Annotated in this window: 105 protein-coding genes, 3 tRNA genes, 1 other RNA gene and 1 pseudogene (1 of these 110 only partly in view); 34 read left to right on the top strand and 76 right to left on the bottom strand. The window is 59.4% G+C overall.

Annotation, left to right across the window (positions count from 1 at the left end):
* The 7 genes from thrC to rplS all read right to left on the bottom strand — a co-directional run.
* A protein-coding gene (gene thrC, locus OCV66_RS11435) for a threonine synthase (protein ID WP_147574302.1) crosses the window boundary here: on the bottom strand, positions 1–1053 show its 5' portion. 441 nt of this gene lie to the left of the window's left edge; 1053 of the gene's 1494 nt are visible here — the first part of the coding sequence; the start codon lies at positions 1051–1053; the stop codon falls past the left edge of the window.
* A gap of 21 nt (positions 1054–1074) precedes the next feature.
* On the bottom strand, positions 1075–2043 hold the full coding sequence (locus OCV66_RS11430) for a dipeptidase (RefSeq protein ID WP_054327556.1): 969 nt from the start codon (positions 2041–2043) through the stop codon (positions 1075–1077).
* 2 nt (positions 2044–2045) lie between these two features.
* Positions 2046–2396, bottom strand: a complete 351-nt coding sequence (locus OCV66_RS11425) for a YraN family protein (protein ID WP_242977951.1) — start codon at positions 2394–2396, stop codon at positions 2046–2048.
* The gene (locus OCV66_RS11420) at positions 2393–3010 is read right to left on the bottom strand and encodes a ribonuclease HII (protein WP_054327558.1); all 618 of its coding nucleotides are present in this window, start codon (positions 3008–3010) and stop codon (positions 2393–2395) included. Before OCV66_RS11420 ends, OCV66_RS11425 begins: the two co-directional genes overlap by 4 nt.
* A gap of 197 nt (positions 3011–3207) precedes the next feature.
* Positions 3208–4062, bottom strand: a complete 855-nt coding sequence (gene ylqF, locus OCV66_RS11415) for a ribosome biogenesis GTPase YlqF (protein WP_054327559.1) — start codon at positions 4060–4062, stop codon at positions 3208–3210.
* A gap of 4 nt (positions 4063–4066) precedes the next feature.
* Positions 4067–4642, bottom strand: a complete 576-nt coding sequence (gene lepB / locus OCV66_RS11410; protein ID WP_054327560.1) for a signal peptidase I — start codon at positions 4640–4642, stop codon at positions 4067–4069.
* Between the two features lie 186 nt (positions 4643–4828).
* Positions 4829–5170, bottom strand: coding sequence for a 50S ribosomal protein L19 (rplS, locus tag OCV66_RS11405; protein ID WP_054327561.1), 342 nt, complete (start codon positions 5168–5170; stop codon positions 4829–4831).
* A 237-nt stretch (positions 5171–5407) separates the two neighbouring features.
* Here rplS and OCV66_RS11400 point away from each other — a divergent pair, with 237 nt between their 5' ends.
* Entirely contained in the window at positions 5408–6718 is a 1311-nt protein-coding gene (locus OCV66_RS11400; RefSeq protein ID WP_054327562.1) for an alpha-amylase family glycosyl hydrolase, read from the top strand.
* A 54-nt stretch (positions 6719–6772) separates the two neighbouring features.
* On the opposite strand, the gene OCV66_RS11395 is transcribed toward OCV66_RS11400, so the two are convergent.
* Together OCV66_RS11395 and OCV66_RS11390 are read right to left on the bottom strand one after the other, a co-directional pair.
* Positions 6773–8857, bottom strand: a complete 2085-nt coding sequence (locus OCV66_RS11395) for an S-layer homology domain-containing protein (RefSeq protein WP_186949857.1) — start codon at positions 8855–8857, stop codon at positions 6773–6775.
* Positions 8858–8928: 71 nt separating this feature from the next.
* On the bottom strand, positions 8929–9726 hold the full coding sequence (locus OCV66_RS11390; protein ID WP_107631948.1) for a YlmH family RNA-binding protein: 798 nt from the start codon (positions 9724–9726) through the stop codon (positions 8929–8931).
* Positions 9727–9863: 137 nt separating this feature from the next.
* Between OCV66_RS11390 and OCV66_RS11385 the strand changes: the two genes are divergently transcribed.
* Positions 9864–10847: a biotin--[acetyl-CoA-carboxylase] ligase gene (locus OCV66_RS11385; RefSeq protein ID WP_054327565.1), complete on the top strand. Its 984-nt coding sequence runs from the start codon at positions 9864–9866 to the stop codon at positions 10845–10847.
* A 37-nt stretch (positions 10848–10884) separates the two neighbouring features.
* Positions 10885–11421 (top strand): hypothetical protein, encoded by a 537-nt coding sequence (locus tag OCV66_RS11380; protein ID WP_054327566.1) that lies wholly within the window; start codon positions 10885–10887, stop codon positions 11419–11421.
* Between the two features lie 29 nt (positions 11422–11450).
* On the opposite strand, the gene OCV66_RS11375 is transcribed toward OCV66_RS11380, so the two are convergent.
* The 3 genes from OCV66_RS11375 to OCV66_RS11365 all read right to left on the bottom strand — a co-directional run bounded on the left by OCV66_RS11375 (position 11451) and on the right by OCV66_RS11365 (position 14617).
* Entirely contained in the window at positions 11451–12272 is an 822-nt protein-coding gene (locus OCV66_RS11375) for a 4Fe-4S dicluster domain-containing protein (protein ID WP_054327567.1), read from the bottom strand.
* Positions 12273–12317: 45 nt separating this feature from the next.
* Complete coding sequence (locus tag OCV66_RS11370) at positions 12318–12665, bottom strand: TIGR04076 family protein (RefSeq protein WP_054327568.1); 348 nt, start codon at positions 12663–12665, stop codon at positions 12318–12320.
* A gap of 293 nt (positions 12666–12958) precedes the next feature.
* The gene (locus OCV66_RS11365; protein ID WP_054327569.1) at positions 12959–14617 is read right to left on the bottom strand and encodes a ribonuclease J; all 1659 of its coding nucleotides are present in this window, start codon (positions 14615–14617) and stop codon (positions 12959–12961) included.
* A 721-nt stretch (positions 14618–15338) separates the two neighbouring features.
* Between OCV66_RS11365 and OCV66_RS11360 the strand changes: the two genes are divergently transcribed.
* Positions 15339–15992 (top strand): 3D domain-containing protein, encoded by a 654-nt coding sequence (locus OCV66_RS11360; protein ID WP_054327571.1) that lies wholly within the window; start codon positions 15339–15341, stop codon positions 15990–15992.
* A gap of 76 nt (positions 15993–16068) precedes the next feature.
* Positions 16069–16593 carry a transcription repressor NadR gene (locus OCV66_RS11355; RefSeq protein ID WP_147574300.1) on the top strand — a complete coding sequence of 175 codons (525 nt, stop codon included), beginning with the start codon at positions 16069–16071 and terminating at the stop codon, positions 16591–16593.
* 48 nt (positions 16594–16641) lie between these two features.
* Here the strand turns inward: OCV66_RS11355 and OCV66_RS11350 are convergent, their stop codons facing one another.
* Complete coding sequence (locus OCV66_RS11350; RefSeq protein ID WP_054327572.1) at positions 16642–17040, bottom strand: metallopeptidase family protein; 399 nt, start codon at positions 17038–17040, stop codon at positions 16642–16644.
* 144 nt (positions 17041–17184) lie between these two features.
* Between OCV66_RS11350 and OCV66_RS11345 the strand changes: the two genes are divergently transcribed.
* Positions 17185–17751, top strand: coding sequence for a hypothetical protein (locus OCV66_RS11345; protein WP_054327573.1), 567 nt, complete (start codon positions 17185–17187; stop codon positions 17749–17751).
* Between the two features lie 41 nt (positions 17752–17792).
* On the opposite strand, the gene OCV66_RS11340 is transcribed toward OCV66_RS11345, so the two are convergent.
* Positions 17793–18407 (bottom strand): hypothetical protein, encoded by a 615-nt coding sequence (locus OCV66_RS11340; RefSeq protein WP_262564512.1) that lies wholly within the window; start codon positions 18405–18407, stop codon positions 17793–17795.
* 131 nt (positions 18408–18538) lie between these two features.
* Positions 18539–19150 carry a cytidylate kinase-like family protein gene (locus tag OCV66_RS11335; protein ID WP_107631943.1) on the bottom strand — a complete coding sequence of 204 codons (612 nt, stop codon included), beginning with the start codon at positions 19148–19150 and terminating at the stop codon, positions 18539–18541.
* A gap of 209 nt (positions 19151–19359) precedes the next feature.
* Between OCV66_RS11335 and OCV66_RS11330 the strand changes: the two genes are divergently transcribed.
* A complete protein-coding gene (locus tag OCV66_RS11330; protein WP_107631942.1) occupies positions 19360–20211 on the top strand; it encodes a sugar phosphate isomerase/epimerase family protein in 852 nt (283 codons plus the stop codon).
* 42 nt (positions 20212–20253) lie between these two features.
* Here the strand turns inward: OCV66_RS11330 and murC are convergent, their stop codons facing one another.
* Entirely contained in the window at positions 20254–21624 is a 1371-nt protein-coding gene (gene murC / locus OCV66_RS11325) for a UDP-N-acetylmuramate--L-alanine ligase (RefSeq protein WP_054327577.1), read from the bottom strand.
* Positions 21625–21804: 180 nt separating this feature from the next.
* Here murC and spoVG point away from each other — a divergent pair, with 180 nt between their 5' ends.
* Together spoVG and OCV66_RS11315 are read left to right on the top strand one after the other, a co-directional pair.
* A complete protein-coding gene (spoVG, locus tag OCV66_RS11320) occupies positions 21805–22065 on the top strand; it encodes a septation regulator SpoVG (protein WP_054327578.1) in 261 nt (86 codons plus the stop codon).
* 57 nt (positions 22066–22122) lie between these two features.
* Positions 22123–23271, top strand: coding sequence for an MGDG synthase family glycosyltransferase (locus tag OCV66_RS11315; protein WP_054327579.1), 1149 nt, complete (start codon positions 22123–22125; stop codon positions 23269–23271).
* Between the two features lie 14 nt (positions 23272–23285).
* Here OCV66_RS11315 and OCV66_RS11310 read toward each other — a convergent pair whose 3' ends face one another.
* Positions 23286–23843, bottom strand: coding sequence for a TetR/AcrR family transcriptional regulator (locus OCV66_RS11310; RefSeq protein ID WP_054327580.1), 558 nt, complete (start codon positions 23841–23843; stop codon positions 23286–23288).
* 176 nt (positions 23844–24019) lie between these two features.
* On the opposite strand from OCV66_RS11310, the gene OCV66_RS11305 reads away from it, so the two are divergent.
* Together OCV66_RS11305 and OCV66_RS11300 are read left to right on the top strand one after the other, a co-directional pair.
* The gene (locus OCV66_RS11305) at positions 24020–26317 is read left to right on the top strand and encodes an efflux RND transporter permease subunit (RefSeq protein ID WP_262564508.1); all 2298 of its coding nucleotides are present in this window, start codon (positions 24020–24022) and stop codon (positions 26315–26317) included.
* Positions 26304–28442: a hypothetical protein gene (locus OCV66_RS11300; protein ID WP_107631940.1), complete on the top strand. Its 2139-nt coding sequence runs from the start codon at positions 26304–26306 to the stop codon at positions 28440–28442. Before OCV66_RS11305 ends, OCV66_RS11300 begins: the two co-directional genes overlap by 14 nt.
* Positions 28443–28487: 45 nt before the next feature.
* Here the strand turns inward: OCV66_RS11300 and OCV66_RS11295 are convergent, their stop codons facing one another.
* Complete coding sequence (locus tag OCV66_RS11295; RefSeq protein WP_054327586.1) at positions 28488–30275, bottom strand: Na/Pi cotransporter family protein; 1788 nt, start codon at positions 30273–30275, stop codon at positions 28488–28490.
* A gap of 113 nt (positions 30276–30388) precedes the next feature.
* Between OCV66_RS11295 and OCV66_RS11290 the strand changes: the two genes are divergently transcribed.
* The gene (locus tag OCV66_RS11290) at positions 30389–31051 is read left to right on the top strand and encodes a gamma-glutamyl-gamma-aminobutyrate hydrolase family protein (protein ID WP_107631939.1); all 663 of its coding nucleotides are present in this window, start codon (positions 30389–30391) and stop codon (positions 31049–31051) included.
* 146 nt (positions 31052–31197) lie between these two features.
* Here the strand turns inward: OCV66_RS11290 and rpoD are convergent, their stop codons facing one another.
* The 14 genes from rpoD to OCV66_RS11220 all read right to left on the bottom strand — a co-directional run bounded on the left by rpoD (position 31198) and on the right by OCV66_RS11220 (position 51106).
* Entirely contained in the window at positions 31198–32430 is a 1233-nt protein-coding gene (gene rpoD, locus OCV66_RS11285) for an RNA polymerase sigma factor RpoD (protein ID WP_054327588.1), read from the bottom strand.
* On the bottom strand, positions 32427–34193 hold the full coding sequence (dnaG, locus tag OCV66_RS11280; protein ID WP_107631938.1) for a DNA primase: 1767 nt from the start codon (positions 34191–34193) through the stop codon (positions 32427–32429). The genes rpoD and dnaG overlap by 4 nt, the downstream gene beginning before the upstream one ends.
* A 36-nt stretch (positions 34194–34229) precedes the next feature.
* Positions 34230–35231 (bottom strand): deoxyguanosinetriphosphate triphosphohydrolase, encoded by a 1002-nt coding sequence (locus tag OCV66_RS11275; protein WP_107631937.1) that lies wholly within the window; start codon positions 35229–35231, stop codon positions 34230–34232.
* A gap of 111 nt (positions 35232–35342) precedes the next feature.
* Complete coding sequence (locus tag OCV66_RS11270; protein ID WP_147574298.1) at positions 35343–35978, bottom strand: YigZ family protein; 636 nt, start codon at positions 35976–35978, stop codon at positions 35343–35345.
* Positions 35979–36020: 42 nt separating this feature from the next.
* Positions 36021–37307: a GTPase HflX gene (hflX, locus tag OCV66_RS11265; RefSeq protein ID WP_147574297.1), complete on the bottom strand. Its 1287-nt coding sequence runs from the start codon at positions 37305–37307 to the stop codon at positions 36021–36023.
* A 69-nt stretch (positions 37308–37376) separates the two neighbouring features.
* Positions 37377–37580: a 50S ribosomal protein L31 gene (rpmE, locus tag OCV66_RS11260; protein WP_031475830.1), complete on the bottom strand. Its 204-nt coding sequence runs from the start codon at positions 37578–37580 to the stop codon at positions 37377–37379.
* Positions 37581–37668: 88 nt separating this feature from the next.
* Complete coding sequence (locus tag OCV66_RS11255) at positions 37669–38127, bottom strand: S-ribosylhomocysteine lyase (RefSeq protein ID WP_082397200.1); 459 nt, start codon at positions 38125–38127, stop codon at positions 37669–37671.
* The gene (locus OCV66_RS11250; protein ID WP_054327592.1) at positions 38124–39518 is read right to left on the bottom strand and encodes an MATE family efflux transporter; all 1395 of its coding nucleotides are present in this window, start codon (positions 39516–39518) and stop codon (positions 38124–38126) included. The genes OCV66_RS11255 and OCV66_RS11250 overlap by 4 nt, the downstream gene beginning before the upstream one ends.
* 102 nt (positions 39519–39620) lie before the next feature.
* Positions 39621–40277 carry an HAD family hydrolase gene (locus OCV66_RS11245; RefSeq protein WP_147574296.1) on the bottom strand — a complete coding sequence of 219 codons (657 nt, stop codon included), beginning with the start codon at positions 40275–40277 and terminating at the stop codon, positions 39621–39623.
* Positions 40278–40318: 41 nt separating this feature from the next.
* Positions 40319–41572 carry a chloride channel protein gene (locus tag OCV66_RS11240; protein WP_243182407.1) on the bottom strand — a complete coding sequence of 418 codons (1254 nt, stop codon included), beginning with the start codon at positions 41570–41572 and terminating at the stop codon, positions 40319–40321.
* A gap of 30 nt (positions 41573–41602) precedes the next feature.
* Entirely contained in the window at positions 41603–42256 is a 654-nt protein-coding gene (locus OCV66_RS11235) for a nucleotidyltransferase domain-containing protein (protein WP_054327595.1), read from the bottom strand.
* 69 nt (positions 42257–42325) lie between these two features.
* Positions 42326–43831 (bottom strand): IMP dehydrogenase, encoded by a 1506-nt coding sequence (locus OCV66_RS11230; RefSeq protein ID WP_054327596.1) that lies wholly within the window; start codon positions 43829–43831, stop codon positions 42326–42328.
* 341 nt (positions 43832–44172) lie between these two features.
* Positions 44173–47739, bottom strand: coding sequence for a helicase-exonuclease AddAB subunit AddA (gene addA, locus OCV66_RS11225; protein WP_147574294.1), 3567 nt, complete (start codon positions 47737–47739; stop codon positions 44173–44175).
* Position 47740: 1 nt separating this feature from the next.
* Positions 47741–51106, bottom strand: coding sequence for a PD-(D/E)XK nuclease family protein (locus OCV66_RS11220; protein WP_147574293.1), 3366 nt, complete (start codon positions 51104–51106; stop codon positions 47741–47743).
* Positions 51107–51239: 133 nt separating this feature from the next.
* Here OCV66_RS11220 and OCV66_RS11215 point away from each other — a divergent pair.
* The 4 genes from OCV66_RS11215 to OCV66_RS11200 all read left to right on the top strand — a co-directional run bounded on the left by OCV66_RS11215 (position 51240) and on the right by OCV66_RS11200 (position 52956).
* Positions 51240–51315 (top strand) — tRNA-Phe (locus OCV66_RS11215).
* Positions 51316–51323: 8 nt separating this feature from the next.
* Positions 51324–51399: transfer RNA gene (locus OCV66_RS11210), tRNA-Gly, on the top strand.
* Between the two features lie 96 nt (positions 51400–51495).
* Positions 51496–52146: a sortase gene (locus OCV66_RS11205; protein WP_054327606.1), complete on the top strand. Its 651-nt coding sequence runs from the start codon at positions 51496–51498 to the stop codon at positions 52144–52146.
* A 99-nt stretch (positions 52147–52245) separates the two neighbouring features.
* The gene (locus OCV66_RS11200) at positions 52246–52956 is read left to right on the top strand and encodes a tRNA threonylcarbamoyladenosine dehydratase (RefSeq protein WP_054327607.1); all 711 of its coding nucleotides are present in this window, start codon (positions 52246–52248) and stop codon (positions 52954–52956) included.
* 47 nt (positions 52957–53003) lie between these two features.
* Here the strand turns inward: OCV66_RS11200 and OCV66_RS11195 are convergent, their stop codons facing one another.
* The 3 genes from OCV66_RS11195 to nifJ all read right to left on the bottom strand — a co-directional run bounded on the left by OCV66_RS11195 (position 53004) and on the right by nifJ (position 58637).
* Complete coding sequence (locus OCV66_RS11195; protein ID WP_054327608.1) at positions 53004–54641, bottom strand: S-layer homology domain-containing protein; 1638 nt, start codon at positions 54639–54641, stop codon at positions 53004–53006.
* Between the two features lie 154 nt (positions 54642–54795).
* On the bottom strand, positions 54796–54996 hold the full coding sequence (locus OCV66_RS11190; protein WP_054327609.1) for a hypothetical protein: 201 nt from the start codon (positions 54994–54996) through the stop codon (positions 54796–54798).
* A gap of 80 nt (positions 54997–55076) precedes the next feature.
* Positions 55077–58637, bottom strand: coding sequence for a pyruvate:ferredoxin (flavodoxin) oxidoreductase (gene nifJ, locus OCV66_RS11185; RefSeq protein WP_147574292.1), 3561 nt, complete (start codon positions 58635–58637; stop codon positions 55077–55079).
* A gap of 314 nt (positions 58638–58951) precedes the next feature.
* Between nifJ and OCV66_RS11180 the strand changes: the two genes are divergently transcribed.
* Positions 58952–60475: a YifB family Mg chelatase-like AAA ATPase gene (locus OCV66_RS11180; protein ID WP_054327610.1), complete on the top strand. Its 1524-nt coding sequence runs from the start codon at positions 58952–58954 to the stop codon at positions 60473–60475.
* A gap of 145 nt (positions 60476–60620) precedes the next feature.
* Positions 60621–61838: a M15 family metallopeptidase gene (locus tag OCV66_RS11175; RefSeq protein WP_107631925.1), complete on the top strand. Its 1218-nt coding sequence runs from the start codon at positions 60621–60623 to the stop codon at positions 61836–61838.
* 49 nt (positions 61839–61887) lie between these two features.
* Here OCV66_RS11175 and OCV66_RS11170 read toward each other — a convergent pair whose 3' ends face one another.
* Complete coding sequence (locus OCV66_RS11170; protein WP_054327613.1) at positions 61888–63228, bottom strand: MATE family efflux transporter; 1341 nt, start codon at positions 63226–63228, stop codon at positions 61888–61890.
* Between the two features lie 152 nt (positions 63229–63380).
* On the opposite strand from OCV66_RS11170, the gene OCV66_RS11165 reads away from it, so the two are divergent.
* Together OCV66_RS11165 and OCV66_RS11160 are read left to right on the top strand one after the other, a co-directional pair.
* Positions 63381–63839 carry an Lrp/AsnC family transcriptional regulator gene (locus OCV66_RS11165; RefSeq protein ID WP_054327614.1) on the top strand — a complete coding sequence of 153 codons (459 nt, stop codon included), beginning with the start codon at positions 63381–63383 and terminating at the stop codon, positions 63837–63839.
* Between the two features lie 173 nt (positions 63840–64012).
* A complete protein-coding gene (locus tag OCV66_RS11160) occupies positions 64013–65107 on the top strand; it encodes a helix-turn-helix domain-containing protein (protein WP_054327615.1) in 1095 nt (364 codons plus the stop codon).
* A gap of 495 nt (positions 65108–65602) precedes the next feature.
* Here OCV66_RS11160 and rplT read toward each other — a convergent pair whose 3' ends face one another.
* Genes rplT through infC form a run of 3 tightly spaced genes read right to left on the bottom strand, consistent with a single transcriptional unit; the run spans position 65603 to position 66752 of the window.
* Complete coding sequence (rplT, locus tag OCV66_RS11155) at positions 65603–65956, bottom strand: 50S ribosomal protein L20 (RefSeq protein WP_054327616.1); 354 nt, start codon at positions 65954–65956, stop codon at positions 65603–65605.
* A gap of 35 nt (positions 65957–65991) precedes the next feature.
* Positions 65992–66195 carry a 50S ribosomal protein L35 gene (gene rpmI, locus OCV66_RS11150; RefSeq protein ID WP_054327617.1) on the bottom strand — a complete coding sequence of 68 codons (204 nt, stop codon included), beginning with the start codon at positions 66193–66195 and terminating at the stop codon, positions 65992–65994.
* A gap of 47 nt (positions 66196–66242) precedes the next feature.
* Positions 66243–66752 carry a translation initiation factor IF-3 gene (infC, locus tag OCV66_RS11145; RefSeq protein ID WP_054327618.1) on the bottom strand — a complete coding sequence of 170 codons (510 nt, stop codon included), beginning with the start codon at positions 66750–66752 and terminating at the stop codon, positions 66243–66245.
* A 386-nt stretch (positions 66753–67138) separates the two neighbouring features.
* Between infC and OCV66_RS11140 the strand changes: the two genes are divergently transcribed.
* The 3 genes from OCV66_RS11140 (at position 67139) to OCV66_RS11130 (ending at position 68476) form a co-directional block, all read left to right on the top strand.
* Positions 67139–67420 carry a DUF1292 domain-containing protein gene (locus OCV66_RS11140; RefSeq protein WP_054327619.1) on the top strand — a complete coding sequence of 94 codons (282 nt, stop codon included), beginning with the start codon at positions 67139–67141 and terminating at the stop codon, positions 67418–67420.
* A 40-nt stretch (positions 67421–67460) separates the two neighbouring features.
* Positions 67461–67654: non-coding RNA, 6S RNA (gene ssrS / locus OCV66_RS11135), on the top strand.
* A 183-nt stretch (positions 67655–67837) separates the two neighbouring features.
* Entirely contained in the window at positions 67838–68476 is a 639-nt protein-coding gene (locus OCV66_RS11130; protein ID WP_054327620.1) for a type I phosphoribosyltransferase, read from the top strand.
* 62 nt (positions 68477–68538) lie between these two features.
* On the opposite strand, the gene OCV66_RS11125 is transcribed toward OCV66_RS11130, so the two are convergent.
* The 3 genes and pseudogenes from OCV66_RS11125 to trmB all read right to left on the bottom strand — a co-directional run bounded on the left by OCV66_RS11125 (position 68539) and on the right by trmB (position 70104).
* Entirely contained in the window at positions 68539–68901 is a 363-nt protein-coding gene (locus OCV66_RS11125) for a DUF134 domain-containing protein (RefSeq protein WP_147574291.1), read from the bottom strand.
* A gap of 6 nt (positions 68902–68907) precedes the next feature.
* Positions 68908–69345: pseudogene (locus tag OCV66_RS11120) on the bottom strand (NifB/NifX family molybdenum-iron cluster-binding protein); the annotation flags it as partial.
* A gap of 99 nt (positions 69346–69444) precedes the next feature.
* Positions 69445–70104, bottom strand: coding sequence for a tRNA (guanosine(46)-N7)-methyltransferase TrmB (trmB, locus tag OCV66_RS11115; protein WP_054327623.1), 660 nt, complete (start codon positions 70102–70104; stop codon positions 69445–69447).
* A 188-nt stretch (positions 70105–70292) separates the two neighbouring features.
* On the opposite strand from trmB, the gene malQ reads away from it, so the two are divergent.
* The 4 genes from malQ (at position 70293) to OCV66_RS11095 (ending at position 74045) form a co-directional block, all read left to right on the top strand.
* Positions 70293–71786 carry a 4-alpha-glucanotransferase gene (gene malQ, locus OCV66_RS11110; RefSeq protein ID WP_054327624.1) on the top strand — a complete coding sequence of 498 codons (1494 nt, stop codon included), beginning with the start codon at positions 70293–70295 and terminating at the stop codon, positions 71784–71786.
* Between the two features lie 40 nt (positions 71787–71826).
* A complete protein-coding gene (locus OCV66_RS11105; protein ID WP_082397213.1) occupies positions 71827–73038 on the top strand; it encodes an HAD-IA family hydrolase in 1212 nt (403 codons plus the stop codon).
* A 139-nt stretch (positions 73039–73177) separates the two neighbouring features.
* On the top strand, positions 73178–73879 hold the full coding sequence (locus OCV66_RS11100; protein ID WP_054327625.1) for a helix-turn-helix domain-containing protein: 702 nt from the start codon (positions 73178–73180) through the stop codon (positions 73877–73879).
* A gap of 90 nt (positions 73880–73969) precedes the next feature.
* Positions 73970–74045, top strand: a tRNA-Gly gene (locus OCV66_RS11095).
* Between the two features lie 103 nt (positions 74046–74148).
* Here OCV66_RS11095 and OCV66_RS11090 read toward each other — a convergent pair.
* Positions 74149–74610 (bottom strand): NAD(P)H-dependent oxidoreductase subunit E, encoded by a 462-nt coding sequence (locus OCV66_RS11090; RefSeq protein ID WP_054327626.1) that lies wholly within the window; start codon positions 74608–74610, stop codon positions 74149–74151.
* Positions 74576–75436, bottom strand: a complete 861-nt coding sequence (locus tag OCV66_RS11085; RefSeq protein ID WP_107631916.1) for a pyridoxamine kinase — start codon at positions 75434–75436, stop codon at positions 74576–74578. Before OCV66_RS11085 ends, OCV66_RS11090 begins: the two co-directional genes overlap by 35 nt.
* 157 nt (positions 75437–75593) lie before the next feature.
* Here OCV66_RS11085 and OCV66_RS11080 point away from each other — a divergent pair, with 157 nt between their 5' ends.
* The 4 genes from OCV66_RS11080 to OCV66_RS11065 are packed head-to-tail and all read left to right on the top strand — an operon-like array spanning position 75594 to position 78365.
* Positions 75594–76874, top strand: coding sequence for a glycoside hydrolase family 10 protein (locus tag OCV66_RS11080; RefSeq protein ID WP_186949845.1), 1281 nt, complete (start codon positions 75594–75596; stop codon positions 76872–76874).
* A 20-nt stretch (positions 76875–76894) separates the two neighbouring features.
* Positions 76895–77626 carry an acyl-[acyl-carrier-protein] thioesterase gene (locus OCV66_RS11075; RefSeq protein ID WP_054327629.1) on the top strand — a complete coding sequence of 244 codons (732 nt, stop codon included), beginning with the start codon at positions 76895–76897 and terminating at the stop codon, positions 77624–77626.
* Positions 77627–77629: 3 nt separating this feature from the next.
* Entirely contained in the window at positions 77630–77941 is a 312-nt protein-coding gene (locus tag OCV66_RS11070; protein WP_054327630.1) for a hypothetical protein, read from the top strand.
* Positions 77925–78365: a HEPN domain-containing protein gene (locus OCV66_RS11065; RefSeq protein WP_054327631.1), complete on the top strand. Its 441-nt coding sequence runs from the start codon at positions 77925–77927 to the stop codon at positions 78363–78365. The genes OCV66_RS11070 and OCV66_RS11065 overlap by 17 nt, the downstream gene beginning before the upstream one ends.
* A 41-nt stretch (positions 78366–78406) precedes the next feature.
* Here the strand turns inward: OCV66_RS11065 and OCV66_RS11060 are convergent, their stop codons facing one another.
* The 28 genes from OCV66_RS11060 to OCV66_RS10925 all read right to left on the bottom strand — a co-directional run bounded on the left by OCV66_RS11060 (position 78407) and on the right by OCV66_RS10925 (position 107185).
* Positions 78407–79690, bottom strand: a complete 1284-nt coding sequence (locus OCV66_RS11060; RefSeq protein WP_054327632.1) for a glycosyltransferase family 2 protein — start codon at positions 79688–79690, stop codon at positions 78407–78409.
* A gap of 356 nt (positions 79691–80046) precedes the next feature.
* A complete protein-coding gene (locus OCV66_RS11055; protein ID WP_054327633.1) occupies positions 80047–80466 on the bottom strand; it encodes a YjdF family protein in 420 nt (139 codons plus the stop codon).
* A 192-nt stretch (positions 80467–80658) separates the two neighbouring features.
* Entirely contained in the window at positions 80659–81600 is a 942-nt protein-coding gene (locus tag OCV66_RS11050) for a magnesium transporter CorA family protein (protein WP_054327634.1), read from the bottom strand.
* Positions 81601–81785: 185 nt separating this feature from the next.
* Entirely contained in the window at positions 81786–82934 is a 1149-nt protein-coding gene (gene ftsZ, locus OCV66_RS11045) for a cell division protein FtsZ (RefSeq protein ID WP_107631913.1), read from the bottom strand.
* 297 nt (positions 82935–83231) lie between these two features.
* Entirely contained in the window at positions 83232–84161 is a 930-nt protein-coding gene (locus tag OCV66_RS11040) for a cell division protein FtsQ/DivIB (RefSeq protein WP_147574289.1), read from the bottom strand.
* A 17-nt stretch (positions 84162–84178) separates the two neighbouring features.
* Positions 84179–85315 (bottom strand): undecaprenyldiphospho-muramoylpentapeptide beta-N-acetylglucosaminyltransferase, encoded by a 1137-nt coding sequence (gene murG, locus OCV66_RS11035; RefSeq protein ID WP_054327166.1) that lies wholly within the window; start codon positions 85313–85315, stop codon positions 84179–84181.
* A 21-nt stretch (positions 85316–85336) separates the two neighbouring features.
* A complete protein-coding gene (gene ftsW, locus OCV66_RS11030) occupies positions 85337–86584 on the bottom strand; it encodes a putative lipid II flippase FtsW (protein ID WP_107631912.1) in 1248 nt (415 codons plus the stop codon).
* Positions 86585–86621: 37 nt separating this feature from the next.
* Positions 86622–87620, bottom strand: a complete 999-nt coding sequence (gene mraY, locus OCV66_RS11025; RefSeq protein ID WP_054327163.1) for a phospho-N-acetylmuramoyl-pentapeptide-transferase — start codon at positions 87618–87620, stop codon at positions 86622–86624.
* Positions 87617–88999: a UDP-N-acetylmuramoyl-tripeptide--D-alanyl-D-alanine ligase gene (locus tag OCV66_RS11020; protein ID WP_147574288.1), complete on the bottom strand. Its 1383-nt coding sequence runs from the start codon at positions 88997–88999 to the stop codon at positions 87617–87619. The genes mraY and OCV66_RS11020 overlap by 4 nt, the downstream gene beginning before the upstream one ends.
* Positions 89000–89025: 26 nt before the next feature.
* Complete coding sequence (locus OCV66_RS11015) at positions 89026–90468, bottom strand: UDP-N-acetylmuramoyl-L-alanyl-D-glutamate--2,6-diaminopimelate ligase (RefSeq protein WP_054327160.1); 1443 nt, start codon at positions 90466–90468, stop codon at positions 89026–89028.
* Positions 90469–90478: 10 nt separating this feature from the next.
* Positions 90479–92869 (bottom strand): penicillin-binding transpeptidase domain-containing protein, encoded by a 2391-nt coding sequence (locus OCV66_RS11010; protein ID WP_054327159.1) that lies wholly within the window; start codon positions 92867–92869, stop codon positions 90479–90481.
* 98 nt (positions 92870–92967) lie between these two features.
* Positions 92968–93456, bottom strand: a complete 489-nt coding sequence (locus OCV66_RS11005) for a cell division protein FtsL (protein ID WP_107631909.1) — start codon at positions 93454–93456, stop codon at positions 92968–92970.
* Between the two features lie 17 nt (positions 93457–93473).
* Positions 93474–94421 carry a 16S rRNA (cytosine(1402)-N(4))-methyltransferase RsmH gene (gene rsmH / locus OCV66_RS11000; RefSeq protein WP_054327157.1) on the bottom strand — a complete coding sequence of 316 codons (948 nt, stop codon included), beginning with the start codon at positions 94419–94421 and terminating at the stop codon, positions 93474–93476.
* Between the two features lie 27 nt (positions 94422–94448).
* Positions 94449–94865: a division/cell wall cluster transcriptional repressor MraZ gene (gene mraZ, locus OCV66_RS10995; protein ID WP_262564482.1), complete on the bottom strand. Its 417-nt coding sequence runs from the start codon at positions 94863–94865 to the stop codon at positions 94449–94451.
* A gap of 390 nt (positions 94866–95255) precedes the next feature.
* Positions 95256–95711: a hypothetical protein gene (locus OCV66_RS10990; RefSeq protein ID WP_054327156.1), complete on the bottom strand. Its 456-nt coding sequence runs from the start codon at positions 95709–95711 to the stop codon at positions 95256–95258.
* 2 nt (positions 95712–95713) lie between these two features.
* Entirely contained in the window at positions 95714–96199 is a 486-nt protein-coding gene (coaD, locus tag OCV66_RS10985) for a pantetheine-phosphate adenylyltransferase (protein WP_054327155.1), read from the bottom strand.
* Positions 96168–96749, bottom strand: a complete 582-nt coding sequence (gene rsmD / locus OCV66_RS10980) for a 16S rRNA (guanine(966)-N(2))-methyltransferase RsmD (RefSeq protein WP_054327154.1) — start codon at positions 96747–96749, stop codon at positions 96168–96170. The genes coaD and rsmD overlap by 32 nt, the downstream gene beginning before the upstream one ends.
* 3 nt (positions 96750–96752) lie before the next feature.
* Positions 96753–98576 (bottom strand): excinuclease ABC subunit UvrC, encoded by a 1824-nt coding sequence (gene uvrC / locus OCV66_RS10975; RefSeq protein WP_107632190.1) that lies wholly within the window; start codon positions 98574–98576, stop codon positions 96753–96755.
* Positions 98577–98709: 133 nt separating this feature from the next.
* Entirely contained in the window at positions 98710–98973 is a 264-nt protein-coding gene (locus OCV66_RS10970) for an HPr family phosphocarrier protein (protein ID WP_107632189.1), read from the bottom strand.
* A gap of 181 nt (positions 98974–99154) precedes the next feature.
* Entirely contained in the window at positions 99155–101545 is a 2391-nt protein-coding gene (locus tag OCV66_RS10965; RefSeq protein ID WP_147574287.1) for an endonuclease MutS2, read from the bottom strand.
* A gap of 19 nt (positions 101546–101564) precedes the next feature.
* Positions 101565–101978, bottom strand: coding sequence for a hypothetical protein (locus OCV66_RS10960; protein WP_107631907.1), 414 nt, complete (start codon positions 101976–101978; stop codon positions 101565–101567).
* A 36-nt stretch (positions 101979–102014) separates the two neighbouring features.
* Positions 102015–102767: a DNA repair protein RecO gene (recO, locus tag OCV66_RS10955; RefSeq protein WP_147574286.1), complete on the bottom strand. Its 753-nt coding sequence runs from the start codon at positions 102765–102767 to the stop codon at positions 102015–102017.
* The gene (gene era / locus OCV66_RS10950) at positions 102768–103664 is read right to left on the bottom strand and encodes a GTPase Era (RefSeq protein WP_147574285.1); all 897 of its coding nucleotides are present in this window, start codon (positions 103662–103664) and stop codon (positions 102768–102770) included.
* Positions 103661–104128 carry a diacylglycerol kinase gene (locus OCV66_RS10945; protein ID WP_107631904.1) on the bottom strand — a complete coding sequence of 156 codons (468 nt, stop codon included), beginning with the start codon at positions 104126–104128 and terminating at the stop codon, positions 103661–103663. The genes era and OCV66_RS10945 overlap by 4 nt, the downstream gene beginning before the upstream one ends.
* Positions 104128–104622, bottom strand: a complete 495-nt coding sequence (gene ybeY, locus OCV66_RS10940) for an rRNA maturation RNase YbeY (protein WP_054327150.1) — start codon at positions 104620–104622, stop codon at positions 104128–104130. Before ybeY ends, OCV66_RS10945 begins: the two co-directional genes overlap by 1 nt.
* Positions 104619–105632 (bottom strand): PhoH family protein, encoded by a 1014-nt coding sequence (locus OCV66_RS10935; RefSeq protein WP_147574305.1) that lies wholly within the window; start codon positions 105630–105632, stop codon positions 104619–104621. The genes ybeY and OCV66_RS10935 overlap by 4 nt, the downstream gene beginning before the upstream one ends.
* Positions 105633–105658: 26 nt before the next feature.
* Entirely contained in the window at positions 105659–106903 is a 1245-nt protein-coding gene (locus OCV66_RS10930; RefSeq protein ID WP_147574284.1) for a sporulation protein YqfD, read from the bottom strand.
* A gap of 21 nt (positions 106904–106924) precedes the next feature.
* A complete protein-coding gene (locus OCV66_RS10925) occupies positions 106925–107185 on the bottom strand; it encodes a YabP/YqfC family sporulation protein (protein ID WP_054327147.1) in 261 nt (86 codons plus the stop codon).
* A 98-nt stretch (positions 107186–107283) separates the two neighbouring features.
* Here OCV66_RS10925 and OCV66_RS10920 point away from each other — a divergent pair, with 98 nt between their 5' ends.
* From OCV66_RS10920 to OCV66_RS10910, 3 genes are read left to right on the top strand one after another with little or no spacing between them, the layout of a single operon-like run.
* Positions 107284–108318: a nucleoside recognition domain-containing protein gene (locus tag OCV66_RS10920; protein WP_147574283.1), complete on the top strand. Its 1035-nt coding sequence runs from the start codon at positions 107284–107286 to the stop codon at positions 108316–108318.
* 36 nt (positions 108319–108354) lie between these two features.
* Positions 108355–108594, top strand: coding sequence for a hypothetical protein (locus OCV66_RS10915; protein WP_054327144.1), 240 nt, complete (start codon positions 108355–108357; stop codon positions 108592–108594).
* Complete coding sequence (locus tag OCV66_RS10910) at positions 108584–110041, top strand: D-alanyl-D-alanine carboxypeptidase family protein (protein WP_107631901.1); 1458 nt, start codon at positions 108584–108586, stop codon at positions 110039–110041. Before OCV66_RS10915 ends, OCV66_RS10910 begins: the two co-directional genes overlap by 11 nt.
* 62 nt (positions 110042–110103) lie before the next feature.
* Here OCV66_RS10910 and OCV66_RS10905 read toward each other — a convergent pair whose 3' ends face one another.
* From OCV66_RS10905 to OCV66_RS15645, 4 genes are read right to left on the bottom strand one after another with little or no spacing between them, the layout of a single operon-like run.
* Positions 110104–111147, bottom strand: a complete 1044-nt coding sequence (locus tag OCV66_RS10905) for a transaldolase family protein (protein ID WP_147574282.1) — start codon at positions 111145–111147, stop codon at positions 110104–110106.
* 3 nt (positions 111148–111150) lie between these two features.
* Positions 111151–112122: a hydroxyacid dehydrogenase gene (locus tag OCV66_RS10900; RefSeq protein ID WP_054327140.1), complete on the bottom strand. Its 972-nt coding sequence runs from the start codon at positions 112120–112122 to the stop codon at positions 111151–111153.
* Between the two features lie 12 nt (positions 112123–112134).
* The gene (locus OCV66_RS10895; RefSeq protein WP_054327139.1) at positions 112135–113649 is read right to left on the bottom strand and encodes a tripartite tricarboxylate transporter permease; all 1515 of its coding nucleotides are present in this window, start codon (positions 113647–113649) and stop codon (positions 112135–112137) included.
* 12 nt (positions 113650–113661) lie between these two features.
* On the bottom strand, positions 113662–113880 hold the full coding sequence (locus OCV66_RS15645; protein WP_407933175.1) for a tripartite tricarboxylate transporter TctB family protein: 219 nt from the start codon (positions 113878–113880) through the stop codon (positions 113662–113664).
* Positions 113881–113994 lie beyond the last annotated feature (114 nt).

Genomic DNA, 113994 nt, shown 5'->3' with positions numbered 1-113994 from the left:
GTCCATCAGCTCCGCGACCAGCTTGTCGTCGTAATCCGAAGCAAAGAACAGCAGGCGTTCCAGATTGGAGGAGATCAGGATATCCATTGACGGGGAGGTTGTGGTGTAAAAATCCCGATTCCGGTCATACGCGCCGCCTTTTTTGAAAAAGTCGGTCAACACATTGTTGCGGTTGGAGGCGCAGATCAGCTTGTTCACCGGCAGCCCCATCCGCTTTGCAATATACGCTGCCAGGATGTTGCCGAAATTTCCGGTCGGGACGCAGATATTGATCTTTTCGCCCATTTCCACCGCGCCGCCTTTGACCATATCGCAGTAAGCCGACACATAGTAAGCGATCTGCGGTGCCAGACGGCCCCAATTGATCGAATTGGCCGATGACAGCATCATCCCGTCCCGATCAAGCTCCTCGCGCGTTTTTTCATCCGTGAAGATGCGCTTGACCGCGCTCTGCGCGTCATCGAAATTGCCGCGGATGGCAACCACCTCGACGTTTCCGCCCTCCTGCGTGACCATCTGCAGCTTCTGCATGGGGGACACGCCATCCACCGGATAATAAACCATGATTTTGGTTCCCTGCACATCGTGGAACCCATCGAGCGCAGCCTTTCCCGTGTCGCCCGATGTCGCCACTAGGATGCAGGCTGTACGCGTTTCGCCCGTTTTGCGCAGCGAGGCGGTCAACAGATGCGGCAACATCTGCAGCGCCATGTCCTTGAACGCGCAGGTCGGCCCATGCCACAGCTCGAGCATATTCCTGCCCCCGCCGAGCGCCACGACCGGCGCGGTATCCGCGCCGCCGAATTTCTCATCCGCATAGGCCTTGGCCGCGTAGTCCGCAAGCTCCTCTGCCGAAAAATCCGTCAGGAATTTGCCGAGGATGCATGCCGCGCGCCCCTTATAGTCCATGCCCGCCAGCGCTTCCCAGTCCTCCGCGGCAAGTGCCGGAAAGCCGGTTGGGCAGTACAGGCCGCCATCCGACGCGATGCCGTTGGCGATTGCATAGGCTGCGGTCACCCTAGCCGCTTTGTTTCTTGTGCTTACATAATCCATATTGTTAAACCTCCGCAGTTTTTACAACATTTTTTGTACAAACGCAAATGCGTTATCATAAAACAGGCCGTCCACCGTGCTCTGCCGGTACCCCAACGCGAGCATCCGGTCCGCGAGACGGTACAGGTCGCCCAGCCCGTCTATACCGGCCGGCAATTCGTCGCATCCGTCGAAATCACAGCCCAGCGCAACTGTCCGTTCCCCATACAGCCCCAGAAAATGCTCGATATGGTCGATCGCATCCTCGATGGTCGAATCGCTCTGCCGCACCAAAAACGGCGTGTACAGGTTGATGCCGACCAGCCCGCCGCGCCGCGTGATCTCGGCAAACTGCCGGTCGGTCAGATTGCGCGGATGCCGGCACAGCGCGCGCGAATCGCTGTGCGACGCCACAAACGGACCGTCAATCGTCTCGCACACGTCCCAGAAGCCCTGCTCGGACAAATGCGACACGTCAACGATGATCCCCCTGTCCGCACAGCCGCGCACCAGCTCCCGCCCCGCGTTCGTCAACCCCTCCTCCTGATCGAGCGTCGCGGGGCAGCCGAAACGGCTGCGGTAGTTCCACGTCACGGTAAGCAGCCGGACGCCCGCCTCGTAGGCGTTATCCAGCGCGTCCGGACGGTCCGGCAGCAGTTCCGCGCCCTCGATGGACAAAAAGGCTGCGGCCTTGCCGTCCCGCGCCGCCTCCGCCAAATCGTCCGCCGAGCGGCAGAACGACAGCCAATCCGCATTATCCGCGAACTCGCGCCGCGCGGTTTCCAGCATACGTTCCAGGCGGCGGTCCGCCGGCGTGTCAAGCAGGCAGTCCCGCTCCCGCGCCAGCGTCTCCGAAGGCGCCCGCGCCCCGCAAAACAGGGCGAAAAACTGCGCGTAGTGGCGGTATTTCCGTGCGGCGGCGCGGTTCACATGCAGGTCGTTTTCCCGCAGGCGCCTGCCGGTTTCGCAGCACTCGTACAGCGTGTCGCAGTGCAGGTCGAACAGCTTCATACTCACCCTCCAAAGGCGTTTTCCAGATGGTTGATGCGCGGTGGGACTGGCGCGCCCTCCTCGCCATAAACTTCTATCACGTCAAACCGCGGCTGAAGGCCGGACGGATGCGCCTGCAGCCAGGCCTCCGCCGCCGCGATGACGCGCGCCTGCTTGGCTGCGGTCACATGCTCGCGCGCTGCGGCGAAGCGGTCGTTTTTCCGCGTCTTGACCTCGATAAATACAATATATTTCCCATCCCGCGCAATCATGTCGATTTCCCCGAAGCGGGTGCGGAAATTGGTCGCCTCCGTGCGGTAGCCGCGCTGCTCCAAAAAGGCGCGCGCCGCGCGCTCCCCCCACGCGCCTTTCATCGCGGCGCCTCCGGATGCTTTTGGTAAAACTTTCTCAGGAAGGTCCTCCGGTGGATCGGGCATGGCCCGTTGGCAAGCAGCGCCTGGTCGTGCGCCCGTGTCTCATACCCCTTATGCTTTTCAAAACCATATGCCGGATACTGCTCCGCAAACCGGCGCATCAGCCGATCCCTTGTCACCTTGGCGAGAATGGAGGCCGCCGCGACCGATGGGATCTTCGCATCGCCCGCGACCACGCATTCATGCGGCAAGCCGAGCCCCTCGGAGCGGTTGCCATCCACATAGGCGAAGTCGGCTGGACGGGTCAGGCCCTCGACCGCCTGCCGCATCGCGCGATAGGTGGCCTGCAGTATGTTAATCTCGTCGATCGTCTTTTCATCCACCAACGAAACCGACCAAGCGAGCGCGTTCTCCGTAATCACGTCGAACAGCGCTTCCCGCTTTTTCTCGCTGAGCTTTTTCGAGTCGTTCAGCCCTTCGATCTGGACGCCGCCCGGCAGGATAACCGCCGCCGCGCACACCGGCCCCGCGATCGGGCCGCGGCCCGCCTCATCCACGCCGCAGACTGCGGAATAGCCCGCCGCCCATGCCTTTTGCTCAAATTCCCACGTCATCACAACGACCTCTTTTGAATGGATAATGAAAGCTCCCCACGCCGCAGCGCGCATAGAGCAGATAATTCAGATGCCGCGAAGCAACGTCCGAATTATCATAAAAAAGCGGAGAAAAGTGTGTCCTCTGGACGCGCTTTTCGCGGCCCTGGACGCATCCGCGCCGCGCGGTGCGTCCTCCCGAGAATGAAACCGTGGTTTCATTCGGCGCACTCAAGCGTGATCCTCCCCAGCACCCCGCCCCGAAACTCGTCGAGCAGGATACGGGCCATGCGCTCGGTATCGATCTCACCGCCGCGCAGCAGAAAACCGCGCCGCCGGCCCGCCTGCTGAAGCAGGTCATAGCCCAGGGAATCGCTTTCCTCCGGCATCACGACGCCATACCGGCCAGCAATTGCCTGCGGCGCCTGCACCGCGAGCAGCTCCATCAGCCTGCAGCCGAGCGTTTCCACATCCAGGATGTCGTCCTTGATCGCTCCGGTACACGCCAGCAGGATGCCAACCCGCTCATCGTCAAACTTCGGCCACAGGATGCCCGGCGTGTCGAGCAGGTCGATGCCGTTTTCCACACGGAACCACTGGCTGCCGCGCGTCACGCCCGGCTTGTCCGCCGCCTTGGCGGACTTTCGCCCGAGGATGCGGTTTATAAACGTGGACTTGCCCACGTTCGGAATACCAACCACCATCACGCGGACCGCCTTCCCGACCAGCCCCTTCTCATTCCACGCCGCGATCTTGTCCGCGAGCAACAAGCGCACCGCGCCTGCAAACGCCTGCGTCCCCGTCCCCGCGCGGCTGTCGGTTTCAATGACCGCCATGCCCTGCGCGCGGAAATGTTTCGCCCACGCGGCAGTCATCGCCGGATCGGCCAGATCGATCCGGTTCAGCACCATCAGCCTCGGCTTTCCCGCCGCGATTTGATCCATATCGGGATTGCGCGAGACTTGGGGGATGCGCGCGTCGACAACCTCGCACACCGCATCTACCTGCTTGATATATTCCGCCATCTGCCGGCGGGTTTTTGTCATGTGTCCGGGATACCATTGTATATTCATCGCGTTACGCCACCGATCCAAATGCGCTGAACGGGTATACCACGCTCAGCACATGCCCCAGGATATACCGCTCATCCACCATGCCCAGGCTGGACCAACGGCTGTCGGTCGAGTAATTGCGGTTGTCGCCCAGCACATAGATGCAGCCTTCCGGCACGGTCTGCGGATAGGTCATGTCGCCCATTTTCTCCAGCGTGTTAATCTTTTCTGCAATATACGGCTCGTCGAGCGCCTCACCGTTTACCAGCACATCCCCCGTGACCGGATCGATGTCCACCGTATCGCCGCCGGTCGCGATGATGCGCTTGACGATCGGCTGGTCCCCATAAAAGCCCTCCTTGCGCAGCACGACAATGTCACCCTTTTCCGGCGTGTAATTCAGGTTGCTGACCAGCATGATGCTGTGATCCTCCAGCGTCGGGTACATCGATGTCCCGTCCACACCGATCAGGCGCACAAAAAAGGTGAATACGACGACAAAAAATATCAGCACAGTCATCAGGGATTCTCCCCAGCTGAACAGCTCGCTGGAGAAACGACCCTCCGCCTTCTTTTTCTCTTCGGTCTGCGTTTCCTGCATGAATAATTCCTCCAAAAAGATAAACATACGATTTTATTATAGCTATATATCGCCTGCTATGCAAGCCCAAATCCTCCGCGCCTGCGCTTTCAAGGGCTTCTCAGCCGGCTCCGCAGACAGAATACCATCCGCCGCTGATACAAAAACGGGGAGCATGACGCTCCCCGTTTTTGTATTTGGTTGTTCTCAAACCTTCTCGGCAACCTTGGCAGCCTTGCCCACGCGGCCGCGCAGGTAGTACAGCTTGGCGCGGCGGACCTTACCGCTGCGCACAACCTCGAACTTCGCTACGTTCGGGGAGTGTACCGGGAACGTCTTTTCAACGCCTACACCGTAAGAGATGCGGCGCACGGTAACCGTCTGGTTCACACCAGCGTGCTTCTTGGCAATAATGATGCCCTCAAACACCTGAATACGCTCACGGTTGCCTTCCTTGATCTTCGCGTGTACCTTAACGGTATCGCCGATCTTGAGCTCCGGCAGGTCGCTCTTGAGCTGCTGCTCGGACAGTACTTTGACCAGATCCATTTTTCTGTCATCCTTTCGTCTTAGACATTCTTGCCCTATTTTCTGAAAATAAGCAGAGGAATGCCCGTGTTACCGATTAATAATACCACATCGCACCTCCCTTTGCAAGCATTTTTTATTTTTATTTGCACGGTTCCGCCGTGCAGATGTAAAGTTTCCGCTTTCGCTTGGTTTTGCCGCGTCCATCGTGTATACTATTACTATATCCCCAGAGGGAGCAGAAAGGAGCTTACACCTATGTGGGCTTATGAAAGCGTATTCTATCAGATCTATCCGATCGGCTTCTGCGGCGCGCCGCGCGTCAACGATGGCCAAACCGTACCCCGCATCCGGAAAGCCGGCCGCTGGGCGGAGCACATCGCCAAGCTTAGCTGCAACGCCGTATATTTTTCCCCGCTTTTTGAATCCGACAGCCACGGCTACGACACCCGCGATTTCCGCAAGGTGGACTGCCGCCTGGGCACGAACGAGGACTTTGCCTCGGTCTGCACCGCGCTGCACCAGAACGGCATCCGTGTCGTGCTCGACGGCGTGTTCAACCATGTCGGCCGCGGCTTCTGGGCTTTCCGCGACGTGCAGGAGAAAAAATGGGATTCCCCCTATAAGGACTGGTTCCATATTTCATTCGATGGCAATTCGGGCTATAACGACGGTTTCTGGTACGAGGGCTGGGAGGGGCACTATGAGCTGGTCAAGCTCAACCTGAAAAACCCCGCGGTCGTACAGCATATCTTCGGCTGCATCCGGCTTTGGGTAGACGAGTTCGATATCGACGGGCTGCGCCTTGACGTGGCCTACTGCCTGGATAAGGATTTCCTCCGCCAGCTTCGCGCGTTCTGCGACACGCTCAAGCCCGACTTTTTCCTCGTCGGCGAGCTGCTGCACGGCGACTATAACCAGTTCGTGGGAGAGGGCATGTTGCATTCCTGCACCAATTATGAATGCTACAAGGGCCTGTATTCCTCCCTGAACAGCATGAACCTGTTCGAGATCACCCATTCCCTGCTGCGCCAGTTCGGTCCGGAAAACTGGACGCTCTACCGCGGCAAGCATCTGCTGGGGTTTGCGGACAATCACGATGTCACGCGCGCCGCGTCCATCCTGCAGAACCCCAGGCACCTGCCGCTGATTTACGCGCTGCTGTTCGGCATGCCGGGCATCCCTTGCCTCTACTATGGGAGCGAATGGGGTGCCAAGGGCGAAAAGCGCGAGGGCGACGACGCACTGCGTCCCGCGTTCGATGCGCCGGAGTGGAACGAGCTGACCGGCTGGATCACCGCGCTGGCAAAGGCGCACCGCGGCAGCAAGGCGCTGTGTTACGGCGATTTCAGACAGGTCGTCCTGACCAACAGACAGTGCATCTGGGAGCGCGCCTGCGAGGGTGAACGCGTTCTTGTGGCGGTCAACATTGACGACCACCCCTACACCGCGCATTTTGACGCGAAATGCGGGCGGGCGGTCGATCTGATCACCGGCGCGCCGCACGATTTCGGCGGCGGCAGCGAGCTGCCCCCTTATTCGGCGTTTTTCTGGCAGTGCGAGCGATAGCTCCAAACAGGCAAAGGCCGCCGGCGGAACCGGCGGCCTTTTTTTGTCCGCTGCTTAAATGTAATCGATGACCAGCGTATATACCGAATTGTCCGACATCGTCACGGAAAATTCCACATATCCGCTCGAACGGCGGAAGTTCTCGAGCGCGGTTTTGGTAAGGGTCAGGGCTTTATCCGATACTTGGTAGTCCGTCCCCTCCTTCAGCGTCTGCACCGAACTGTTTTTGACTGCGGTGACGTTGCGGACAGTGAGCCGGCTGAGCGGCAGCGCGAAGTCAGGCTCGCTCGGCACATAGGTGTCATATTCCGCCACAAAGATGTTGACGCCCTCGGGTGTGGAATCCTCCACCGTCAGGTTGATCGTCCGCTGTTCCCCGTTCGCCAGGTCCACCGCCACGGTATATGTACCCGCACGCAGTTGGGCCAGCAGGCCGCGCCGCAGCACCAGCGCCCGCGTGGAATTGTTAAACCCATAATCGATGCCTGACAGCCCCAGCACAACGCGCACGATATCGCTTTCCGCGCCGACCCCGTCCAGCTTAACGTTCAGGTCCTTGAAGCCGGACGACTTATAGTACCGGTCGAATACCAGCTCTTCCGCGTCCGCGGTGGCCGAGGAATTGGTTACCGTGACCGCGATGCTCGACCGCTTGCCGTCCGAAAGCGTAAGCACCAGAGTATGGCTGCCCCGCGTCAGCGTGCCGAGATAGGAGGTCAGCAGCCGGATCCCCGAGCCGCTCGTGTTGTAAGCGACCGACGGGGACAGGGTCGCGCCGTCGCATGTCACGGAGGATACCGATTTTCCGGAAGGCAGCGAAATATTTACCCCGCTGCCCAGCGCGGACAGGTCGTTCAGATCGACGCTGATGCTTGCCGGCTCCACGCCCGCCGTGCTTGAAACGCTGACCGACTGCCCGCCGATCGTGGCTGTCACCCCGCGGCCGAGCGTATAGCCGGAAACCGTGACGCTGCTTGCGAAGCTGACCCCGTCCGCATTGATATCCGCCTGATAGACCGAACCATAGCCCGTGATGGACGCGGCCTTATCCGCAGTCAGGTGATAAACCGCTGCGCCCGCAGTTGTGCTGACCGTGGCTTCGTCCTCGAGCGTCAGGTTTGTCACGTTCGCGTCCAACGTCAGCGAGACGCGCTCCCCGCCGTTCACAACAACATCCGCATATCCCTCATACCCCGTGGTTGTCAGCCCTTTTTCATACAGAGTAGCTGCGGTCTGCACCTCGGTCTGCTTGATGTGCGTAGCGCCTGTTGCAGTTACCTGCATCAGGCGCCCCATCGGAGACGAAACAATCATATGGTCGCTCGTCGTATTTACCATTGTAACCGTGCCGCCGGACACGATGATCGAACCGTTGACCGTAACATTGGTCAGCGTCACGGCATCCGAGCCGAGACCCTCGGTGATGTACAGGTCTCCCTGAATCGCCGCATCGGACAGCGTGCAATTTTCCGATATTGTCACATTGGTGGTATCGGTTTTCAGATCCGCGCCGGTGTAAGCCTTGCCGGCCGTGGAAAGCGACGTCCCCAGATAATAATACAGGATCTTCGCGACCTCACCGCGCGACACAACCTTGCCCGGCTTAAACGTGCCGTCGCTGTAGCCCGCGATAAAGCCCTTGTCCGCCGCGGCCTTGATGTATCCCGCGGCCCAGTCGGACACCTGGCTCTTGTCCGTAAACGTCAGGTCGGACGGGGAAACGTTTCCCGGGTCGGCCTTGAACAGACGGCCGATGATGACCGCGGCCTGCTCGCGGGTCACTTTACCCTCCGGCTCCATTTTATTGTTTCCCGTGCCGTTGATGTAACCATACCGCTCCGCTATCTGGATGGTTTCATAATACCAGGCGTTCGACGGGACATCCGTATAGGAAATGGAGGTCGTCTCCGTGAAATGGAACGCTCGGTTGATATACCGCATAAACTCCGCGCGTGTCATATCGCGGTCGGGCTCATAATTGCCTGTTGTCGCGCTGGGATTGATCACGCCCTCGCGGTCAAGATATTCGATGTAGCTTTTTGCCCAATGCGACTCGATATCGGACGCTGCGAGAGCCGTTGGGAGCATCGCGACCAGCATGGCCGCGCTCAGCAGAAAAGACAACCATCGTTTTTTCATATCTAAACACCCCTTATTGCTGTTGTCATCAGTGTACCATACCGAGGCGGTTTTGACAACAGGCATTCTCTTCATACCGTTTTAACAAAATTGATAAACAGCCTTCCCTTGCGGCTGGTGCCGCCGAACGCCTCGATCCGCGCGCGTCCTAGGCCGCGCACGGTCAGCCGGTCGCCCTCGTCCACCTGACGCTCCGGCTTGAGGCAGGGCATGTGGTTCAGGAACACCAGCCCTTTCTCAATCCGCGCCTGCGCCTCTGCCCGCGGCAAGCCAAACACCAGCGCCACCACGCTGTCCAGCCGCGGCGACGCGACCGATCCGCTTCCGCTTTTTTCGACGACGGAAGCCGCCTTGAGGTTCCCGATTACCTCCCTGGTAAGCGAAATTTGTTTTCTGCCAGCCTTGGAAAAATGCAGCAGAATGAAATCCGCCATTTCCTCCAGCACCAGGATGTCCGCCCCTTCGTCATGTACCAGAATATCGCCGACGACCGCCCGCTCGATCTGCAGCCCCATGAGCGCGCCCAGATAGTCGCGGTGGGTCAGCGCATCCTCTTTGCGCTTGTGCGCGCGCAGCAGCGCGAGCGGCGCGGCCTGTCTGGCGCCGTCCCCATCCAGATAGTCCGGATAAAACAGGTATACGCCCCGCTCGGCGTCCTCATAACCGCCCCAAAACAGCGCATGCCCCGCCGCACCACTCAGCCGCACCGCCTCCGCGCAGATCGCGCGCTCGTTCGGGTCAAGGAATTTGGTATGCGTCAGATAGCCGCGCGACACGCAGGTCTGCTCCTTGTCCAGCAGCCCCGCGAGCAACAGCCGTTCTTCGTTCGACCGCGCGAGCGCGGCCAGTATCTCCTGTTTGCTCTTCACATTATGCCCTCTCTTACTTTTCCTAAGCTATTTTCTATTGTACTCTTTCCCCTTTTCGTTTACAATAGAAAGGAACGCGTGTCCCGCATAAAAAGCGGACGGCACAATATAGAACATGACTCATCAGGTACAGGGGGATGATTCGGTTGGCAGTCAAGGACGCGGTGCTGCGGGCGCTGGAACAGGCGCGGGGAGAACGTCTGTCGGGCGGTATGCTCGCGGAGCGGCTGGGCGTGTCGCGCGCGGCGGTACACAAGGCGATCGGCGTGCTGCGCAGCGAAGGGCTTGCAATCGACGGGGTCCCCGGCGAAGGCTACCGCCTTGCGCCGGATGACGACAGCCTGACCGCAGCCGGCGTCCAAGCTCTGCTGGACACGGATTTTGTCGGACGCGACATGCTGGTCGTCCCCTCGCTCACCTCTACCAACACCGTGCTCAAGGAACGGTACCTCCACCGTCCGCACGGCTTCACCCTGCTTGCCGAGGCGCAGACCGGCGGACGCGGGCGGCTGGGACGCTCATTCTCCGCCCCCGCGGGTACCGGCGTATACCAGACCATCCTGCTGCATCCCTCGCTCCCGCTGTCGCATATCCAGTTCGTCACCATAGCGGCCGCGGTCGCGGTGGCCGAAGCGATCGAGCGCACCGCCGACTTCTGTCCGCAGATCAAATGGGTTAACGACGTCCTGATGCATGGGCGTAAGCTGTGCGGCATCCTGACCGAAGCCACTATCGAAGGCGAGACGGGTACGGTCAGCTCGCTGGTCGTGGGCATCGGGGTAAACCTGCGCCCCAATCCGGCCTGGCCGGAGGAGGTGCGACAGGTGGCGGGCGCCCTGAGCGAATTCGGCGCAGTTCCGCGCCGCGCCGCCTTTGCGGCGGCGGTGTTGTCCCGCTTCGAACGCGCCTACGCCCTGCTGGAGAGCGGCCGCGAGGCTGAGCTGCTTGACCGGTACCGGAGCCGACTGTGCTGCATCGGCAGACCGGTCACCGTCATCACCCCCGCCGGAAAGTACCAGGCCGACTGCACCGGTCTTGACGGAAACGGACATCTGCTCGTCCGTGACGCGCAGGGCGCCGTGCGCACGCTGTCCTCGGGTGAGATCAGCATCCGCCTGTAACCCCTGCCTATTTGATCGATAAAAAGGAGTATCCGCCATGTTTCAAACCGCCGCGGGCGTTACCGTCCCCTTCCCCGAAAAGCTGTCCGAGCAATACCAGCGGAACGGCGACACCCTGACCTGCAACCTCAGCTTTGAAAAGCTGCCTGATTTTGTCCGCTCGTTTTATGCGGAGCTGGAGGAGCCGCTGTTCCTCGCCATCCATCCGGACGCGGAATCCGACGAGGTGTGGTATCTGGACGGCATGACCAAAAAGCAGCTCACCCTGATCCTGGACGGATACGGAGAGCTGCTCTATCAGGATGGGCTTTCCGCGTTCGCTATTGGCTCGCTCGCAACCGAGGAGGAGCTTTTCGTGCAGAAATACAAGGTTCTGTCTCTTTACAGCCCGCGAAACGGCCGCTTTGAAGCGCTGCTCGAGCAGTTCGGCGCCGTTCCGACCGCGCACCTTGTCACCGCGTGGGATACGTTCTCGGCCGAGTACCCGGGGTCTGCCTCGCGCCTGGAAATCGCGGGCCAGACGGTTCCGGACATGATAAAGGAGCTGCAAAAAATCGGCATGTATAAAGGCTGACGCTATGCGTCAGCCTTTTATTATTGGCTTTAGAAAAACAGCCTGACCTCCGCGCGGCGTTTGTAGCCCTCCTCCAACTCGGTCTTATGGTATAAGTAACCGGCGTCGTCATAATATTTCGCGCCCTGCGGGCATTTTTTGACGCAGGCGCCGCATTTAATGCAGATGCCCGTGTATTCCCGCACGTTTTCCGGATTGATCGACCCCATCGGGCATACCGCGGCGCAAATTCCGCACTGGTCGCAGGCTTCGCCGGTCAGCGGCTTTACCTTTCGGATGTCCACCGGATTGCCCGCGCGGTCGCGCGGCTGGTAATAGGTACGCGCCTCCCGCGCGCGGCCCGGCACTTCGACCGGAGGCGTCTGCCCATCCACCCCGGCCAGCCGCGCGGCCGCCTGTCCGGCAAATTGCGCCGCAAGCAGCAGGTCGTCCACATCCGGACGTCCCGCCGCCAGCGTTTTCGAAAAGGAATGCTCCCCAACGAACGCCGCCCCCGCAAACGGGCGGAAACCGTTATCCGTCAAAATATCGCGCAACTCGATCAGCGCGTCGTCAAACGCGCGGTTGCCGAATGTCACGACCGGAATTGCCGCCGCGCCGCCGCCCTTTACCGTTTCCAGGTATTTGAGCAGTACGTTCGGCACGCGCCCCGCATAGGTGGGCGTACCGAAAACGACCACGTCCCCCGCCGCGAACTCCGGCGCGGTCCGCCGCGCCGCCGGCAGCGTAAAATCATATGTCTCCACAGCAAGCCCCAGCTCTGCCGCGAGCCGGTCCGCTATCGCGGATACGACGATTTTTGTCGTCCCCGTCGCGCTCCAATACATCTTCCATACCCGTTCCGTTTTCATACTTTGTCCCTCCTTGTCTCTTTTGCGGTCGCTGTAACGCCCGGATCAGTCAAAAAACTTCCCCTTAAAGAAATTCTCATTCCCGAGCTTTTCCGCTGTCAGCCGAAACAGCACGCAGCCGTCCGGACACACAATATCCTTGGTATATCTGCCGCTACCGCCGATATTCTCCAAATCGCCTCCGCTCCTGACCGCCTCCATGATTGGGAACAGCATCATCATGGTTTTGGAACAGATTCCCTGCCCCTGCCCGTTTACAGGGCAGCCATAGGTGCAGGTGTACTTGTCCCCGACCTCCTCGCCGTTCCTGCAGTACCGCTCCGTATGGTCGCCGCGCAGGAATCCGGTTACCTCGATCTCAAACGCATACTCCTCGTCATACCATTTCTTCATATCCGATTCTCCTCCGTACGCGGCCTTTCGGTTTGCCCGCTTTGTTTCTATTATACCACAGCGGCCCGCACTTTTTTTGCCTGAGTCGGCCGCTAAGTGCCGCTGATGGTATACTGATGTATTTAATGTGTGTTTCACGGCTATTATATCACAGCGGCCCATCGGCGGACAATCGCCATTTCCGCGCCTTTCCTCCGCGCGGGCTATAGAAAGCAAACGAAAAAACGACCGCTTTAAGCGGTCGTTTTTTTGTTTCGTGGAAACGGGCTGCCAGCGCCCCCCGCTTTCCCGCGTCAGATTTCCATAATAATCGGCAGCACCATCGGGCTGCGCTTTGTCTTTTTAAACAGGTAATCGCTCACATCGCCCTTGATCGCGGACTTGAGACTGTTCCAATCGCGCAGATTCTCCGCCGCGCAGCGGTCGAGCGCCATCTGGGATATATTGCGCAGCTCCTCCATCAGATCCTCGGCTTCCTTTACATACACAAAGCCGCGGGATACGATATCCGGCCCTGCAATGACCACGCCCGTTGTTGCGTCTACCGTCACAACGACGACCAGCAGGCCGTCCTCAGAGAGATGCTTGCGGTCGCGCAGCACCGCCGTGCCAACGTCGCCGATACCAAGGCCGTCCACCAGCAGGCGTCCTGCAGGCACGGGATTGCCCAAACGCGCGGAATTCTCGCTGATTTCGACCGGCCGGCCGATCTCGGTAATGAGGATGTTCTTCGGGTTGACGCCCATTTCGCGCGCCAGCCCTGCATGCTGCATCAGCATGCGGTATTCGCCGTGTACGGGGATGAAGTACTTCGGCTTGCACAGGCCCAGCATCAGCTTGAGGTCCTCCTGGCACGCATGGCCGGAAACATGGATCGCGGCTGAACGGTCATAAATGACCTCCGCACCCTGCTTATACAGCTCATTGACCATATTGTTGATCGACTTCTCATTGCCCGGGATGGCGGAAGCAGCGATCAGGATACGGTCGCCTGTGTTGACCTCGACCTGCTTATGGCTGCCGTATGCCATGCGGTACAGGGCGGACATGGTCTCGCCCTGCGAGCCGGTCGAAACGATAATCAACCGGCTGCGCGGATAGCGCTTGATCTCGGCAATATCAATCATCACCTTGCCGGAGTCCTTCAGGTACCCCAGTTCGGTCGCAACCTTGGATATCTTCTCCATGCTGCGCCCGCAGACCGCGACCTTGCGCCCTGCTTTGGCTGCAATGTCGAGTATCTGCTGCAAACGGGACACATTGGAGGCGAACGTCGCGATGATGATACGCTGGTCACTTTCCGTGATAAACTTCTCCAGCGACTTGCCGACGATCTTTTCACTCGGCGTATAGCCCGGCCGCTCGACGTTGGTCGAATCGCTCATCAGTGCCAGGATACCCTTTTTCCCCAGTTCGCCGATGCGCACCAGGTCGATCATCTCACCAGAAACCGGCGTCAGGTCGATCTTGAAGTCGCCTGTGTGCAGGATCGTCCCCAGCGGCGTGGTGATAGCCAGCGCGACCGAATCCGCGATCGAGTGATTGGTATGAATGAATTCCACCCTGAAGCACCCGAGTTTGATCGAATCGCCCGCCCGCACATGGTTGAGCTTCACCTTCTGCGGCATCTTATGCTCGGAGAGCTTGGTCTCGATGATGCCGCAGGTCAGCCGAGTCGCATAGATCGGCGCGTTGCATTCGCGCAGCACATATGGGATCGCGCCGATGTGATCCTCATGACCGTGCGTGATGACATAGCCGCGCAGCTTGTTCAGGTTGCGCTTGAGGTAGGTCGTATCCGGTATGACCAGATCCACGCCCAGCATGTCGTCGTCCGGAAACGCGACACCGCAGTCCACCACAACGATATCGTTCCCGTATTCGATCACGGTCATGTTCTTGCCGATCTCGTTGAGGCCGCCCAGCGGTATGATTTTCAGTTTTTCTTTCATAATATCGATATCACTTTCCTTTTTTCATCAGATTTTTTTCTTTTGTGTTGACACGGGTTCCTGCCCGTTCTTTTCAAAAGGCATCCCTGTTATCCCGTTTTTGGATGCCTTTACCTCAAAAAAACAGTGACGACGCGGTCCGGTTTCGCCGCGGAAAAAGCGGCGCATCCCCACGCGGAGCGCAAACACTTATTATTAGAATACCATAGTGCGGCACGCCTGTAAAGCAATTTTTATCCGCATCGTCTTACCATATCCTATAGTATCCACAGCCCCGCACCGCTTATACCGCAGATCTTCGTAAATTTGACCAATCCCCGCGTGTCCCCGCCGCCGTTTCCGCGGCCTGCCGCCCGTTCCGGTTTGCGCAGACGCTTCCCGCCGCAAAGAACGCTTTCCTGCATATTGGATTTTGGGGAAGACGCCGTACCGTATATCTTGTTTGTAACCCTTTGGACATACACAATCCCTATGGTCTTCTTGTCAAATATGCTGATTTTTTTAGAACACTATACAGACTTATATGCTCTATACGCAATGTATTGGTCATTTTGCACAGAATTCAAAAAAAGGCTTTGACAAATCCGCGAAAATGCAGTATCATGAGGTTACAGATCGGAAACAGATCGAAAACAAAACAGTAACAACCTGAAAACAAATCGGTAACACCGAGCCGCAGTCCTGCGGGTTTTCACGACGATTTTTTAGGAGTGTAACACAAATGTCTATTTCCCTGCGAAAGCATATGGCCAAACTCCTCGCGGCGACACTCGCTGTCAGCGCGATGGCAACGGCCAGCGCTGCTGCTCTGGATCAGCCAGTTGCGGTACTCTCTTCCAATCTCAATTCCTCGGTCGGCACGGTCCTGACCGCAGACGAAATCAAGACCGCCGAGCAGTCCCTTGCCGAAGCAACGGCCAAGGCAAAAGCGGAAGCGGAGGCAAAGGCCAAGGCGGAAGCCGCGGCAGCCAAGGCTGCTGCGGAGAAATCCGAGTACAACAGCCTGCTGACCGCGCCGGTTTCGACCAAGACGGTAGCCTACTCGTCCTCCCTGCTCGCCAGCGACGCGATCAAGAGCAACGCCACCTCGCTGGGCAATTACAAGCTGACGTTCTACTGCCCGTGCGCGGTTTGCAACGGCACCTCGAGCGGCAAGACCGCTTCCGGTACGATCGCGGCCGAGGGCCGCACGATCGCGGTGGATTCCTCGGTCATTCCGCTGGGCAGCCGCGTTTATATTGAGGGCTATGGCGTGTTTATCGCAGAGGATACCGGCGGCGCAATCAAAAATAACAAGATCGACGTATTTGTTTCTTCCCATGACCGTGCTTACGATCTTGGCGTACAATATGCAAACGTTTATCTTCTCGGCTAAGTGTTTTTTCAAAAGGGCTATGCTTGCATAGTCCTTTTTCTTTTGCTATGATAGGGTTGTTAAGGAAGTGACGACTATGAATGCTGCCGAACGGCGTATCAAAATCACCCATCTGCTCGCGCAGTCCGACGGACCGGTTTCCGCAACCGCGCTGGCCGCTCAGTGCGGCGTCAGCCGCCAGATCATCGTGGGCGACGTGGCCCTGCTGCGCGCGGGCGGCCTGGCGGTGCTCGCCACGCCGCGCGGCTACATCCTGGAAAACCCCGCCGCGCCGGTCTACGCGGAACGCCGTGTCGTCTGCCATCATGGGGACGAGCGCCTGCGTGAAGAGCTGTATACGGTCGTCGATCTGGGTGGCGCGCTGATCGACGTGACCGTCGAGCATCCGGTTTATGGCCAGATCTGCGCGCCGCTGCACATTTTCTCCCGCTTTGACGCGGACGCGTTCTGCAAAAAAATACAAAACCCCGGCACCCGTCCGCTCTGCGACCTGACGGGAGGCATCCATCTGCATACGCTACGCGCCGCGGACGAGGCAACCCTCAGCCGCGTCGTGCGGGGGCTGAAGGACGGGGGCTTTCTGCTCACCGAGGAGCGGTAGTATCGGCCTGCTTCCGCCGTCGCTTTGAACGCACAAAGGGCAGGGCGCTCACGCGCCCTGCCCTTTTTCGTCCTCCTCCCTGCTCTGCGCGCGATAGGCCGCGATCTGCGCTTCGTCCAAGACCTCCAAGTCGCGCACTCCCGCGCGCCCCTCCACATGGTGACGGAACTCATGCCGCAGCACCTTGCGCATCTCCTCGGTCAGCGCGGCTTCATCCAGGCCGCGGAACACCCGCCTGAATGAGCCGTAAAACATCACGATATATTTCCCCATGGCTGGATCGACACGGTATTCCCCCATGATATACAGGTCGCCATGCTCGTCCGCTGGGTGCAGCGGGTGTCCGGTATCTACCAAGATGCCGCCGTTCAGCTCCTCATAAAACTGCTCCGGCAGCTCCTCCGCCAGCGCCTCCAGTATTTCTTCAAATCGGTCAATGGAAATCATGCTATCTTCCTTTCGCCTTTACTATACCATATCCGGCGCCGTTTCGGCAAGCACGCATTTTATTTTACATATGTCTTGACATATGTTCCACATTGCAGTATACTTTTGACCGTTGATAAAAGATCGGAAAGGAATAGAACAACCATGACAAAAAGCAAAAGTCTGTACCATCTGGTGCTTGCCGGCGTCCTCTGCGCGATCGGCATTATTATCCCCATGTTTTCTCCCATTAAAATCCGCATCGACCCCATGAGCTTTACCTTGGCGAGCCATGTCGCGGTCTTTCTGGCCATGTTCATCTCCCCCGCAGTCGGTGCAGCCGTCGCGCTGGGTACGACGCTCGGCTTTTTCCTCGGCGGTTTTTCGCTTCCCATTGTCCTGCGCGCGCTGTCCCATATCATATTCGTCGCCCTTGGCGCCATTTACCTCCAGCGGCATCCAGAGCTTCTGGATTTCCGGCAGGCGACCTCCAACCGTGGTCTCCGGCTGCTCAGCCTCGGCTGCTGGACAAGCGTTGTCCATGCCGTCTGTGAAGCGCTGATCGTCATTCCGTTTTATGCGGCCATGGCGATGCCGATGCAGGAGATGCTGCGGCTGATCGTCCTGCTGGTCGGCGTGGGCTCGTTTGTGCATTCCATGATCGATTACGCGATCTCGCTGCTGATCTGGAAGCCGGTCAGCGGCACGATGCGTAAAGCCAAAACGGTATGACGCAAAAGCGCCGGTGCGTATTGCACCGGCGCTTTTGCCATTCACGGCAGCTCGCAGCCGCCCCATTCGACCACAGTGAAGCCATCCCGCTCAAATTGCGCAAAGGTCTGCGGCGTAATCTCCTGCGGCGCCTCCAGCGGCTTCCAGGCCATGAATACGCGCAGCACGCTGTCCGGCTCCGGTTCGATGGTCAGCCTTGCCGTCTCGGTATACCGGTCGGACTGGAACGAGATCAGGTTATAGGCATTCCCCTGCATCCTCGGCAGCCAGTACACGATAAATTCATTGTACTCCCGCGGCGTCAGACCGATCTCCGCCAGCGTCCCCTGCAGGAATGCCGCCGTGTCCTTCCCGGCTACGCAGAACCCTTCGGAAAAGTCGTATTCCGTATCCGAGGAACCCTCCCAGAACAGGTACGAGTACTCCTTTCCTTCCGCATCGACCAGCGTGCCGTCCGGATGGGCGGTCACAGCCCAGCCATCCTCATACGCCGGATAGGTGACGGTCAATTCACCGTTGTAAACCAACTGAGCCAGTACCTCCGTGACTTCCTCCGGATAGAGGTAAATCACCGGCTTGGCAGCTGTCTGATCTCCGCAGCCCGGCAGCAGCATCACCAGCATGGCAGCCAGCCCGCCTGTGAGCAATCGCTTCATTGTCATTCCCTCCTTTTACCTGTTCTGACGTTCGCGCAGCGGTTTTGTTCCGCGCTATAGGAAAGGCCGTATCCGAATGGATACGGCCTTTCCTCCCTCTCTTTTCCTCTATTCCCCATGAAGAAACGAGCTTATTTTTTCAACCGGTTGACATACTCCAGAATAATATCCACAGAATGCTCCACACCCAGCCGGCCGGCGTTGATGCACATATCGTAATGGTCACACTTGCCCCATACCTTTCCGGTATAGTAGTTGTAATAGGTAGAGCGCTGCTTATCCATTTTTTCCAACGCCGCCTGCGGCGTCTTGCCCTCGATCTCATAGTCCCCGCAGCTCTGGATCCGCTTAATGCGATCCTCGATCGAGCCGTGGATAAAGAAATCGAACTTGTTCGGGAAGTCCCGCAGCACATGGTCGGCGCAGCGGCCGACGACCACGCAGGGCGCGTCCTCCGCAATCTCACGGATCACATTCGCCTGTGCCAGATAAAGCTGGTCGGTCAGGCTCATGCCGTTCAGCCCGACCGAGCCGAACATGGTCAGCGAGTACAGGAAGCTGTTTGTCGCCCGTTTATCCAACTGTTCAAACAGCTTTTCATCAAAGCCGGTCTTTTTGGCCGCCCGCGTGATCAGCTCGCGGTCATAAAAGGAAATGCCAAGGCGGAGCGCGAGTTTCTGGCCGATTTCACGGCCGCCTGTGCCGTATTCACGGCCGATGGTGATGATTAAGTTGTTATTCATAACGCACCCTCCTCACTGTTACGAAATTATACAAATTGCATAATTCTTTGTATGTTCAGTATGCACCATTTCGTGATTTTTGTCAAGTAAAAATCTGATGTTTTTTTGAATTGCGAGAAATCGTTGACAATTACTTTCTCCCCGTGCAAAATAAAGGCAAGAAGATAGCCGCGGCTTTTATTGTTTTTTCATAAAAAAGGAGGCTTGTTATGGCGCAGACCTGGCTTGGCATCAGTTCCTTTACCTATCCGTTTTTATCCGGCGTCAATCCCGCGCAGCGGCCGGCGCAGCCGCTCACGCCGCTCGGCCTGATCGACAAGGCGGTCGCGCTCGACGTGGGCTGCGTGCAGTATTCGCACAACCTGCCGTTTGACGATTTCAGCGACGCCACCCTGGACGAGATCCGCGTCTATGCGCAGGAGCGCGGCATCCTGCTCGAGGCCGGCATGAAGGGCATGACGCCCGCGCGGCTCGAACGGTATATCGATATATCCGCCCGTCTGGGCGTCAGCATGCTGCGCGGCATCACGGACGCCGCAGGCTACGAGCCGCCGATGGAGGAAACCATCCGCGTCGTGCGCGGCGTCCTGCCCCGTCTCGAGCGGCACGGCCTGACGCTCGGCATTGAGAACCATGACCGTTTCCTCGCGCACGAATACGCCGAAATGATCGCGCAGATCGGCCATCCGCTCGTCGGCCTGGTCGTGGACAGCACGAATTCGCTCTCCACTGAGGAGCCGATCGACGAGGTATTGCAGTATATGGCGCCGTACTGCGTCTGTTTCCATGTCAAGGATTACACGATCCAGCGCAGCAATTCCGGCGTCGGGCTGGCCATCACGGGCATGCCCGCCGGGCAGGGGCGTCAGCCCATCCCCAAAATACTCGACTACCTGAAGCGGGAGGCGCCCCGCGATTTCAGCACGGTGCTGGAAAGCTGGATGGCGTGCTGCCCCACGCTGGAACAGACCCTTTCGCAGGAGGAGGATTGGGCGGAACAGAGCGTGGCATATCTCAGGCAGCTTATCCCCGCGCGTCCTCCCTACAGCGGACAGCCGTAACAGAAAAAAGCCGCAGGAGCGCGTCCTGCGGCTTTTCTGTTTTTATCGGATCAACATGGGGCCTACCTCGTTGATATTCCCCGCGCCCATGGTAATCACCAGGTCGTTCGGCCCTGCCTCGCGGCGCAGATAGGCCGCGATCTCCGCAAAGCTGTCAAAGGCTACCGCCCCCGGCACTTCTTCCGCCAAGTCGCTCGCGTACACCCCGACCGTATTCTGCTCCCGCGCCGCGTAGATCGGCGCAAGCACGGCCTGGTCGCACAGCTTCAACGCCTCCACGAATTCAGGGAACAGCGCCTTGGTGCGGGTATAGGTATGCGGCTGGAACGCGCACAGGATACGGTCGAACCGCATCTCTCTGGCGGTCGTCAGGGTCGCTTTCATCTCATTGGGGTGATGGGCGTAGTCGTCCACCACAGTCGCGCCGCACGGCATTTTGCCAATCAACTGGAACCGGCGGGACGAGCCGGTGAACTGGTTCAGTCCGCGTTCCGCCGCCGCGCCCGATACGCCCAAAAACTCCGCCGCCGCGCAGCACGCCAAGGCGTTGAGCATATTGTGCCGCCCGGGAACGGACAGCCTGACCCGTGCATACGGCTTGCCGCCGATCAGGACGGTAAACTGGTAATATCCGTTCACATCCCGCACGTCTTCGGCGCGCACGTCCGCGTCCGGCGCCATGCCGAACGTACGGATACGCCGGTCCAGTCCCGCGACACTCCGCATGGCGTTGGGATCGTCCCCGTTGGCGACCACCAGCCCATTCATCGGCGTCAGCTCGACAAACGCGCGGAACGAGTGGATGATATCATTGATATCCTTGAAAAAGTCAAGGTGGTCCTCCTCCACATTGAGTACCACCGCGACGGTCGGCGCGAATTTGAGGAAGGAATTGCAGTATTCGCAGCTTTCCGCCACAAAGCAGCCCTTGCCGCCGATGCGCAGCGTGCCGCCGATCGCGGGCAGGTTGCTACCGACCATGACCGTCGGGTCCAGGCCGGCCTCCATGGTGATCAGCGCCATCATGGAGGTCGAGGTCGTCTTGCCGTGCGTGCCGGCCAGGCAGACCACATTATCGTAATCCCGCATCAGGTGGCCCCAGGCCTCCGCGCGTTCCATCACCGGTATGCCCAGCTCATGCGCGCGGACGACCTCCGGATTATCGTCATGTACCGCGGCAGTGCGGACGACGAGCGAAGCGCCCTGCACATTTTCCGCCTTATGCTCATAGCTGATTTTTGCGCCCCGCGCCTTCAGGCGCGCGGTAACGTCAGTCCCCAGCCGGTCCGAGCCGGTGACCGGCACCCCTTTTGACAGCAGCAGCTCGGCCAGCGAATTCATGGATACGCCGCCAATGCCAATCAGATGGATGGTTTCCTTATTTTCAATATAGGGCTTGATTGAAAGGGCCATATTCCCCTAAGCCTCCTGCTATAATCTTCAGTCTTCGGGCGAAACCGCGGTTCCAGCCGAGAGGGCTTTGCCTGTACTGCTATTCTTGCCAGACAAGGTATATTATAGTACAAACCTGTCAAAATATAAATAGGCAAACAGACAAAATTAAAACGACCAATCAGAAAAAAGGAGTACACTATGGAAATCACAGACATCAAATTCCGCCATGTGGAAGAATACGGCCGCCTGAAGGCGCTGGTATCCGTCACTTTCGACGATATGTTCGCCGTGCATGACATCAAGATCATCGACGGACATGACCGGCTGTTCCTCGCCATGCCGTCCCGCCGGATGCCGGACGGGCGCTTCCGCGATATCGCGCATCCGGTCGGCAACGCGCTGCGCGACGAGCTGGAGCACAGGGTGCTGGACGCCTATAAGGCGGCGTTTATACAGTAATTTGCTTTTTTTCCTGTTTTGATGTACAATAACTCTTATACAAGGAGAGGTACCGGTATGAGAGTATTGATTTTATCTGTCACAGCAGGCTTTGGACACCATGCGACCGCAAAGGCCGTGGGCGACATGCTGACCAGCAAGGGCGCCGATGTGCATACGCTGGACGTTTACGCCTACATCAGCAACCTGATCAGGGCAACCATTGACAAGGGCTACCTGTTTTCCTCCAAGCACATGCAGACGCTGTACCGTCTGGTCTATCAGCTTGCGGAAAACGGCGGCGCGGGCTATTTCACCGCTGGCCCCAGCATTATCAACATCATCAATGCCCTCGGGGCGTCCAAGTTCGCCAGGGTGATTGCGGGCTACGCGCCCGATGTAATCCTCTGCACGCACGTTTTCGCCGCGCAGATGGTGGATGAGCTGAAAAAGCGAAAAAAGCTTGACGATATCAAAACCATCGGCATCGTGACCGACTACACCCTGCATCCCTACTGGGAAGACGTGCCGCATGTACAGTATATTGTAACGGCAAGCGAACTGCTCACCTTCCGCTGCGTCAAGCGCGGCATACCCGAGCGCCGTATCCTGCCGTTCGGCATACCGGTGCATCCGAAATTCAACCAAAAGCTGTCGCGGGCGGACGCTGCGGCGCAGCTCGGCATTGACCCGCAGCAGCGCACGCTCCTGCTCATGGGCGGTAGCATGGGCTATGCCGACCATGTAAAAACGCTGGAAAAGCTGACCGCGCTCGGCTTCCCGCTGCAGCTTCTTGTGGTCTGCGGCAACAACAAAAAGCAGTTTCTACAGGTTGAACAGTTCGCCTCCCGCTATCAGGGCGACTGTGTGATCAAGCCATACGGCTTTGTCCACAACGTAGAGGTAATGATGAGCGCTGCGGACTGCATCGTTTCCAAGCCCGGCGGCCTGACGGTATCCGAGGCGCTTGCCAAAAACCTGCCCATGCTGCTTGTCGACCCGATCCCCGGCCATGAGGAGCGCAACGTGGAGTTCCTGGTCAACAACGGGATGGCGGCGCAGATCACCAAGCATTTCCCGATCGACGAGGCCGTGTACGAGCTGTTCCGCAACCCCGCCCGTCTGGCGACCGTGCGCCAGACCATGCAGGCGGTCGCCCATCCGGATGCAACCGAACGGCTCGCGGATTTTGTATTGCAATGGAATGAACCATCAAACGCATGCTGAAAAGCATGCGTTTTTTATCCCCTGGCCGACTGCAGCATGGGGGAAAGGATATGTTCCATCAGCGCGATCAACTCATTTTTCGGCAGCGGCTGCGATTCCGCGACCCACCGTTCGAGCATCCCTACCACGCCGGTCGCAATAAAGCGCGCGACGTAAACATCCTCCACGCCCCTGCACGGCACGGACTCCATGCGGCATTCCTCAATCACATGGATCAGCTTTTTGCTGAACCCCTCCGCTCCGCTCACACGGACCAGCGTGGTCACAATCTCCCGATTCTCCTCCAGATAATCCACCGCGCGCATGAGCACCGGATGCAGGGAGCCGCCGCCGTTCAAATGGATATCGTCGATCATTCCGCGAAAGTCCGCGATCATTTCGCTTTCTATTTTTTCACGCAGATCGTAAACATCCCGATAATGCGCATAAAATGTTCCGCGGTTGATATCCGCTTCCCGCACCACATCGGTCACGGTGATGCTCTGAAAATCCTTTTGCTGCATCAGCCTTGTCAATGCCTGCCGCAGCAGCTTTTTCGTGCGCCTGATGCGTTTGTCCTCCCGCTCCTCCATCAGGACTCCCTCCTGTCCATTACTCCAAAGATAACATACATTAAAATATATTTTGTTTATTATCATTCATTATGAATAGATTTGATTATTGTGTATGTTATCCTTATGTACTATACTATAACATGAAAAGAAATCGTACGCAATGTCTATTTTCAAGAAAGATGGTGTTTTTCTTTGTGAAACGAAAGGGACATAGTCCTGTTGACCTGATCATTCACAGCCGCAGGCTGATCGAAAAAGTGTTTACCGTACTTATCATTTTCAGTTTGATCTGTATCCCAATGGTCGGCGTTAACTACGACCTGACAAAATACCTGCCGGATTCCAGTCCATCCGCGCAGGCGCTCGATATCATGGAGGACGAATTCACCTATCCCGGCATGGGGCGCGTCATGCTGGAGGATGTCACGCTGTACGAGGCGAAAAACGTCAAGGACCGCATCGCCGATGTAGAGGGCGTCGATATGGTCATGTGGTGCGATCTGGAGACCAACATCTACGGTTCCAGCGCATTTATCGACTACACGGACATCGAGGATTACTACAAGGACGGAAAGGCCTATATGGACGTCATCTTTTTGGAGAAGGATTCGTCCAGCCGGACGCACAAGGCGGTTCGGGAGATCGAGCAGATCGTCGGGGACCGCGGCCTGGTGGCCGGTTCAGCGGTGTCAGACACCAACCTCGGCCCCACGATCAACGCGGAGGTCGCGCGCGTGATGGTGCTTGCGGTCATCATCATCTATCTGATCCTGACGCTCACCACAACCTCCTGGTTTGAGCCTGTGCTGTTCCTTTCGGTGCTTGGCATCGCCATTATCATCAACATGGGCTCCAACATCATATTCGGCGAGATCTCATTCCTATCCAACGCGGTGGGCGCGGTCCTACAGCTCGCCTGTTCGATGGACTACTCCATTTTCCTACTGCATGCGTTCACCGAGGAACGGGCCAACGGCGCCGAACCCGAGCAGGCCATGGCCAACGCGCTGCGCTCGGCCGTTTCCTCGATCGGCGCCTCCGGCGCGACAACCATCGTCGGCTTTGCCGCCATGGTGCTGATGAACTTCGGCATCGGTCCGGATATGGGGCTGGTGCTGGCAAAAGGCATCGCGCTGAGCCTTGTCACCGTGCTGCTGCTGATGCCCGCGCTGATCCTGCGCAGCCAGAATATCGTAGCGAAGACCCAACACCGGCCGTTCGTCCCCAAGCAGTGGCGCGGCTTCGGGGAGTTTGTGTACAAAGTCCGCAAGCCGATCCTGATCGTGGTGATGGTACTGATCGTCCCCTGCTATGTCGCGCAGGGCATGGCCGATTTCACCTATGGCAATGAGGCGGTCGCCAACTCCCCCGGCACGCCGGTCTATGAGGCTGAGCAACGGATGAACGCGGAATTCGGACAGAGCAATATGATGCTCGCCCTGATCCCGCTGGACAGCAACGTCACGGAAAAGGCCATGAGCGAGGAACTGGACAGCCTGCCCTATGTCAAATATTCTCTCGGCCTGGCTTCGGTCCTGCCCTCCGGCATACCGGAGGATTTTTTGCCGGAGAGCATCACCGGCATCCTGCACTCCGAGCACTGGGCGCGCGTAATCATCAACGTCCGTTCCGCCGGCGAAAGCGACGCGGCGTTCCGATATGCGGATGAGATCCGCGCCGTCATCGACCGGTATTATCCGGATGAGCAGACCTATCTGGTCGGCGTAACTCCCTCTACACAGGATATCAAGGAAATCATCGTGCCGGATAACAACCGAGTCAACATCGTCTCGCTGCTGGGCGTCGCGCTGGTGGTGGCAATCACCTATAAGGCGCTGCTGCTGCCGCTGGTCGTGCTGATCCCGATCGAATGCGCCATTTACATCAACACCGCGCTGCCCTACATCTACGGACAGCGCACCATGTACCTCGGCTTTATTATCGTCGGCTGTATCCAGCTCGGCGCGACAATCGATTATTCCATCCTGCTGACCGGCAACTATCTGGACGCCCGTTCGCAGGGCGATAAACGGGAGGCTGCCATCCGCGCGGTCACGGTTAGCGCGGAATCCATCCTGACCTCCGGCCTGATTATCATGACGGTCGCCTACGGCCTGTTCTTCCTCACCTCGGTCGAGGCGGTGTCAGGCCTGGGGCAACTGATCGGCCGCGGCGCGCTGATCTCCATGATCCTTGTGCTGTTCCTGCTGCCGATGTGCCTGATGCTGTTCGACCGCTGGATCATAAAGCCGGATTACGCGCAGAAAAAGCACGCCAGGATGAACCGCATTCGCGACAAAAAGCTAACGCTGCCCACGCTCAGCGCGCTGCATGAGCAGCGTCTGCGCCTGCAGGAACAAATCCGCGAAAACCGCCGCGCCCGACATAAGGCCATCCGGAACCGGCTCATGCGCCTGCTCCATCCGCAAAAGCCGGCGGATACACCGGATAAGGCCGACCGAGAGGAGGAAAACAACCATGTTCGCAAATAAGCTATGCCGCCTGACCGCCTGCGCGCTTCTGCCAGCGCTCCTGCTGCCCCAGGCGGCGGTTGCCGCCGCGCCTGTCGTGGAAACCGACGAGGCGGTTTATATCAACCTGGATTACTATGGCATGCCCGAGGATACCCGCATCGTCAAGGGCGTGAACCTGAACGGCCATACCTCGTTTACCGACTATGGCGATTACAGCGCTGTATATAACATGTCCACCTATGACGAGCCTGCGCTCAGCGACGGTTCGGTCACCTGGGAGATCGCGGACGACGGACAGCAGCGCTTCTATTATGAATGCATCCCCAACGGGGAGGAGCCTATACAGCTTCCGTGGAATTTCGATGTATCCTATCAGCTTAACGGCGTACCCGTCGAAGCGGAAACGTGCGCGGGCGCGTCCGGTTTGATCGAAATGACCATTCACGCCGTACCGAACGAAGCCGCAAGCGAGTATTACAAAAACAATATGACACTCATTTGCGGCACCGGCATCGACATGAGCAAAGCACTCTCGATCGAAGCGCCCGGCGCGCAGGTGCAGTCGATGGGAACCTACAAGATCGTCTTTTTCATGGGCCTGCCAGGCGAGGAAAGCACCTTTACCGTGCGGATCGGCTCAAACAGCTTTGAAAGCATGGGGCTTCTGCTTTTCCTGGCGCCCGCCACGCTTTCCTCGCTCGATATCCTCGCGGATATGAAGGATATCAAGGACCGCCTCGGGGACTCGGGCGACAACCTGTATGAGGGGCTCAGCAGCATGCTGGAAACGCTGCAGAGCATGCAGAGCGGCTTTAATACGCTGTCACACGGCGTATCCGGCATCAACGAGGTGCGCAAGCAGCTTGTCGCGGACCGCGGCACCCTTGACCCCAAAACCGACGCGGCCCTTGACGCGCTGGAAGCGCTTGCCGGCAAATCCGACTCCCTGATTCCCGAGCTGAACGCCATGAAAACCATACTGGTCACGCTCAACGCTACCGTCAACAGCATGCTCGGCACGCTTGAGGAATCCGGCGCCGATATCCTCGAATATCAGGAATTGCTCCGCAAAGTCAAGATATCCCTGGATAACCTGGAGGATATGTTCAACGACCTGGACGACGCCGCCGATATTGACGGATTTTATATCGACCAGCTGCGGAGCGCTGTGGACGACCTAAAAAACGATATGGGCCGCCTGTCCTCCAACCTGAGTTCCCTCAGGAATTCCCTTTCCGCATTGGAGGATATCCAGGACGCGCTCATCACACTGATCCAGCTCGATTTGGCGCATCTGGTTTCCGCTGGCATCATCACCCCCGAAGAAGCGGCCGCGTTAGGCGATATGCTGTCCGCCCTCCCCTCTGGCCTGTCCGGAACGATCGCAGCGTCCAAAAAAACGCTGAGCACGCTGTCGGACGCCGCGGACAGCTTGGAGAGCATGCTGTCCTCCTCGGACGGCATCCTGGAAAACCTTGCGGATATCGCGGATGTGCTGGATGATTACGAGGGGTTGCCGCAGGATTTCACCGCGGAGGGGAAAAAGCTCGCCGATCTGATGAACACCTCGCTCGAGCGTGTCAATCAGCTTGTGGCCGATATCCCCGCCCTGTCCACCTGCCTGCAGCAGATCACGACCGAGGCGGTTTCCGCTGCGGACAAGGGCGAGGAGCTGATGGTTGCGCTTACCAAAGCGCTGTCCGCCTCCTACGACATGCTCGACTCCGCCAACGGCATCCTGCGCTCGGTCCGCGGCCAGGCGGACGCCAGCCTGCAAACATCGATCGACGGACTGCTGGACGTTCTGGATAAGGCCGCGCGCTCCAACAGCTCCAGCAGCCTACAGAAAGCAACCGATTCGATCCACAGCGCGGTGGACGACGCGGAAAAGGATCTGGAAGAGGATACCAATGTCCTCAACATCGATGCGCAAGCCGAGCTTCAGTCCGTGACCAGCAGCCAGAACCCGACGCCGGCCAGCCTTCAGTTTATCCTGCGCACCCATGAGATATCGCTCGACGATGATGAAGGAACCGCCGCCGCGAACCAAGAGCAGGCCGACGAGGGTGTACTCGCCCGCATCGGGAACATTTTCAGAAAGCTCTTTTCCGCCATATATGGGGTATTCGTCTCTGAGGAATGACAAAAGCGCCGCGTTCTAACGAACGCGGCGCTTTCATATACTGCTTTAGGCCTTTTCCTGTGCCGCCTGGATCTGCGTCAGGTATTTCTGCTGATAATAGCGCAGCTTTTCCGCGAATTGCGGCGTGGACCGGTAGCCCTCCTTGGCGTATTCATGCGTATCGAACTCCTCGGCGCCCTCGCCAAGCTGGATCGTATAAATCGCAATATTCGAACAATGGTCGCTGATTTTTTCCAGATCATGCACGATATCAAGGAAATGGATGCCGATCTGCATCGTGCATTCATTATTCCCCAAGCGCTGAATGTGGTTGCTTTTCAGCCGCTCCTTGAGCGTATCCACGACCTCTTCCACCGGCTCGACCGTGCGCGCGATAGAAACCGACCGCGTCACATACCCCTCAACGGTCAGGTCAAGCGCCTCACCGACCGCTTGGCACATGGTATGCAGCTCCTGCGCCGCGGTTTCCGAGAACGACAGATCGCTTTGCCGGAATTCCTCCGCGCGGTCAAAGATATTCTGCGCGTAGTCCCCAATCTTTTCGAAATCGGACAGCGAGTGCATCATCTCCGCTAACTGGCGCCGCTGGTCGACCGAACGGATATTGTGGATATTGGTCAGATACCGCGCGACCTCTACCTCGGCACGGTCCAAAAAGCTCTCATGCTCCCTGAACAGGCTTTCGTTCGGCGCGCTTTTGTCAAACAGCGGCTCGGTGGCCAGCTGCAGGTTCTGCTTGGCCGCATCGCCCATATCCGCAATGCAGCGCTGCGCCTGCTCCAGGGCCAGCGACGGTGTCGTCAGGAAGCGGGGCTCCAAACGCGCCAGTGGGTCCTCCTGCTGCTCGCCCGACGGAACGCTCCATTCCGCCAGATGCACCAGCAGTTTGGTAAACGGCAGGAACAGAATCGTGCAGGTGACATTGAACAGCGTGTGGAAATTGGCGATGCCGCCCTTATCGATCGCCGAATTCCAGAACGAGAAGCCGACCGTGTACTGGATAGAATAAATGACGACCAAAAACACGATCGAGCCGATCAGGTTGAAGTAAAAATGCACCATCGCGGTTCGGCGGGCGTTTTTGGAACCGCCGATCGACGACAGGAACGCCGTGATGCAGGTGCCGATGTTCTGACCTAGGATAATCGGTATCGCGGCGGCATAGGTGATCGCGCCCGTTGTGGACAGCGCCTGCAAAATGCCGACCGATGCGGACGAGGACTGGATGATCGCCGTTACGCCCGCGCCAACCAGGACGCCGAGCACGGGGTTTGCAATCGTCGCGAACAACTGTGCGAACTGGGGCAGATCAGCCAGAGGCGCGACCGCGCTTTCCATCGTGGACATACCGATAAACAGAATGCCGAATCCGGAAAAGATATCCGCGATATCACGGGTCCTGCGCTTTTTGGCGAGCATCATAATGATAACACCGGCCAGGACAATCAGAAAGGCGAGGTTTTTCGGCTTGAGCATCTGCATGAACAGATTGCCGCCTATCTCGCCGCCGCTGTCCAGCCGCAGAATCTGCGCGGTGATCGTGGTACCGATATTCGCGCCCAAAATAACACCGACAGACTGCCGCAAAGACATTATGCCAGCGTTTACAAAGCCGACCACCATGACCGTCGTCGCTGAAGAGGACTGGATGACCATGGTGACTACCATCCCCATCAGCAGCGCCTTAAACACATTGCCGGTCATTTTTTCCAGCGTTTTTTCAAGCTTAGAGCCGGCCGCGCGCTCCAAACCCTTTCCCATGGTGGTCATACCGTAAATAAACAGCGCCAAGCCGCCTACCAACTGTACGACCGACAGCACATTGAACTCCATGCGCTTCCTCCGTTTCACATACCCTTAACTTCATTTTTATTTTTCCCATACAATTTAAGTATAATGATTCTATATTGCCCTGTCAACGAAAAAAGGCATAGGAGGAGAAAGCTGTGCAACATCCACTGATTTTAATTTCCAGCAGCCGCGTAATGGGCAATTTATCCATGTCACGACAGCAATCCGCGCTGTACGGCGCCTGTCTGGGCGGCGCTGGCGCGGCGGGCGTATTGTATACAGGTGGCCCATCCGCCTGCCTTGCCGCCCGCTGCGACGGGCTGTTGCTCGCCGGCGGCGGTGACATCCATCCCTCCTGTTTCGGGCAAAGCGTCCAAAACGCCGCGCTTTCGGTTGATCCGGTGCGTGACAAGGAGGAGCGGGCACTCTTCGAGGACTTTTACCGCCGCCGCAAGCCCATCCTCGGCATCTGCCGCGGCGTCCAGGTGATCAACGTCTTTCTCGGCGGCACGCTGCATCAGGATATCCCCGCGCACAGCGGCGGCTGCCACGGCATCCGCTGTACCGGCGCGCTTTCTGCACTCGTGGGGCCGGCCCCCACGGTCAACAGTTACCATCACCAGGCGGTCGATCAGCCCGCGCCCTGCCTCCAAACCGCCGCGCGTGCCAGCGACGGCATCATCGAGGCGCTTATGCACGCCACCGCCCCTATCCTTGGCGTGCAGTGGCATCCCGAACGCATGGTGCCGCCCTTCTGCGAAGATGTGGCGGGCGCGAACCACCTTCCCCTGTTCCATTGGCTGATTGAGCGCTGCTGACAGCTTAAGGCCTCTCGTCGTTCCGCGCGCCTATCCCTTTCTCCCTCTGCACCGACAGGCAAAAAGCACCGGAAACAAGCTTTTCCGGTGCTTTTTTGATGTAACCGCAGTGCGCGTTATCCCTGAACGCCGGGCAGCAGCCCGCGTCAGTTCAGGAAGTCTTTCAGCTTTTTGGAACGCGACGGATGGCGCAGCTTGCGCAGCGCCTTGGCCTCGATCTGGCGGATACGCTCACGGGTGACGTTGAACTCCTTGCCGACCTCCTCGAGCGTGCGGGTATGACCGTCCTCGATGCCGAACCGCAGCCGCAGCACCTTTTCCTCGCGCGGCGTCAGGGTTTTGAGTACCTCGACCAGCTGCTCCTTGAGCAGCATGAATGAAGCCGCCTCAGCCGGTTCGGGCGCGTCATCATCCGGAATGAAATCGCCCAGATGAGAGTCCTCCTCCTCGCCGATCGGCGTTTCCAGCGAAACCGGCTCCTGCGCAATCTTGAGGATATCGCGCACACGATCGACCGGCATATTCATTTCCTTGGCAATTTCCTCCGGACTCGGGTCGTGTCCCAGCTCCTGTAGGAGCTGGCGGGAAACACGGATGACCTTGTTAATCGTCTCTACCATGTGTACCGGAATGCGGATCGTCCGCGCCTGATCCGCGATCGCGCGGGTGATGGCCTGCCGGATCCACCAGGTTGCATAGGTGGAAAATTTGAAGCCCTTGGTCGAATCAAACTTTTCCACTGCCTTGATCAGGCCCAAGTTGCCCTCCTGGATCAAATCCAAAAACAGCATCCCGCGGCCGACATAGCGCTTTGCGATCGAAACGACCAGACGGAGATTTGCTTCGGCCAAACGCTTTTTCGCCCGTTCGCCGGCCTTGATGTCCTTATCCAGTCCGGCGCGCTCCTCCGGTGGGATCGCGTCCCCCTCATTGCGGACGCGCTCGATCGCCTCATTGCCCCTCTGCATCTGTTCGGCGAGCGTGATCTCCTCCTCAGGGCTGAGCAGGTCGACCTTACCGATCTCCTTCAGGTACATGCGCACCGGATCGTCAATCGCAAAGGCTTCCGCCATTGCCGAGGTATCAACCAGCTCTTCCTCCGGCACCTCCTCGACGTCCTCAGGCTCGAACACCTCGTCATCATCGTCGCCCAGCGCCTTTTCAAGCACGCCCTCGGTCTCGATCTCGATCCCCATCGACTCCAGCGTTTCATACAGCTTATCGATGTCGTCGCTTTCCATATCCAACTGGCCGAGCGCGTCCGCGATCTCCTTGAGCGTCAGCCTCCCGTTCTTTTTGCCGAGCGCCAGCAGGTCCTTCACCACCTGCTGCTGGTCCACCGCCTGCTCCGGCGCATTGCCATTGCCCATTGTCGTCATATCGTTTGTCCTCCCGCGTTTTGTTTTTTAATGCGTCCAAAGGTAAGCAGCGGGTCCTCGCCCGCTTCCTGAATCGTACCATCCCTGACACGCTGCATTCTTATGGTATCTATGTACTCGTGCAGCGCCTGCCTCTGCTCGCCGGCAGGCAGGCTCTGCTCCAGAATCGAAGATAAAAGGCTCATTTCATTCGGCTCAAGCCAACCCTCGAACGGCAGTACGTCGACAATCTGCCCCTCCCGATCGAGCGCCAGCACCCGCTCATATATCTTACGCAGTACCGGCGCGGAAAACCATGCCGGCGGCACTTCCTTTTCCATCCCCGCGATCAGCTTTTGATCGGAGAACAGGAGCCGCAGCACATTTTCCTCCGCTTTCGCGGATTTTACATCCGTATAGGCCAGCGTCCGGTCCTTTGGCTGCGCCATGCCGACCGGCGAGCGGATCTCGCGGCGCTCCGCGGCCTGCCGCCGCTTACGCCGGATACCAAGCTCCCGCCGCACCTCGATATTCATAGCCTCCGCCGTTACGCCCGCCATTTTGGCGGCGCGTCCCGCGTATACCTCGCGCTCGATCGAGCTTTCGATGCCCGCGAGCATACGCGCCGCATCCCGCAGGAACAGTACGCGCGCCTCGTCGTCCTCCAGATCGTATTTGGCCGCGATCTGCTCCAGCCGGTAGGCGTTGTGGTTTTCGCTCCGATCAATGATCGCGCGGAACGCGTCCGCCCCCTTGGCCTTGATAAATTCATCCGGATCCTTGGCGCCCGGTATTTTCAGCACCTTAACCTGCAGGTCGCATTTTTTCAGAATATCGATCGCGCGCTGTGCGGCGGCCTGTCCCGCGCCGTCCGCGTCATAGGAAATCACGATCTGATCCGTGTGGCGCGCAATGATACGCGCCTGCTCCTCGGTCAGCGATGTGCCGAGCGAGGCCACGGCGGAGTCGAAGCCCGCCTGATGCAGCGCGATCACATCCATATACCCTTCCGCGAGGATAAAATACCCGTTCTTCGTCGTCTTGGCCAGATTCAGCGCAAACAGGTTGCGGCTTTTATGAAAAATCAGCGTTTCAGGGGAATTGAGGTATTTGGGCTTGGAATCATCCATCACCCGCCCGCCGAACGCGATCACATTGCCGCGCACATCAATGATCGGGAACATGACGCGGTTCCGGAAGCGGTCGTAAATCCTCCCCTTTTCGCTACGGCTGACCAGTCCGGCATCCATCAGTTCTTCCCGCGTATAGCCCTTGGCGGTCATTGCGTCGATCAGCGCGTGGAAGGAGTCGGGCGCATAGCCCAGCCCGAACTGATTCATAACGCGCCGGTGCAGGCCGCGGCCAATGAAATACTGCTGCGCCGCCCGATGCTCCGGCTGCCATAACGTCTGGTAATAGAACCGCGCCGCATCCTTGCAGAGCGCATACAGCCGCTCGCGGTGGCGCGCCGCTTTCCGTTCCGCCTCCCCCTGCTCGGGTACCTGCATGCCCGCGCGGTCGGCCAGGAAGCGCACCGCATCAGGGAATTCCAGCCCCTCGGCTTTCATCACGAACGTGATCACGCCCCCGCCCGCGCCACAGCCGAAGCAGTGGAAAATCTGCTTGTCCGGAGAAACAGAAAACGAAGCGGTCTTTTCATTGTGGAAAGGGCAGAGACCGAAATAATTTGCGCCACTTTTTTTCAGCTGCACGTACTGCGAAACAATATCCACGATGTCATTCCGCGCGGAAAGCTCGTCCAAAAACACGCGGTCAAACGGCATTGCGCCCCCTCCTTCCCTTTATCTTAACCGTTTTCGTCAATCTTCAATCTTATTCCAGCTTTTCGGAATAAATAATTTTTTATAGGTGGAAATCGAGTACCGGTCGGTCATGCAGGCGATATAATCGCATACAACGCGCTCGAGCGGATCGCCCTGCGTCATCAGGACAAAATAATCGCTCGGCAGCTCGTCCGGATGTTCGACAAAATATTCATACAGGCTGCGCAACATATTTTTCGCGCGCTGCTCCTCGCTCTGCGCCTCTGTCCCCTGGTATACATAGTCAAACATAAACTGGCGCAGCTCGAGCATTTCGTGGTGCGTCTTTTCGTCCATGCCAATCTCCCGATGCTGCTGCCCATAGGAGATCATGGCGGTCACCATCGTGTCAATGCGCCGCCCATGGGTATCGCCCAAGCTGTCGAGCAGGCGGCGCGGAATATCCGCCGCGCGGATCAGTCCCCCGCGGATCGCGTCGTCGATGTCGTGGTTAATGTAGGCGATCCGGTCCGCGAAATGGATGATACGGCCCTCCGGCGTATCCGCCTTCCTGCCGCCCGTATGGCACACGATACCGTCGCGCACCTCCCAGGTGAGGTTCAGGTCCTCAATCCGGTCGATCATACGCAGGCTCTGCTCATTATGCCGGAACCCGAACGGGCAGACCTCGTCCAGCGCTCGCTCGCCGGCATGCCCGAACGGCGTATGCCCCAGGTCATGCCCCAGCGCGATCGCTTCCGTCAAATCCTCGTTCAGCCGCAGCGCCCGCGCGACCGTCCGCGCGATCTGCGCCACCTCCAGCGTATGCGTCAGCCGCGCCCGATAGTGGTCGCCCTCCGGCGAAATGAATACCTGTGTCTTGTTGGACAGTCGCCGGAACGCCTTGGAGTGAATGATGCGATCCCTGTCGCGCTGGAAGCAGGTGCGGTACGGGCATTCCTCCATCGGCCGCTGCCGGCCCCTGGAAGCGTAGGACTTTGTTGCCCAATTGGCCAAGGTCAGCCGTTCCCTTTCCTGCTGCTGTTCACGAACAGTCATACGCTCCACTCTCCCTGCCAGAATTGCCTATATAATAAAAATACCAGATGGAACTGCGTTTTCCTCTTTCTTTTCAAAAATTTTTTTAGAAAAATCCAAGCCGCCGGCGCCCTATCGGACTCGCCGGCCCATGAATTTGGTTTCCACCACCTCGGCGTAGACCGAACCTGCAGTAGCCTCGGCCAGCGCCTCGTTCAGCGCCTGCTCCCCGCCCGCCGGCACCGTGCAGGTCAGCGTGACGTCCACGCCATAATCCGTCTCCTCAATCGAGCAGTCATAGTCCGGCAGCAGGTGCGTCACCACCTCATACAAGTGGTACGGGCAGGCAATCAGCAGCACGCTGTACAGGCTCATCCGCTGGACGCCCGCCGCCGCGACTGCAAGCTGCGCCCCTTTGGTGTAGGCGCGCACCAGCCCGCCGGTGCCAAGCAGTATCCCGCCGAAATACCGCGTGACCACGCAGCAGACGTTTTCCAGCTTTTCGTGCCGCAACACGTCCAAAATAGGCATCCCCGCTGTACCCTGCGGCTCCCCGTCGTCCGAGTAGCGCATCAGGTTGCCTTCCCGTATGATATAGGCCCAGCAGTTGTGCGTAGCATCCCAGTGCGCATCACGCATCTGTTTGACCCGTGCCACCGCCTGCTCCGCGCTTTCCACGCGCCACAGGCGGCCGGTGAATTTGGAATGCTTTTCTTCAAACTTGTCCTCGCCGTATTCGGAAAACGGCACAAAGTAGTCTTTTCCCATACTTCTATCCCCGTGCGCGGTTGGGTATCCCCATCACCCGCATCATTCCTCTGCCAGGTATTCCGCTACCCTGCCGTAGGTCTTGTCATCCACGACCGCGCGGACCACCGTGCCGTCTGCTGCGTATTCGACCGCTTCGACCTGTGCCTCGCGGTGCAACATATCCAGCACCGCCCCATCGCTGTACGGGATGCGTAGGCACACCCTGTGCTTGCCGCGGCCGAGCGCGCGCTCGATCGCCGCGAGCAGCGCATCCAGCCCCTCTCCGGTTTTCGCGGAGATCGCGACGCCCTCGTCCGGCCGGTAAAACGGAAGCGTATCCGGCGCGCATTTGTCGGCCTTGTTATATACCATTACGCGCGGAATATCCTGCGCGCCGAGTTGGGCGACCACCTTTTCCACGGTTTCTGCCTGCTGCTCCCAGTCCTCGTCCGAAACATCGACCACATGCAGCAGCAGGTCGGCATAGGCCAGCTCCTCAAGCGTCGCCTTGAATGCGGAAACCAGATGGTGCGGCAGCTTGCGGATAAAGCCGACCGTATCAGACAGCAGGATCTCCTGTGTGTCCGATATCCTTTTTTTGCGCGTTGTCGGGTCAAGTGTGTCAAACAGCCTGTCGTTTGCCGGAATGCCCGCTCCGGTCAGGGCGTTGAGCAACGTGGATTTCCCCGCGTTGGTATAACCCACAATCGCGACCAGCGGCATCTCGGTCTTTTTGCGCTGGCGCCGCTGCACAGCACGCACCTGGCGCACCTGCTCCAAATCCTCTTTCAGCTTGTCGATGCGGCGGCGGATATGGCGGCGGTCGGTTTCCAGTTGGGTTTCGCCGGGGCCGCGCGTGCCGATCGGGCTTTTGCCGCCGCCGGCTGTCTGCCGCACCAGATGCGTCCACATACCGGCCAGCCGCGGCAGTATATACTGGTACTGCGCCAGCTCGACCTGCAGCTTACCCTCGCCCGTGCGGGCGCGTTGCGCGAAGATGTCCAAGATCAGCGCCGAACGGTCGAGCACCGTGCATTTGGTCAGCTCCTCCAGGTTCCGCATCTGGGAAGGCGACAGCTCGTTATCGAACAAAATAAGCGCGGCCTCGTTCGCTTCTGCAAGCTGTCGCACCTCCTCGGCCTTGCCCTCCCCGATGAACGTACGCGCGTCCGGCGCCGGCCTGCGCTGCAGCGTCATGGCTGCCGCCTCGGCTCCGGCGGTTTCGGCCAGCGCTTTCAGCTCTGCCATCGTGCGTTCGTCCGCGTCCTGCTCGGCGGTAAAGCCCGGACAGGACAGGCCGACCAGCACCGCGCGCTCCACCCTGCTTTCGATTTGGTTTTCGGTCATACGGTTTCCTCCTCTCCGCATAACGAAACAAAAAACCATCGAACACAAAGGTTTCGATGGTTTCCCGTTTTACTTATCCAGATTGAAACGCTTCTTGAAGCGATCAACACGTCCGCCGGTGTCTACCAGCTTCTGCTTGCCCGTGAAGAAGGGGTGGCACTTGGAGCAAACGTCAACGACGATGTTCTCCTTGGTGGAGCCGGTCTCAATGACATTGCCGCAGGCACAGCGGATCGTGGTCTGCTTGTACTCGGGATGGATGCCCTGTTTCATGTTGTTTCACCTCTTTCCACGGTAAGTCGCATTAAACCTCTTACAGTCGTAAAATTATGATACCACAGCAACCGCCAAAATGCAAGCATTATTTTTCATATACCAGTTTTTCTTCGGTCCAGCCCGCAAGCACGGGAATCATGGACGCAGCGAGCCTTTTTGCGCCCGCCAGATCGTGCAGCCGGTAATTGCCGCACTCGACGCGGCTCGCGCCCGGGATCCCGCCTTCATAGCCGGCGATGAACGCCATCGTCCGCTGCGCCAGCGCGATCGCGTCGGCCGCTTCCATATCCCGCACCAAAAAATAAAATCCGGTTTGGCAGCCCATGGGACCGCAGTAAATAATTTTTTCTGAAAAATCTGAATTGCGGGCGAACGTTGCAAAGAGATGCTCGAACGTGTGACCGGCCGCGGGCTCGATATAGGTTCCCGCATTGGGATGCACCATGCGGATGTCGTAGGTCGTCACGTCGCCATCGATGCGCGAGGTATACATCCCCGGCTTGAGCTTATCATGGTTTACCTCGAAGCTTGCGATCCGTTTCAAGCCTTGCCCTCCTTTTCAATCCCCAAAAAACGCAGCTCGGTGCGGTATTCCTTCCACAGCAGCGCGTAGGAGATAAAGAACGCCGCGATCTCCGCAATCGGGAACGAATACCAGATCGCGCCCAGTCCGAACCATCTGCCCAGCAGCCAGGCTGCGGGAAGGATAATAACGAGTTGGCGGCACACCGACACGATCAGACTGTTGAGGCCGCGTGCGGTCGCCTGAAACAGCGTCGAGTTGATGATGCCGAACGCCGCGCCAATAAACGACAGGCTAATGATCCTGAGCGCCGGAACGCCAACCTCGAGCATCTCCCGCGCCGCGGCCGCGTCCGTGCGGTCGACGAACATCATCAACATGGTTTCCGGAATCGCCTGGAACACCACCAGCCCCAGTCCCATAATGACCACCGCCGCGGTCAGCGCAATCTTGTAGGCGCCGAACAGGCGTCCCTTATTCCGCGCGCCGTAGTTGTAGCCCATAACAGGCAGCGCGCCTTGGTTCAGGCCGAAAACCGGCATAAACACGAATGTCTGCAGCTTGAAGTAAACCGCCAGAACGTTGACCGCGGTCTGCGAAAAGCTGATCAGGATGGCGTTCATGCCGGCTGTCATCACCGAAACCACGCTCTGCATAACGATGCCCGGCAGGCCGACACGGTAAATGTCTTTCACAGTCTGCAGGCGCCACTTGAACTCCCGCATCTTTATCCTGAGCACCTTTTGGTGGATAAAGACGCCCCACAGCCCGATCAGCATGCCAAACACCTGTCCAATCACAGTTGCGGCGGCCGCACCGTATACGCCCATTTCCGGAAACGGGCCGATGCCGAAGATCATCAGCGGGTCAAGAATGATGTTGATGATCGCGCCGGTCAATCCCTGGCACATCGGGATAATCATGTTGCCGGTGGATTGCTGTATTTTCTCGCACATCATGGAAATCATGACGAAAAAGCTCATCCCGACCGCGACCTGCGAATACTGCACCGCCTGCTCATATACATCGGGCGCGGAACCGAACGCGCCAAGGAACGGCGGCGCCAGCACAAAGCCGACGACAACGAACGCCAGGCCGCCGATAACCGCCAGCGCAATGCCATGCTCCGCGGCGGAATCCGCGTGCAGCTGCCGCTTTTCACCCAAACGGCGCGAGATCAGTGAGTTGACGCCCACGCCCGTTCCCACGCCGATCGCAATAACCAATTGCTGCAAGGGAAAAACCAGCGAAACCGCGGCCAGCGCGCTCTGCGAATACTGCGCGACAAAGATGCTGTCAACAATATTGTACAGCGCGTTAATCAGCATGGAGATCATCGCGGGCAGCGCCATGGAGAAAATCAGCGGCCCCATGCGTGCCGAACCCATTTTGTTTTCCTGTTCCAATTTCATTCCCCCTAACGACAACGAAGCCGCCCCGGAGCTTGTCCGGCGCAGCTCAAATTTATCCTCACTTATAGTTTACGGGATAATCGTTGATATTGCAAGTTTTTTTTACAACTTTCCTGCCAGTTCGTCAAAGGATGCCTCCACAAAGAAGTCGCTGGCTGCCCGCAGCTCGGCCTCCCCCGCCGCATAGGCCGGCTCGGCCATGCCGCATACCCGAAAGCCCGCCCGCTTTGCGGTTACGCCTGCGTAGGGCGCGTCCTCGAACACGATGCAGTCCGCAGGGCGCAGCCCCAGCCGCTCCGCCGCGCGCAGGTAGATATCCGGCTCGTGCTTGGAGATGCCGACATCCTCGATCGTCAGCATGAATGCGAAATAATTCAGCATCCCGCGGTCGCGCAGCGCCTTTTCCGCATGCCGCCGCGCGGTCAGCGTGGCGATCGCCATTTTTACGCCGCGGCGGCGCAGTCCCTCCAGAAACCGGAACACCCCGTCCTTCGGCCTGGCTATCGTTTCATATCGCGCGGTGATCAGGCGGTCCATCCCGTCCATCATGCTCTGCACGTCAATCGGCAGCTCTGGATAGCGCTCGATGAAATACTGCGCCACCTGCGGCTGGGAAAAGCCCTCGGTCACCGCATAGTCCTGATCCGTGATGTGCAGGCCGAACTGGCTCAGGTACCCCTGTGTCAGCCGTTTCCATACCGGCATGGAGTCGAGCAGCGTGCCATCCATATCGAAAATTGCGCCTTTGAAATCGTGCATTGGTTCTCTTCCTCCCGGGGAATACCGGCGGACGCGCCGCCTTACTTGGTTTTTCTGTCGATAAATTGCGGCCGCATCTTGGAGTACAGGATCTTCTGTTCGCTGTACAGGCCGTAATAGCCGCTGAGCATATAGGCAATGGAAATCACAAGCGCAAACAGGCCGAGCGACTGCCCGCCGAACAGCTCATAGGCCAGCAGGATCGAGGTCAACGGGGAGTTAGTCACGCCGCAGAACACCGCCGTCATGCCAAGTCCGGCGGCGAAGGAAGAGGCGAGACCAAAAAACCCGCCGTAAGCGGCGCCGAACGTCGCCCCGATGAACAGCACCGGCACGATCTCGCCGCCCTTATACCCCACGCCGATCGTGATGGCGGTCAGCACAAGCTTAATAAAAAACGCCGTGTAGTGCGCCTCCCCCGCAATGGCCCGTTCGATCACCGCCATGCCCGCGCCGTTGTAGTCCCGTGTGCCGAGCAGCAGCGACACCGCTGCGACAGCCGCGCCGCCGGCGGCAATGCAGATATACTGGTTGGGGATCTTCCTTTTCAAAAAGCGCCCGATCTGGTGGAACAGGATGCAGACCACCGCGCTCAGCACCGCGCATACCACGCCAAACAGCACTAGGCGCGCGATCAGAGGCGCGTCGAGCCGATCCGGCACGGCATGGAGGGCGAAGCGCGTGGTTTCTCCCCCCAGCGCGACGGCGACGCCATGCGCAATCAGCGACGCCAGTACACACGGGAACAGAGCCGCATAATACATCACACCCACGCTGATGACCTCCATCGCGAATACGGTCGCCGCCAGCGGCGTGCCGAACAGCGCCGCAAAGCCCGCCGCCATGCCGCACATGGTAATCGTGCGTGAATCACGGTCGTCCAGCCGCATCCAGTGTCCGATGTTGCCCGAGATCGAACCGCCGAGCTGAAGCGCCGCGCCCTCACGTCCCGCGGAGCCGCCGCAAAGGTGGGTCAGCACCGAGGTGACGAAAATGCTCGGCGCCAGCCGCAGGCGGACCGGATGGTTCTCCCGCACCGATGTTAAAATGAAATTCGTACCGCGTTCCAGCGGCATTTCGCTCTTCTTATACCAGAACGCGATGAACACACCCGCGAGCGGCAGGAGGTACAGCAGCCAGTCATGCTGCTCCCGCATCCTCCCCGCCCAGTCGAGCGCGTGGTGGAACGCCGTGCCGGTCACCCCGACCACAACGCCGATCACAACCGCGAACACGCACCATCTCGCAAAGATAAGCGCGTTTTTCGCCTGCTTCTTCCAGTACTCCCATTCCATTCCCACACTCTCCCTCATTCCTCAAAACCCTCAAGTGTAAGACCGGATCAGGCTACCCGCCCACTGCAAAAGCCGCTCGGATTGGATTGCAAACGGTTCCGTCCCCTCCTGATGCGGCATGCCCGCCGTCAGGATCAGCCGTTCCTCCCCCTGCAATAGCGGCAGAAGCTCCGACCGGCGGACAACAAACGCGCCCGTCCGACAGAAATGCACCGCGCGCAGAACGAAAAAGGCGGATTTATACAGCTCCCGCAGGAGCTGCCCGCTTTTTTCGTGCAGGCGGTTATGTACGCACATATGGTAGATCCCGCAGGCGCCGATCCTCACGGCGCGGCGGGCGTCGGACGGACCGAAGCGCTCCCGCAGCGCCGCAAGGCTGCCGTACCACACCCTAGTATCATAGTAGAACCCGAACAGCTCGGACGGCTCCCAGTGCAGCAGTTCTTCCCAGCCGGATACAAAGCCGCACACCTTGTCCCGTGCGGGCAGGCTTTCCAGCACCGCCTCATAGCGCGGCCAGTCCTCCATGTGCCATGCATCCAGGATCACGACCACATCAATGTCGCCGTCCGGCCCCGCTTCCCCGCGGGCTCGGCTGCCCTGCAGGCCAACGCAGCACACCCTTTCACCGAACGCTTCCAGCACCGCCTGTGTGAACGCGTCCATCCACTTTTCCGTATCCATGTCTGCCTCCTTTCCGATAAGAATTGCCCCGCAGTCTTCTACGGGGCAATCTTAGGGTCAAAAACCGTATTACTTGGACGTTGTCGAGGTTTCCTTCAGCACAACGTCATGCGCGCCGCCCTCGACAATCGAGGTGGCGGATACGAGCGTAATCTTCGCCTTCTTCTGGAATTCCGGAATGGAGAGCGCGCCGCAGTTGCACATAGTCGAACGCACCTTGCTCAGCGTCAGCCCCAAGTTATCCTTGAGCGAGCCGGCGTACGGCACATAGGAATCCACGCCCTCCTCAAAGGACAGCTTCTTGTCGCCGCCCATGTCGTAGCGCTGCCAGTTGCGCGCGCGAGCCGAGCCTTCGCCCCAGTATTCCTTCATGTAGCTGCCGTTGATGTTGACCTTGTTGGTCGGGGATTCGTCAAAGCGGGAGAAGTAGCGCCCCAGCATCAGGAAGTCCGCACCCATGGCCAGCGCCAGCGTGCAATGGTAATCGTGTACGATGCCGCCGTCCGAGCAGATCGGCACATATACGCCGGTTTCCAGGTAATATTCATCGCGCGCCGCGGCAACCTCGATCAGCGCGGTCGCCTGACCGCGGCCGATGCCCTTCTGCTCGCGGGTAATGCAGATCGAGCCGCCGCCGATGCCGACCTTGACAAAGTCCGCGCCCGCGTCCGCGAGGAAGCGGAAGCCTTCCCGATCGACGACGTTGCCCGCGCCGACCTTGACCGAGTCGCCGTAATTCTCGCGCACCCACGCGAGCGTACGGCTCTGCCACTCGGAAAAGCCCTCGGAGGAATCGATGCACAGCACATCCGCGCCGGCCTCGACCAGAGCGGGTACGCGCTCGGCATAATCGCGGGTATTAATGCCCGCGCCCACAACATAGCGCTTATGCTCGTCAAGCAGTTCGAGCGAATTTGCCTTGTGGCTGTCATAGTCCTTGCGGAACACCAGATAAACAAGATGCTGCTCCTCATCCACCAGCGGGAGCGAATTAAGCTTATGATCCCATATGATATCGTTGGCGATCTTGAGCGTGGTGTCCGCCGGCGCGGTAATCAGCTTTTCAAACGGGGTCATGAACTCGGACACCTTCACGTTGGTTTCCATACGGGAAACGCGGTAATCGCGGCTGGTGACGATGCCGAGCAGTCTGCCGGTAGCCGTGCCGTCGTCCGTGACCGCAACGGTGGAGTGGCCGGTCCGCGCTTTCAGGTCGAGGATATCCGCCAGCGTCTGATCCGGCTTGACGTTGGAATCGGATACGATAAAGCCGGCCTTGTAGCTTTTGACGCGGGACACCATCGCGGCCTCGCTCTCGATGGTCTGCGAGCCGTAAATAAAGGAAATGCCGCCCTCCTGCGCAAGCGCGATCGCCATGCGGTCGTCCGAAACCGCCTGCATGATGGCCGAAACCATCGGGATGTTCGCATACAGGGAGGACTCCTGTCCTTTTCTGAACTTGACGATCGGGGTGCGGAGGCTGACGTTCGCTGGAATACATTCCGCGGACGAATAACCGGGTACGAGCAGGTATTCGTTGAACGTGTGCGAAGGCTCGCTAAAATAATACGCCATACGTTTTCCTCTCCTTTTTCATTCCTGTTTTTCCAGATTGTATATTGCTTTTTATTATATCCTTTTTACCAGGTAAAGTAAAGCAGGCATATAGCAGATTTTGCAGGTTTTTGGCGCGGCCCGCTTATACAAAGCGCGCAATAGCGATGCGGACAATAGAAAGAACCGCAGCAGATCTGCTGCGGTTCTTTCTATTAGAAATGAGGAATGAATGTTGTGGTCTACTTAAAAACTTGCGGCGTTTTCCGCCGATGGGGTTGCTCTCTTTTGCTGATAACAGGCTACCATCTATCCGCGGCCTTGTCAACCCGATCGGCGTTTTCTTAACGCATCCTTAACCGCTATTCCCCCATTTCCCAGGTATTTCCCGTATCAAAAAAGTACAAAACGCGCTGTTTCACCGGCCTACCGAAAACCGCCTCCACCGCATCCGCATACGCGTCAAGCTGCGGGCGGTACCGCGCCGCGCGGGCGGCAAGCCCGTCCTTTGATACGCGGTCGGTTTTGAAATCCACGATCACAAAGCCCTCCGGTGTGTCGATCAGGCAGTCGATCACGCCCTGTAGCAGCACCTTTTCCTCCGGTGCGTCGGCCGCGACTGGAAAATACCGTGCGGCTGGCACCAGCACTGAGAACTTAAACTCCCGCCGCACTGAATGCTCCGCCATCAACCCGCGGTACAGTGCCGAGGTGAAAAACGCCCGAATCTTTTCCGGCTCAATCGCCGCCGCCTGCTGCGGCGACAGGATGCGCTTTTCCTCCAGCCGGTCGCGCTCGCGCTCCACGCCGCCTGGCGCGGCGGCCGCCGCGAAATCGCAGAACTGCATAAACAGATGGTGCGCCGTGCCGATCTCAGCAGGCGTGAGGCGCCGCGCCTCCTGCTCGAACAGCGGCGCACGCAGCTTCGGCTCGCGGCGCGGGGGTGCCGTCTCCTCCGCAGCCTCGTCCGCACGGTAGCCGCGGCCCACGCCGGTCGCGGTCAGCTTGCTGGGCAGCTCGGAAAGATAAGCGCGCGGATAGCTCAGGTAAGGCTTGACCTCGTATCCCGCCGTGTCCGTCTCCACATAGCGCAGCACCTCCCGCTCCGGCAGCGCCAGCTCGTCCGGCTGGTACACGCGCAGGAGGAACGCATCGTTATCCGTACCGCGCTCCGGCACCGACAAGCCATACTGTTCTTTCAGCGCGCGCGCGCAGGGGTGCCGCAGCAGCGGCGCGAGTATCCAGGCCAGCGGCGCGCGCACCGCGCCCATCGCATACTGCGGCAGCTCGTCCAACGCGGCCAGCCGCGCCCATTTTTCCAGCGACCGCTGCAGCGTCCCGCTTGCGCAGGTAAGGATGAGCTTCTCTTTCGCGCGCGTAAGCGCAACATACAATACGCGCAGCTCCTCGCTTACCATCTCGCGACGCTGCAGCACCGCGACCGCTGTTCGCTCGGCTGTGTCGTACTGTACGCCGCGGCTCCGGTCGCGGCACTTGCCGCCAATCCCCAGTGACTGATGCACCAGCACCGGCTCGCGCAGGTCCGCTTCGTTAAATTGCTTCGCGCAGTCCGCCAGCAGCACGACCGGAAATTCCAGCCCCTTGGATTTGTGGATGCTCATGATGCGCACCGCGCCGCCCGACGCCTCTGCGCCAACCGTCTGGAAGTCCTCGCCCGTTTCCTGCATGCCGCGCAGCAGGCGCACGAACGCGAACAAACCGCGGAAGCCCTGCCCCTCGAACGCCCGCGCCCGCTCGAAGAAAGCGAGCAGGTTGGCCTGCCGCTGCGCGCCGTTGGGCAGCGCGCCGTACAGGCCGAGCGCTCCCGTCTGGTCATAGATCTCCCACAGCAGACGGTACACCGGCTGGTCGCACGCGAAGCCGCGCAGGAAGTCCAGCCGCTGCAGGAACACCTCGACCTTCGGGAAAGCGCCGCGCGACTGTATAAGCGCGTCGTAATAGCTTGCCTTGCGGTCTGTCAGCCGGATATCCGCCAGCTCCTGCTCGGTGAAGCCGAACAGCGGCGAACGCAGCACGCCGATCAGGTCCACGTCCTGCCTCGGGTTGTCGATCACGTTCAGGAGCGAAACCACCGCGCCCACCTCGGCGGTTTCCAACAGGCCGCCGCGCTCCTCCGCGCTCGCGGAAACGCCCGTCTGCTCAAGCGCGGCGATGAACGTGCGCGCCTTGGTTTTGGTGGCGCGCAGCAGGATCACGATATCCCCCGGCGTAACCGGACGTAGGGCGCCCGTTTCCTTATCCAGCACGGGAAAGCCCTCGTCCAGCAGCGCGCGGATGCGCTGCGCGGCAAGCCGGGCCTCGAGCGCAGTCTTGTCGGGCGCGTCGTCGTCCTCGCCAAGCCCCGCCGCGTCCACCAGCAACACCTCGGTCCGGTAGCGCGGGTCGTCCGCGTCCGGATAATAGTCCGCGCCCAGATGCAACGCTTCCCGATCGGTATACGCCAAGCCGCCCACCGTTTCGCCCATCACGGCGGCAAACAGATAGTTGCACGCATCCAGCACCGCCGCGCGCGAGCGGAAGTTCCGCCCCAGCACCACGCGGCGCGGCTGTCCCGCATCCGCTTCCCCCGCCTCGGCAAAGGTCCGGTATTTGGACAGGAAGATGGAGGGGTCGGCCAGCCGGAATCCGTAGATGCTCTGCTTGACGTCGCCCACCATAAACAGGTTGGTCCCATCGCGGGACAGCGCGCGGAAGATCGCGTCCTGCACGGCGTTGGTGTCCTGGTATTCATCCACCGCGATCTCCGCGTAACCTTCGGACAGCGCTGCGGCCAGTGCGGAGGGCCGTCCCCCCTCGTACAGCAGGCGCACCGCAAAATGCTCCAAATCGTTGAAATCCGCCGCGTTCCGCGCGCGCTTGGCCGCGGAAAAGGCGTCGTCAAACGCATTTACCATGTCGATCAGCGAAAACAGCGCGCGCGCGGTCAGGGCGCGGTCGTATTCGGCCTCGGCCGCCGTAACGGTCAGCCATTTGCCGCGGATGGCTTTAGCGGCGTCCTTCCACTCCTCGCGCATCGCCTTGACTTCCTCAAGGAACGCCTTGTCCTCAAATTTACGCGCGGCTCCCAGCCGGTCGAACGTGATCGACCGCGCGGCCTCCACACAGGCATCCCACTCCCCGCCGCGCAGGGCTTCCAGCAGGCGCTCGGCGCGATTCAGATCGCTCGTCAGCGCGGGCAGGTAAGCATCGGCCAGGCCGTCGACGCCGGTCACCGCAGCCGCCGCCATGCGCAGAAACGCCGCGCCGTGCTCCGCCGCCGCGCGCGCCTGCGCAAGCAGGACGCGCCCGTGCGGCGTATCCATCCCGCGCGCGTACAGCCCCTGCCGCACCTCCTCCATGAAAGCGCGCGGGTCGGGATGCGCCTGTATTTTTTCGTAAGTGCCAAGGATGACCTCGCCCAGCTTCTTGTCGTCCCGCCCTGCGGCGAGCAGGTCGCAGAGCGCGAAAAAGCCCTCATCCCCGTGCTCATATGCTGCGTCGAGCACCTCCTCAAGCACCTCGGCGCGCAAGATCTTGCCCTCGTTCTCATCCATCAGCCGGAAATCCGGCGCGATGCCGAGCGCCGCCGCCTGCTCGCGCGCGAGCGACAGGCACAGCGCGTGTACGGTCGTGATCTTCGCGCGGTGTACCAGAAACATCTGACGGCGCAGGCGCGTATCGTGCGGCGCTTTCGCTGCCGCCTCGCCCAGCGCAGCGGAGATGCGCTCGCGCATCTCCGCTGCCGCCGCGTTGGTAAAGGTCACGAGCAGCAGACGGTCGATATCCACCGGATCGGTCGGGTCGGTCAGACGTGCGAGCACGCGCTCGACCAGCACCGCGGTCTTGCCCGAGCCTGCCGCCGCCGACACCAGCAGCGCGCCGCCCCTGTCATGGATGGCGGTTTCCTGCTCTTTGGTCCATTGCGGCATGTCATTCACCCCCTACCTGCTGCCAGAACTCCTCGTCCGACAGGTGCCGGAGCCACCGCGCCTTGTCGCCCGCCGTTTCATCGAAGCGGCAGGCGGCGCGGAAGTCACACCAGTCGCAAAAGCTCGATGCTTTATCCTTTTTGCACGGGTTTGCGGCCACACTGCCCGCGCGCAGCTCGCGCCCCATTTCGAGCAGCTTATCATGCGCATACCTGGCCAGCTTTCCAAACCGCACCAGGTCGGCCACCGCGGATTTCGCCGCGAGCGAGGGCGCGTCCTCCCCCTTTTTCACCTTGATCGTGACCGGAATAAACCGTCCGTCTCCTTCCAGCCCGTGCTCCATCGCCTCGAGCAGCTCCATGTCGTCGCTCAACAGGCCGCTGCGGCGCAGCGCCTTGTCGCGCAGAGCACGGAGCGCGTCCTCGTCGATATCGCGCGCCGCGTCGGGCAGCTCGTCCCGCACGGGGACGTACAAAACGCCCGCGGGTACGATTTCGTTGAACGTTTGGGTCAGGCGCTTACGGTAGCGCTCCAAGCCCTCCTGCTGAAGTGCATACAGGTAGATAACGAGCTGCATGTTCAGCCCATACCAGATATCCGACAGGGAAAACGACTTTTTACCGCTTTTGTAGTCCATCACGCGCAAGTACAGCCGCCCGTTTTTGATATACCCGTCCACGCGATCCACCTTGCCCGAGAGGGACACTGAAACCTCCCCCTCCGCGCACAGGACGGGCGGCAGGTCGCCGCCGCGCGAAAAATCCACCTCATAATCGATCGGCGCGAAGTCGGAAACGCGCAGCTCGTCAATCACATTGTCCAAGATCTGCTCAACCGTGCGCGTCAGCCGCCCGAACAGATAGCGAAAGCGCGCGGTCTTGTTCTCCATGCCGCCCAGTTCCTCCTGCACATACTGCCGGACCGCCGTGCGGCAGGCACGCCGGACCGCCGCTTCCTCCGCAGCCGCCGCGCCGCCCGCGCCTTTCCCCAATGCAGTCAGCGCATGCTCCAGCACATAGTGGATAAACGTGCCGGTTTCGAGCGCGTCAAACCGCGCCACACGGCGCGGCCTGGCTTTCAGGCCGTACTGCATGAAAAACGCGAACCGGCAGGAGTAAAATGTGTCCACGCGCGAGGCGGTCAGGTTGAGGCTTTTCCCATATAGCCCCTCTATCGTATGCGGGCTGGTCAGCGGCCCCCGTCCGCGCCGCTGCTGCGCGGCATGGTGTACCCGCTCGTCGTCGCGGTAAAAACCGTAGGCCGCGCGCACCGCCGCCGTGCGGTCGCCGGACAGGTATGCGCAGGCCATTTCGACCGCCGGACGCTCCGCCTGCAGGCGGTCCTGCGCTGTTTCCGTCTGGTGCGTGGAAAACAGCACGTCGGGCAGCAGCCCCCGCACCACGCCCACAAAATACGACGGGCGCGTCTCCCCACCCGCGGCATCGCTCATATGCCAGGTGAGCAGCAGCTCCTCAGTGGGGCAGGCAAGCGCGCGGTACAGGGTCTCCTGCTCCATGAGCAGACGCTCCACGCCGTAGGCTTTCAGTTCCACCCCCAGCGCGTCCAGCTTGTCCCGCTCCATATCGCTGAGCAGCGAGGCGGAGGAGGGCGCCTTGGGGATCAGCCCGTCGTTTACCCCGAGCAGGATCACGTATTTCGCGTTTTCCCCGCATGCGCGTTCGATATTGCCGCAGGTCACACGGTCGAGTGAAACGGGTATCGTACCCACGTCGTATTCGCCCAGCACCAGACGGAACAGCTTCGCAAACCGCTCCGCCGTCAGCGGCGTATCCCCGCATACCCATGCGAACTGCTCCATGGCGGACACCAGAATCTCCCACAGCTGGCGGTACTCATCCGCCAGCTGTAGGCGTCCGGCCACCTCGTGCGCGGCCGCGCGGTCGGCCATGCACCGCGGCGCGTCCACCGCGAGCAGGAAGTCGTACAGCGCGCGCACACAGCCGGATGCCGGCTGCTCCCCTTTCAGCCTTTCGCGCAGCGTGGAAAACGGGCCGATCAAACGCGCGCGCAGCGCGTTCAACTCCGCAAGCTGCGCCCGCGCGCGATCGTCGAACGGCTGACCATACCCGTCCGGATGTTCGGCCCACTCCCGTTCCCATGCGCCGCCGCGGATATTCCAGGTCAGCGCGTAATTCTCCAGCTTGTCCAACTCCTCACGCGTTAGATGCATCAAGCCGGTTTTGAGACAGCCGAACAGGTCCTCGTATTTGAAATAGGACTGCGCCGCGTTCAGCGCGCCCGTGACCAGCGCCATCGGCGGGCGTGAGAGCAGGTCGGGCTTTTCCGCAAGGAACACCGGCACGTCATATCGCGCCATCGCCATGGCGAGAAACGCACTGTACGGCTCGATGTCACGCGCGGCCACCACGAAATCGCGGTAGCGCGCGCCCTCATCGCGCACCTTGCGCCGGATATAGGCCGCCGCGTGCTCGCACTCGTCAAACGGCGACGCGGCAGCGTACAGGCGCACCCCTTCGCACGACTCCTGCGGAACACGCACGGGCAACAGACCTTGTGCCTCCACCGCCGCCAGGCCCGCCGGCCGCGCAACCCTGCTTGCGCCAAGCTCGATGCGCTCCGCTTTCCGGTTATGCCGCTTTGCCATGCGCTCCAGAGTCTTGACCGTTTTGCAGCCCGTGACGAATATTTCCGGATACGCCATATCGCAGGCGACCGCCGCCGCCAGCGGCACGCCCGCCGCCAGCACGGCGTCGACCACGGCCAGCTCCTGCGGCGTAAAGCCCAGAAAGCCGTCCAGATACACCGCCGCGCCGTCCAGCACATGACTTTCTGCGAGCCGGTCGCGCAGATGGGTCAGCCGGTCGCGTGGGTCGGGCAGGGATTCGTCGCACAGACGCTCATACGCGGTCAATAACTGCGCCAGATCGGACAGCTTCGCTGCGAGCGCCGTGTCCCTGCACGTCTCCGCAGCGGCGAACAGCGCCTCCGGCGCGACCGCACAGGTCTTGCACTCGTCCACCACCCCCAGCGCCTCGCCGAGCAGCTCGGGCTTGTCCGCCAGACCGCCCCATACGGACAGCCCGCCCTGAACACGGCGCGCGGCCTCCTGTAGGGTGAGGAGCTGTCCGGCCGGTGTCAGCATCTGCTGCGCCAGCCCGCCGACCTCGGAAAACACCCGATCAGCCAGGCGGGAGAACGTCAGAACCTCGGCGGTGCGCGCGCCCCGATTGTCCGTCGCCGCGGCGAGCGACCGCTCCATACGGTGTGAATTCAGCTCCGGCACAAGTAAGATCTGCCGCCCCCCGCCGCTTTCACAGCGGGCGGCGATCTCCCGCAGGATTGCCGTTGTTTTGCCGCTGCCCGCGCGGCCGGTCCAAATGCGCATGGCACTCTCCCCTTCCATTGCTTTTTATCATACCATGAACCCGAACATGTGCGCAAGCTTCCCGCAGAAAAGGAAAATTTATGGTTGACTTTTCCGCAAAAATCGACTATACTTAACAAGCACATTGCGAAACGCCTCTGTAGCTCAGTCGGTAGAGCAGGGGACTGAAAATCCCCGTGTCGGTGGTTCGATTCCGCCCGGAGGCACCATTTTATATGCGGCTGTAGCTCATCTGGTAGAGCGCCACCTTGCCAAGGTGGAGGTAGCGAGTTCGAGCCTCGTCAGCCGCTCCACCCAAAAACCTGTCCCGCGGACAGGTTTTTTCAGTTTTCTGCATGGCGGTTGACAACACGCCGCCGTTCAGTATACTCTCATATTAGGTGATTTGCATGGAACGTAAAACAAAGACAACCATCGAACGCGGCCTGTTAATCTCGGGTATCGCGATCGCGGCTTTCGGCCTGTTGACCGAGGGCATCAACTATCCCTGGGGTACGCTGGTCGGCAAGGAGACAATCGCGGCGGATCCTGCGCCGGTCTCCGAGCAATGGATTGAGCAAAGCCTCCCCGCCGAGGAGGATCTGGTTTACCTGACCGACTGCGACGCCTACGGCACGGCGACCGCTCCGGAAGAGGCGCTACAGGTTGGCGTGATCAAGCTGCCCAAGCTCGGCACCGCCGACAACGTGGTCGAAGGCACCGAGCTGAAAGACCTCGCGCTTGGCGCAGGGCATCTCGCGGGAAGCGCGCTGCCCGGTGCGTCCGGCAACTGCGTGATCGCGGGCGACCGCTCCGACGATTTGATGCGTCATTTGGAATTACTCGGCGAAGGGGATACCATCCTGCTCGCCGACCAAGACACGCAATATACCTATACGGTATTCCAGGCGGTAACGGTCGAGCCTACTGAGGTCTGGGTGACCGAGCCTGTCGAGGGACGCGAGGCCGTGCTCACCCTGTTTACCGGTACGCCGTCCGGCTCTCTCAAACAGCGGCTGGTCGTCCAGGCGGAGCTGACCGCCTCGGAACCTCGCAGCTGATCTGTCCGTCCCGCACCGAGGCCGCCCAGAGGGCCTCGGTGCGTTTCATTTTCACCGGCGCGTCCTGTGCCGCTGCGTGACTGTTTACGAGGTTTCTTTATGCTGCATGAATTTTCCCGCGCCGAGCTGCTGCTCGGCGCACAGGCCATCCAGACGCTCGCCGCGTCCCATGTCGCCGTGTTCGGCGTGGGCGGTGTCGGCTCGTTCGCGTGCGAAGCGCTCGCGCGCGCCGGCGTAGGCGAGCTGACGTTGATCGATAACGATACGGTTGCGCTCACCAACCGCAACCGCCAGCTTATCGCGCTTGCGTCCACGTCCGGTCAGCCGAAGGTGGACGCGATGCGCGCGCGCATCGCGGATATCAACCCGCGCTGTACCGTCCATGCGCTCCGCATGTTCTATACGCCGGACAGCGCGCTCGACCTCAGCCGCTTCGACTATGTGATCGACGCGATCGACACCGTAACCGCCAAGCTGCATCTGATCGCCGAATGCGACCGGCTGGGCGTGCCGTTGATTTGCTCCATGGGAACAGGCAACAAGCTCGATCCCACGCGGTTTGAAGTTACGGATATTTACAAAACCTCGGTCTGCCCGCTCGCGCGGGTCATCCGGCTGGAATGCAAAAAACGCCGCATCAAGCGCCTGAAGGTCGTCTACTCCAGGGAGGAACCACGCACGCCCTTGCCCTCGGACGAGCAGAAGGGCACTGCGGGGCGCGCCGTACCCGGCAGCGTTTCCTTTGTGCCGCCGGTAGCGGGCATGATCCTCGCGGGCGAATGTATCAAGGACCTGACGGGCGTACGGTAAAACGCAAAACAGGAGCAGCTCTTGCTGCTCCTGTTTTGCGTTTTGGTTTATTCGGCCGGCTCTCCGGTCGGAAAGAAGAGTATGGTCTGCTGAGCGGTTCCAAGCGCCTCCCCCCTGATACGGACGCATCCGTCTGCAAAATCCACTTCCCCGACTGCGAACGGCACTTCGATCGCGCCGAGCGTATCCCCAAAACGGTCGAAGCAGGCAACGGTCTGCGCGCCGGTCCGCAAGGCATACACCCCCGCGCCATCGGTCGCCAGAGGCCCCGGCCGCTGGCTGACGGAAACCGTAAACAGAGTTTGGGGATTTCCGTACTCCGTGCAGCGGATATAGGCATACTCAGTGTCCGACAGCCAGCAGGCATAAATGTCCTGCCCCGTCTCGATCATCGCGTTGGCATAGGTTTCGCTTAAACGGCGGCCGGAAAAGTCATACAGCGTATAGTACCCGCTGTCCTGTGCGATATAAGTATCGCTCCATCGGTTCAGGAGCATCGGCGTTTCGCTCACCGTTCCCATCTTGCCATCGGTAATCAGGCAGTATGCCCCGTCGCGTTCTATCACAAGGCGGTCGCCGATCCCGCCGTACACCTGCACCTGATCGAGCGAAATATTCATGCGCCAGAGGGTATTCCCGCCGCGGTCGATCGCGCGGACGGCATCCCCCTCGCGGACGATCGCCCTGCCGTTTGCCCAGCCCGTGACCGACTGGTAGGTTTGCGTGCTGTATGTGCCGTCCGCATACAGGATACGGCTGTCCGCCGCGCCTTTTTCCATCGAGTACGCCCATGCCGAACCCGACTGCTCGTCCACGCCGTCAGCATAATAATCCGCCAATGTGTCGCCGGTTCTCAGGTTGCATAACGCGCACGCAAATCCGCTTTCCACATCCGGCTGCCAGTGCAGGCTTGCCCATTCACCCAACAGTCTGGCATCATAAAAATAGCCGTCCGTACCCGCAAAATCGGTCAGCAGACGGTTACCGGCTGCATCCTCGATATGTACGCGGCCCACCCCCGCGCCGGAATAGTCCACTACGACACGGTATGCTTCCCCTTGCTCTTTTGGGATCTCGGCCGCATACTGTGCGGCATATAGGCGCAGCATGGTTGCGATCGACTGCTCGCGGGTATACTCTCCCGCCGGCTCAAACGCATTGCCTCCCGTCCCCGTCATGATGCCGTGGCGGTAGACCCAGTTGATATCATTGCGCGCCCACGAGGCGATATCCGCGCCATCCGCGAACACATGCGGCAGACGGCCCTGCACGCTGCCGTCGTAATCTGCCCGCAGCGCGCCCAGCCGGTGTAGCATACTGGCCGCCTCCTGTCTCTGGAGTGATCGGCCCGGCTCGAACCTTCCGCCTCCCACTCCATTGACGATGCCGACCGACGCACATAGCAGCACATCCCCCTCCTTACAGTCCGTGAACAATACGGTATCCTTTTCCACTTTACCCAGCAACCCTTCAGTTTCCCACGAACGGTAAACCGCCGCCGCCAGCGCGCAAAACTCTGCCCTTGTCGCCGCCCTGTCATAGGCGCTGTCCAGCTTTTCCGGCACCAGCCCCGCCTCGCGCGCGGTCTGCACCGCTTCCAGCGCCCAGTCGCTCGGCTGGTCCGCGGCCCCCGCCGGAACCGCCAGCATGCAGGCCGTCAGCACGGCCGCTATCCATCTTTTCATCGTTCCATCCTCCTTTTTATTCGGTACGCTGTCTGGTAATCTCGTGATAAACGATCTCGGCACGATAGGTTTCCGCCCCATCCTCCGCATAAACGCTTTCGGTGATCGTGCGCCCCTGCGCGTCATAGCACCGGATAGCAAGGGACGCCTCCGTTTACATGCCCTGCCGGTACCGAACGCTCGTTTCCTCCTCATACCGCGCGGCGGGTACGATATACGGCAGCATCCGCCAGCTTTCCGTGTCCGGCGCCACATAGCGCAGGCCTCGTAACGCCAGCGCGCCAAATGTCAGTCCATACACCGCCACAGCCGCCAGCAGTAGGCCGCACAAGCGCCTGAAGATCCCCTGCTTCATACCGGCCTCCCTTTTTCCCATTGTAACACAAAAGCCCCTGCGGATAAATATCCGCAGGGGCTTTGTCATTCTTTTGTAGCTTACGCTTCCGGAGCGTACAGGTCCTGCAGGCGCTTGAGGTGTGCATAGCGCTTGGTGGACTCGACCTCGGATTCGGAGAACAGCTTCTCGGCGCGATCCGGGAACGAACGGGTCAGCGCAGAGTAGCGAGCTTCGTTCATCATGAACTTGCGGTAGTCCTCGGTCTTGGGCTCCTTGGACTCCAGGATGAACGGGTTCTTGCCTTCTTCCGCGAGCTGCGGGTTGAAGCGGAACAGGTTCCAGTAGCCGCAGTCGACAGCCTTCTTCATCTCGGCCTGGCAGTTGGTCATACCGCCCTTGATGGAGTGCATCTCGCACGGGGCATAGCCGATGATGAGGGACGGTCCCGGATAGGCTTCCGCTTCCGCAATCGCCTTGAGAGTCTGGTTCATGTTCGCGCCCATAGCGATCTGGGCAACGTATACATAGCCGTAGCTCATCGCGATCTCGGCGAGGCTCTTCTTCTTGGTGGTCTTGCCGGACGCCGCGAACTGCGCAACCGCGCCGATGTTGGTCGCCTTGGAGGCCTGACCGCCGGTGTTGGAGTAAACCTCGGTATCGAATACCATGACGTTTACATCCTGGCCGGAAGCGAGGACATGATCCAAGCCGCCGAAGCCGATATCATAAGCCCAGCCGTCGCCGCCGAAGATCCAGACGGACTTCTTGGCCAAGTATTCCTTATGCGCAACGATTTCCTTGCAGGCGTCGCAGCCGGCAGCCGCGCCCTGCTCAAGCACAGCGGCCAGAGCCTTGGCCGGCTCCGCGTTAGCAGCGCCGTTGTCCTTGGTTTCCAAGAACTTGGCGATCGCGTCCTTGGTTTCGGCCGGAGTCGCATCCGCCGCAGCCATCTCTTCGAGCTTGGAGATCAGGCGCTCACGGATGGCGAGCTGGCCATAGTACATGCCGAGGCCGTGCTCCGCGTTGTCCTCGAACAGGCTGTTCGCCCAAGCCGGACCGTGGCCATTCGCGTCAACGGTGTACGGGCTGGTAGCAGCAGGACCACCCCAGATGGACGAGCATCCAGTAGCGTTGGAGATATACATACGGTCGCCGCAGACCTGGGTGATCAGGCGGGCGTAAGAGGTTTCGGCGCAGCCTGCGCACGAGCCGGAGAACTCAAGCAGCGGCTTCTTGAACTGACTGTCCTTGACGGAAGCAGTCGAGATCATGTCGGCCTTCTCGGCAACCTTGGCTACGCAGTAATCGAACGCATCCTGCTGGGCAGCTTCCTGCTCCTGCGGAACCATGGTGAGCGACTTGGTCGGGCATACGCCTACGCACACGCCGCAGCCCATGCAGTCGAGCGGGGAAACAGCCATCGTGTACTTGTACACGCCCTTGCCCTTGCCAGCCTTGATGTCCACGATCTTGGCAGAAGCCGGAGCGGCGGCAGCCTCTTCCTCGGTCAGCGCGAACGGACGGATGGTGGCGTGCGGGCAGACATAAGCGCACTGGTTGCACTGTACGCAGGTCTCGGCGTTCCAGGTCGGAACGGTAACGGCTACGCCGCGCTTCTCGTAAGCGGCAGCGCCGTGCTCGAACGAACCGTCAACATGCTCGCCGGCGAAAGCGGATACCGGCAGAGAGTCGCCGTCCATGCGGCCGATGGGCTCCATAACGTCCTTGACCATCTTGACGACTTCCGGACGGCCCTGCAGGTCGCGGTTGTCCGCTTCGTCCGCGGCATTCGCCCAGGACGCCGGAATCTCGACCTTGTGGAACGCGGTCGCGCCAACGTCGATCGCCTTGTGGTTCATATCGACGATATCCTGGCCTTTCTTCAGGTAGGACTTGGTAGCGGCATCCTTCATGTAGCCAATCGCTTCTTCCTGCGGCATAACCTTGGCCAGCGTGAAGAACGCGGACTGCAGGATGGTGTTGGTGCGCTTGCCCATGCCGATCTCGATCGCCTTGTCGATCGCGTTGATCGTGTAAAGCTGGATGTTGTTGGAAGCAATATAGCGCTTGGCAACAGCCGGCATGTGGTGGTCAAGCTCTTCGTCGGTCCACTGGCAGTTGATCATGAAGATACCGCCCGGCTTGACGTCGCGGACCATCGGGAAGCCCTTAACGATATAGGAAGGATTATGGCAGGCAACGAAGTCCGCCTTGTTGATATAGTAAGGAGACTTGATCGGCTTGTCGCCAAAGCGCAGGTGCGAAATGGTCACGCCGCCGGTCTTCTTGGAGTCGTACTGGAAGTACGCCTGAACATACTTGTCGGTATGGTCGCCGATGATCTTGATAGAGTTCTTGTTTGCGCCGACCGTACCGTCGCCGCCGAGACCCCAGAACTTGCACTCGATGGTGCCTTCCGCCGCGGTGTTCGGCGCCGGCTTCTCCTCGAGGGACAGGTAGGTAACGTCGTCGGTGATGCCGATGGTGAACTGGGGCTTGGGCTCGGCCTTGGTCAGTTCCTCGTATACGGCAAAGACGGACGCCGGAGGCGTGTCCTTGGAGCCGAGACCGTATCGGCCGCCGATAACGACCTTATCGGTGATGCCGGCGTTCGCCAGCGCGGTGACGACATCGAGGTAGAGCGGCTCGCCCTGCGCGCCGGGCTCCTTGGTGCGGTCGAGGACCGCGAGCTTCTTAGCGGTAGACGGAATCGCGGCCAGCAGCTTGTCCGCGCGCCACGGGCGGTACAGACGGACCTTGACAAGACCGACCTTTTCGCCGTGCGCGTTCAGGTAATCGATCACTTCCTCCGCCACGTCGCAGATCGAACCCATCGCGATAATCACGCGGTCAGCGTCGGCAGCGCCGTAGTAGTTGAACAGCTGATAGTCAGTACCGAGTTTGGCGTTGACCTTGCCCATGTACTCCTCTACGATCTCCGGAACAGCGTCGTAGAACTTGTTGCAGGCCTCGCGGTGCTGGAAGAATACGTCGCCGTTCTCGTGCGAGCCGCGCATCATCGCATGCTCCGGATTGAGGGCGCGCTTGCGGAACGCCTCGACAGCGTCCATGTCGCACATTTCCTTCAGGTCCTCGTAGTCCCAAACCTCGATCTTCTGGATCTCGTGGGAGGTGCGGAAGCCGTCAAAGAAGTTGATGAACGGAACGCGGGACTTGATGGTCGCCAGGTGCGCGACCGCGCCCAGATCCATCACTTCCTGCGGGTTGGTTTCAGCCAGCATGGCGAAACCGGTCTGGCGGCAGGCCATAACGTCGGAATGGTCGCCAAAGATGTTCAGCGCATGGGACGCAACCGTACGCGCCGAAACATGGAAGACACAGGGAAGCAGTTCGCCCGCGATCTTGTACATATTCGGGATCATCAGCAACAGGCCCTGAGACGCGGTGTAGGTGGTGGTCAGCGCACCGGCCGCAAGGGAGCCGTGTACCGTACCCGCAGCACCCGCCTCGGACTGCATTTCGATCACCTTGACGGTTGTACCGAAAATGTTCTTCTGACCTGCGGCTGCCCACTGGTCAACGCTGTCTGCCATGGGGCTGGACGGGGTAATCGGATAGATACCCGCGACCTCGGTAAACGCATACGACACGTGCGCGGCCGCAGTGTTACCGTCCATGGACTTCATCTTTCTTGCCATGTTTATATCCTCCTATTCAGTTATAACATGCTGAAGGGGTGAAAAAGGACCTTTCCGCACCAGTTTTGCGCCGAAAAAGCGATCTTCACCAACCGTATTTATTTTAGCACTCCTCCCTCCAATTGTAAACACCCAATATGACAAATTCATAACGATTTCCGCTTTTTCGGAACCGATTTCATATCGTGAAACAAATTGCTCTTTTTGTACCATAAATATTACATTTAGTTTGCATTTGACGTTTTGCATTGCGGAATTTGACATTTTGTAGTATAGTATTAGCGGTAAGAATTGGCGTTTCGGAGGGGCTTAACATGGTATCGCGTGTCTTCTCAGCCGGCCTGCGTGGCATCGATGGATATATCGTCACGGCCGAATGCTTTCTGTCCAGCGGCCTGCCCCGTTTGGATATCGTTGGCCTGCCGACCGGCGCGGTCAGCGAAGCTGGGGAGCGTGTGCGCGCCGCAGTCAAATCCCGCGGCTTCGACTGGCCGGTTTCCCGCCTGACGGTCAACCTCGCTCCCGCGGATACCAAAAAGGCCGGCGCCGCCTATGACCTTCCGATTCTGCTTTCCATCCTTGCGGCCGCGGGCGAGATCGATCCCCTGCCGCAGGACGCCGTCTTTCTCGGCGAGTTGTCCCTGACCGGCGAGCTGCGTCCGGTGTGCGGCGCACTTTCTATGGCGCTCGCCGTGCGGGACGCCGGCTTCCGAACGGTATTTGTCCCACAGCAGAACGCGGCCGAGGCCGCCTATGCCGCCGGCGTCACCGTGCTGCCGGCGGCCGGCCTGGACGACCTGCTCGCCCACCTGAACGGGCGCCGCCCGCTTTCTCCCTGTCTCCCGCCTGCCGCGCCGCCGCCGTGCAGCGCGCCCCTCGATTTCTCGCACGTCATGGGGCAGCACGCGGTCAAGCGCGCGCTCGAGATCGCCGCTGCGGGCGGACACAATATTATTCTCTCCGGCCCGCCCGGGTCGGGCAAGAGCATGATGGCAAAATGCTTCCCCACCATCCTGCCGCCTCTGTCCGATGCGGAGCGGCTGGAGGTCATCCGCGTCTGGTCGGCGGTCGGCCGCGGCCAGGAAGCGGTTGGCCGCGCGGAGCGGCCGTTCCGCGCGCCGCACCATAACTCCTCCGCAAACGCGGTCGCGGGCGGCGCGGGTGCCGGCGGGCGGCTCCCTGTCCCCGGCGAAGTCACGCTGGCCCACCATGGGGTATTATTTCTGGACGAGCTGCCCGAGTTTCACCGCGATGTACTCGAAACCCTGCGCCAGCCGCTCGAAGACGGAAAAATCACGATCTCCCGCGTTGCCGGGCAGGTCACTTATCCGGCGCATTTTCAATTAATCGCAGCTATGAATCCCTGCAAATGCGGCTGGTATGGAAGCGGCCGCTGCACTTGCTCGCCCGCTTCCGTGCAGCAGTACCTGCGGCGGCTGTCCGGCCCTCTGCTCGACCGCATCGACCTGCAGATCGCGGTACAGCCTGTCGAATATGCGGCGCTGGCTGCCCGCGGACGGGCTGCCGAGGAGCCTTCGGCGGCGATCCGCGACCGCGTGTGCGCCGCCCGCGTGGTCCAGTACCAGCGGCAGGGCGACGGTATCTGCAACGCCAGAATACCGCCCGCGCAATTGGCGCTGTACTGTGTCCTGTCCGACGACGCTTCCCGCATATTCGCGGCGGCGTTTGAGCGGCTCGGCCTCACCGCCCGCGCGCACGACCGTGTGCTGCGCGTGGCGAGAACGGTCGCTGATCTGGCCGGCAGCGCGTCCATCCAGTCCGAGCATCTTGCCGAGGCCCTACAGTACCGCACGCTCGACCGTGCGGCCGCCGATTGACCCACTTCCGCGCGGCGGGTTGTGGAAAAGCCTGTGTGTATTGTGAATAAATTCCTTTTTCAACGGTTTTTCCCAGGTTTTTGCGGTTAACTATTCCATAAAATATCCTAATTCTCTTTATTGAGACGCAAGGAGGTCTTTCCCTATGTCCCATCCCTTTGCCCGCCGGGCGGGTGCGTTGGCGTTGACAGCGGCGTTGTTCGTCCAGCAGGCCGGCGCGCTTTCCAATATTTCCTCCTGGGCGGAGGAGGGCGTCGCAGCCGCGCAGGCTGCCGGCCTGATGCCCAGCGCGCTCGAAGCGCTCAACGCAAAGGCCGAGATCACCCGCGCGGAATTCTGCGGCATTGCCGTAAACGCTTATAAGGCGGTGAGCGGCAAGGCGGTGTTCGCTTCAGCCAAAAAGCCGTTCCGCGACTGTGACGACCCCAATGTGGTCGCGGCATATGAGCTCGGCCTGGTAAGCGGCCGCGGCGACGGCATTTTCGATCCGGACGCCAGCATCAAGCGGCAGGACCTCTGTGTGATGCTGTATAATATCCTGGACGCCGCCGGCATCGACGCCCCCGCCATCGCGGGCGATGCCTGCGTGGAGGATTATCCCGACGTTCCGCAAATCAGCGATTATGCGGTCAACGCCATGATTACCATGGTCGATTATACAATCGTAAACGGCATTTCCGCCGCGGACGAGGCTACGCTGTTAGCGCCTAACGGCACGGCGACACGCGAGCAGGCCCTTATCATGGCGGAGCGCTTTTGCCAGGCCTTTGAGGACCAGGAGCCTGAAGCGGAGCCCTCCGACGAGGAGGGCGCTGTTTCGGTCCCTGACTACTGGCTCGATCCTGACCTTATGTTCCCCTCCACGGAAACGGACAAAATGATGCTCGTCTACGGTGTGGGCGGTGAAAAGTATCAGACCGCCGAGGAGGCCGAGGCGCACATGGTGGAGATCTCGGTTCCGGTCTGGCGGCTCCAGGCCGACGGGAGCAAGACCTCCAGCACCGCGTATATCGAGGTCAATCAGTCGCTCGCCCCGATTTACGAGGCAATCTTTGAGGAAATTTATAACGGCGACGAGCAGTTCCCGATCAAAAATGTCGGCTGCTATTCCTGGCGCACGGGCGAGCATTCGCAGGGTACCGCGATCGATATCAACTGGGAGGAAAACATGGAGGCTACCATCAACGCGGACGGCTCGCTCACCCCGACCACCGGCACGCACTGGTCGCCCTACGAGGACCCCTACTCCATCCCAGAGGGCGGGGATGTATACAACGCTTTTACGAAATACGGCTTTTCATGGGGTGGGAACGCCTGGTCGAGCAAGCGCGACTACATGCATTTCAGCTATTTCGGACGATAAATAACACGGGAGGGCGGCATAATGCCGCCCTCCCGTGTTTCATCCCGCCCTATCCCCCGGCAAGGATGCTCGTCCGGTTTCTGTAGTAATACAGCACGCCCACCGCATCGGCCAGCGCCCAGCCGATTGGCACCGACATCCAGATGCCGGTCACGCCCAGCGCAGGGACAGCCGACAACGCGTAAGCCAATGCCACACGCGTACCCAGCGAGAATACCGTCAGCACCACTGACATCCCGGGCATCTTGACCGCCCTATAAAAGCCATACAGCAGGAACAACAGGCCGATACCAAAATAGAACGCCCCCTCAATCCGCAGGTAGCCCACGCCGGCCTCGATGATCGCTGTGTCCCCAGCGTCGACAAACAGCCCCATGAGCGGACGGGCCAGCGCGCATACCGCAAGGCTGATGGCCGCGCAGAACGCGAACGCGGACAGCGCCGCGCTTTTTATCCCGCGCCGGATCCGCTCCGCCTTTCCCGCGCCGTAATTCTGGGCGATAAAGGTGGAAAACGCATTGCCGAAATCCTGTACCGGCATATAGGCGAACGAATCGATCTTGACCGCGGCGGCAAACGCCGCCATCACCACCTTGCCGAAGCTGTTGACCAAGCCCTGCACCATCAGGATGCCGAGGTTCATAATGGATTGCTGCACGCAGGTCAGCACCGACAGGCCCGCGATCTCACGGACGATACCGCCGTCCCAGCGGATATGCCGCCGCGCGACCCGCAGCTCCGGAAAGCGGAGCAGGTAATACAGCAATATCCCCAGGCCGGACGCATACTGCGACAGGACGGTCGCAGCCGCCGCGCCCGCCACGCCCCAGCGAAAAACAATCACGAACACCAGATCGAGCGCAATGTTCATCACCGCTGCAACACCCAAAAACAGCAGCGGCGTGACCGAATCCCCGACCGCGCGCAGCAGATTGGCAAAGTAATTATAAAGAAAGGTCGCCGGAATGCCGAAAAAGATGCAGAACAGGTATTCCCGCATCAGTCTGACAACTTCCCGCGGCACCTGCAGGGCGCGGATGATCCAGTCCAGCCCGGCAAACGAGAGGAGGTTGAGCAGCAGCGCCGCCGCACCGATCAGCAGGAACGACAGAGCGAAGCTGGTCCGGAGCCGCTCCATATCCTTCCGCCCAAACTGGATGGAGAAAAACGCGCTGCTCCCCATACACAGCCCGAGCAGGATAGAGGTCAGGAACACCATCAGCGTATACGACGAACCGACCGCCGCCAGCGCGTCCGCACCCAGAAAGCGGCCCACGATCAGCGTATCCGCCACGTTATACATCTGCTGTAGCAGGTTGCCCGCCATCAGCGGCAGGGCGAACAGCAACAGCTTTTTGGTGATATCGCCCTCTGTCAAATCGCCTCGCATACGTCCACCTTTTTCTAAACGTAATTATTATCTTTCTTTATGCAATACTATAGTAGCAATATTTTATTAATTCGTCAATCATATATTTCTATTTGTTCCTTCCCTGTGTTATACTATCTTATATCATCCAACCCTGAAAAGGAGGCTTCCCCATGTATCTGGACTGTCTGGACGCCCTCGACCAAAAGATCCTCACCCTGCTCACACAGAACGCTCGCTATTCCTATTCCGAGATCGGCGAGCTGGTCGGCCTTTCGCGCGTCGCGGTGAAAGGCCGGATCGACGCGCTGGAGAAAAAGGGGATCATCGAGGAATACACGACCATCATCAACCCGCAGAAAATCAGCGGCGCTGTATCCTGCTACTTTGAGATCGAAACGGCTCCCGACGCACTGAACGCCGTGATCGACCGGCTTTATCAGTGCGGCACCGTCACCCAGATCTACCGCATGAGCGGCAATTGCTGCCTGCATGTGCATGCTGTCGCCGCCTCGCAGGACGAGCTTGATACGTTCATCCGGAACGAAATCGACCGTCTGGACGGTACGGTCAGCGTGAAAACACACGTTATCTTGTCCCGCATCAAGGATGTCAAGGGGCTTCGCCTGTAACACAGCTGTCCCCCTTCCCGCTTCGGCGCCCATGCCTGCGCCACAGCTTAACCAGCGGTTGAATAATCCAACCGTTGGTTAAACTTCGCCTCCATTGTGCGGCGGCGCGTCATATGATACGATAGGCATGACAAAGAGCCCTTTGATCCTATTTTAGAGAGCTGGTTTTCTTGATGGAACTGCAAATTGGAAAAATCATTATGCAAACACGCCGCGAAAAAGGGATGACGCAGGAAACGCTCGCTGACATGGTAGGCGTGTCCGCCGCCGCAGTCAGCAAGTGGGAAACCTGCGCAAGCTATCCGGATATCACGCTGCTGCCGCCGCTGGCCCGCGCGCTCGGCCTGTCCGTGGACGCACTTCTCGATTTCCGCCGCGACCCTGCGCGCGAGGAGCAGCTTGCCATTTCCAGCCGGCTGCATCAGGTATTTGACGACCAGGGCTTTGACGCGGGCGTGCGGGCGGTCGAGGCGGTACTGCGCGAATACCCGCACAGCGGCTCGATCAAACTGCTCGCAGGCGCGCTGTATTATCGTTACATCGCCGCAGCCCTCAACCGTGCGGAGGATACGGAACAGACGGCGTCCGATATTACGGAGCGATGCCTCGCCCTGTTTGAGCAGGGGGAACAGCAATCCGAGGAAACCGGCGAAAAGCAGGTTTCCCGCTCCCTGCGCATCAGCATGCTCACCATGCTGGGCCGTTATGAAGAGGCCGAGGCGCTGATCGACAGCCTGCCGCCAAAGCAGGGCATCGATTCGGATGAGCTGCGCCTGTCCCTTTACCTGGCACAGGAAAAGCTGACCGAGGCAGAGCAGCTTGCGCGCCGCGCGCTGCTGACCCATGTGGGCGAGGTATCAACCGCGCTGATGAGCCTGACCACCATCGCCCGCCGGCAAAAGGCGTTTGCCGCCGCCCACCGTCTGGTTGACGCCTACCGCGCGGTCGATGCTCTGTTCGGACTTGACCGGTCGAACGGCCTGCTGCTCGGCATCATGCTCGCGCAGGATGAGGGCGACCAGGCGCAGGCGCTTGACCTGTTCGAGCAGTATATCGACACGCGCCTTGCCTATACGCTCGATTACCGTGATAACCCGTTTTTTGCCGCGGTGCAGACGCATGTCCCTACAAGGAACGATATTATTGAAACACACCGCCTGACGCTCCGTGCTATCGAGGAGGACGAGCGGTACGCGCCCCTGCGGGACGAGCCGCGCTTCCAGGCTGCGCTCGACCACCTGCGCGCGGCCATTCCGGCGGAAAATTGAACAAACAAAATGCCCGAAACGGAAAACCGCTTCGGGCATCACTTCTTTTGAGACGCGTTTTTCATATTCAGAATGGAACTCCCCTGTTTTTATTGCCGGGAAATAAATATAAAAAAACCACGCGGCCGCATTTCAATCCCGATGCGCGCCCTGCGTGGACCAATCCATAAAGCGTTTTACTTTTCGCTTTGCGTCTCATGCTCATCACCGAAAATCAAATCATCGATGTCCGGCCGGTCGGGCTTTTGCGGGATTCGGATATGTCTCATCAGCCTTTGCACCTCCTCTTATTGATTTATCTGTTATCCAGTATAACATATTATGCAAAAAAATCAAATAAAATTCCTGTAAAGTTACACAAATGTAACAATTTTTTCGACACGCCGCACCGTTCCCCGCCGCAGCCGCGCGGCCGCCAAAAAAGAAAAAGGCCGTAAAACGGCCTTTTTCACAAACAGCAAGCGGTTTCCGCAGAGCCTTCCGACCCTTTGGGGATCAAAGCGCCGCCTTCGCCTTTTCCGCCAGCGCGGCGAACGCAGCCTTGTCGTTGACCGCAAGGTCCGCGAGCATCTTACGGTTGAGGTCGATGCCGGCTTTCTTGAGGCCGTTCATAAAGCGGCTGTAATTCATGCCGCAGGACTTGGCGGCAGCCGAAATACGGGTGATCCACAGGCGGCGGAAGTCGCGCTTCTTGTGCTTGCGGCCGATATACGCGTACTTCAGGCTCTTCATAACCGCCTGGTTGGCTACGCGGTAATGGGTGGATTTCGCACCCCAGTAGCCCTTGGCACGCTTGAGGATCTTCTTTCTTCTTTTGCGCGTCATCATCGCGCCCTTAACTCTTGCCATTGTGATTGCCTCCTATATGAAAGATATGATTTTACTTACTTATACGGCAGCAGACGCTTGAGCTGCGCCACATTGGTGGAATCCGCAAAGCCTTCCTTGCGGAGGTGGCGCTTGAGCTTGGTGGTCTTTCCGTGGCCGTTGAGCAGATGGCGCTTACCAACATGGCCGCGCTTGAATTTACCGTTCTTGGTGACGGAAAATCTTTTCTTTGCACCGCTGTGCGTTTTGATCTTAGGCATAAGGGTTTGCTCCTCTCTGAATTTGCGCTGAAAACGCGCTTTTTGGTTTACTTGTCTTTTGCGGGCGCCAGGAACATAAGCATCTGACGGCCTTCGAGCTTGGGCTGCTTTTCCACCGTGCTGCATTCCGCGCACAGCTCCGCGAAGCGATGGAGCAGGTCCTGACCGAGCGACGCATGGGTGACCTCACGGCCGCGGAAGCGGACCGAAACCTTGACCTTGTCGCCGTCCTTCAGGAAGCGGCAGGCATTTTTCACCTTGGTATTCAGGTCGCCGACATCGATATTGGGGGTCAGGCGAATCTCTTTGATCTCCACGACACGCTGATTTTTTCTTGCTTCCTTTTCCCGCTTGGCCTGTTCAAAGCGGAATTTGCCGTAGTCCATGATCTTGCACACCGGCGGCTTTGCCTGCGGGGCGATCTTGACCAGGTCCATGCCTTTTTCCACTGCGATGTCCTGCGCCTGCTGGATAGGCACGATGCCGAGCTGTTCGCCGTCGTCGCTGATCAGGCGGACTTCCTTGTCGCGGATCTCTTCATTGATCTGATGTTCCATGCTGCTGATTGGTAAGCACCTCCAAACAAAAACGGATTAAAATACAAAAAGAAAAAAGGACCGGCCCTTTACGGTCGTCCTCCATCACAAAAGCGCAAAGCTGCCCTGCGGCTTTGCAGAATGATTGACCCGTTTGCTCAAGCGCTGCGGGTGAGGACGCGGCCTTCTTCTTTGTTACCTGTATTACTATAGCAGAAATAAAAGGCAAAGTCAAGGCTTTATTTCTTGCGTTCCTGCTGGTATGATAATTCGCATGGGCGGCATACTATGACAGTGGCGCCGCCCCGATAATTTGGCTTTACAAATCCGGCGCGATTTGTTATGCTTAAAGCGGGGAGAGCAATCCTCCCCCAATCTGAAACCAAACACAAGGAGGTGCCGGAACCATGAGCGAGGAGTACGGCAACGATTTTGTCACGCTGATCGATGAGGATGGCAACGAAGTGGAGTTTGAGCACATCGACACCGTGGAATATGAGGGTACGACCTATCTGGCGTTTATTCCGGCTGAGCTTGCCGTTGAGGAAGACGCGGAGGTCGTCATCATGCAGATCGTAGAGGAAAACGGCGAGGAAATGCTGGAAGCGGTCGAGGACGACGAGATCGCGGATGCAGTGTTCAATATCCTGATGGAACGCGCGGAAGCGGAGGAGGACGAAGAGGGCTGATCCCCTTTTCTTTCCGGCATCCGGCAAGGCTTTGCCGGATGTCACCCTGCCCTGTGCGACAGCGGCCTTTTTTTAACCCACATTTTTAGTACGGGATTTCGGAAAGTTTTGGCATCGAGCAGCAGGCCTCCCGGGTATACACGGATGTTGGAAGCGCAGACATGCCAAACAGAAAACCCACCTGCCAAGTCGTGCAGGTTACTAATTGGGCCGCATCGGCAGGGCGGGGCTTATTACCTTTCGGGCGCATGCGCCCCGCGCATTTCAATGGAACGGCAGCCGCTGTGCGGCTGCTTTTTTATTTCCCCCGCCTGGAAACGCCGTCCGAAGCGCTCGGCTTTTTCTTGCCCTGCACAGTAAAATGCGGTATAATAAAGGTGTGATTTCTTATATTGTCGCAAGAAAGGTGGTTTCCTTATGCAGCAGCCGATCCGAATCATCTCCCATGCCAACAAACGCCTTTACGCGGATGCGATCCCCGGGCATTTCGCCACAAACCATTCGCACATCAATTATTATGTCGATATGTCCGAAATCAAGCACAATATGTCCATGGCGCTTGAAGCGGCGCGCAGCATCGCTTTCCACTTTAGCGCGGTCAGTGTGGACACGCTCCTGTGCCTGGAGGGTACGGAATACATCGGCGCCTATCTGGCCCGCGAGCTTTCCTCCTCGGGTATCGGCAGCCTGAATTCCGGCAAATCCGTCTATCTTGTCGAGCCGGACAACAACGTCAACGGGCAGTTCATGTTCGCGGACAACCTCCGCCCCATGATCGAAAACCGCAATGTACTGGTGCTGGTCAACACGGCCTCGACCGGTCAAACCCTGTCCCAGACGCGCGAGTGCATCGAATATTACGGAGGTCGGGTCGCCGGCTATTCCGCGCTGTTCTCCAACCTTTCCGAGTTGGACGGCAAGCCGGTCGTCCGCCTGTTTTCGGGCGAGGATTTCCCGCATTACCATAATTTTGTCCGCGGCAAGGACTGCCCCGCGTGCGCGGCCGGCGTCCCGCTGGACGCTATCGTCACCCCGCGCGGATACACCAAGCTGTAAGCCCGTGTGGAGGCATCCGTCTGTCAAACGCAGGCGCATCCAGAGAAAAAGGCCGGAGGGAATCAATCCTCCGGCCTTTCCTTATCGCAGCTTCGCTGTAGGCAGCAACCGGCTCTCGGGCAATACGCGCGCCGCTCGCAGACCTCCACCTCCCCGCCCTGGAGCCGCAGCAGCCTGCCGTTGACCAGGCAGTCCGTCAGCTTGCGGCGGGCAGTGTTGTAGATCGCCTGCACCGTGGTGCGCGCGACCCCCATCTGCACGGCGGCCTGCTCCTGCTGCAGGCCCTCCAGGTCGATCAGGCGGAGCGCCTCGTACTCATCCAGCCCCATGACAACCGGCTCCCCCGCGCAGCCCATGCCGCGCGGGCCGAATTCCCGGCAGGCCGGCAGACCGCATACCCTGCGGCACTTTTTCGGCCTTGGCATCCACGTTTACCCGTGGCAGTGGCCGCCACAGGTGTGGCCGCCGTGCGAGGCGCAGTCATGCCCCTCGCCGTGATGCTCGTGGTGGCTGCACCGGACATCCGGATCATACTGGAGCGAGCCGGCCAGGAACGCCCCGACCGCTTCGTCCGCCCCGCCCTGCACGCCGCCCAGCAGGCGGATGCCGGCCTCGGCCAGCGCGGCCTGCGCGCCGCCGCCGATGCCGCCGCAAATCAGCGTATCCACGCCCTGCGCCGCCAAGAAGCCCGCAAGCGCCCCATGCCCGCTGCCATTGGTATCAACAATCCGCGAGGAAAGGATTTTTCCGTCCGCCGTTTCATATACTTTGAACTGGGCGGTATGCCCAAAGTGCTGGAATATCTGTCCATCCTCATAAGTGACTGCGATTTTCATATTGCTGCGCCTCCGTTTTTTATTTTCGGCATATGCCGGTTATAAGTATAGCATAACACTTTTCCGGCATATGTCAATAACATTTATTTTCCATAGGAAAAAGCGGCCCTGCGGCCGCTTTTCATCCTCCCTCTATTTTCTTAAAAATTCCGGCAGCCGCCGACGCGCCTCCAGCCGGTAGATGCGCGCGCCCTCGGATGAGAACTTCTCCTCATATTCGGTCATCACGTTGCCCTCGAAATCCGAGCGGTGCAGGTCGAGCGAAATATTCTGGAGCAGCCAGCCGTACTGACAGACCTCCGCAAGCGTCCACTCAAAAAAGCGCTGGTTATCGGTCTTGAAGCACAGATCGCCCTGCTGCTTCAGCAGCTCGTCATAGACCTCCAGATACGCGCGCCACGTCAGGCGGCGCTTGCGCTGGCGGTTAGGCGGCCACGGGTCGGAAAAGTTCAGGTAGATGCGGTCCACTTCGCCCGGGGCGAACACCTCGCGCAGCTCGGCCGCGTCAAAGGATACGAACCGCAGGTTGGGCAGCGGGTGCTGCTGGCAGCGCTCCGCCGCCATGATGAGCGCGCCCTCCTCCCGTTCGACCGCGATAAAGTTGATCTCCGGATACTGCTCCGCCATGCCGATCGCAAAGCGCCCCTTGCCGCAGCCGATCTCCACATGCAGCGGGTGGTCGTTGCCGAACAGCGCGCGCCAGCGGCCGCGCTTTTCCCTCGGCTCGAACGCCATCACATCCGCGCACGCGGCAAAACGAACGTCCAGGTTTTTCTTTTTGCGCATTCTCATGCGTTGATATTCCCCTTTTTTGTGTTTTCAGCCCTCTTATTATAGCCTGCCGGCCAGCCGTTTGCAAGCGGATTCCGCGCGGTCCCCTATTGTCCTCGCCCGCTTCCAGTCTTTGCCGGCAAGAATAACTCTTGGGAAATCGGCCGAACTGTGTTATAATGAGTCATATTGAATTGGGGGAACGCAGTATGTTCAAACGCTCCAGCGGCGTGCTCGCGCACGTCACTTCTCTGCCCTCGCCGCACGGCGTGGGTACCATGGGCAAGGCCGCGTATGATTTTGTGGATTTTCTCTCCGCCGCCCGTCAGACCTATTGGCAGGTCCTGCCGCTCGGCCACACCGGTTTCGGTGATTCGCCGTATCAGTGCTTTTCCGCAGCGGCGGGCAATCCGTACCTGATCGACCTTGACCTGCTGGTGGAGGACGGCCTGTTGACCGTGGCCGAGGTCAGGGCCGGCGACTTCGAGGCGTCGCCGGACGAGACGGATTTCGAACAGCTCGCGGATACCCGCTGGCCGCTGTTCCGCAAGGCGTACCGCCGCGTTGACGACACGCTGCGCACCAGGATCGCCGCGTTCCGTGAGAAAAATGCCGCCTGGCTGCCGGATTATGCGCTGTTTATGGCGCTTAAAGAGGAAAAATACCACAATATGCCGGTCTATCTTTGGCCGGACAAGGCGGTGCGCGACCGCAAGCCTGCCGCGCTTGAAAAGGCGGCCGCCGAGCTGCGGGACGAGATCGACTTCCGCATCTTCCTGCAATATGTCTTTTTCCAGCAGTGGGACGCGCTGCATGCCTACGCCAATGAAAAAGGCATCCAGATCATCGGGGATATCCCGATCTACGTTTCCGCAGACTCCTCGGATGTGTGGACGCACCCGACGCTGTTCAAGCTCAAGGCCGACCGCAGCCCCAAGCTGGTCGCGGGCGTGCCGCCCGACTACTATTCGGCCACCGGTCAGCTCTGGGGCAATCCGGTGTATGACTGGGACGTACACCGCGCGGAGAACTACGCCTGGTGGGTCTGGCGCATGAAGAGCAACATGGCGCTGTTCGATGTGGTGCGGCTCGACCACTTCCGCGGCTTCGCGGCCTACTGGGAGGTCAAGGCCGGATCGGAAAACGCGATCAAGGGCCATTGGCGCAAAGGCCCGGGCATGGAGCTGCTCCGCGCCATCGAACAGGCGCTCGGTCCGGTCCGGCTCATCGCGGAGGATCTGGGCGTGCAAACCGACGAGGTGCGCGAACTGCTCACGGAAAGCGGCCTGCCGGGCATGAAGGTGCTGATCTTCGGCTTCACGCCGGACGAAGACAATGAGCACCTGCCGCATAACTTCGTGCCGAACAGCATCGTTTACACCTCCACGCACGACTCCCAGACCGTATGCGAGCAGATCATGGATATCTGCACCGAGCCGGAAAAGCAGTTTGCCTACCGGTACCTGCGCACCTCGCACAGCGAGGCCATGGGCTGGAGCGCGATCAAAAGCGTCTGGGCCTCGCCCGCGCGCATCGCCATGACCCCCCTGCAGGACCTGCTCTCACTCGGCGCGGACGCGCATATGAACACGCCCGGGACGATCGGCGGCAAGAACTGGCGCTGGCGCGTGCGGCGGGAGGCGCTCAACCCGACGGTTTCTTCCCTGCTGGCCGAGATCACGCAAACCTATATGCGCGGCTGAAGCCGCGCCCACTCAAACAGATAAAAAGGATAGCGATAGCATGAAAATCAACACGGCAATCTTTGATTTGGACGGTACCCTGCTCAACACCCTCGGCGACCTGTGCGACAGCGTCAACTGCGCGGTCATGCGGCGCGGCTTCCCCGCTGTGACCGAGGAGCAGACGCGCCAGCGCGCGGGCAACGGCGTGCGTAAGCTGGTCGAGCGCTGCATTCCGGAAAACAAACGCACGGAGGCCATGGTTGACGCCTGTCTCGACGACTTCCGCACCGCCTATAACGAGCGCATGATGAACCGCACCCAACCGTATGACGGCATCCTCCCACTTCTCAAGGCGCTGAAAAAGGCCGGTGTTTCGGTCGGCGTGCTTTCCAACAAATACGATCTGGCCGCCAAGGGGCTGATCCGGCATTATTTCGGTGATCTTGTGCAGGTCACCTGCGGCGAGCGGCCGGACACCCCCCGCAAGCCCGATCCGACCAGCGCGCTCCAACTGCTGCGCGAGCTGGGCGGCGACGCGGCGACCGCCCTCTATATCGGAGACAGCGCGGTCGATATGCAGACCGCGCAAAATGCCGGCCTGGCCGCTGTCGGCGTGACCTGGGGCTTCCGTCCGGCCGAGGAACTAAAGGCGGCCGGTGCGCAGGCATTGGTAAGCGACCCGTCCGAATTGCTGCCGATGTTCGAACGCGGCTTGCCGGGGGTAGACGCGATCTGCAGGGCTTTCACCGCGCGCGGCTTCGGCTTTACTTACTTCCCCACCGCGCAGGAGGCACAGCGCTACCTGACCGACGCCTGCGCGGGCAAATCGGTTTCTCTCGGCGGCTCAATGACGCTCAAAGAGCTGGGTTTTCCGGAAGCCTTTGCCGGAAACACCGCTGTCCACTGGCACTGGCTCAAGCCGGGTGAATTCTTCCAGACGCCGGACATTTATCTCTGCTCCGCCAACGGCCTGTCGGAAAACGGCGAGATCGTTAATATCGACGGCACCTGCAACCGCGTCGCGGGTACGCTGTTCGGCCCGAAGCGCTGCATCTTTGTCTGCGGCATCAACAAGCTGTGCCCCGATCTGGAAAGCGCGATCGACCGCGCGAAAAACGTCGCCGCCCCCCTCAACGCCAAACGGCTTTCCGGAAAGGATGATCCGGAGATTGTGGAAAAGCTCTGCCGCGCCATGGTGATCCACATGGGACCGCCCACCAAAATGGAAAAGTGCGAGGTCGTGCTGATCGGCGAGCCGCTCGGCTATTGATCTTTCCGGCGCGTTTTGCGAAAAACGCGCCTTTTTTCCTGTCCGCAACCGCCGGTTGCGTAATTTCCAGCCCCGCTTGGTGGCATGCAACCGCTTTTTCCGGTAAAATCAGGACCATCAAGCAAGGAGGTAAGCAAACATGACGCTTGGAGAAAAAATCATCAGCCTGCGCAAACAGCGCGGCTTATCGCAGGAGGAGCTAGCCATTACACTCGGCATATCGCGGCAGGCGGTTTCCAAATGGGAGACCGAGGATGCCACGCCGGACACGGATAAGGTAATCGCGCTCGCAGACTATTTTAACGTCACGACCGACTGGCTGCTGCGGGATGTCGAGCCGCCCGAGACACATGCCGTTACGGACGCGCACATGTCGCCCGTCCAAGCGCGGGCGGGCGCTCCCCTGCTGCTCTGCCTGACGCTGGGCGCGAGCGCGTGCGGGGTGCTGCTTCTGTTTTACGGCCGTTTTGCTTCCGCAAGCTCGATCCCCTCGGTTATCGGCATGATTTTACAGATCTGCGCCATCACCATAGCGACAGGCTTCGGGCTGTATTTGAAAAACAGTGCGGACACCATACAGGGGGCGGGCTTTATCCGGTCTTTCTGGCGCGTGAATATCTGGATGGTCGCGCTGCTGCCGGTGCGCATGGCCTGTTCCGCGTTTATGCAGCTGTTGCGGCTCATCCCTGAAGAGACGTTGTCGCGCCTGTGGACCGGCCTGCCGCAGCCGCTCTGGCAACTCGGACGGGTGCTACTGTTCGCAGGCGTGCCAATCGCCCTGTATGTGGCGGTATGCCTGTGCGTCACGCTGGTGCTGTGCCGCCCCAGAAAAACAGGATGAAAAAACATCTTTTTTCATTATTTGTTCTTGACAGCTTGTACAGTCTTTGCTATAATAAATATCGCGCTGGTAAGTCCAGCGCGATAGCCTGCGGCTGTAGCTCATCTGGTAGAGCGCCACCTTGCCAAGGTGGAGGTAGCGAGTTCGAGCCTCGTCAGCCGCTCCAATAAACAAAAACGCCTGTCCAAAGGACAGGCGTTTTTGTTTTCGGCATCGCGCGGTTTCGCTCCACGCAAAAAGCGGGCGGCCTGTGAAAAGGCCGCCCGCTTTTAACGTTCTCCCTCGATCAGTTTGCGCAGCTTTTCTTCTGTCATCCCTGTATGGATATCGCCGTCCCATTTGACGCAGGGGCCTTTGCCGCATTTTTTCATGCAGCCCGTCACCTTGTAGCGGAAGCCGGCTTCCGCCGTGCCGCCCACCTGTACGCCATAGGTCCGTTCCACAAAATCCGACAGCGCCGCCCGCTTGGCGCAGTTTTTCCCGCCGCAGACAGACAGTGTATGCGGTGCGTCCTCCGTTCGTATCGACGGATACCGCTTGAGCAGCGCGTCGATGAATGTCATTTTCAGCTCCAGCTTTTCCGCGGTCTTTTCCAGCGCTTTCTGCGGTATGACGCCGCCGAACAGCGTCTGGACCTCCCGCAAAAGCTGGATCAGCTCGTTCTGGTCACAGGTAATGCCCCGATCGCGGTAAGCCTTAATGATCTCCTTCAGTTCTTCCTTGTGCTTCATCGCATCCTCCCACCAAATGATACAGCAGCTTTTCAAATTGTACGCCGTGCATCGGATTGGTCTGCTGCGCCGCCGTATAGGCGATGCAGTCCTTGACATATTCGCCCGCGCGGTCGCACGCCGCAGCCAGCTTTTCCCCGTTCAGCAGGCTGCCCAGCATCACAGAGGCGAACAGATCCCCTGTTCCCGGGTAATACCGGTCGACGCGGCGGTGCAGGCTCAGCGCGCCCCCCTCCGCCGTCAGACAGCCCGAGCCTATGCGCCTTTCCGCAAAATCCAGTCCGGTCAGCACAACCTGCGCGCCATACCGCGCGCGCAGCGCGCGCATCCATTCCCAAGCCTCCTCCGCACCGCGCGGCTTGCCGGACGGATCGCGGTCGAGCAGGATCGCGGCTTCGGTCGTATTGGGAGTGATGATATCCGCGATTGCGCAAAGCTCCCGCATGCGGGTACACATCTCAGGCGTGTAGGTGTCGTATATCCTGCCATTGTCGCCCATCACAGGGTCAATCAGGGTGATCCCATCCACGGCCTTCAGCCGCCGCGCCGCCTCCCGCACCCGATCGATCTGATCCGCTGATCCAAGAAAGCCCGCATAGACCGCTTCAAACCGCAGCCCCAGCGCGTCGTACTGCTCTATTGTTCCCTGTATCGCGCCGGTTAAGTCGGTCGTCACCCAGTTTGGGATCGCTGTGTGGGTGGAAAACACCGCTGTTGGCAGCGGCACGCACTGATGTCCCGCCGCGGAAAGCACCGCAATGATTGGCACGAGCGACGAGCGCCCGAATCCGGACAGGTCGTGCAGCGCCAAAACTTTTTTTTGCATGAAAGCCTTTCACATCCTTTTCCCTGTCCATCATACGATGGATCGCCGGCAAAGTCAATGCTCCTTTACGCAACTGGGCGACGTGTTCCTTGCTTTCCGCTGGCCAAAATGGTAAAATAAGAATAAAGCTATGCGCATTTACCAAAGGAGTATTTTCATGCTGAAACGACGTATTTTATCTCTTTTTTTCCTGCTTGCCCTGCTGCTGCCCACCGCTTCGGCCGCAAACGGCAGCGCGGCCAGGGACGGTATCCGCGGCGTCTGGGTTTCCAGCGTTTATAATATCGACTATCCCACCCGACAGGGCATGACCGCGGACGAACTCAAAAGCGAAGCGGACGCGATTTTGGACAACATTGCGTCCATGGGCCTGAACACCGTGTTCTTTCAGGTCCGCCCCTCCGCGGACGCGCTGTACCAGTCCGAACTTTTCCCCTGGAGCCGTTATGTGAGCGGCACGGCGGGCCAGGCGCCCGACGGCGGCCTCGACCTGCTCGCCTATTGGGTAAACGGCGCGCACAGCCGCGGCCTACAGCTCCACGCCTGGATCAATCCCTACCGCATCACCAAGGACGGCGAGGCGGAATGGGCCGCGCTGCCGGAAAGCAGTCCGGCCAAGCAGCATCCGGAATGGGTTGTGCAGTACGATGGGAATTACTATTTTGACCCCGGCCTGTCCGCTGTGCAGCAGCTCGTCATTGACGGCGCGGAGGAAATCGTCCGCAATTACGAGGTGGATGGCATCCATCTTGACGATTATTTTTATCCAGGGCCTGATTTTAACGACGCCACCTCGTTCGCGCGCTACGGCGGCGATTTTGAGGATATCGGGGACTGGCGGCGCGACAATGTCAACACGCTGATCGCCGAACTTGATACGGCGCTGCATGAGCTTAACCCCGACCTCTCTTTCGGCGTCAGCCCCGCCGGTATCTGGGATAACCAATCCTCCAACCCCGAAGGCAGCGAAACCAACGGCCGCTCCTCCTACCGTGAGATATACTGCGATTCGGTCGAATGGATCGAGGCCGGCACGGTCGATTATATCTGTCCCCAGCTCTACTGGTCCATCGGCTACGAGATCGCGGACTTCGAGATCCTGCTCGACTGGTGGCAGAACGTTGTGGCAACCAGCGATGTCGCCCTCTATATCGGCATCGGCGCGTACCGCGCGGCCGAGGCGCAGCCCGGCGATGTCTGGTATGGCACGGCCGAACTGCAACGGCAGTTGGACATGATCGAAAGCAGCATCGATGTGCAGGGCGAGGTGTTTTTCAGCTATTCCTCCCTGATCGATACCGCCAACTGCTCGTCCATGCTGGCCAAACACTATACCGAGATTGACGGCGTCCCGCCCGGAGACGCCACCGGCGAGTCTGCGCAGCACAGCAGCCTGCTGGAAATCCTTTCCCGCTTTATCACCAGCCTGTTTTATTAACTGATTGGAGGCGTATCCCCTTGGCCGACCTGCTTTCCCGTGAATACGAGATCAATTACAGCCATGTTGATAACCGCGGCATCGCAAAGCCGTCTTTCCTGTGGAACATCATGCAGGACGCGGCTACCGTACACGCGGAGGCCCTGCATCTCGGCCCCGCAGACCTTCATATCCTGTGGGTACTGTCTCGGATGCGCGCCACTCTCCTGCGACCGTTGCTGCCCTACGAGCGCATCCGCTGCGAAACCTGGTGTCCCGGCATCCGCGGCGCGAGCTGGTACCGTTGCTTTGCGTTTTTTGCCAACGAAAAGCTGGTCGGCGAGGCCCAGTCCATGTGGGTGACGCTTGACCCGCAGACCCACCGCATCCTGCGGCCCAGCGGCTTCCCCGCGGCCGCGGATTACCTACATACGGCGCGCGGTGCGTTATTCGACCCGCTTCCCAAGCTCTCTTGCGCGTCTGTCAAACCGCATCATGTCCACCCCGTCCTATATTCCGACCTGGATGTCAACAACCATGTCAACAATGTCCGCGTCGTCGAGCTGATCTCGGACGCGCTCGACCTGCAGCGGCAGCCGGGCTTTATCTCCGAGCTACAGGTCAACTACACGGCGGAAACCACGTTCGGCGAGCAGCTCGCACTTCTCTGCGGCACGGTGGGCTCGGCCCGCTACGTCCGCGGCGAGGCAGATGGAAAACCGCATTTTGAAGCGCTCGCCACAATGTCCCCTCTGGAAAGGCAGGTACCCTGAAGCATGACCGATCTGATAAAGCAAACGGCCGACGATATCCTGCGGATCTGTAGGCCGGAAAAAATCATCCTTTTTGCCGAAAAACGCACGATGGCGACCGGCAAGCTCAAAGCGCTCAGCCTGTGCGTCATTGTGCCGGACGACGTGGACTGCCGTAAGCTGCGGCCACGCCTGCACCTTGCAATCTCGGCCGATGTGCCGGTCAATCTGAGCGTGTATACCGCCGAGGAATGGGAGGATCTGTGCGCCGACGGAACATCGTACGCCGCCTGGATCGCCCGGAAAGGCCAGGTAATCTATGAGTCGACGACGTAAAGGGGCCTCCGACAGTCATTTCTATTACAAATGGCTGGACAAAGCGCTGTGCGACCTGCAGTGCGCCCGCCTGCTTCTGACCTATGGCGGCGACCCTTACAACACCGCGTTCCACTGCCAGCAGGCGATTGAAAAAGCGCTCAAGGGCTATCTGCTCTATCGCACCGGCAGACACTTTGACGGGCACAACCTCACCTATCTGTGCCGGCAGGCCATCCGCATCGATCCGGATACGTTTACCGAATACCTCGATGAAAGCGCGGCGCTCAACGACCTTTATATTGAAACGCGCTATCCCACCGACCTCCCTTTCGAGATCGACGAGCGCGAGATCCGGCGGTATCTGGATATGGCCGAGCGCATGTTCGCCGCGATCCGCAGGGAGCTTTACGCCGGCGGCCGGCCGCACCGCATCGAAGAATAATAAAAGCCTGCTGCGTTCCCCGCAGCAGGCTTTTTGGGCCTTTATGCCCGTTCTTTTCCTTTTTCCGCCTTGGCCGCCAAGCCATGCCGGATCGGCTTCCATTCCACCTTGTTCACCAAGGCGGCAAGCGAGATCGGTATGTACGTCAGCATAAACAGCGGGAACGTGAACATAAACACAATCTTTTTCCATGCCGGACCATCAATTTTCTTCCATTCGGATAGCATCGTGACCGCCCCGAACAGGAACAGGCTGAACGAAATCCCCTTAATTGTCATCCAAATAATCCGCCCCAGCATACGCAGCACGCGGTATGTGATAAACGCCGGCTGCGCAAGGCTGCTCAGACAGGCGAACAGCGCCAGCGCCAGCACGCCGAGCGTGACCAGGTTGCCGGGCGCGACCGTCATCAGCATATCATAACAGGACATGCTGTGGCGCCCGCCGCGCAGGCAGCCGCCCAGAAGCGCGCCGGTATAGCGCGCGTCGATCTGGTAAAAGCCCTTGGTCCAGCGCATTCGCTGATCCCACGACTGCCGGAACGCGGTCGGCTGCTCGTCGTAGATCACGGCCGTGCCGCAGTAGCCGATCTTCCGGCCGCGGATCGCGCATGAAATAGAAAACTCAATATCCTCGGTCAGCAGATGGTAGGGCCAGCCGCCATCCTCGCGTATCACATCCGCCGCGACCAGGAAGCCGGTGCCGGAAACCGCGCAGTTCACCCCAAGCTGGGTGCGCGGGCGGTTCAGGTAGCGCGCTTCCCTCAGGAACCACAGCGCATAGCCTGCGGAAATCCAATTGTCGCAGAAGTTTTTGGAATTGCGGTAGCTGGTCAGGGCCGCGTATTCGCCGGTGTCGAACATCTTGTTCATTTCCCGCACAAACTGCGGGTCAACCAGATTGTCCGCGTCAAACACGAAGAAGCCTTCGTAGGCCTGCTCGCCTTGGTCCTCAAAAATGCGGCGGAACAGATAATCGAGCGCATATCCCTTGCCGACCTGCACCTTGTTAAACCGCTCGTAAACGATCGCGCCCGCCTGGCGGGATACCTCCGCCGTGCGGTCTGTGCAATTATCCGCAATCACGATCACGTCCAACAGTTCGGCGGGATAGTCCTGCCTCTTAAGGCTTTTGATCAGGTCGCCGATCACGTTCTCCTCGTTGCGCGCGGCGATAATCGCCGCATAGCGGTGCAGCGCGGGGGCTTGCTTCCCGCCTTTCCCTTTTCCGAAGAAGCCGATCAGCAGGTAAACGATTTGGTACGCATAGGCTGCGGTAAAAAAAATGAATAAAACAAAATGTAAACTTTCTAAAAAGCGAAGCATGGCGAAAACTCGTCTCCTTCATTCCCACTCGCAAAGTTACTCTCTCTAATTCTTGTACTATCATAGCACTATTGCCGTATTATGCAATAAGTTTTTGCCGGAAATTCACAACCTCCTTGCATTTTTCACTGTTCGCACAAAAAACCAGATATTTTTTCTGTAATTTTCATCACACTTTTTTGTCGTATTTCTGTCACATTATTTATTGTAGTATAGCAGAAAACCAGACGGATTCCATGAAGTATTTCTTAAGTTTTTTGGTATTTTTCCCTGCCGTCCGTCACATTGGGCCGTTTAACCGTTATCGTGATGAAAAGAGTCCTAGTTATAACGTTAAAAAGCACAAGGGACACGGTTCAGTGTCCCTTGTGCTTTTCCCTGCGCTTTTGCCGGTGCTTCTCATAGCGTTCCGCAGCCTCCCTCGCTTTTTCCTCCCGCGTGCGGATGCGGCGCGCGGTTTTCCCCTGTTCGCGCTGGGCGGCAAGCGCCTGCTGCGCCCGCGTACCGGTTCCCGACCGCTCCACCGCCTGACGGGCGGCGCGTTGGCGGCGCTTGGGGTTATCCGGCCGCGCCGGCCGCTCGCCCACCGGTATCGGCGGGCTGAACCGCAGCCGCCGCCAGCTTTGCAGCAGGAACGCATACACCTCGTGATCCTTGGGCTCCGCGCCGAACACCGTCCGGCTCGCCTCATACCAGTCGCCGCTCTCCCGCTCATACAACACGGCCCAGAACGGGTCGTCAAAATACACGGTCACACGGCAATTGACTGTGCGCATAGAAATTCCTCCTTTATTGGTTCTGCGCACAGAGAACGGACAACCAAAGGAGGCAGGTTACTGGCGGCGGTTCCCCGTCGCGTCCGGACTACCAACCGGACCGTGTTTTTATCTCTGCCCTTTCATTATATAATGACGGAACCCATCCGTCAAACCAGCAAAGAAAAAGCGCCGCATCCGCGGCGCAATAGGTTAATCCAGATTTTTCTTTTTCAGCATATACCAGGCGAAAAAGCAGCCCCCAACCGAGATCGCCAGCGGAATCCACCAGACAAAATCGCCCGGTATCCGTCCTCCCTCTATATTCATCCCATAAAAGCCAAAGATGATATTGGGGATCGTCATGATGATGGTCAACACGGTCAGCACCTTCATGATGATGTTCAGATTGTTGGAAACAACCGACGCGTAAGCGTCCATCGTGCCGGACAAAATACTCGAATAGATGCCGGCCATTTCGATCGCCTGCCTAATCTCGATCAGCGCATCCTCCAGGATATCCCGATCGTCCTCATACAGCTTGAGTACCCGTCCGCGCAGCACCTTTTCCATTGTGACTTCGTTGCCCTTCAGAGAAGCGGAAAAGTATACCAGCGATTTGGAGAGGCCCAGAAGCTGGATCAGCTCTTCATTTTTAAGCGAATCATACAAACGTTTTTCAATTCGGGTGAAGTCGCGTTCAATCATGCGCAGGTTTTTCAGAAAGCGGCCCGCCACCCGCAGCAAGATCTGGAACACAAACCGCGTGCGCATCGCCGTATGGACGCCCTTTACCGCGCCCTCCGCGATTGATCGCAGGATGATGCTGTCGTCCAGGCAGACCGTGATAACCGCGTTCTGCCCTACTACAATCCCCATTGGCAGGGTGCTGAACATCTGCCCGCCATCTTCGACCGAGCTTTTCTCCACCATCGGAATGTCGACGATCATCAAAAGCTGGTCGTCCTCCGTCTCGACACGGGAGCTTTCCTCCGGATCAAGCGCCGCGCGGATAAATTCCTCTTCCACCCGCGCCACCCGCGCGATCTCCTCCAGCTCGTCCGAGCTAGGATGCACCATATTGACCCAACAGCCCTCCGTAAAGCCCGAAAGCTCGGTTACGCGGCCGTCGATCGTCTTGTAAAATTCTACCATATCTTACCGCCTTTCTGCGGCGGCAATTATCTCTCTGCGCCACCGCGAGCTTTTATTTTTTTTATACTTCGAGGGTCCGCACTCACGGTGATCACACTCCTTTTACCCAAACTTTACAAGGCCTTTTCAGACCAAAACAGCCCTTTACAGGGCTGTTTTGCATGATTACACAGGCACCAACAGAATCAGCGGTGATCCTTATCAAAAATGCGCATCAGCACGTCGAACGCCGCGTCGTCCGAACCAAGCTCGTTCGACTGGCTGCTCTTGGCGGAAGCGGACTTGTCCTCCGCCGCCGCGGTCGACGCCTCGGTGAACAAGCCGGAGGACGCTGGCTCCGGAGCCTTTCCATCCATATTCAGCTTCGCGGAATTGGGGATGTTGTCGAATCCGGTGGCAATAACGACTACGCGGATCTCGTCGTCCATCGTGTCGTCGATAAACGCGCCAAAGATGATATGCGCGTCCGGATGCGCCGCCTGCTGGACCATCGTCGCAGCGGTTTCGACCTCATCCAAGCCGATATCATCCGAACCGATAACAGAAACGATAACACCGTGCGCCATATCGATCGAGGTTTCGAGCAGCGGGCTGGAAATCGCCATGCGCGCGGCCTCCGCCGCCTTGTCCTTCCCAGCAGCGCGGCCCGTGCCGATATGAGCATAGCCCGCGTCTTTCATCACCGAGGTAACATCCGCAAAGTCCAGATTGATGAAGCCCGGCACGGTAATCAGCTCGGAAATATTCGCGACCGCCTGCCGCAGCACGCCGTCAGCGATCTCAAACGCGTTCTTGAACGTGATCTTCTGTTCGGAAACATATTTCAGGCGCTCGTTTGGGATGATGACCAGCGAATCGACGTTCTTGTTCAACTCGTCGATGCCGCCCAGCGCCTGCTCCAGACGCTTCTTACCCTCGAACGCGAACGGACGGGTGACAACGCCGACCGTCAGGATACCCATTTCACGGGCGATCTGCGCCACGACCGGCGCCGCGCCTGTGCCGGTGCCGCCGCCCATGCCTGCGGTGATGAACACCATATGGGTGTTGGCCAGCGCCGCGGCGATCTGCTCCTTGCTCTCCTCCGCAGCCTTGCGGCCGATCTCCGGGTTTGCGCCCGCACCCTGTCCCTTGGTCAGCTTCTCGCCGATCTGGATCTTGGTGCCGGCCTGAGAGAAGTTCAGCGCCTGCATATCTGTATTGATCGAGATAAACTCAACGCCCTGCACGCCGCTTTCGACCATGCGGTTGACCGCATTGCCGCCGCCGCCGCCCACGCCGATGACTTTGATATTTACTACATTATCCAAGCCCTGTTCAAACTCAAAACCCATTGTTGCCATCCTCCGTTATGATAAAAAATCTTTCAGATTATCTTCGTTACACAATATCAACGGCCTGTCCCTGTCTGGAAGCAGAATGGACAGACAGCCCCTATTGTTTTAATTTTACCTCTTTTTGTTCTATTTTGCAACACATATTAGTGAATCCCTCAAAAAAATATTGAGTTTTTCTGTATCTTTCCACCAAAGGCGGCGCCGGTATTTTTCACCAATATCCGGCATCCCTCCGCTGTGAAAAAGCCTTTTGCGGGCGCTGCGATCTTTTAATGGCACAGGGCGACGTGCCGGTCATTCGGAACCCTCCGAACCGGCGGCGCCGCTGTCCGCCCCGCCGTCGGCTTCCCCTGCATCGTCTTCGCCGGCTGCGTCCAGCGCGTCCGGATCGACAATGGGGCTGTCATCCGTCTCCTGTCCGGTTGCGGAACGCGCGATATTTTCCGCAGTATCCGGCACAAAATGCAGCCTGTTTTTCGCATCCCAGTACAGCCGCCCGATATCGGAGGGTGAGAGCCGCCCATCGATCACAGTCTGCGCAAAGCGCAGCCGGTAGGCAAGCTGTTCCATCGTGCCGACGCGGATATCGAACCGGTCCAGATAGCCGACGCGCACATCGGTGAGCGACTGCAGGTTGATGAAATCGGTTTCCGAGAGCATGTCCGCCGCGTCCAGCGTTTGCAGCACGGTCAGCAGAGCGTCCACATAGGCATCCTCAGCCGGCTCCAGCGTCTGCCCCGGCCGGACCGCCTCAAGCGTCACGCCGGCTACGACCGGCAGGCCGTTATCCGTCGCCGCCTGCTCCAGCACTTTGCCCTGCGCGCTGACCAGATAGTACACGCCGTTAGTGGAAACAGCCACTGCCGCCCGGCACTCGGTCACTGTGACGACCAGCGCATCCGGCAAGTGGCGCCGGATCTGCACGGTTTCCAGATAGGGAAACTGCTCCAGCAGGCTATTTGTCGTTTTCACCTTGTTCCAAAGATAAAGGTTGTCACCTTTTTTCACATCCATGCCCGCGACGATCTCCTCGGGCGTGTATTTGGTGGACCCTTCCACGGAAATCGTGTCTACCTTGAAAAAGACCGTCAGGGCGAGCACGGCGGCCGACAGCAGTATGCCGACAAACAGCAGCCGGCCGACCGTATGGAAAAACCGCTGCCGCCGGTTCGCCCGTTTCCTCATCTGTTCCGGCGTTTTCTGTTTTCGCTTCCTGCGTCTCATGCAAGCGCCCCTTTGCCTTATTTTTGCCGCTCGCGGACAGCCTGCATGATCTCGCGGTAAATTTTTTCGCTTGCGTCATGCGCGGCCAGGCGCGTCGCGTCGCGCCCCATCTGCCGCAGGCGTTCCCGATCGGACAGCAGCTCCCCTATCTCGTCGTACAGCCGCTGGGGCGAAGCGTCCTTCTCCAGCAGCACGCGGCAGCCGCCCGCCTGCTCGAGCGCGCGCGCGTTTTTCTCCTGATGGTTTTCCGCCACGAACGGCGAAGGCACCAGTAGCGCGGGCCGCCCCAGCATGCACAGCTCGCCCATCGTCGCCGCGCCCGCGCGGCAGACGATCAGGTCAGCCGCCGCCATGCGGTCCGCCATATCATAAATATACTCAGTCAGTTCGATATTGGGATGCTCCCGCAAAGCCGCGCCTTGCTCCTCCGCAAGCCGCGGCATCCAGTCGCGCGCCGCCGCGCCCGATGCGTGTACATGCCGGTACGGCACATTGTTTTTGCATTCCAGCGCGATCGTACCCGCCATGTGCTCATTCATATATTTCGCGCCCATGGAGCCCCAGAACGAGACGACAAGCTGATCGTCCTCAGACAGGCCGAAGCGGGCGCGCGCCTTTTTCCGGTCCGCTGATAAAATTTCACCGCGCACGGGCGCACCGGTCACGACCACCTTGTCGCCGCCGCCGAGCAGCATTTCCGCCTGCTCAAAGCAGACCAGCACGCGGTCCGCCTTTTTTGCCAGCATTTGCGTCACCTTGCCCGGCAGTGCGTTGACCTCGAGCAGCACGGTCGGTATCCCCATTTGCTGCGCCGCGCGAACGACCGCGAACGATGCATAGCCGCCGCAGCCGATCACGCAGTCCGGCCGCGCCTCCCGCAGCAGCTTTTTCGCCTTGCCGACCGCGGATACGGCGAGCCGCGCCGCTTTCAGGTTATGTGCAAGCCCCTTCGGGCTCATGGAGCGGGACAAGCCGATGATCTCAATGGTATCCAGCGGATACCCTTCTCTCGGGACAAGCTTGTTTTCAATACCGCGCGCCGATCCTGCGAACCGGACAACCGTGTCCGGATGCTTCTGCTCAAAATACCGCGCGATGGCAAGCCCGGGCGTCACATGCCCGCCCGTGCCGCCGCCAGTGATATACAGCTTCAAACCTGATTTCCCCCTATCGCTTCATTCTTCGTTGCGCGCGTCTATCCGCATATACCGCGATATATTCAGCAGTATCCCCATTTCTCCGAGCTGCATGAGCAGCGCCGTGCCGCCATAGCTGAAAAACGGAAGCGCCGCACCCGTCACCGGAATAATGCCTGTGACGACGAACAGGTTCATCAATGTTTGTATCGCCAGCTTTGCGGTAATGCCGGTCGCCAGCATCGCGCTGAATTTATCCGGCGCCGCCCGCGCGACGCGGAACCCGCGGTAAATCAGATAAGCGAACAGCAGAATCACCAGCAGCGCGCCGATAAAGCCCATTTCCTCACACCATGAGGCAAAGATGAAATCGTTCTGCGGTTCGGGCAGGTACAGGTGCTTCTGCCGTCCCTGCCCAAGCCCAAAGCCGAAAAAGCCGCCCGAGCCGATGGCGATCTGGCTCATCGCCCCTTGGAAGCCCTTATCCGTCATATCCGAAAACGGGTCGAGCCATACCGCGAAGCGATCCCGCACATGGGAAAACATGAAATAAAACGCCGTCAACGTTCCGGCGCCCACCACGCCGATCGGAACGAAATACCACAGCCGCATGCCGCCCGCGACGAGGATGCACACACCGATGCCGCAGACAATCATCATCGCCGAGGTGTGCGGCTCGAGCGCCAGCAGCACAACATATACCGCAAGCAGGAAGCCGTATGGCCGGACCAGCCCCTTAAAGCTGCGCACGCTCTGCGCGTCGCGCGCGATCCAATACGCGAAGCACACAATAACGGCGAGCTTTGCCAGCTCGGACGGCTGAAAACCGAACAGCCAGCGCCGCGCGCCATTATACCAGGTGCCGATGCCCGGTATCGCAACCAGAATCAGCAGCACGACCGACACCGCCAGAAACGGCTTGTAAAACCTAGCGTACAGCTTATAGCTAACCTTGGAAATAACGATCATTGCGACCACGCCAGCTACGGCGACCATCCCCTGCCGCGTAACGAAATGCAGGGAATCGCCTTTGAAATTGTAATAGCCGGTCGAATAGCTCGCGGAAAACAGCGCGACCAAGCCGATCGCCAGCAGCAGCATGACCGAAAAGAAAATACCCGCGTCCCAGGCATGGGCGCGCACGCGCGTCCGCTCGCGGAACCGGCCGTCGGAGGGCTGCAGCGCCGTCTCGCCCCTCTCTTCCGCCCGCATGGCGGGACGGTTCGCATACCGCGGTCCTGCGGTCACCCTGCGCACCGTGCGCGCTTGTCTGGTTGTCGTTGCCATGTGGACACCTCCGAACGGGCTTTGAATTGTAAACAGTTTACAGAACCGGCGCCAGCGCTACATAATACGCCAGCAGGCAGAGCAGAATGGTCGCGCCGGAAAATATCAGCACGATCTTCTTTTCGCCCCAGCCACACATCTCAAAATGATGATGGATCGGCGCCATCTTGAACAGGCGCTTGCCGCCGGAAACCTTGAAGCATGTTACCTGCAGGATGACAGACAGCGTTTCGATAATATAGATCAGCCCGACCAGCAGCAGGATCAACGGCATATCGCAGGCAAACGCCAGACCTGCCACCGCGCCGCCAAGAAACAACGAGCCCGTGTCCCCCATGAAAACCTTGGCCGGATTGAAATTATAGATCAGGAACGCCGCCAAGCCACCCGCGAGCGCCGCCGCGAACAGCATCACGCCAGCGTCCTGCCGCGCAATGCCGACAAACACAAAGAAAATGGCGACCGGCAGGGTCACACCCGCGGCCAGTCCGTCGATACCGTCGGTCAGGTTGACCGCGTTATCCGCGCCCACGATAACGAACGCGGCAAAGATGATGTACAGCGGCCAGGGAAGCGGGATCGCCACAGCGGTAAACGGGATCCAGAGGGCGGGCAGTCCGTCCGACTCCAGAAACAGCACCAGGATGAACGCGCCCGCCACCAGAATTTGAAGCACCAGCTTCTGCTTGGGCGTCAGCCCCGCGTTTTCCTTTTTGCGGATCTTAGCGTAATCATCCACCAGACCGACCGCGCCGTACGCTGCGGCAAGGCCCAGCACCGCCAGCGAGGAGACCGAAACCCCTCCCAGCAGCGTGTTGCCCGCCAGAACCGCCACTGCAATGCCGATGATAAACATAAACCCGCCCATCGTCGGGATGTTCTGCTTGTTCATATGCCATTTCGGCCCGATCTCCAATATCTTCTGGCCGAATTTCATCTTGCGCAGATAGCGGATCACCGCCGGCCCGATCGCCGCTGTGATCACAAATGCGACCGCGCAGACAATCAGCGCAGTCCGGATATTGATCGGTGTCATTCTTCCACGTCCTCCCCTAAGAACCATGCGAGCGCGCGCTCCATCCGCATCCCGCGGCTACCTTTGAACAGCAGCGCGTCGCCCTTTTCCGCATCTCGCCGCAGCGCCGCGACAAGCGCGGCCTGGTCGTCAAACGCATACGCCGCGGCCATGCCGCGCTCCTTCGCGCCCGCGACCATCGCGCCCGCGTCCGGCCCATAGGCATACAGCGCGTCGGCGTTTTCCGCGGCCGCGCGTCCCGCGCGGCGGTGGCCCTCCTCCGCATAGCCGCCCAGCTCCAGCATGGAGCCAAGCACCGCGAACCGCCGCCCGCCTTCCGCCATGCCGCCGAGCACCTTGAGCGCCGCCTCCATGGCGTCCGGACTGGCGTTATAGCAGTCCGCAAAGATGCAGTAGCCGTTCTGCTCGTAAATGTTCTGCCGCATGCCGCTTGCCTCATAGGAGGAAAGTCCTGCGGCGATATGCTCCGGCGTCTCGCCCAGCAGCAGGCCGACCGCCGCCGCCGCGAGCGCGTTAAGTATATTATGCGCGCCCGGTATGCTGAGTTTTGCCGAAAAACGTCCGCCCTGCGGCAATTCGACCGCCGGCAGACCGTTATTTACTATATCAAATGCACTGTCTCTATGCAAGTATGCAGTTAAATCACACGCCGGATTTTCTATCCCATAGGTAACCGTCCGGCAGCCCAGCGCGTCCCGCTTCTCCCAGAGAAGCGGTTCGTCTCCGCAGAGCACGGCGCAGCCGTCCGGCCGGAGGCCCTCCAAAATCTCGAGCTTCGCCCTGCAGATGCCCTCGCGCGAGCCAAGGAATTCAATGTGCGAGGTGCCAATATTGGTGATAACCGCGATATCCGGCTGCGCGGCCGCGGTCATACGGGACAGCTCCCCGAAATGGTTCATGCCCATTTCCGCAACCATGACCTCGGTTTTCCTAGTCATTTGGAGCAGGGTGAGGGGCAGGCCGACCTCGTTATTCAGGTTGCCTTCGGTTTTCTGTGCGCAGAACTGCTGCCTGAGCACGGCGTAAAGCAGTTCCTTGGTCGTCGTTTTGCCGACCGAGCCGGTTACGCCGACCACCTTGCCGCCGCACAGCCGGCGGTAGCCGCCCGCCAGGTCCAACAGCGCCTGCGCGGTGTTCTCCACATATAGAACCGGCACCGGATAGGTTTCGTTCTGTCGGTGCGACACCACGGCCGCGGCGCCGTTATCCACCGCCTTTGCGATAAAATCATGCGCGTCGAAGCGCTCGCCCTTGAGCGGCAGGAACAGCGTTTCCGGCGGTATCTGCCTGGAATCCGTGGAGACCGACGACAGAGATGCCGCCCCGTGCGCCTTCCCCCCGGTCCATTCCGCTGCCTGCGCCAGTGTAAAGCGTTCCATCAATCGATTCCCCCAAGCTGTTTTTCTTACTTCCTATCCGCGAAATAATCCGCGACAATCTCCCGTTCATCCATATGATGCTTCACATGGTTGACCTCCTGATAGGTTTCGTGTCCCTTGCCCATCAGAACGATGATGTCCTCTTTCCTGGCGTGCGCAAGCGCCCACCGGATCGCTTCCGGCCGGTCGACGATGACCCGCGTCGGCGTTTTGGTGTCTTTCATGCCCTCCAGAATATCGTCGATAATGGCCTGCGGCTCCTCGGTGCGCGGATTGTCGCTCGTCACGATGCAGAAATCCGACAGCGCCGCCGCGATCGCGCCCATTTTAGGCCGCTTGGTCCGGTCGCGGTCCCCGCCGCAGCCAAACAGCGCCACGACCCGCCCCTTGGCAAAGCCGCGCACGGCGCGCAGGACGTTTTCCACCCCGTCGGGCGAGTGCGCGTAGTCGATCAGCACTGTATAATCCGTATCGGTCGGCACCACCTCGACGCGGCCTTTCACGCCCGTTGCCGTGGCCAGCGCCTTCGCGGCATCCGCGAGCGGCATATCCAGCTGCAGTGCGATCCCCAGCGCGGCCAGCGCATTCTCCACGGAAAAATGGCCAGGTATCGCCAGACGGACGCGCGCCAGCTCGCCCCTGGTGTTGGCCAGGAAGGAAACGCCATCCGCATGCAGGCCGATATTCCTGGCGGTCAGGTCGGCGGCGTCCTTTTCACAGGAAAACGTCAGGCATGGGCACAGAGCGTCCGCCAACATGGCGTCGGCTGCCGGATCGTCCAGATTGATCACGCCCCTGTCGCTGACCGCGAACAGACGCGCCTTTGCCCTGCGGTACTCCTCCATGGTTTTGTGGAAATCCAAGTGGTCCTGTGTCAGATTGGTGAACGCGCCGACTGCAAAGCGGATGCCGTGTACGCGGTCGAGCACGAGCGAGTGCGAGGATACCTCCATAATCACATGCGTGCAGCCGGCGTCCCGCATACGGGCGAACAGCGCCTGCAGCTCATAGCTCTCCGGCGTGGTGCGTTCAGTTTCGATGGCCTCGCTTCCTATCAGGTTCTGGTTGGTGCCGATCAGCCCGACCGTATGCCCTGCCTGCTCCAGAATATGCTTAATAAGGTAGGTCGTGGTGGTTTTGCCGTTCGTTCCGGTCACGCCGAGCATGACCATGCTGTCCGCCGGATGGCCGAAGCGGTTGGCCGCGATCTCCGCCAGCGCGCGGCGGGAGTTCTCCACCACGACCGCCGGCGCCCCCGCCGGTGCTTCTTCACATACGATCGCCGCCGCGCCCTGCGCGAGCGCCTTTTCGATATACCGGTGGCCATCCGTCGCATAGCCGCGGATAGCCACAAACAGGTCGCCCTTTTCCACCGCGCGCGAATCATACCGCACCTCGCCGATTTCCAGCTCCGGCGCCGCCGTACGGCTCTGCACCGCAACGCCAGCCAGCAATTCCTGTAATTTCATTCCGTTCCTCCTATCGGTCGTCGACACCCGTTGTGTCGGAAAATTCAACCGTGACCACCGCGCCGATATTCACCTTGGTCCCTTTTGCCGGACTCTGCCGGCTCGCGGTGGTATTGCCTGTAATCTGCGAGGACGCGACCCCCTTCTGCTTGAGGTACAGTCCGTACTGCTCCAGCGTGTCTCGGCACTCGTCCGGCGTCAATCCGGTCAGGTCGGGTACCTCGATCTGCTCCGCAGGCTTATCCTCGCCCATATACAGGATGACCTTGCCACTGGCCGGAATGCGCACACCACTGGCCGGCACCTGGTCGGTGACCGTGTCGCCGCTGCCGACGACGCGGTACGCAAAGCCCGCCTGCTGCAGCGTGCTCGCCGCCTGCTCCTGCGTGGAGCCGACCACGCCGGGTACGGTCAGCTCGCGGCGGTCGTTTTCCTCATCGGTATACACCGGCGTCACGCCGATATACGGCAGCACATCCTCCATGATGCGGCCGACGACCGGCGCGGCGAGCGCACCGCCGCCGTGCGGAGAGGATTCCGGCAGGTCGCTGATCGCGACCAGCACCACGATCTGCGGATCGTCCATCGGCGCCACGCCGATAAACGAAGCCGTATAGCGGTCCTCGACGTCCTCCGCCTCTTTCAGAATCTCTGAGGTTGCGGTCTTACCGCCCACACGGTAGCCGGGTACATAGGCGTTCTTGCCCGTGCCGCTTTCCACAACCTGCAGCATCGTATCGCGCATATACGCGGAGGTGTCCTCCGAAATGACCTGGCGGACAACCTCGGTCTCGGCCGTGGATTTGATCGAACCGTCCGCATTCAGCACCTCGCGGACCAGATAAGGCTTTTTCAGCCTCCCGTCGTCCACGATGGCCGAAATCATGCTCGCCATCTGAATCGGCGTTACCTGGAAGCGCTGGCCGAACGAGGATACCGCGAGCGACACCTCGTTCCACGAGGTGCTGTCCTCTACGTCAAAGAAGATGCCTGGGCTTTCATTTGGCAGGTCGATGCCGGTCCTGCTATTCATGCCGAACGCCTTGAAAAAGTCGTAAAAGCGTTCCCTGCCGGTCTTTGCTACGATCTGCATCATCGCCACGTTACAGGAGTTCATCACCGCCTGCGTCAGCGTCTGCGAGCCATGCCCGTTGGTGTTGTGGCATTTGATCGGCTCCTTCCAGTCGCCGACCATCATCGAGCCGCCGCAGTAAAAGGTATCCTCCGCATGCACCACGCCCAGCTCATAGGCGGTCGCCACGTTCATCAGCTTGAAAGTGGAGCCCGGCTCATAGGTATCGGTCACAACCGGATTATACCACATCTTGTAAAGCTCCTCGGTCCGCGCGTCCGTCAGCGCGTCAACCAAGGCCTCATTGTTCTGCACGCTCTCCGGCAGGTTATCCAGTCCGCCCTCCTGATAGTATTTGTCGGGGATCTCCGCCGATACACCGGCCTCCTCCAAAAGCTTCTGCACGGTCTCCTTCAGCTCGTTCAGGTACCGTTCGTCCGAGATTACGCGCGGCTGGTTGGGGTCGAAGTCCGGCAGGTTGGCCATCGCTAGCACCGCGCCGGTTTTGACATCCATCACAATACCCGATACGCCGTCGCGTGCATTGGGATTATCCGCCAGCGCGGTTTCCAGATGCTTTTCTAGGATATTCTGGATGTCGCTGTCGATCGTTAGCACAAGCGAGTTTCCGTCCGTTGCCGGAATGTACTGCTGATAATCATACGGCATATCCTGGTTTTTGGCATTCTGCGCGCGGACGATGCGCCCCGCAGTACCGGCAAGCTCGCTCTCGTATTCGGATTCCAAGCCGTAAACGCCCACGTTATCGTCGTTGACATAGCCCAGCACGGTGGAAAGGAAGGCGCCGTATTTGTAATACCGCTTGGTGTCCGGCTCGGAATAGACCGCGTTGCCGCAGCCCGCAGCCTCGAGCTTTTCATACAGGGCGTTTTCCGTGTCCTTATCTACCTTTTGGGCGATGATCTGATATTGGGTATCGGTTCTTTTGATTTTCCCCAGCACGGTGTCGTAGTCCAACTCCAGCGTGTCGGCAAGAATCTGCGCCAGCTCCTGCTGCTGCTGTTCCGCCGGTATCCCCTTGTTCACCTTGGACTCGTCGATCACAGCCTTGGGGTTGACCGTAATACGGGCGACCGAGGCCGATTCAGCCAGCACCTGCATATTCGCGTCATAGATCGTGCCGCGGTTGGGCGTGACCAGCGTGTCCCGCGTCTGCAGTGTTGTCGCCTGCTGCACATAAAAGTCGTTGCGGAATACCTGCATATACAGCAGGCGCACGGCGACCAGGCCGAAGCCGATCGCCACAAACGCCAGCGTGAGCATCACGATGCGCGAGCGCATTAAATTGTTCGGTCCCTTTGCTGCCATTTGCGTTGCATCCCTCCACTGCCGTTTGGTCGAAAAAAAGCGTAAGGAGTCAGAAGTTTCCACCTCTCACTCCCCTATTACGCATCCTATTCATTTACTTACCGGATATATTCCAGGGCTGCAGAAAAGCTGCGCGCCAAGCCGGAAAACAGCGCGTCCAGCGACACCCCGCTTTGCGCCACCGTGACCGTATCCGGATTGGTCAGTTCCACATATTCGATCTGTGAATTGTCCATTTTTACCATGCCCAGGTGGTTCACCGCATATTCCTCCACCTGCGTCATGTCCATGCTGTTCATCTGCTTGCTTGACAGGGAAACATTTTCCGCCGCAAGCTCGTCGAGCGCCTCGGTCTGGGTGCTGACCTGCGCGGTCAGCTGGGTCAGCTGCATCTGGCAGAACAGGATATACACCGCTGCGATCGCAATGACGCTGACGCACACGAACACGTTCAGCCGTACGGCGGCTTTTTTGCGGCGGCGCGGCGTCGGGACTGCACGGAGGTCGCGTGTTCTTTCCTGTTGTACGGGCGCCATGCGCTCTTCATACTGTTTGTACGCTACGCTCTCCCTGCTGGCAGTCATCATTGCATTTCCTTTCTGTCCTATCCGTCTGTTCCTATTTTTTCGCACACGCGAAGCTTTGCGCTCCGCGCCCGCGGGTTGTCTGCAAGTTCTTTCTCATCCGGCAGAATCGGCTTGCGGGGCGTCAGCCTGACTTTAGGCTTCCCGCCGCAGACGCAGACCGGAAAATCCTTCGGGCAGGTGCAGCCCTGTGCCGCCTGGTGGAACGCGGCTTTGACAATGCGGTCCTCTAGGCTGTGGAATGTGATCACCGCCAGGCGCCCGCCCGGGTTCAGGCAGTCGATCGCCTTATCCATCGCTTCCCGCACCGCGCCAAGCTCGTCATTAACGGCTATGCGGATCGCCTGAAAGCTGCGCTTGGCCGGATGCTGTTTTTCCCGCAACGCCTTGGCCGGCATCGCGCCCTTTATGATTTCTACAAGCTCTCCCGTCGTTTCTATCGGCTTTTTTTCTCTCTCCCGCTCGATGGCCGCTGCTATCAGCGGCGCATAGCGTTCTTCGCCGTATTCGAACAGGATACGACGAAGTTCCTCCCTGCTCCAGCCGTTTACCACGTCGTACGCGGTCAGCGTCTGCGTCCGGTCCATCCGCATGTCGAGCGGCGCATCCTTCATGTAGGAAAAACCTCGCTCCGCATGGTCCAACTGCGGCGACGAAACGCCCAAGTCGAACAGTATCCCATCCGCGCCCGCCAGCCCCAGGCTGGCAAGCACCCGATCAATCTCGCGGAAATCGCTTTTCACCGTGTATACGCGCTGCCAGACCTTCTTCAGGCGCACTTTCGCGTTTTCCAGCGCCTCGTCGTCCCGATCGATGCAGACCAGGCGTCCAGTATCATGCAAACGCTCCGCAATGCGGAGCGAATGTCCGGCGCCGCCTGTCGTCGCATCGACGTAAACGCCGTCCGGCTTGATATGCAGCGCCTCCAGACAGGGTTCGAGCAAAATGGAAACGTGATGAAATTCCATACGCTGACCCTCCTTGTACGGCGCTTTTTAGAACCCGAGATCCTCCATGGCCTCCATGATGCGATCATCGGTGATGCTGTCATTGTAAGCCGCCCATTTCACGGCGTCCCAAATTTCCGCATGGTTAGAGGCGCCGATAACGACCGTCTCCTTGCTCAGCCCTGCGTACGCGCGCAGGTTGGCGGGCAGCAGGATGCGGCCCTGCGCGTCCAGCTCGGCGTCGAACGCGGCCGAGAAGAAAAAGCGCTGCAGATCGCGGGATTTGGACATGGGCAGGGAGCGGATGCGCTCTTCCAGCCCCTCCCACTCTTTTTCCGGATAAACGGCCAGACATCCATCCAGCCCTTTGGTGACGGTGAAGCGTTCGCCGAGCTCATCACGAAGCTTGGCCGGCATCGCCAGACGCCCCTTGGCGTCTATGGAATGCTTGTATTCGCCTTTCACCGATTCACACCACGCTTTCCCTTTGGTGGAATCTGTGACACTTTACCCCACTTCTCACCACCTTGAATCCATTATAACGAGAAGCCCTCCAGATTGCAAGGATTTTTTTCGTATTTTTTTGCGGAAGATTATGGCGGTAAAATGAAAAAACAGTGGTTTTTGCAATTTTTCAAACACTTGTTCGATTATTTTTCCTTTCCACAAACGCCTATTTTGGCTGCGCGAACGGTGGGGAGAAATCCCACAAAAACGCGCATTCTTTCCGCCCGTACCGCGCCGTTTTCCCACCCTCCTCTTATTTTACAGTTTATTCCACCTTATTTCGCCGGCAAAACGCAGCAAAAAAAGCCAGGTAAAAAACCTGGCTTTTCGGATGCTGCAAAATATTATTTATTTGGCGATGCTCTTAAAGCGCTGGCGCACCTTGCGGATCTCCTCCAGCGAAAGCGCCACCGCCTCCTCGGTGCGCTTGAGCGTATCCTCACAATATTCGTTCGTCACTCGGCGCAACTCTCGGGCCTGGATCTCCGCGTTGCCCTGCACTTCCTTTGCCTTGCGTCGCGCGGCCACGACGATCTCGGTTTCGGAAACCATCTGCCGGGCATCCTCCTCCGCCTGACGGCGGATCGATTCCGCCTCGCGCTTTCCGGAGGCAAGCATTTCACTGCGTTTCTCAACGATGTCCTGCGCTGTTTTCAAGTCGTTCGGCAGCGTGGCGCGCAGCTCATCGAGCAGATCAAGCAGACGGTCGCGCTCCAAGATGCACTTCTCGCCCGCCAGCGGGATGCCTTTCGCGTCCTGTACCATATCGTACATGCTGTTGATCAGTTCGTCCAAAGTTGCCATCGTTAGCCTTCCTTTCTTGTGCGGCGCACAATATCGTCTATAATTTCTGCAGGGACAAATCCGGCAACGCTGCCGCCATGCACCGCAATATCCTTTACTACGGACGAGGATAAATACATATACTCCGCACTCGTCATCAGGAACACCGTGTCCAATTCAGGATTAAGCTTCCGGTTCGCCAGCGCCATCTGGAACTCATATTCAAAATCCGAAACCGCGCGCAGTCCCTTAACCACCGCACAGGCGCCCTCCTGCTTCGCATAATCCGCGAGTAGGCCGCCAAACGACGCGACCTCCACGTTAGGCAGGTCGCCTGTCGTCCGCTTCAGGAAATCCATACGCTCGTCCACCGAAAACATCGGCTTTTTATTCTGGTTATGCATCACCGCAACGATCAGCCGGTCGAACACGACCGACGCGCGGCGGATAATATCCAGATGTCCCAAGGTGACCGGGTCAAAGCTGCCCGGATAGATCGCTACTCTCATGCTTTTCATCCGTTTCGCCGTTCCGCAGAACGGTAATCAAAGTCGCGCCGTAGCGACGTTCGCGGACGACCTCAAACCCGTGCGCAAACCGGTCCTCTACTGCACTTTCGCATATTATTATACCATTTGTAGAGAGAATGTCAAACGTTTCTATTTGTAATAATGCATTTTCCAGAATTTCGCCGCCGTAAGGGGGATCGAGAAAAATCAAGCTGTAGCGCCGCTTTCCAGCACAGGAAACAAAGTCGGCCGCCTCTTTCCGGTGTAGCGAGGCGCGGTCGGCCACGCGGGCGGTTTCTGTATTTTTACACACGATATTGTATGCCGCCTTATCGCACTCCACAAAATCACAGTGCCGCGCGCCTCGCGAAAGCGCCTCGATCCCAAGCTGCCCCGTTCCCGCAAACAGGTCGAGTACCTCCGCGCCGCGGACATGCTCCTGGATCAGGTTGAACACATTTTCCTTAACGCGGTCGGTCGTCGGGCGGGTACTCATGCCGGGTACGGGCTGCAATTTACAGCCGCGCGCGGAGCCGGATACCACACGCATACTTCAGTCCTCCTTATGGAAAAAATCGTATACCGCCTGCGCCGCATTGCGCGGCAACACCCGCGTAAGCTCCTGCTCGCTCGCCTGCCGGATGTTCTCGATGCTGCCAAAGTGCCGGAGCAGCTCGGCGCGCCGCTTGTCCCCAATGCCCTCGATCTTGTCAAGCGTTGAACCGCGCACCTTTTTGCCGCCCAGCTTGCGGTTATACTCAATGGCAAACCGGTGTACCTCCTCCTGGATGCGGCCGATCAGCGCGAACAGCGCGGGCGTGGCCGAGATGCCGAACTCGCGCCCGTCCGGCGCAACGAGCGCGCGCGTGCGGTGATGATCGTCCTTGACCATGCCGAAGCAGGGCGTCGTCAGCCCGAACGAATCCAGCACCTCCTTGCAAACGCGAACATGCCCCAGGCCGCCGTCGATCAAAAAGGCCCCCGGCAGCGGCGTGAATTTCTCGTCCCCGTCCACATAGCGCTGTACGCGGCGGGTGAGCATTTCACGCATGGAGGCGTAGTCGTCCTGCCCGTTGGCCGCGCAGGCGATCCGGAATTTGCGGTAGTCGCTTTTTTTTGGCTGCCCTTCCGTGAACACAACCATCGAGCCGACCGTATCCTGCCCCGCGAAGTTGGAGATATCGTATGCCTCGAGCCTCAGCGGCAGCGCGGCCATGCCGGTGACGTTCTGTAAAAGCTCGAGCGATTTGTGCCGCCGCTCGGACTGCTTTTCCCTGCGCTCGATCTCCTCGCGCGCGTTTTTTTCCGCGAGCCTGGTGAGCACGCGGCGCTCGCCGCGCTGCGGGACCGCCAGTTCGACCCGTCGCTCCGCGATCGAAGACAGGTATTCCGCCACCGCCTCCTGCTCCTCAAGCTCGTGCGAAAGGAGTATGGTTTTCGGCACAGCGCCGCGCTGCGCATAATACTGCTTGATGAACGACGACAACACCTCGGCCGGATCGCTTTCGGTCAGATGGAACAGGGTGTACTCCTTGTCCTGCAGCGCGCCGCCGCCATAGTGCAGCACGCACACGCAGGCGCGCGTCTGCCCCTGCACAAACGCCGCGACATCCAGCTCCGCGAACGCGCCCGCGACCACATGCTGCCGCGTTCCCAGCCGCTGCACCGCGCGCAGGCGGTCGCGCAGCAGCGCCGCGCGTTCGAACTGCAGCTCCTCGGCCGCTTCATTCATTTTCTCCGTCAGTTCCTTTTCCAGCCGCTTTGCGTCGCCCTCAAACAAAGCGACCGCCTGGCCGATCAGCGCATGGTACTCCTCCGGACTGACCTTACCCGTGCAGGGCGCGCAGCAACGTCCCAAATGCTGGTTCAGGCACGGCCGGTCCTTGCCGATGTCGCGTGGGAACACGCGCGAGCAGGTTTTGAGATGCAGCGCCTCGCTGATCGTATCGATCGCGCGGCGCGCGGCCACGCGCCCCGGGTAGGGGCCGAAATACCGCGCCCCGTCATGCCCCGGCTTGGACACCACGGAAAACGCCGGATACGGCGCGTCCATATTCAGCCGGATATACGGATAGCCCTTGTCGTCCTTGAGAAGGATGTTGTACTTGGGCTTGTACTTTTTGATCATCGAATTTTCCAGCACCAGCGCCTCGAACTCGGTCTCGGTCACAATGATGTCGAAATCCGCGATATGGCTGACAAGCTGCCGCGTTTTCGGGTTCAGGCGCTCCGGCGCCTGGAAGTAGTTGGACACCCGATTTTTCAGCAGCTTCGCTTTTCCGACGTAGATTACCTTACCGGTCTTGTCCTTGTGCAGGTATACGCCTGGCTGCATGGGCAGCTTGCGCACACGCTCTTTTAATTGCTCCCTGTTTATGGCGGGCCGCCCCTTTCTTCCTTGTGGCGCGTTAAAGAAGCGCCAGCCTCCCGCTTTCCCCTTTGAAAAAAGCCGCAGGGTAAAACAAAAGCGCCGATGCGATATCGGCGCTTTTTTGCAGGATGCGATAAAATCAGTCGGTGAAATTGGACGTAATCAACTCAACCAATGCGGATACCGCCTCTTCCTCGTCCGGTCCGTCCGCAATCAGGTTGATGGTAGTACCCTTGGTAATGCCAAGGGAAAGGATACCGAGCAGGCTCTTCGCATTCACGCGGCGCTCTTCCTTCTCTACCAGAATCGTGCTCTTGAATTCATTGGCTTTCTGAATAAAAAAAGTTGCCGGTCGGGCATATAAACCTACCTGATTGGTAACCTGTACCTCTTTCGAATACATAATCTGCATCGCTCCTATTTCTTCAAATCCGATATATATAGCATAGCGCCTTTTGTCAGTTTCGTCAAGGATAAAATGCCCGCGCACCCTTTGTATTTTTAATGAAAATTTCCTGCATTCTTTCGGAATATATGGCATTTTGCCCTGCACATCGGTTTTCTATTCCCAAAACGATGCGTTTTTACCGCAATTCGACGATGGTCACGCCCTGCTCGCCCTCACCGTACACACCGCTGCGCACGCTCTTGACACGCTTGTTTGACCGCAGATGCTGCTGTACCGCGTTGCGCAGCACGCCCGTCCCCTTGCCGTGGATGACCGTGACCGAGGGCAGGCCGGCCATAAGCGCGCGGGAAAGGAAGTTATCCACCTCGAACAGCGCCTCCTGCGCGCTCATGCCGCGCACATCCACCTCGCTCTCCGCCGAGCGGATGTTCAGCTCGCGCTTCGGCGCGTCGCGGCGGGGCTGGACCGACTTTTTCACGGGCGCCTGCTCCTCCACGATGCGCAGCTCGTTCTCCTTGACCGTCATCTTCATCGGTCCGGCCTGCACCTGCACGTTGCCGCTTTTGTCCGCGGGCGCGAGCACGTCGGCCAGCACGCCGCCCACGTTGATCAGCCGCACGCGGTCGCCCTTTTTGACCGGCCGCTGCTCGTCTGCCTCGACCACGCGCTTCTGGATGCCGCGCCGCTGCTCGTTCTCGGTCTGCGTGATAACGCCGCGCAGCGCGGCCTTGGCCGCGGCCAAGTTCTGTCCGGCCGTATCCTTCTGCGCTTTCTTTTTCATGTCCTCCAGCTCGTCGAACACGGTCTCGGCAGTCATGCGCGCGTCTTTGAGGAGGCGGTCCGCCTGGCTGCGCGCGCCCTCGAGCAGCTTATCCGCGCGCGCCTCGGCCGCGTCGCGCTCGGCGCGCATCCTGTCCCGCTCGGACTGCGCGGCGGCGCGCATTTTCTGCGCCTCCTCCTTCATCTGTTCGATGCGGCGGCGCTCGCGCTCCAGCTCGGCCAGCACGTCCTCAAAGCGCGCGTCCTCGGTCGAGACCTGCTCCTTCGCCCGCTCGATGATGGTGGGCTGCAGCCCCAGCCGCGCCGCGATGGCGAACGCGTTGGACTTGCCGGGGATGCCGGTCAGCAGGCGGTAGGTCGGCTGCAGCGACTGCACATTGAACTCGCACGAGGCGTTCTCCACCCCATCGGTGGTGAGCGCGAAGGTTTTCAGCTCCGCGTAGTGCGTGGTCGCAGCCACACACGCGCCCATCTGGCGCGCATAGCCGATCACCGCGACCGCGAGCGCCGCACCCTCGACCGGATCGGTACCCGCGCCCAACTCATCAAACAGCACCAGGTCGCCCTGCCCGCAGCAGTCCATGATAGACACAATGGTCTTCATGTGCGCGGAGAAGGTCGAAAGCGACTGCTCGATGCTCTGCTCGTCGCCGATATCCGCGTAGACATGCTCGAACAGGCCGATCTCGGACTGCTCGTTTGCCGGAATGTGCAGGCCGCTCGCCGCCATCAGCGACAGCAGGCCGAGCGTTTTGAGCGACACGGTCTTGCCGCCCGTGTTCGGGCCGGTGATAACCAGCGTATCGTATTCCCCGCCGATCGCGATATCGATGGGGACGGCCTTGTCCTTATCAAGCAGCGGGTGCCGCGCCCGCAGCAGGCGGCAGCGGCTCGCGCCGGCGGCCAACACGGGCGGCGCGGCATTCATTTCAAACGACAGCTTTGCGCGCGCGAAAATAAAGTCAAGCGTTGTCAGCGCATCATAATCCTGCTCGATCGCACTCCTGTGCATGGAAACCTCGGCTGACAGCTCGGCCAGGATGCGCTCGATCTCAGCCTCCTCACGGCCCTCGAGTACCTTGATCTGATTGTTGATCTCAACCACCTGCCGCGGCTCGACGAACACGGTCGCGCCCGTGGACGAGGTATCATGCACCAAGCCCGGGATGTCGCCGCGGTGCTCGGCCTTAACCGGCACGACGAAGCGCCCGTTGCGCTGGGTGACGATGGTTTCCTGCAAGTATTTGGAGCGCTCGCCCGAGATCAGGCGGTTGAGCGTCTCGCGCACCTTGCCCGAGATGCGGCGCAGCTCGCGGCGGATGGAGAGCAGTTCTGAGGATGCCCCGTCCGCAATCTCCTCTTCGGAGACAATCGCGGTTGTGATGGCCTCCTCCAGCGCACGGTTACCGGTCAGCAGGCCGAAGATCGGCGTAAGCGTGGTCTTTTCCTCGTGTTCCGCGTCGTAGACCAGCGCGCGGCGCGCGGTCTGCAGCAGGCTCGCCACGTCAAGCAGCTCGCGCGGGTTCAGCGTGCCGCCACGGTCCGCACGCAGCAAAATCGCACCCACCTCGCGGATGCCGCCGAACCCTGGGCTGCCCTGCCGGATCATCCGGTTTTTCGCATCGGTCGTCTGATCCAGCCAGACCTGCGCCTGCTCATGGTCATCCAGCGGCCGGAGCGCGCGGCACTTCTCCTTTGCCGCCTCGGACGCGGCCTGTGACGCGAGCCGGTCGAGGATCTCGTAATATTCCAGTGTTTTTAAGGATTTTTCGCCTAATCTGTTCATGGTTTACTCCTGAAGCGTATTATAAAACAATTGTCAGCAGATATGACGCCAGATAGATGGCCAGCATCGACCCCGCGCACACACCGATCACACCCAGCCACAGGCGCAGGACTGCGCGGCCGTTTTCGCCGGCCATACCTTTCATCTGTTTGTATTGCAGCATCGTCCACAGCCAGCGGTTCCCATAAGGGAAATAGCGTGCGGCAAGCCGCTGGTATTCCTCATTCGGCAGCATGCGCTTGAGCGTGCCAAGCAGGCTGCGCCCGCACGCAAACACATTACCGAGCGAGACCAGAAGCAGCGCAGCCACCCACGGGAACAGCACCACGCCCCTGTGCCAGCTCAACGCGAACACCAGCAACGCCGCCGCATCCACAGCGAGCTGCACATACCAGTTGTACCGCAGCGCGGTCTGTTTGCGTGTGAGTTTCATGTCTTACCTGCCTCCCCCTCTTGCAGCATAAAACAGCTATTCCAGCGGCGCGACCGACCGGTAAAATGCCAGGCTGTCGAACCCGCGACCGAGGTGGTACAACACATACGCCTCGCCCATGCGGCAGAACTGCGCGCGCGCCGGTCCGGTCAGAGAAAACGCATACACCCTGCGGGTGTCGCACGTCAATACATGCGTCAGCGCGCGCAGTGCGGAATCCGCAAGGCGCTCATAGCCCCCCACCCGCTCCGCGCACACGCCGTCCGCCGCAGTACCCGCGCGGACGGAAAAATACACGGGCGGCCGTTCGATCCCCCTGCCGCACACGCCGCAGCCCGAAAGGTCAGGCGCATAGCCGCTTTCGGCCATCACGCGCCACTCGAACGCAGCCTTGACAAGCGTCGGCTCGCGCCCGCCGCTTTCCAGCGCGCGCAACGCGTGCAGCAGCAGGACGCACAGTGCCGGACTGTCCTCGTCCGGCGTGGCCAGCGCGCTTGCCAGTTCCGCCAGATAGCAGGCAAGCGCGTACCGCTCGATATCCTGTGTCAGCGGAAAAAACGAGTGGACAAGCCCCGCCTCGCGCAGCGTATATTTCCCGCCCCGTTCATACAGGATGAATTCGGAGTAGCAAAACTGCCGCGCGGCGGGATTCTGCTTTTTTCCCCGCCGCGCGTTTTTGCACAAAATCTCTATCCTGCGGCCATCCGCGGTCAGCGCTGTCAGATAACGGTCGTAGTCGCCGAAATCCACCTCGCGCAGGCCGAGCGCACGCAGCTTGACCTCGGCCATTTACAGCTCCTCGTAACCGAAATTGCGCATCTGGTACTGGTTGTTGCGCCAGCCCTCCTTGACCTTGACCCAAAGCTCAAGAAACACTTTGGCATCCAGCATGCGTTCAATGTCCACGCGGGCCTGCCGGCCGATCTCCTTCAGCATCGCACCCTGCTTGCCGATGATGATGCCCTTGTGGCTCGCCTTTTCACAATAAATGACCGCGTTGATTTCGATCAGGCCGTCCTCCCGCTCGTTCCATCGCTCGACGCCGACCGCCACGCCATGCGGAACCTCGCGGTCGAGCAGACGCAACATTTTTTCGCGCACGATTTCGGCCGCAAGCTGGCGCTCCGGCTGGTCGGACACCATATCCTCCGGAAACAGCTGCGGCCCCTCGATCGCGTATCTGCCGATCTCGGTCAGCAGCTCGTCCAGCCCCTCCCCCGTGCGCGCAGAGATCGGGACGACCGCCTCAAAGTCATGCGCCTGCGCGTAAACGGCGATTACCGCGAGAAGCTCTTCCTTTTTCAGCGTATCGATCTTGTTAATCGCCAGAATAGCCGGCATACGGTGCTGCTTGAGCTGTGCGATCAGGCTCTCCTCGGCCGGACCAATGTTGGCGATCGGCTCGACCACCAGCACCGCCGCGTCCACCTCGGATACGGTGTCGGTCACAACCTTACACATGTAGTCGCCCAAACGGCTGCGCGGCCTGTGCAGGCCGGGCGTGTCCAGAAAAACATACTGCGTGCCGTCTCGGTTGAGTATGCCGGTGATGCGGGTGCGCGTGGTCTGCGGCTTGCTGGACACAATGGCCACTTTCTGCCCCACCAACTTATTGGTCAGGGTGGATTTCCCTACATTCGGGCGGCCGACCACGGAAACGACCGCCGTTTTGGTAATCTGATTCATTGCATTCTCCCATACTGAAAAATAAACCACAGCGCAGCGGGCGCGGACGCGAGCAACGCCATAGCGACCCATAAGTGCGCGAAAATGTACTGCAGGGCAGCGGCCAGCACGCCCTCCCCGATAAAAATGCATACGCCGACCGCCACACACGCCGCCGCGCAGACGAACACGCCCGCCGCTGCGATATCCTTGGCATCGCGCACAAACCCGTCGTACCCGCTGGCCTGCCGGTCGCACAGTCGCTCAATCGCCGTATTCATCAGCTCGGCACCCATGGTCAGCCCAAAGCAGACGCACAAAATAGACGCTTCTGCCGCCGTCGCTTCGCCCAGCAGCGCGAATATGGTCACATAAAACGCGGTCACCATATGCACGCGGAAGTTGCGTTCCCCATGGATGCACAGCCCCAGTCCACGAAACGCATTGAGAAAACTTTCATGCAGTTTTCGGATGTTTTTTTTCATTACGCCTCTCTCGTCAGGCCCAGAAAGGCCAGATTTTCTTCTTCCTTGCCGCGCATCAGGCGTGCGTCCCCGTCACCCCGCTCATGGTCGTAGCCCAAAAGGTGCAGCACGGAATGCGTCGTCAGGTAACCGCACTCCCGCGCGGGCGAATGGCCGAACGCCGCCGCCTGCTCGCAGGCGCGCGTATAGCACAGCACCATATCGCCCAGCATGACGCGGCCGGAATCCGGCTCGCGCTCCAGCCGCTCCTGCGGCGCGCCGTTTACAAATTCGTACATCGGGAAAGAAAGCACGTCGGTCACCGCGTCCTTATCCCGATACGCGGCGTTCATCTCACGGACCGTATCCGCGTTCACCACGGTCACGTCGATCTCCGCGCAAAACGGCACGCCCTCGCTCTCGAGTACGCGCAGCGCGCAGGTGCGGATGAGCGCGGCGACCTCGGCTTCGTCCTCCACCGCGGTTTCAAAGCCGATGTTGATCTGATGGTTCATCGCTTGTCCCCTTTGCGCCGGAGAGCGGGATGACGGCTTTCCGCCGGCTTCCCCCTGCCCTTTTTGTTTTCGTAGTCCGCATAAGCCTTGACGATGCGCTGCACCAGCTCATGCCGCACCACGTCTTTTTCGGTCAGGTAGCACTGGGCGATGCCCTCCACCCCGTCCAGCACGCGCAGGGCCTCTTTCAGCCCCGAGGCCTTGCCGTCCGGCAGATCGATCTGGGTGATATCGCCCGTGATGACCGCCTGCGAGCCGAATCCCAGACGGGTCAGGAACATTTTCATCTGCTCGGGCGTGGTGTTCTGCGCTTCGTCCAGGATGATGAAGCTGTCGTCCAGCGTGCGACCGCGCATATAGGCCAGGGGCGCTACCTCGATCGAGCTGCGCTCCTGGTATTTGGCAAAATTCTCCGCGCCGAGCATGTCGAACAGCCCGTCGTACAGCGGGCGCAGATAGGGGTCTACCTTGCTCTGCAGATCGCCGGGCAGAAAGCCCAGCTTTTCCCCCGCCTCGACCGCCGGGCGCGTCAGGATGATGCGGGACACCCGCTTGTCGCGGAACGCCGCGACCGCTGCGGCCACGGCAAGGTAGGTCTTGCCCGTGCCGGCCGGACCGACACCCATGACGATCGTGTTTTTCTGGATGGCCTCCATATACCGCTTCTGGCCGAGCGTTTTAGCCTTGACCGGCTTGCCCTTTGCCGTGATGCACAGAACATCGCGGCCCATGGTATGCACCTCGGCCTCACGCCCGTCGCGCGCCAGACCGATCACATACTGCACAGTCTGCGTGCCGACCGCCTCGCCGCGCGCCGCCATTCCGGCCAGCGCGCCGATCGTACGCGCAGCGATTTCCACCTCCGCTTCGCCGCCGGATATCTTCAGCTCGGTCCCGCGACTGACGACCGAAACCCCCAGTTCGCGCTCCAGCAGCTTGATATTTTCATCGAACGCCCCGAATACCGCGATCAGGAGCTCGATCCGCTCTATCTGGATTGTCTTTTCTATGGTCTGCACCTTACTTTCCTGGTGTTTTATCCCTGCGCGGGATGCTGCTGCGCCCCGGCATCCTCCTCCGACTCCTTTTCCGGAATCGTGCTGTCATCGACCGCCTCCACGCCGATCTGCTCGACCGCGTCCGCCGACAGCCGCAAAACCGCCGCCCCCGCCTGCTCGGCCATCGTTTCCTCATGGCCGGTGATCATGCCGTCCATGCCCGCGACGATATCCCCGAGCGCGCGGGAGATCATATCCACGCGCACCTCGTCCGCGGTTTGGGTCACCGTCTCGGTTTCATAAAACACATAGGTCTGTTTGACCAGCGAGACTGGGAACACCACGCTGTCGGACAGCCACAGCGTTTTGGTTTCTATTATTTTATCACAGGTGCTGCTGGAAATTCCACTCCCAAAATATAAATTTAACCGTTTATTTCCTAAAACAAGCGCGTACTGGTGCTTCACCTTTCCCGTATAAGCCTTTTTCTCCGTTGTCAGCGCGCGGACGCGCGCGGTATGATAGGCCGTATACGCCTCCACCTCGCCGCGGCCGTGCGTCAGGTGGTAGTTCCCTTCCTCCCGTGTAGGTGGAACCAGCCCGCTGATCAACGTATCTCCGGCCGAGACCGCGTCGCCCGCCTTTACCACCGGCTGCCCTTCCTGCGCCAAAATGCGGCGCACAACCCCGTCGCGCGCTGCAACGACCTTGGTGACCGCGCTCTGGTCCAACAGTTCAGAAGGCGGGGATTCGCCATATGCCTCCACCGTCAGGCGGTTCCCCTGTATATTTAGCGAAAAAAACGTCATATCCGGCTGCAGCTGCAGCATCTTCCACCGGATCCTTCCAGTATCGATCGCGCTCCGCCGCGCGCCGATATGTACGCCCAGCGCATCAAGCTGCCGCATGATTTCCCCTTCCGGCAGCGCGGCGGAAATATTCGTTTCGATCGACCAGATATGGGCGTGCAAAATCCAGCATAGCAGCACAAGCGCAAAAAAGCCGCCCCACAGCGCGTACCGCGGCCGCAGCCGTGCGGCAAAAAAGGGCGCGCCCCGCCGCCGCACGATATGCACCCGACAGCCCGTGCGCCCCATATACCGCCGCAGCGCGCGGAAATCCGCGACCGACAGCGTCGCGTACATCTCGTTCCATGCGGTGCGTTTCATGCGGCGCAGCGTAATACCGTGCCGCGCACAGGCATTGAGAAAGCGCGGCAGGCTCGCGCCCGTCACACGGACGCGCACCTGTCCGCGCGCCAGCAGCAAAAGCCGCCCAACCATCCGTTTCCCTCCCTTTCGGCATCAGCCCGCCGTGGTGTATTCCACCGAAACGATCGTTCCGGTCACCGCCAGCTCATCCAGCGAAAGCGCCGCGAGCGTCAGGCCCGCGCCCGTGATGCGCACCTCGCAGCCGCAACATTTGATGCGGAGCAGCCCGTCGTCATACTCCTGTATCCCGCGGTGGTTCTCCACCACGACGCGGCTGTTGCCGATGATCTCTACGCGCGGGCGGCTTCCGTGCAGATCCTCCAGAATCGCCGCCCCAAACCCATCGTGCGCCATGCGTCCCCTCCTCCGTTCGGGCTATTGTATGCGGCGCCGGCATGAAACTTGCCTGCCGGACATAGAATAGGGAATCTCTGTCAACCGGGGTGAGGTCAATGAAGCTGTTTTTCTCCCTTGCGCTGTTCGCGGCGTTCCTGCTCTGCCCGGCCGCCTGCGCGGACGGGGTGCGTGAAGGTCTAGCGCTTGCCGGCCGCGAGGCGCTGCCTGCGCTGTTCCCATTTTTCGTGGCCAGCGGCCTGCTTGTCCGTTCCGGACTGGCGGAGCGGCTCGGCCGGGCTGCCGCCCGGCCGCTCGCACGGCTGTACGGTCTGCCGCCCGAGGCCGCGCCCGCGGTCATACTGGGGCTGACCGGCGGTTATCCGGTCGGCGCGGCCACCGTGGCCGAGCTGCTCCAGCAGGGCGCGCTGTCGCGCGAAGCCGCCGCGCGGGTCAACGCGTTCTGCAACTGCGCCAGCCCGGGCTTCTGTATTGGGTTGGTCGGGCTGGGCGTGTTCGGCAGCGCGCGGACCGGCGCGGTCCTCTACGGCATACACGCGCTGTCCGCGCTGCTGACCGGTCTGGTCGTGGCGCGCGGCCCCATGGCGCAGTCAGCGGGCGGGCGAGCGGCCGCTGCGCCCAGGGAAGGCTTTGCCTTCGCTTTCTGCGGTGCCACGCAGCAGGCCGCGCGCACCGCGCTGACCGTCACCGCCTTCCTGACGGTTTTTTCCGTCCTGCTGCGGCTGCTCCGTCCCGCCCTGCGCGCTCTGCCGTACGGCGATATGCTGGCCGGCCTGATCGAGCTGACCAACGGTCTTGACGAGCTGACGCTGCTTCCCCTGACCATCTGCGCCCAGCTCACGCTGGCGTCCTTCCTGCTCGGCTTCGGCGGGCTGGCCGTACAGTTCCAGGCGCGCGCGCTGACCGCTCCGTTCGCGCTCCCATCCGGCGCTTTCACGCTCGGCAAGCTGCTCCACGGCACGATTGCCGCCGTGTGTACCGCTTTGCTGTTCCAGCTTTCCCCCAGGGCGCTGGCCGTGTTCGCAGGCGCCGCCGCGCCCCCCCGTGCCTTTAACCTGACCGGCGCCGTCCTGCTCGGCGTTTTGGTATTGTTATTAATTTGGGGTGGAAAAAGCACGAAAAATAAGATATAATGGGTCACAGTACATAAGAATGGAGTGACTATCCGCATGAAGCTGAAAAAGCTGCTGCGAAAGGATATCGAGCCACGCTGCATTTATTGCGCGCACGGCTCCCCCTTGGCGGACGGGCAGCGCATCGCCTGCCGCCGCCGCGGCGTTGTCGACGGCACCGACCACTGCCGTGCGTTCCGGTACGACCCGCTGCGCCGCATCCCGCCCAAGCCCGCGGCCATACGCGGCCATTTCACCGACGCAGACTTTTCTCTGGGGGATCCGCATGAAAAGTAATGTTTTTTTCCGCCGCCTGACCGCGCTTGCGCTTTGTTTCCTGTTTTTATTTTCCGCCGCGCCGCTCCCGCGGGCCTCTGCGACCGTAGGAGAGGACGACACGCTCTCCTCCCAGAACGACACCGACGCCGCGGAGGGCGGAGACGCAAAAATTGAAAGCGGCACCACAGCCGGCGGCCTGGCCGATCCCTTGATCGACGCCACCGCCGCGCTGCTGGTCAACGCCGATACCGGCATGGTGCTGTATGAAAAAAACGCGGACGAGCGGCGTTACCCCGCCTCAACCACCAAGGTCATGACCGCGCTGCTCACGCTCGAGCATGTCGAGGATCTGGAGGAGATCGTCACCGCACAGGAGTCGGACTTTGAAAACGTCACGGCCGACAGTTCAAACGCCGATATCAAGGTCGGCGAGCAGGTGCGTGTCATCGACCTGCTGTACGCGCTCATGCTTCCCTCGGCAAACGAGGCGGCCTATATGCTGGCGCGGCATGTCGGTGGATCGTACGAGGAATTTGTCAACATGATGAACGCGCGCGCGCAGGAGCTTGGCTGCACCGGCACGCATTTCTCCAACCCCTGCGGCCTGCATGCGGACGACCATTATTCCACCGCGCGCGACCTGCTGCTGATTTCGCAGGCTGCCATGCAGGATGAGACGTTCGTTACGATCGCCGAAACCGCACAGTATCGGATGCCTGCGACCAACATGCACGATTCGCGCATCATTTTCACCACCAACCAGCTCATTTTCCGCCGCACCGATCCCTGGTCGAACGTCTACGCCAAAGGGATTAAAACCGGTCACACCTCGCAGGCTGGTAACTGCCTGGTTTCCTATGCGGAAAAGGGCGGGGCCAAGCTGTATTCGGTCCTGCTCGGCTGCGCGGACGCGCCGGACAGTTCGACTGTCGCCAAGAGCTTTACCGAAACCAACCGTCTGTTCGACTGGGGCTTTGAGAACTTTGTCTCCAAAACGCTGGCCAAGCAGGGGCAGGAGATCACGCACGTCAACGTCCGCCTGTCCACAGACGCGGACGAGGTCGTGCTGACCGCCAAAAACGACCTTGTCGCCACACTCCCCAAAAACTTGGAGGTCGACCAACTGGAGCAGTTCCCCACCATACCGGACAGCAAGGACGCCCCTATCAAGGCGGGGGATGTCATCGGCAGCATCACCTACTCCTACGGCGGCGTCGAATACGGCACGGTCGAGCTGGTTTCGCTCAACGACGTGGAACGCAGCAACGTCCTGTATTATGCGGACAAGCTCGAAAACTTCTTCAAAAGCACTGCGTTCAAGGTGATCTTGGTCGTGCTGGCAATCTTTGTCGTACTCTACATTCTGTTCAACCTGACGTTCGGCGGCATGCGCCGGCGGAAGCAGCGCAAAAACATGCGTGCCCGTTACGAAAATTCCAATTACCAGCGTAGGCGGCGCCGTTGATACAGAGCAGAAATCTCAATAGACACAAAAAACACCGTGCTTACGCGCGGTGTTTTTTGTGTCTATCCCCTACGTCGCTCAGCTATAAATTCCAGCGCGTTTTTCCAGGCCGTTTCAAACCCCGACCGGAACAATACGACCGGCCCAAAATCCTCATATTCGGACGGCTCCAGAGCATCCACATCGTATCCCTTGCGAAAATCGGGCAGCTTGGCCCGCAACTCCTCAATGACGGATGCGGGGGTAGGCATGAAGAACCGCTGTACGACAGGCATATCCTGTTCAATTAAGCGATCCGCTGTTCCCTTCCAGTTAATTGTTATACAGGCATCCGCGCCCACCATTTCGGTAAAATGCTGAAGCCCACGGGCGCCGCCGCCGATAAATCCCATCTTAGGGCATACCTCCCTCGTCATCCAATAGGTTTTTTTCGCCGCCGCTATACCTGCCTGCCACAATGCGTCCGGACAGACTTCAATTTCCTCACGCGCAACTTGTTCAGACAGATATTGGTCAAAAATACCTGTAATGTGGGAGAAATAAATATGTGGTTTTTTGGCCACCCCTTCTGTAATACGGTTATAGACCCGGCAGACATCCAGCGCCTGACGTACGCTTAGTACTTCGGTAGCGTTAACTGATATTCCTTCCTGCAGCACCACCTCGATCGCTTTCAGCCCCTCCTCTGTCACAGGTATCTTCGCAATAATATTGGGGGAGGCAGAGCAGTTATAGCGTGCGTAGCGCACAATCGTATCACAATCCTCATGGAAAGGATCGCCCTGTATGCTGACCAATCCTAAATCGCCGCCACTTTTTTCATATAATGGCATGAACTGTCGAGCCACACGTTCTACCAACGCACGCTGGAGCTGAACCAATGCCTGCGTATCATCTGCCTCCTGCTGTAAAATGGGATCCAGCAAAGAACAAACGTATTCCCTTTCCTCCGGAGCATCCATCATCTTCCATGTATATGCAGGGTTCTGAGTACAGCCGACCGCCCCTGCTTCGATTGCCAGACGCGCCTGCTCTCTCGTAACGTTATTAATCCAGAACCGGGTTGGTGTCTGTGCCTGTACACGTTGGAAATAATTCGCCTTCATTTGTCATACCTCTCTTTTGGTTTTTCCACAGTGCCATACCTCGGCGTTCACCATATATGCGGGACGCCGATCCTCCAAACAGTCCAAAATCCCCTGTGCACTGTCCATCCCCATTGCTCGCATCGCTGCATCGCTCAGCGCCGCGTTATGCGGAGACACAATGAGATTGTCTAACCCCCAAAGCGGGCAGTTCTCCGCCGGTGGCTCTTCTTCAAATACATCAAGCGCAGCGCCGGCAATCCGACGCGCCTGTAGCGCTTCCACCAACGCCTGTTCATCTACAACCGCCCCACGGGCGGCATTAATCAGAAACGCGCTTCTTTTCATCCTTTCCAGCGCATTCCGATCTATCAAATGGTGTGTTTCCGGTGTCAACGGTGTATGCAGGCTAATTACATCAGCCTGTTCCAAAAGTTTTTCCATATCTACCGGTGTCACACCAAACGCTTCTGCCTGTTCTGGTTCCATAAAAGGATCGGCAGCAAGAAAGGAAGCCTCAAAGCCGGACAGCTTTTGCCGTACCAAACGGGCGATTCGACCAAAGCCAATAAACCCGACCTTCTTCCCCCGCAATTCAGTCACAATATGCTGATTTCGTTTTTCAAAACCACCGTTGCGGGTCATTGCATCCAGAAAGACCAAATTTTTCAGCAGCGCCATTATAAGCGTCGCTGTATGCTCTGCAACGGCATGTATATTTGCTGTCGGCGCATTGACCACCAGTATGCCACGCGCTGTAGCTGCCTGTACATCAATATTATCCACGCCTATGCCGTGCTTTGCAATCACGCGCAGTCCGGGTAGAGCATCCATTATTTCCTCTGTTATTCTGGCGACGCGGACCAGTATCGCTTCGCAACCGTATGCGCGTCCGGCAATATCCGCAGCGCCGCCACCCTGCACAACCTCAAATGATCGCTCCAGCAGGCGAATCGCATCTTCATGGATCGGTTCACTGATATATACTTTTCTCATGCGGCACTCCTTTTACGATTTCCCTTCTTTTTCCACCCGATTGCTACGCCGCGCTCTTAATTCTTTACGAACTGCAAGGACAATAACAATCATCGTAATAATCAGAAATGCCAAGCTGATCGGATGAGTGAAAAACGGAGCGATGCTTCCCTCTGACTGCATCAGCCCGCGGCGGAGATTGGTTTCTATCGTTGGACCCAGTATGAATCCGAGAATGATGGGCGGCAGCGGGAAGCCCCCTTTTTCCAGCAAATACGCAACAATACCAAAGAACAGGACTGCCCAAACATCAAACAGGCGGTTATTCACACCAAACGCACCGACAACGCATAGAACCATAATAATCGGCAGAAGTATGTGCTTTGGCACGGTCAATACGCGTGCGAATACCTTAATGCCTAAGTACTCCATCAACAGCATAAACACATTTGCAATCAGACAGGCCGCAAAAATACCATATACCAGCGGGCCGTTATTCTGAAACAGAAGCGGTCCTGGGTTCAGGCCATGAATCATCAGGCCACCCAAAAGCATAGCGGTCACAGTGTCCCCAGGTATGCCCAGTGTCATCAATGGCACCAGTGCACCTCCGATTGAAGCGTTATTGGCAGTTTCGGAGGCAACAATGCCATCAATAATGCCTGTACCAAATTTTTCAGGTGTTTTGGATTGATTCTTTGCCGCTGTATAGGCCAGAATATTGGATGTTCCTCCTCCGATGCCCGGTAAAATGCCAATACCTATTCCGATTGCCGCAGAACGGAACAGGTTCACGATCTGGCTCTTAAATTCCGCAAAGGAGAAGCCGAAGCCCTTAATTTTGAAGTCCTGCAATACCTTTCCCTGCGGCTTACCCTTTTCCTTTGCAGCCTTGATAATCTCAGAAATTGCAAACAAACCAATCAGGACGGGTAGAATATCAAACCCGGCATCCAGCGCATGAAAACCAAACGTCAAACGCGGGATGCCATCAATCGGTGCCGCGCCAACCATGGCAAACGCCAAGCCAATTGCACCACTGACCAGTCCCTTGACAACCGACCCGCTGATCAGGCTGGCCATCATGGAAATAGAAAAAACACCTACAGCAAAATATTCATAATAGCTGAACTTCAACGCAACGCTTGCCAGCGATGGTGCAATAAACATCAACACAGCCAAGCCAAGCAACGTACCAATGAAAGAGAAAAAGATACCCACTCCCAGCGCCTTACCGGCCTGCCCTTTCGCGGCCAGCGGGTAACCGTCAAAGCAGGTTGCCACCGAAGCCGGTGTACCGGGGATACGCAGCAATATTGCCGCGACCAGGCCGCCCGAAATACCGCCGATATACAGGCCGAGTAGCAATGCCATGCCTGCGATAGGCTCCAAACCATAGGTCATTGGCAGGCAGAGCGCCACCGCCATGGTTGCCGAAAGCCCTGGGATCGATCCAAAAATAATACCAAGCAGGACACCGCCTGCAATCAAAGCAATGCACAGCGGGTTACAGACCTCTGCAAACCCTGTAGCGATCAAAGATAACATGCGACGCCTCCTTTAACCCAACAATCCGCTTGGCAGCATCAGGTAAAATACACGTGTGAACAGAAGGTAAATACCTGCTGATACAACAAGCGACAATATCACGAACAGCAGAATATCTTTCTTTTTCCGGTGTGACTCATCCGCTAACACCAGCATCTGTATGACCAGGTAAACAAAGGTCGATAGCAGGAATCCGATCGGCTCCAGGCAGAAAATATATACTGCAATCAACGCCAGCGTTGAGGCTGTTTCAAATTATGTGTAAACCTCCTGAGTGGTGTAGAATAGAAGCATCACACAGGAGGTTATACATATGGCCAGAAAGAATCGCACGCCGGAAGAAAA

The sequence above is a fragment of the Agathobaculum ammoniilyticum genome, assembly GCF_025567315.1.
GTDB lineage: Bacteria > Bacillota > Clostridia > Oscillospirales > Butyricicoccaceae > Agathobaculum > Agathobaculum ammoniilyticum.
The sequence above is the reverse complement of the archived record's forward strand: the minus strand, read 5'-3'. Positions and strand labels throughout refer to the sequence as shown.

Excerpts from the sequence above, each read along its gene's own strand:
- OCV66_RS11430 (WP_054327556.1), bottom strand. The coding sequence starts at position 2,043 with ATGAAGCTGTTCGACCTGCACTGCGACACGCTGTACGAGTGCTGCGAA.
- OCV66_RS11425 (WP_242977951.1), bottom strand. The coding sequence starts at position 2,396 with ATGAAAGGCGCGTGGGGGGAGCGCGCGGCGCGCGCCTTTTTGGAGCAG.
- OCV66_RS11420 (WP_054327558.1), bottom strand. The coding sequence starts at position 3,010 with ATGACGTGGGAATTTGAGCAAAAGGCATGGGCGGCGGGCTATTCCGCA.
- ylqF (WP_054327559.1), bottom strand. The coding sequence starts at position 4,062 with ATGAATATACAATGGTATCCCGGACACATGACAAAAACCCGCCGGCAG.
- lepB (WP_054327560.1), bottom strand. The coding sequence starts at position 4,642 with ATGCAGGAAACGCAGACCGAAGAGAAAAAGAAGGCGGAGGGTCGTTTC.
- rplS (WP_054327561.1), bottom strand. The coding sequence starts at position 5,170 with ATGGATCTGGTCAAAGTACTGTCCGAGCAGCAGCTCAAGAGCGACCTG.
- OCV66_RS11400 (WP_054327562.1), top strand. The coding sequence starts at position 5,408 with ATGTGGGCTTATGAAAGCGTATTCTATCAGATCTATCCGATCGGCTTC.
- OCV66_RS11395 (WP_186949857.1), bottom strand. The coding sequence starts at position 8,857 with ATGAAAAAACGATGGTTGTCTTTTCTGCTGAGCGCGGCCATGCTGGTC.
- OCV66_RS11385 (WP_054327565.1), top strand. The coding sequence starts at position 9,864 with ATGATTCGGTTGGCAGTCAAGGACGCGGTGCTGCGGGCGCTGGAACAG.
- OCV66_RS11380 (WP_054327566.1), top strand. The coding sequence starts at position 10,885 with ATGTTTCAAACCGCCGCGGGCGTTACCGTCCCCTTCCCCGAAAAGCTG.
- OCV66_RS11375 (WP_054327567.1), bottom strand. The coding sequence starts at position 12,272 with ATGAAAACGGAACGGGTATGGAAGATGTATTGGAGCGCGACGGGGACG.
- OCV66_RS11370 (WP_054327568.1), bottom strand. The coding sequence starts at position 12,665 with ATGAAGAAATGGTATGACGAGGAGTATGCGTTTGAGATCGAGGTAACC.
- OCV66_RS11365 (WP_054327569.1), bottom strand. The coding sequence starts at position 14,617 with ATGAAAGAAAAACTGAAAATCATACCGCTGGGCGGCCTCAACGAGATC.
- OCV66_RS11360 (WP_054327571.1), top strand. The coding sequence starts at position 15,339 with ATGTCTATTTCCCTGCGAAAGCATATGGCCAAACTCCTCGCGGCGACA.
- OCV66_RS11355 (WP_147574300.1), top strand. The coding sequence starts at position 16,069 with ATGAATGCTGCCGAACGGCGTATCAAAATCACCCATCTGCTCGCGCAG.
- OCV66_RS11350 (WP_054327572.1), bottom strand. The coding sequence starts at position 17,040 with ATGATTTCCATTGACCGATTTGAAGAAATACTGGAGGCGCTGGCGGAG.
- OCV66_RS11345 (WP_054327573.1), top strand. The coding sequence starts at position 17,185 with ATGACAAAAAGCAAAAGTCTGTACCATCTGGTGCTTGCCGGCGTCCTC.
- OCV66_RS11340 (WP_262564512.1), bottom strand. The coding sequence starts at position 18,407 with ATGAAGCGATTGCTCACAGGCGGGCTGGCTGCCATGCTGGTGATGCTG.
- OCV66_RS11335 (WP_107631943.1), bottom strand. The coding sequence starts at position 19,150 with ATGAATAACAACTTAATCATCACCATCGGCCGTGAATACGGCACAGGC.
- OCV66_RS11330 (WP_107631942.1), top strand. The coding sequence starts at position 19,360 with ATGGCGCAGACCTGGCTTGGCATCAGTTCCTTTACCTATCCGTTTTTA.
- murC (WP_054327577.1), bottom strand. The coding sequence starts at position 21,624 with ATGGCCCTTTCAATCAAGCCCTATATTGAAAATAAGGAAACCATCCAT.
- spoVG (WP_054327578.1), top strand. The coding sequence starts at position 21,805 with ATGGAAATCACAGACATCAAATTCCGCCATGTGGAAGAATACGGCCGC.
- OCV66_RS11315 (WP_054327579.1), top strand. The coding sequence starts at position 22,123 with ATGAGAGTATTGATTTTATCTGTCACAGCAGGCTTTGGACACCATGCG.
- OCV66_RS11310 (WP_054327580.1), bottom strand. The coding sequence starts at position 23,843 with ATGGAGGAGCGGGAGGACAAACGCATCAGGCGCACGAAAAAGCTGCTG.
- OCV66_RS11300 (WP_107631940.1), top strand. The coding sequence starts at position 26,304 with ATGTTCGCAAATAAGCTATGCCGCCTGACCGCCTGCGCGCTTCTGCCA.
- OCV66_RS11295 (WP_054327586.1), bottom strand. The coding sequence starts at position 30,275 with ATGGAGTTCAATGTGCTGTCGGTCGTACAGTTGGTAGGCGGCTTGGCG.
- rpoD (WP_054327588.1), bottom strand. The coding sequence starts at position 32,430 with ATGACGACAATGGGCAATGGCAATGCGCCGGAGCAGGCGGTGGACCAG.
- dnaG (WP_107631938.1), bottom strand. The coding sequence starts at position 34,193 with ATGCCGTTTGACCGCGTGTTTTTGGACGAGCTTTCCGCGCGGAATGAC.
- OCV66_RS11275 (WP_107631937.1), bottom strand. The coding sequence starts at position 35,231 with ATGACTGTTCGTGAACAGCAGCAGGAAAGGGAACGGCTGACCTTGGCC.
- OCV66_RS11270 (WP_147574298.1), bottom strand. The coding sequence starts at position 35,978 with ATGGGAAAAGACTACTTTGTGCCGTTTTCCGAATACGGCGAGGACAAG.
- hflX (WP_147574297.1), bottom strand. The coding sequence starts at position 37,307 with ATGACCGAAAACCAAATCGAAAGCAGGGTGGAGCGCGCGGTGCTGGTC.
- rpmE (WP_031475830.1), bottom strand. The coding sequence starts at position 37,580 with ATGAAACAGGGCATCCATCCCGAGTACAAGCAGACCACGATCCGCTGT.
- OCV66_RS11250 (WP_054327592.1), bottom strand. The coding sequence starts at position 39,518 with ATGAAATTGGAACAGGAAAACAAAATGGGTTCGGCACGCATGGGGCCG.
- OCV66_RS11245 (WP_147574296.1), bottom strand. The coding sequence starts at position 40,277 with ATGCACGATTTCAAAGGCGCAATTTTCGATATGGATGGCACGCTGCTC.
- OCV66_RS11240 (WP_243182407.1), bottom strand. The coding sequence starts at position 41,572 with ATGGAATGGGAGTACTGGAAGAAGCAGGCGAAAAACGCGCTTATCTTT.
- OCV66_RS11235 (WP_054327595.1), bottom strand. The coding sequence starts at position 42,256 with ATGGATACGGAAAAGTGGATGGACGCGTTCACACAGGCGGTGCTGGAA.
- OCV66_RS11230 (WP_054327596.1), bottom strand. The coding sequence starts at position 43,831 with ATGGCGTATTATTTTAGCGAGCCTTCGCACACGTTCAACGAATACCTG.
- addA (WP_147574294.1), bottom strand. The coding sequence starts at position 47,739 with ATGCCGCAATGGACCAAAGAGCAGGAAACCGCCATCCATGACAGGGGC.
- OCV66_RS11220 (WP_147574293.1), bottom strand. The coding sequence starts at position 51,106 with ATGCGCATTTGGACCGGCCGCGCGGGCAGCGGCAAAACAACGGCAATC.
- OCV66_RS11205 (WP_054327606.1), top strand. The coding sequence starts at position 51,496 with ATGGAACGTAAAACAAAGACAACCATCGAACGCGGCCTGTTAATCTCG.
- OCV66_RS11200 (WP_054327607.1), top strand. The coding sequence starts at position 52,246 with ATGCTGCATGAATTTTCCCGCGCCGAGCTGCTGCTCGGCGCACAGGCC.
- OCV66_RS11195 (WP_054327608.1), bottom strand. The coding sequence starts at position 54,641 with ATGAAAAGATGGATAGCGGCCGTGCTGACGGCCTGCATGCTGGCGGTT.
- OCV66_RS11190 (WP_054327609.1), bottom strand. The coding sequence starts at position 54,996 with ATGAAGCAGGGGATCTTCAGGCGCTTGTGCGGCCTACTGCTGGCGGCT.
- nifJ (WP_147574292.1), bottom strand. The coding sequence starts at position 58,637 with ATGGCAAGAAAGATGAAGTCCATGGACGGTAACACTGCGGCCGCGCAC.
- OCV66_RS11180 (WP_054327610.1), top strand. The coding sequence starts at position 58,952 with ATGGTATCGCGTGTCTTCTCAGCCGGCCTGCGTGGCATCGATGGATAT.
- OCV66_RS11175 (WP_107631925.1), top strand. The coding sequence starts at position 60,621 with ATGTCCCATCCCTTTGCCCGCCGGGCGGGTGCGTTGGCGTTGACAGCG.
- OCV66_RS11170 (WP_054327613.1), bottom strand. The coding sequence starts at position 63,228 with ATGCGAGGCGATTTGACAGAGGGCGATATCACCAAAAAGCTGTTGCTG.
- OCV66_RS11165 (WP_054327614.1), top strand. The coding sequence starts at position 63,381 with ATGTATCTGGACTGTCTGGACGCCCTCGACCAAAAGATCCTCACCCTG.
- OCV66_RS11160 (WP_054327615.1), top strand. The coding sequence starts at position 64,013 with ATGGAACTGCAAATTGGAAAAATCATTATGCAAACACGCCGCGAAAAA.
- rplT (WP_054327616.1), bottom strand. The coding sequence starts at position 65,956 with ATGGCAAGAGTTAAGGGCGCGATGATGACGCGCAAAAGAAGAAAGAAG.
- rpmI (WP_054327617.1), bottom strand. The coding sequence starts at position 66,195 with ATGCCTAAGATCAAAACGCACAGCGGTGCAAAGAAAAGATTTTCCGTC.
- infC (WP_054327618.1), bottom strand. The coding sequence starts at position 66,752 with ATGGAACATCAGATCAATGAAGAGATCCGCGACAAGGAAGTCCGCCTG.
- OCV66_RS11140 (WP_054327619.1), top strand. The coding sequence starts at position 67,139 with ATGAGCGAGGAGTACGGCAACGATTTTGTCACGCTGATCGATGAGGAT.
- OCV66_RS11130 (WP_054327620.1), top strand. The coding sequence starts at position 67,838 with ATGCAGCAGCCGATCCGAATCATCTCCCATGCCAACAAACGCCTTTAC.
- OCV66_RS11125 (WP_147574291.1), bottom strand. The coding sequence starts at position 68,901 with ATGCCAAGGCCGAAAAAGTGCCGCAGGGTATGCGGTCTGCCGGCCTGC.
- trmB (WP_054327623.1), bottom strand. The coding sequence starts at position 70,104 with ATGAGAATGCGCAAAAAGAAAAACCTGGACGTTCGTTTTGCCGCGTGC.
- malQ (WP_054327624.1), top strand. The coding sequence starts at position 70,293 with ATGTTCAAACGCTCCAGCGGCGTGCTCGCGCACGTCACTTCTCTGCCC.
- OCV66_RS11105 (WP_082397213.1), top strand. The coding sequence starts at position 71,827 with ATGAAAATCAACACGGCAATCTTTGATTTGGACGGTACCCTGCTCAAC.
- OCV66_RS11100 (WP_054327625.1), top strand. The coding sequence starts at position 73,178 with ATGACGCTTGGAGAAAAAATCATCAGCCTGCGCAAACAGCGCGGCTTA.
- OCV66_RS11090 (WP_054327626.1), bottom strand. The coding sequence starts at position 74,610 with ATGAAGCACAAGGAAGAACTGAAGGAGATCATTAAGGCTTACCGCGAT.
- OCV66_RS11085 (WP_107631916.1), bottom strand. The coding sequence starts at position 75,436 with ATGCAAAAAAAAGTTTTGGCGCTGCACGACCTGTCCGGATTCGGGCGC.
- OCV66_RS11080 (WP_186949845.1), top strand. The coding sequence starts at position 75,594 with ATGCTGAAACGACGTATTTTATCTCTTTTTTTCCTGCTTGCCCTGCTG.
- OCV66_RS11070 (WP_054327630.1), top strand. The coding sequence starts at position 77,630 with ATGACCGATCTGATAAAGCAAACGGCCGACGATATCCTGCGGATCTGT.
- OCV66_RS11065 (WP_054327631.1), top strand. The coding sequence starts at position 77,925 with ATGAGTCGACGACGTAAAGGGGCCTCCGACAGTCATTTCTATTACAAA.
- OCV66_RS11060 (WP_054327632.1), bottom strand. The coding sequence starts at position 79,690 with ATGCTTCGCTTTTTAGAAAGTTTACATTTTGTTTTATTCATTTTTTTT.
- OCV66_RS11055 (WP_054327633.1), bottom strand. The coding sequence starts at position 80,466 with ATGCGCACAGTCAATTGCCGTGTGACCGTGTATTTTGACGACCCGTTC.
- OCV66_RS11050 (WP_054327634.1), bottom strand. The coding sequence starts at position 81,600 with ATGGTAGAATTTTACAAGACGATCGACGGCCGCGTAACCGAGCTTTCG.
- ftsZ (WP_107631913.1), bottom strand. The coding sequence starts at position 82,934 with ATGGGTTTTGAGTTTGAACAGGGCTTGGATAATGTAGTAAATATCAAA.
- OCV66_RS11040 (WP_147574289.1), bottom strand. The coding sequence starts at position 84,161 with ATGAGACGCAGGAAGCGAAAACAGAAAACGCCGGAACAGATGAGGAAA.
- ftsW (WP_107631912.1), bottom strand. The coding sequence starts at position 86,584 with ATGGCAACGACAACCAGACAAGCGCGCACGGTGCGCAGGGTGACCGCA.
- mraY (WP_054327163.1), bottom strand. The coding sequence starts at position 87,620 with ATGACACCGATCAATATCCGGACTGCGCTGATTGTCTGCGCGGTCGCA.
- OCV66_RS11020 (WP_147574288.1), bottom strand. The coding sequence starts at position 88,999 with ATGGAACGCTTTACACTGGCGCAGGCAGCGGAATGGACCGGGGGGAAG.
- OCV66_RS11015 (WP_054327160.1), bottom strand. The coding sequence starts at position 90,468 with ATGAAATTACAGGAATTGCTGGCTGGCGTTGCGGTGCAGAGCCGTACG.
- OCV66_RS11010 (WP_054327159.1), bottom strand. The coding sequence starts at position 92,869 with ATGGCAGCAAAGGGACCGAACAATTTAATGCGCTCGCGCATCGTGATG.
- OCV66_RS11005 (WP_107631909.1), bottom strand. The coding sequence starts at position 93,456 with ATGATGACTGCCAGCAGGGAGAGCGTAGCGTACAAACAGTATGAAGAG.
- rsmH (WP_054327157.1), bottom strand. The coding sequence starts at position 94,421 with ATGGAATTTCATCACGTTTCCATTTTGCTCGAACCCTGTCTGGAGGCG.
- OCV66_RS10990 (WP_054327156.1), bottom strand. The coding sequence starts at position 95,711 with ATGGCAACTTTGGACGAACTGATCAACAGCATGTACGATATGGTACAG.
- coaD (WP_054327155.1), bottom strand. The coding sequence starts at position 96,199 with ATGAGAGTAGCGATCTATCCGGGCAGCTTTGACCCGGTCACCTTGGGA.
- rsmD (WP_054327154.1), bottom strand. The coding sequence starts at position 96,749 with ATGCGTGTGGTATCCGGCTCCGCGCGCGGCTGTAAATTGCAGCCCGTA.
- OCV66_RS10970 (WP_107632189.1), bottom strand. The coding sequence starts at position 98,973 with ATGTATTCGAAAGAGGTACAGGTTACCAATCAGGTAGGTTTATATGCC.
- OCV66_RS10965 (WP_147574287.1), bottom strand. The coding sequence starts at position 101,545 with ATGAACAGATTAGGCGAAAAATCCTTAAAAACACTGGAATATTACGAG.
- OCV66_RS10960 (WP_107631907.1), bottom strand. The coding sequence starts at position 101,978 with ATGAAACTCACACGCAAACAGACCGCGCTGCGGTACAACTGGTATGTG.
- recO (WP_147574286.1), bottom strand. The coding sequence starts at position 102,767 with ATGGCCGAGGTCAAGCTGCGTGCGCTCGGCCTGCGCGAGGTGGATTTC.
- era (WP_147574285.1), bottom strand. The coding sequence starts at position 103,664 with ATGAATCAGATTACCAAAACGGCGGTCGTTTCCGTGGTCGGCCGCCCG.
- OCV66_RS10945 (WP_107631904.1), bottom strand. The coding sequence starts at position 104,128 with ATGAAAAAAAACATCCGAAAACTGCATGAAAGTTTTCTCAATGCGTTT.
- ybeY (WP_054327150.1), bottom strand. The coding sequence starts at position 104,622 with ATGAACCATCAGATCAACATCGGCTTTGAAACCGCGGTGGAGGACGAA.
- OCV66_RS10930 (WP_147574284.1), bottom strand. The coding sequence starts at position 106,903 with ATGGTTGGGCGGCTTTTGCTGCTGGCGCGCGGACAGGTGCGCGTCCGT.
- OCV66_RS10925 (WP_054327147.1), bottom strand. The coding sequence starts at position 107,185 with ATGGCGCACGATGGGTTTGGGGCGGCGATTCTGGAGGATCTGCACGGA.
- OCV66_RS10920 (WP_147574283.1), top strand. The coding sequence starts at position 107,284 with ATGAAGCTGTTTTTCTCCCTTGCGCTGTTCGCGGCGTTCCTGCTCTGC.
- OCV66_RS10915 (WP_054327144.1), top strand. The coding sequence starts at position 108,355 with ATGAAGCTGAAAAAGCTGCTGCGAAAGGATATCGAGCCACGCTGCATT.
- OCV66_RS10910 (WP_107631901.1), top strand. The coding sequence starts at position 108,584 with ATGAAAAGTAATGTTTTTTTCCGCCGCCTGACCGCGCTTGCGCTTTGT.
- OCV66_RS10905 (WP_147574282.1), bottom strand. The coding sequence starts at position 111,147 with ATGAAGGCGAATTATTTCCAACGTGTACAGGCACAGACACCAACCCGG.
- OCV66_RS10900 (WP_054327140.1), bottom strand. The coding sequence starts at position 112,122 with ATGAGAAAAGTATATATCAGTGAACCGATCCATGAAGATGCGATTCGC.
- OCV66_RS10895 (WP_054327139.1), bottom strand. The coding sequence starts at position 113,649 with ATGTTATCTTTGATCGCTACAGGGTTTGCAGAGGTCTGTAACCCGCTG.